The following is a 109,457-nucleotide window of genomic DNA, read 5'->3' as shown; positions in this document are numbered from 1 at the left end:
ATCCTGGACTGGAAGTCGATGGCCGGCATGGCCGGGACCTACCGGAAAGCCCGCGAACTGGGCCTCGAGGCCAACATCGCCGAGCTGGAGACCTTCGGCTTCACGGTGATCGAGCCCGAGAAGACCGGCGCGTCCCCCGGCTTCGCCGGGCGCATGCTCGAGAAGCTGATGGAGGCCGCCCGGCAGGAGGACGACCAGGCCGTCGAGCTCAACAAGCACGCCGACGCCGAGAAGCCCGCCTTCGGCCGCCAGCTCTTCCACCTGATGGAGCGCGATCCGGTGTTCATCGAGGGCGTGATGAACCCCGCGGTGCGGACCATGGCCAGCTACCTGATGGGCATGAGCTATCGGCTTTCGGGGCTGGTGGCCTTCGTCAAGGAGGGCACGGCGCGCTCGACGCCGATGCACTGCGACTCGGTCGGCGTGCCCACGCCGCTGCCGCACTACGGCAGCGTCTGCAACGTGAGCTGGATCCTCACCGACTACGCGGCCGAGACCGGGACGCTCGGCATGGTGCCCGGCAGCCACCGCTACTGCCGCCACCCCACCGAGATGGAGCAGCCGAAGTTCATCGGCGGGGCCATGGACGACGCCATGGTGACGCCGGTGAACGCCAGGCCCGGCTCGCTGGCCGTCTTCACCGGCAACACCTGGCACTGCACCTATCCGAAGGTCACCGAGGAGGTGCGGGCCCACGTGGCCATCGCCTTCTGCCGCAACTACGTGAACCCGGCCGAGAACTACGCCGACATCGCCGACGAGGTCATCGCGCCCTACGGGCCGGAGCTCGCGCGGCTCGTCGGGAAGAACGCCTGGCAGGGCTACCACGCCGAAGGCCCGAAGCTCGAGAACATGGCGCTCGTCCGCGCCGCCTACCAGTCGCAATACGGTTGAGGTCCATGAGCAAAGTCGAATTCGCCGGCCCCGAGTGGTTCGCGGCGCTGCGCGCCAAGTTCGAAGCCTACGCCCAGACGGCGCCGCCCGGCTTCGACTTCAGCGTCTGCGAGGTGTTCACGGGCGTGCCCAGGCACCTGGACAGGGACGGCAGCGGCGTCATCGCCTGGCACTGCCGCATCACCCCCGGCCGCTTCGACTTCGCCTACGGCGAGAGCGACGCAGTGGATATGAAGACGGTCACCGACTACGACTTCATCCTGCCCTTCGCGCGGATGAAGCTGGGCCCGGACACGCAGGAGGAATACCAGAGGCAGATGCAGGGCGGCCTGGAGAGCGGCAAGATCAAGCGCACCGGGGACGGCAGCAAGGCGCCGCCCGAGCTCTACGCCATCCACAACGACCTCGCCGACATCACCGCCTGACGAACCGCAGCCCGCGGAGGCCCCCCATGACCGACTTCATGATCTACGAGAAGCCCGAGCCCGGCATCGCGCGCATCGTCATGAACCGCCCCGAGGCCGCCAACGCCCAGGACACCCAGTTCCTCTACGAACTGAACGCCTGCTTCGACCGCGCCGCGCGCGAGGACGACGTGCGGGTGATCATCCTGGCCGCCAACGGCAAGCACTTCTCGTCGGGCCACGACATCCGCGAGACGGACCACCACGACCACCAGGACCAGTACACGCCGGTCACGCCCTACCAGCAGCACCGGCGTCCGGGCGCCGAAGGGCGCATGTCGCGCGAGGAGGAGCTGTACACCGGCCTCTCCGAGCGCTGGCGCAACATCCCGAAGGTCACCATCGCCGCGGTGCAGGGCAAGTGCGTCTCGGGCGGGCTCCTGCTCTGCTGGCCGTGCGACCTGATCGTGGCCAGCGACGACGCCCAGTTCGTCGAGGTGACCGTGGCCATGGGCATCGCCGGGGTCGAGTGGTTCGCCCACCCCTGGGAGATGAACCCGCGCAAGGCCAAGGAGATGCTGCTGACCGGCGAGCCGATCGGCGCCGAGGAGGCCCGCCAGCTCGGGATGGTCAACAAGGTGGTCCCGCGCGCCGAGCTGCCCGAGGCGGCGCTGGAACTGGCCCGCAAGATCGCCCGCCAGCCGACCTTCGCGACCCGCATGGCGAAGCTGGCGGTGAACTCCGCCCAGGACGCCCAGGGCCGGCATTCGGCGATGCAGACCGCGTTCGCCCTGCACCAGTTGCAGCACAGCCACTGCATGGAGGTCTACGGCCTGCCCGTCGACCCCAGCGGCATCCACGGCAGCGTGAAGAACAGCTACGCCGAGGGCGAGGAGCCCTTCCGCGCGCCCGTGAAGGCCGGCTGATCAGGCCGACGGCGTCACGGTGGCGCGCTGGACCTTGGCGAGGTTCATGACGTTGGGGCCTTCGTCGCCGTAGCCCTGCCAGGCGTTGCGGCCGACCAGGCGGGCGAACTCCGGACCATGCTGCTCGACCCAGGCGTCGGGGATGTCGGCGAAGCTCTCGCCCGGGAAGACGTAGTTGCGCGCGTACATGATGGCGCAATGCACCCGCAGGGCCTCGTCCTCCTTGGGGTAGGTGCCGTGCCAGAGGTTGCCGCTGAAGACGAACAGCGAACCCGGCCTGGCGACCAGCGGGATGCCGATCTCGTCGTCGTTCGGCCCGCCCATGACCTCGGGCAGGTCCATCGGCCCGGGTTGGCGGCAGTAGCGGTGGCTGCCCGGCACCAGGAAGAAGGTGCCGGTCTCGCGCGTGTAGTCGGTGAGGATCCAGCTCGCATTGCAGGTCGCGCCGTAGGGCGGGAGCGGCGGCGGGAAGCCGACCGAGTCGCAGTGCATGCGGGTGACGCCGGCCCGGCCACGCTTGAGCAGCGCGGCGGAGTTGTAGATGTGGTTCGAGGCGCCGGTCATGTACTTGGCCAGCGTCAGCGCCACCGGGCTGATGCAGGCTTCGGCGAACACCGCGTCCTTGGCCGGCAGGCGGAACAGGCTGCGCCCGTACACGGGCCGCTCGGCCTGCGGCCGGTTCATCATGTCGACGACCTCGGGCGCCTCGCGCGCCTCGAGGGCCAGGACGGCCTCCAGCATGCGGTCGGTGAAGCCGGCCGGCGCGGCCTTCTCGGGCTCCACGATGGTGAAGCCGAAGGCCTCCAGTTCGGCGATGTTGGTCTCCAGGCCCAGCTCGCGCGCCGCGCGGTAGACCTCGCCCAGCTCCGCGGTCGCCCGCCAGTCGCCGATCTCCATGCTCGTCCTCCCGCAGCCTCCAAGGCCTTCCCCCTGGAGACACCGGCCCCGGCCCGACCCGCCATGTGGCCGGCGATTGGCGGGTCCGGCCGGCCCGCGTGTCCCATAGGGCGTGGCGCGAAGTCCGACGATGCGCAAGGCACGCGGACAGGGGCGCCATCCGAAGGGGAACCATGATGTCGATCCAAGCCGCCACCGCGAGCGTCCGTCAGGGATTGCTGGCCTCGACCATCGTCGCCGTCGCCGTCGGGGCCGCGCCGGCCGCCGCCGTCGCACAGGCCGGCGGGAGCGCCGAGTCGACCACCGTCGAGGACGTGGTGGTCACCGCCCAGAAGCGCGAGGAGCGCATCATCGACGTGCCGATCGCCATCTCCTCGGTCTCCCAGCAGCAGTTGCAGAACCAGACCCTGGTGACGCTGAGCGACCTGGGCGCCCGGCTGCCCAACGTGCTCGCCACGGGAAGCTCGCTGTTCCCCAACTTCACCATCCGCGGCGTGTCCTCGCAGAGCGGCGGCTCGCCCGGCTTCGCACCCGCGGTGGGCGTCTACGTGGACGAGGTGTTCCAGGGGCGCGACCGGGCGTTCAACGTGCCCTTCGACGGGGTCGCCCGCGTGGAGGTGCTGCGCGGGCCGCAGGGCACCCTCTACGGCAAGAACACCATCGGCGGGACGATCAACGTGATCACCCAGAAGCCCACCGACGAGTTCAAGGGCGAGGCCGCCGTGCTCTACGGCAACCTCGACTTCAACCAGGAGACGCTCACCGTTTCGGGCCCGATCGTGCCGGGCAAGGTGACGGCCCTGGTCTCCGGCCTGCACAAGAGCCGCGACGGCTATATCGAGAACCGCTTCACCGGCAAGGACATCAACAGCTACGACGGCTATGGCGGCCGCGCCCGGGTGATCGTCACGCCCGTGGACGGCCTGACCCTCGACTTCAGCGCCGACTACTACCAGCAGGAGGGCTCCGAGGCCCTGCAGACGGTGAGCTACGTGCCGCTGCCGTTCCCGCCGTTCAACGCCCAGCCGCAGCCCGATCCGAAGAAGCGCAAGGTCGACCTGGACGCCCCGATCGCCGGCGAGCGCAAGGTGTGGGGCGGCGCGGCGCGGGCCGACTACGAGCTGCCCTTCGCGCGCCTGACGGCGATCGCCGCCTATCGCAAATACACGTCCTCGTTCCAGGACGATTCCGACGGCCTGCGGCTGGACGAGTTCAGCGTGGGGCGCGCCGAGGACGGGGTGATCTCCAGCCAGGAGGTGCGCCTGACCTCGACCGCGCCGGGTCCGTTCTCCTGGATCGCCGGGGCCTACTTCTACCAGGAGAAGGTCAACAGCCTCTACAATATCCAGCTCGGATCGCAGTTCCCCTCGCCGCTGTTCGGCCTGCCGCCGCTGCCTGCCAACTTCCGGGAAACCGCCCTGCAGGCGGCGGTCATCAACGAGAAGAGCTACGCCGCGTTCGGCTCGATCACCTACGACCTCAGCGACTCGCTGCGGCTGCAGGGCGGCCTGCGCTACACCCACGAGAAGAAGAACCTCTTCTACGCCCAGGTCCACCCGCGGGTGACCAACGGCCTCATCTACGCCTTCGCCCTGCCGGTCCCGCCCCGCACCGACGACCTGTCCGAGGGCGTCTGGACCGGAGACCTGAGCCTCTCCTACAAGTTCACCCCGAACCAGGTGGGCTATGTGAAGTACAGCCGCGGCTACAAGGCCGGCGGCTTCCAGGCCGACGTGATCTCGCCGCCGCCGAACACGCCGCCGGCCTCGTTCGACTTCGCGCCCGAGTACGTCAACAACTACGAGGCCGGCCTCAAGGGCCGATGGCTGGACGGCCGCCTCAGCGTCAACACCGCCGTCTTCTACCTGGACTACAGCAACAAGCAGGAGCGGGTGAACACGGGGATCTCGTTCCTGATCTCCAACGCCGGCGAGGCCCGGGTGAAGGGCGCCGAGGTGGAGTTCGCGGCCCTGCCGCTCGCCGGGCTGGAGATCACCGGCTCGGTCGGCGTGCTCGACGCCAAGTACACGAGCTTCAAGAACGCCGGCGGCCTGGGGATCGACTTCGACGGCAATCGCCTGACCGGCGCGCCGCGGCTGACCGGCACGCTCGCGGCCCAGTACGAACGGCCCCTGACCGACAAGCTGTCGGGCGTCGTCCGCGGCGAGCTGATCCACATGGACTACATCTACACCGACACGGCCAACTCGCGGGATCTGCGCCAGCGGGTGAACACCCAGTTGAACGCCCGCGTGGGCGTGCAGACCGACCGCTGGGGCCTCTATCTGTGGGGCAAGAACCTGACGGACGAACTCATCCTGGGCGGCGGAACCAAGGTGATCACCGTCACCGCGCGCGGGGTCAACGTCGGGCGGACCTATGGTCTCGAGGCCCGGGCGAGGTTCTGATCGGCGCGGAACGGGTCCGCGTCCCGCGCGGGCCCGCCGCCTCCGGAGCAGCGTATGATCGAGTCACCCCACTACACCCCCGAACACGAGATCTTCCGCGAGGGCGTGCGCCGGTTCGTGACGCGCGAGTGCGTCCCGCATCGCGAGGCGTGGCAGAAGGACTGCAAGGTCCCGCGCGACGTCTGGACCAGGGCCGGGGAACTGGGCCTGTTGTGCCCCAAGCTGGGCGCCGAATGGGGCGGCGGCGGCGGCGACGCCTACCATGGCCTGGTGATCATCGAGGAGCAGACGCGGGCCGGGTTCAGCGAACTCGCCTTCTACCTGCACTCCGACATCATCGTCCCCTACATCGAGCTCTACGGCACCGACGACCAGAAGGCGCGCTACCTGTCGCGGATGGCGACCGGCGAGCTCGTCTCGGCCATCGCCATGACCGAGCCCGGCGCCGGCAGCGACCTGCAGGCCATCCGCACCCGCGCCGTGCGCGACGGCGACCACTACCTGCTGAGCGGCCAGAAGACCTTCATCTCGAACGCGCAGGTGGCCGACCTGATCGTGGTGGCCGCCAAGACGGATCCCGACGCCGGATCGCGCGGCGTCAGCCTCCTGATCCTGGAGACCGCGGACGCCGAGGGCTTCACGCTGGGGCGCAACCTGAAGAAGGTCGGCTGCAAGGCGCAGGACACGTCCGAGCTGTTCTTCGACAACGTCCGCGTGCCCGTGGCCAACCTGCTGGGCGGCGAGGAGGGCCGCGGCTTCTACCAGCTCATGCAGCGGCTGCCGGAAGAGCGGCTGATCATGGCCATGTCGGCGGTCGCCCAGATGGAGTGCGGCGTCGACGAGGCGGTGGCGTACGCCAAGACGCGCAAGGTCTTCGGCCAGCGGCTGATCGACCATCAGGACGCCCGCTTCAAGCTGGCGGAATGCCGGACGACCGCGACCCTCGGGCGCGCCTATCTGGAGCGCTGCATCGACCTCTTCATCGAGGGCCGCTTCGACGCCCGCGACGGGGCCATGGCCAAGTGGTGGACCACCGAGAAGGCCTGCGAGGTGCTGGACGACTGCCTGCAGATCTTCGGCGGCTACGGCTACATGAAGGAATACCCGATCGCCCGGCGCTGGGCGGATGCGCGCCTCGGCCGGATCGCCGGCGGCACGAACGAGATCATGAAAGACCTGATCGGACGCTCGCTGTGACCGCGCCCCCCTCCGCTCCGGGCGATCGCGCGCCCGTCACCATCCTGCCGTTCCAGCCGGAGCACGAGATGTTCCGCGACATGGCGCGGCGGTTCCTGCAGGCCGAGTGCGTCCCCAACCGGGAAGCCTGGGAAGAGGCGGGCATGGCGCCGCGCAGCGCCTGGCGCCGCGCCGGCGAACTGGGCCTGCTGTGCTTCCGCCAGCCCGAGGCCTACGGCGGCCAGGGCGCCGACATCCTGTTCTCGGTGGCGCTGATGGAGGAGCAGGTCCGCGCCGGCGTCGTCGGGCCGATGATGTCGCTGCACAACGACGTGGTCGCGCCCTATGTCGAACTCTACGGCGACGCGGCGCAGAAGGCCCGCGTCCTGCCCCGGATGGCCGCGGGCGAATGGATCGGCGCCATCGCCATGACCGAGCCCGGCGGCGGCAGCGACCTGCGCGGCATGACCACGCGGGCGCGCCGGGACGGCGACGAGTATGTCGTCACCGGACACAAGACCTTCATCTCCAACGGCGCCTGCGCCGACCTGATCGTGCTGGCCGCCCAGACCGAGGGCGGCATCAGCCTGTTCCTGGTGGAGACCGCCGGCCTCGCGGGCTTCGCGCATGGCGAGCCGCTGGAAAAGCTCGGCCAATGGTCGGCCGATACGACGGAGCTGTTCTTCGACGAGGCCCGCGTGCCCGCCTCGGCCCTTCTCGGCGGCGTGGAGGGCCGTGGCTTCGCGCAGCTCATGGCCCGCCTGGTCGAGGAGCGGCTGATGACCGCGGTGGGCGCGGTGGCCACCATAGAGACCGCGCTCGCCCGCACCATCGCCTACACCGCCGAGCGCAAGGCGTTCGGCCAGCGGGTGATCGACTTCCAGAACAGCCGCTTCCGCCTGGCCGAGTGCCAGACCGAGGCCATGGTCTGCCGGGTGTTCCTGGAGCGCTGCCTCATGAAGTTCATGGCCGGCCGGCTGACCGCCGAGGAGGCGGCCATGCTGAAGCTGCGGACCACCGAGCAGCAGAACAGGATCGTCGACGCCTGCCTGCAACTGCACGGCGGCTACGGCTACATGCTCGAGTACGAGATCTCGCGGCTTTGGCTCGATAGCCGGATCTCCCGGATCTACGGGGGCTCCAACGAAATCATGAAAGAGATCATCGGCAGGTCCCTATGAGCCAAGCGCGCGATCCCCTGGCCGGCGCGGGCGGGGCCCCACCGGTGCTCGTCCGGCGCGAGGGCGCCGTGGCCGTCGTCACCCTGAACCGGCCCGACGCGGGCAACTCCATCGACGCCGCCCTGGCCGCCGCCCTGCTGGCGGCGATGGAGGGGCTGCACGGCGACCGTTCGGTCCGGGCCCTGGTGATCGAGGGCGCCGGGAAGATGTTCTGCGCCGGCGGCGACCTGGCGAGCTTCGCCCGGCAGGACCGCGGCGCCGCGCACTATGTGGGCGGCCTGATCCAGGACCTCCACGCCGCGCTCGAACGGATCTGCACGTTCCACGCGCCGGTGATCTCGGCGGTGCATGGCGCGGCGGCCGGCGCCGGCCTGGGCCTGGCGCTGATCGCCGACCTCGTGGTGGCCGGCGAGGGCGCACGTTTCGTGATGGCCTACACCCGTTCCGGGCTCACCCCCGACGGCGGCACGAGCTGGCTGCTGCCGCGACTGGTGGGCCTGCGGCGCGCGGTCGAGCTCACCCTGCTCAACCGGACCCTCTCGGCCGCCGAGGCGCTGAACCTCGGGATGGTCACCGAGGTCACGCCCGACGACGCCGTCGCCAGCCGCGCGCGGGCGCTCGCGGTGGAACTGGCGGCCGGCCCCACCACCGCCTACGCCACCGCGCGGCGGCTCCTGCGCGACGCGCCGCAGGCCGACTATTCCGACCACCTGGCGTCGGAGGCGGCCAGCATCGTGCGCTCCTTCGGCACCGAGGACGGCCTGGAGGGCGTGCGCGCCTTCCACGAGCGCCGCCGGCCGTCCTTCAATGGCGCGTAGGCCCGCAGGTCCAGGGCCGGGGCCGGGGCCGGGGCGCGAGATGGCCGCCTGGCGGATGGCGATCTATGCCCTCCCCGCCATTCCCATGGCGTTCCTGTTCGTCCCGCTGACGGCGCTGCTTCCGGCCTTCTACGCCCAGGAACTCGGCGTCAGCCTGTCGGCGGTGGGCGGCTTCCTGCTGGTCTCCCGCCTGTTCGACATGGGCATCGACCCCGGCCTCGGGCGGCTGTCCGACATGACCCGGTCCCGCTGGGGCCGGCGCAAGCCCTGGATGGTGGCGGCCACGCCCATCGTGATGCTGGGCGCCTGGATGGTCTTCATGCCGCCGCTCAACGCCACCGGCGTCCATCTCCTGGTGGCCACCAGCGTGATCTACCTGGGCGCGTCGATGCTGGGGCTGGCCTTCTCGGCCTGGGGCGCGGAGGTGGTTGAGAGCTATCACGGCCGCTCGAAGATCGCGGGATTCCGCGAGGCGGCGAACGTCCTCGGGATCGTGATCGCGTCGGCCGTGCCCGCCGTCACCGGCCTGTACGGCCATGCCGTCGATCGCTTCACCATGTCGGTGATGGGCTGGATCGTGATCGCGATGACTCCGCTCACGGTCTGGGCGGCGCTGCGCTTCATCCCCGAGCCGCCGGCCGCGCCGCACGCGCCCTCCCCCTGGGCGAAGACCCTGAGCACGCTTTTCCGCAACAAGCCGTTCCGCCTCCTCTGCGTCGCCTACGTGGTCCTGAACATCGGCGCGAGCATCGCCAACGCCACCCTGGTCTTCTTCATCTCCCACTACCTGAAGCAGCCCGAGGTGATCGGGCCCGTGCTGCTGGCCTCGTTCGGATCCGTGCTCGTGGGCGTGCCGCTCTGGGTGCGGATCGCCAGGCGGATCGGCAAGCATCGCGCGGCGGGGATCTCGCTGTTCATCGCCATGTCGCTGAGCGGCGTCGTCGCCATGCAGATGCAGGCCGGCGACGGCTGGCTGTTCGTGGGGCTGATGTCGCTGTGCGGCCTGACCAGCGCCGCCTTCCTGACCCTGCCGCTCGGCATCATGGGCGACATCATCGACTACGACGCCCTGAAGACCGGCGAGGCGCGCGGCGGCCTGTTCTTCGGCGTCTGGGCCTTCTTCCAGCAGATCTCGCCCGCCGTCGCCATCGGCGTCACCCTGCCGCTGCTCGAAAGCCTCGGCTTCTCGGCCAAGGGCGGCAACGACGCCGAGGCGCTGCGGGCGCTGAAGTACGTCTACTGCCTGGGCCCGCTGCCGTTCATGCTCGCCGGCGCGGTGATGTTCATGACCTTCCCGATCGACGCGCGCCGCCACGGCATCATCCGCCGCCGGCTGGACGCGCGCGCCGCCCGCCTCTCGCCCGGCGCGTGGCGCATCGAGCCGTCCGCCGCATCCCTGGCCGCCAAGCCCGCCCCAACCCCGGAGTCGCCGTGAATTTCGAAGACTATCGCCGTCATGACGCCGTGGGCCTGGCCGAACTGGTGGCCCGCAGGGAGGTGACCCCCGGGGAGCTGCTGGACGCGGCCCAGGCGCGGATGGCCGAGGTCAATCCGACGCTGAACGCGGTGATCGTCGACCTGGACGAGGAAGCCCGCGCCGCCATCGCCGCAGGCCTTCCGGAGGGGCCGCTGAGGGGCGTGCCCTATCCGATCAAGGACATCTCGGTCCACATGAAGGGCGTCACGACGGGCGCGGGCGCACGGCTGTTCAAGCACGCGGCCCCCGCCGCCGCCGACAGCGCCATCGTCGCCGCCTACCGCCGGGCCGGGCTCGTGCTGTTCGGCAAGACCAACACCCCGGAGTTCGGCATCGCCACGGTGACCGAGCCGGTGTCCTACGGCCCGACCCTGAACCCCTGGAACCACGGCCACACCCCGGGCGGCTCGTCCGGCGGGGCGGCGGCGGCGGTCGCGTCCGGCATCGTGCCGGCGGCCCACGGCAGCGACGGGGGAGGCTCGATCCGCACCCCCGCCTCCTGCTGCGGCCTGTTCGGCCTGAAGCCTTCGCGCGGCCGCGTCTCGCTGGCGCCCGCCGGAGAAGGCTGGGGCGGCCTGTCCGTCCAGCACGCCCTCACCCGCTCGGTGCGCGACAGCGCGGTCCTGCTGGACATCGCCTGCCAGCCGCAACCCGGCGACCCCTACTGGCTGGACCCGCCGCAGACGCCCTTCCTCGCCGAGGTCGGCCGCGACCCCGGCAGGCTGCGGATCGGCTTCACCACCGCCGCCCTGGCCTGGGGCGAGCTGATGCCCGAGAACGTGAAGGCCGTGCGCGACGCCGCGACGCTCTGCGCCGCCCTCGGCCACCACGTGGAGGAGGCCACGCCCGACGTCGACTTCCAGCAGATGGCGCTGCACGGCAACACCGCGGTCTCGGCCGCCACCGCCGCCAACCTGGAGAACGAAGCGGCCCGGCGCGGCGCGCCGATCCGGCCGGAAGAGGTCGAGACCCTCACCTGGCTGATCTACCAGAACGGCCTGGCGTTCAGCGGGGTCCAGGTCGCCCAGGCGATCCAGCACCTGCATGCGCTCAGCCGCCAGCTCGCCGCCTTCTTCGAGCGCTACGACGTCCTGCTCCTGGCGACCAACGCCAAGCCGCCGGTCCCCAAGGGCAGCATCGACATGAACGCCGCCGACCTCTCCGACTACGCCGAGCGGCTCTACTCGTTCATCCCCAACACCCAGCCGTTCAACGTCGGCGGCCAGCCGGCGATGAGCGTGCCCCTGGCCTGGACCGACGACGGCCTGCCGGTCGGCGTGCAGTTCGCGGCCCGCGGCGGCGGGGAGGCGACCCTCTTCCGCCTGGCCGGCCAGCTCGAACGCGCCCAGCCCTGGTTCCACCGGGTCCCTGCCTGATGGCCGTCGACCACGCCCTCGTCGCCGGGGTCGGCATGACCCCGTTCGCCACGCCCAGGCGCGCGGCGCCCTACACGGAGATGGCCGCCGAGCCCGCCCGCCAGGCCCTGGCCGACGCCGACATCGCCTACGCCGACATCCAGCAGGTCTACGCCGGCTACGTCTACGGCGACTCCACCAGCGGGCAGCGCGCCGCCTACGAGGTGGGCCTGACCGGCGTGCCGGTGATCAACGTCAACAACAACTGCTCCACCGGCTCCACCGCCCTCTTCCTGGCCCGCCAGGCGGTGGCGGGCGGGGCCGCGGACTGCGTCCTGGCGCTGGGCTTCGAGCAGATGCCGGCCGGGGCCATCGCCGAGGCGTTCGGCGACCGGCCGAGCCCGCTGGACCCGTTCCTCGAGGTGGCGGACCGCCGCCATGGCGCCAGCGACGCGCCCATCGCCCTGCGGCTCTTCGGCGGGGCGGCGCGCGACTACGCCGAAACCTATGGCGCCAGGGCCGAGACCTTCGCCAAGGTGGCCGTGAAGGCCCGGACCCACGCCGCGAACAACCCCAACGCCGTCTTCCGCGACCCCCTCAGCGTCGAGGCCGTGCTGGCGAGCCCGATGATGTTCGCGCCCCTGCTCACGCGCCTGCAGTGTTGCCCGCCCACCTGTGGCGCCGCGGCGGCGGTCGTGGTCTCCGAGGCCTTCGCGCGGCGACGCGGCCTTTCCGGCGCGGTGCGCATCCGGGCTCAGGCCATGACCACCGACCGGGCCGACAGCTTCGCCGGCGACATGACCGCCGCCGTCGGCGTGGGGCTGACCCGCCGCGCGGCGGAGGCCGTCTACGAAGCCTCGGGCGTCGCGCCCGGCGACGTGCGCGTGGTGGAGCTGCACGACTGCTTCACGGCCAACGAGATCCTCAGCTACGAGGGCCTGGGCCTGGCCGCGGCCGGCGGCGCGGAGCGGATGGTCGAGGATGGCGACAACAGCTATGGGGGCCGCCACGTGGTGAACCCGTCCGGCGGCCTGCTGGCCAAGGGCCACCCCCTCGGCGCCACCGGCCTCGCGCAGTGCTTCGAGCTGGTCCAGCAGCTCCGCGGCCGCGCCGGTGCGCGGCAGGTCGAGGCGGCGAAGCTGGCCCTGCAGCACAACCTCGGCCTCGGCGGCGCCTGCGTGGTCACCCTCTACGAAGCCACCTGACCCGCCGCGCCCGGCGAGGATGCAGGTGGCGCGGGCGGCCGGGCCGAGGGTCTATGGCGTTCCGCCGACGGGTGCGCCGTGCGCCCGGTCGACGTCCGATGTGGTGCCCCCTCCCGGGCTCGAACCGGGACGCCTTTTGGGCGGAGCATTTTGAGTGCTCTGCGTCTACCAATTCCGCCAAAGGGGCCGACGAGGTCGTCTTAGTCGATCGCTCGCGCTGGGCAAGCTCGGAGTCAGGTCAGGAGATCCACGTCCCGAACGCCGCTGCGGGCGCCGGTCGCGCATTCCCCCGATCAGCAGGGTCTCAGGTTCCGAACGGTCGGACCTGGGCAACGCGAGCCTTGCGCCGGGGCGGCCCCGGCCTTAGTTGATAATCGTTCGCAAACCTTCGCGAGCGCCGGGACTCTTTTCGCATGCACGACCTGGCCGCCGAAGCGCGGGCGCAAGCCGACGAGGCCCTGGCGGGCAGCACCCGGCTGTCCGTGGCGAGGCCCGGCGACCGCGGCGTGATCGTGGAAGTCCGCGCCGACCATGCCCGCGAGCACGGGGTCGATGTCCACGAGCTGGAGCGGCGGCTGCTGGAGTTCGGCTTCGTGGAGGGCGCGCGGTTCGAGCTGCTGCACGAGGGCGCGATCTGGAAGGATCCCATCGCCGTGCGGCTGGACGACATGCGCATCGCGCTGCGGCGCCGTGACGCCGAGGACGTGTGGGTGCGCCTGGACACGGCCGCACGATGAGCGACGCCGTCATCCGCCCGGCGCGCGTGGCGCTGGTCGGCAACCCCAACACCGGCAAGACCGCCCTCTTCAACGCCCTGACCGGCAGCCGCCAGAAGGTGGCCAACTACGCCGGCGTCACGGTCGAGCGGAAGGAAGGCACGGTCACCACCGCCGCCGGCCGGACGCTGTCGGTGCTGGACCTGCCGGGCACCTATTCGCTGCGCGCGCGCAGCCCCGACGAGGCCGTCACCCGCGACGCCGTGCTGGGCCGGCTGGCCGGCGAGGAGGAGCCCGACGTGGTGGTGGCGGTGGCCGACGCCACGAACCTGCGCCTCGTGCTGCGGCTGATCCTGGAGCTGAAGGCGGTCGGGCGGCCGATGGTCCTGGCGCTCAACATGTACGACATCGCCCAGCGCCAGGGCCTGCGGATCGACCTCGAGGGCCTGCAGCAGGAACTGGGCTGCCCGATCGTCACGACCGTGGCCACCCGCAAGCGCGGGATCGAGGAGTTGACCGCCAAGGTCGACGAACTCGTGGCCTCCGGCGCGCTCTCGACCGACAACACCTGGCACGAGCCGTCCGCCGCCGAGATCCGGGGCGCGCACCGCGAGGCGCAGCGGATCCTGAAGGCCTACGTCCGCCCGCCCGAGCGGCCCGACACCTTCACCGCGAAGGTCGACGCGGTGCTGCTGCATCCCCTCGCCGGCCTCCTGATCCTGGGCGCCGTGATGTTCCTGGTCTTCCAGGCGGTGTTCAGTTGGGCCGGCCCGCCGGCCGACGCCATCGAGGCGGGCGTCGCCTGGCTGGGCGCCGAGGTGGGCCGGCTGATCCCCGGCGACCTGCTGCGCAGCCTGGTGGTCGACGGCCTGTTCGCGGGCGTGGGCTCGGTGCTCGTCTTCCTGCCGCAGATCCTGGTGCTGTTCTTCTTCATCATCCTGCTCGAGGATTTCGGCTACATGGCCCGCGCCGCGTTCCTGATGGACCGCATCATGGGCGTGACCGGGCTGCACGGCCGGGCCTTCATCCCGCTGTTCTCGTCCTTCGCCTGCGCGATCCCGGGGATCATGTCGGCGCGGGTGATCGACCAGAAGCGCGACCGGATGACGACCATCCTGGTGGCGCCGCTGATGACCTGTTCGGCGCGGATTCCGGTCTACACCCTGATCATCGGCGCCTTCATTCCGGACAGGACCGTCGGCCCCGGCTTCAACCTCCAGGGCCTGGTGATGTTTGGCCTGTTCGCGTCCGGGGTCGTGAGCGCGCTCGTCGTCTCGTTCGTGATCCGCAAGGTGTTCTGGCGCGGCGCGGTCGAGCCGTTCCTGATGGAGCTGCCGACCTACAAGCTGCCGTCGGCCGAGAGCGTGGCGCGAAACGTCCTGCAGCGCGCCCAGATCTTCCTGAGCCGCGCGGGCCGGATCATCTTGCCGCTCATGGTGCTGGTCTGGGTGCTGTCGACCTTCCCGTCGGCGCCGGCCGGCGCCACGGGCCCGGCCATCGACTACAGCTTCGCCGGCATGATCGGCCACGCGATCCAGCCGCTGTTCGCCCCCATCGGCTTCAACTGGCAGATGGTGGTCGCCCTGATCCCCGGCTTCGCGGCGCGCGAGGTGGCGGTGGCGGCGCTGGGCACCGTCTACGCCGTGGGCGACGCCGAGGCGAACGCCACGGCGCTGGGCGTGACGCTGGCGCATAGCTGGTCGCTGGCGACGGGCCTCTCGTTCCTGGCCTGGTACATCTTCGCGCCGCAGTGCGTGGCCACCCTGGGCGTCGTGAAGCGCGAGACCAACTCCTGGGGTTGGACCGCCGTGATGTTCGGCTACATGGTCACCCTCGCCTACCTGGCCTCGTTCGCGGTCTACCACGCGGCGGTGGCGCTGGGGGCCGGCTGAGGCCTTCCACCGCCAGTTGCGTTAACCTCTCTTTTTCCGTGCGCTTTAACGGGGCCGTAAATCAGTGGCGTGAAAGCTGTCTCCTGCCATGCAGAACCAGCAGGAAACCGCCCTGGACGCCGCCCCGGCCAAGAAGACCATCAAGGTCAAACAAACCCTGTGCCGGCGCGTCCGTGAGGCCCTTCTATCGCTCGGCGGCGAAGCGCACCGGACGATAGTCATCGAGCAAGTGGCCCGGAACCTCGGCCACGACGTCCGTCAGATCCCCGAGGACCTGCAACTGCAGGTGATCTTCTCCTTCGAGGAGACGTGGAAGGACGAGCGCAAGCGCGCCGCCTACGGCTTCCACCTCCCGTTCGGCGAAGGCTCGCACCGGTGGGGCGTCCGGACCCTCGAAGCGCTCGCGGCGTAGAGCCTCAGGCCCGCCCGAGACCCAGGTCGCCCGCCAAGGCCGCCAAGCCGCGATCCTGCGTCCAGAGCTCCGCGCCGCTGAGCGCGGCGGCCGCGAGGAGATGTGCGTCGACGAAGCCGACGCCACGCCCCCACAGGCGGCGCCTGTCGATCATCGACATGACCTCGTCGTGCGTGGCCACGACGGCCTGAGGCAACTCGGTCATCGACCTGAGCACGCGGTCGCGGCCGCGCAAACCACCCAGCGCCAGTTCGCCGATCACGAACGGATGGCCAAGCACCCGACCCTCGTCCAGGAGGCGTGCAAGCTCGACGCTGCCGACCTTGAGGTGTTCGACCCAGATCGAGGTGTCGACCAGGGTCACGCCGACCGGCGGCGCGGCGCGAGTTCAAGGTCAGGCTCGCTGCCGCCAAGCCTCGCCAGGCGACGCGCGCTCTCACGCTCGATCAGCGCCTTCAGCGCTTCCCGAATCAGCGCCGACTTCTCACGCACGCCCGTATAGGCCTGAGCCCGCGCCAGCAGATCCTCGTCTATCGCAAGAGTGGTTCGCATGCCTTGACGATAGCATGCATTGGAGCATCGTTCGATGCTTGAAATCGTGCCGCCCTGGAGCAATCGGCGGTTCGCTTGAACCGTCGAAGGCTCAAGACCTTCGCTCAGGATTAGACCATTCGGTTTCCCGGCCTCGGACCGACCTGAGCGCCGAATGGTCTAGCCCGAAATCTGCGGCGGCGCGCCGTCGCCCGCCAACTGGCCGGCGGCCGATTGCAGCCGGCCGAGCAGGCGCTTCAGCAGCGCCACCTCCCCCGGCGCGAGGCCGGCGATGAGGGCCGCTTCATAGGCCAGGGCTAAAGGCGCGATCTCGGCGTGCAGGCTCCGGCCCTCGCCGGTCAGCGCCAGGACGTGGCTGCGGCCGTCGGCGGTGTTCTCCGAACGCCCGATGAGGCGGCGCTTCGCCAGCCCCTGGGCGGCGCGGCTCACCGTCACCTTGTCCATCACCGTGCGCGCGACGATCTGCACCTGGGTCAGCCCGCCGCCCTCCGCCAGCACGCAGATCAGCCGCCACTGCGGCACCGTCAGGCCGAAGCGGTCCTCGTAGGCCCGCGCGATCAGCCCCGACACCGCGTTCGACGCCACCGACAGGCGATACGGCAGGTAGCTGTCGAGCTTCAGCCCGCCTTCGCCCTCCGGGCTTCGCAGGGTTCGCCCTTCGGAGCCTTGGCGAAGAAGGGTCACGGCCCGGCCACTTCCTGCTCGATGGCGCCGAAGATCGAGTGGCGTTTCGCATCGACCATCTGGATGCGCACCACGTCGCCCGCCTTCATGAACGGCGTCACCGGCTTGCCGCCGAGGATGGTCTCGACCGTCCGGACCTCGGCGAGGCATGAGTAGCCGACCCCGCCCTGGTCGATGGGCTTGCCGGGGCCGCCGTCGGCGTCGCGGTTGGAGACCGTGCCCGAGCCGACGATCGTGCCGGCGCCGAGTGCGCGGGTCTTGGCGGCGTGGGCGATCAGGGTCCCGAAGTCGAAGGTCATGTCGACGCCGGCGTCGGCCTCGCCCAGCGGCTTGCCGTTGAGCTCGACCTCCAGCTTCCCGTGCAGCTTGCCGTCCTTGAAGTTCGGGAGCGCATCGGGCGTCACCGCCACCGGCGAAAAGGCCGAGGCGGGCTTGGACTGGAAGAAGCCGAAGCTCTTGGCCAGTTCGCCCGGGATCAGGTTGCGCAGGGAGACGTCGTTGCACAGCATCACCAGCCGGATGGCCGCCAGCGCCGCCTCGCGGCTCGCGCCCAGCGGCACGTCACCGGTCACCACCGCGATCTCGCCCTCCATGTCGCAGCCCCAGGCCTCGTCGGCGAGCGGGATGGGATCGCGCGGGCCGAGGAACCCGTCCGAGCCGCCCTGGTACATCAGGGGGTCGTTCCAGAAGCTCTCGGGCATGTCGGCCGCGCGGGCCTGCCGCACCAGGGCCACGTGGTTCACGTAGGCCGAGCCGTCGGCCCACTGGTAGGCGCGCGGCAGCGGGCTCATCGCCTCGTGCTCGCGGAACCGGGCCTTGGGCACCGAGTCGTGCTCCAGGCTCTCGGCCAGGCCCCGCAGCTCCGGCTCGCAGCGCGCCCAGTCGTCCAGCGCCGCCTGCAGGGTGAGCGCGATCCGGTCCGCCGGCGAGTACCAGGCGAGGTCGTTCGACACGACCACGAGGCGGCCGTCGCGGCCCCCTTTGAGCGACGCCAGCTTCATCCTTCGTTCCCGTCCCTTGTTATCGTTCGCACGCGCTTCACGCCGGCTTCATAGGCCTTCGATTCGTAGACCATGATCTCGACGCGGATGTCGCCGCCGGGCTCACCTTCCCACATGTAGGCGCGTTCGAAACAGACATCGCGTCCATCCGGCGTGAACCCGTCGAAAGTGTCGCCCCAGGGCGTGACCTTGGCCAGCGCCGGCCAGCCCAGGGTGAGCGCCCGGTCCAGTTCGTCCTCGGCCGCGGCCGCCAGGTCTTCGTCCAGGCTCACGAGCCCTTCCAGCTGTCGACGTAGGCGGGGTTCTCGACAGAGGCGGCCGCGTCACCCACGTCCAGCGGGTCGCGGGTGTCGATCATCACCGCGTACTCGTCGGTGGCGGGCTTGGGCTGGGTCAGCATGTTCTTCAGCGCCTTCGGGTGCGGCCCGTGGGTGAAGCCCGAGGGATGGAAGGTCATCATGCCGGCCTCGATGTGGTCGCGGCTGAAGAAGTCGCCGGCGTGGTAGAACAGCACCTCGTCGTAGTCGTCGTTGTTGTGGAAGAACGGGATCTTCAGCGCGCCCGGATCGGTCTCGAAGGGCCTGGGCGCGAAGGTGCAGACGACGAAGCGGTCGCTGACGAAGGTCGAATGCACGCTGGGCGGCAGGTGGTAGCGGTGGCTCACCACCGGGCGGATGTCCTTCACGTTGAGCCGCACCGGCGCGAGCTCGCCGTGCCAGCCGACGGCGTCCAGCGGGTTGTAGGGATAGGTCACCGTCGAGACCTGCCCTCGCTTCTTCACCTCGACCCGCACCTCGCCGGGCTCGGCCTGGTGCGCGCGGAAGGCCTCGTCCATCGCCGGCGTGTCCAGCATCGCCGGGTCGAACAGCGCGTGCGGCCCCATCAGGCCGCGGTCGGGCAGCTTGTAGTGGGTGTTGGTGGCCTGGATCATCAGGATCGCGGTGGGCTCAGTGGGCGCGAGCCGCCACATCGTGCCCCGCGGCAGGTAGAGGTAGTCGCCCGCCGCATAGGCGATGCGGCCGAAGTCGGTGAAGAGGTCGCCGGTCCCCTGGTGGACGAACAGCAGTTGGTCGCCATCGGCGTTGCGCGCCAGGGCGGGCATGGCGTGGGCCAGCTTCCAGAAGCGCACCTCGATGGCGGCGTTCTGCAACACGACGCCCGCCGCCCACGGCGACGGCTCGGCCGCGTTCAGCCGGGCGAGGTCGAAGGCGCGCGGGCGCAGCGGGCCCTCGAAGCTGGTCCAGCCGGTCGGCGGGCGCGGGTGGTAGAGGAAGGCGGCGGGGCCGAAGAACCCCTCCTTCGACATCTCGCGCTCGTACGTGCCTTCGGGCATGTCGGCGTGGGCCTGCCGCGAATGCATGCCCTGCGCGCCCCGCACCGGGATCCAGTCACCCTTCGCCATCTCAGGCCTCGTCCTTGCAGGGGCCGACCGCGGGCGGTTCGCCGTCGGCGATCCGGGCGCGGCGCGTGCCCTCGGTGTTGAAGCTCCAGGCCCGTCGGCTGGGCCGACACCTCCCCCGAGGAAGAGGAACTGGCTCGCCCATCGCGTCAGCCCTTCGCGGGCAGCACGCCGCGGCGGATCTGGTCCAGCTCGATCGACTCGAACAGGGCCTTGAAGTTGCCCTCGCCGAAGCCCTCGTTGCCCTTGCGCTGGATCAGCTCGAAGAAGATCGGGCCGATCATGTTCTCGGTGAAGATCTGCAGCAGCAGGCCCTGGCCCTCGCTGGGCGCGCCGTCGATCAGGATGCGGTCGGCGCGCAGGCGGTTCACGTTCTCGCCGTGGCCCGGCAGGCGCGCGTCGATGCCGTCGAAATAGGTGTCGATGGTGTCCTGGAAGACCACGCCGCGGTCGCGCATCGTCTCGACGGACTCGTAGATGTCGTTCGTGCCGAGCGCGATGTGCTGGATGCCCTCGCCCTTGTAGTCCTTGAGGAATTCCTCGATCTGCGAGTGCTCGTCCTGGCTCTCGTTCAGCGGGATGCGGATCTTGCCGTCCGGGCTGGTCATGGCCTTCGAGACGAGCGCCGTCTGCTTGCCCTCGATGTCGAAGTACCGGATCTCCCGGAAGTTGAAGATCCTCTCGTAGAACTCGGCCCAGGTGGCCATGTTGCCGCGGTGGACGTTGTGCGTCAGGTGGTCGAGGTAGGTCAGGCCGCGCGCGTTCTTCCCGACCATCTCGTCCGCGCCCGGGATCGGGACGAAGTCGACGTCGTAGATCTCCTGCGCGCCGTAGCGGTCGACGAGATAGAGGTTCGAGCCGCCGATCCCCTCGATCGCCGGGATGTTCAGTTCCATCGCCCCGACCGGGCCCACGACCGGCTTCGCGCCGCGCGCGACGGCCAGCTCGAAGGCCCTGGCGGCGTCGCGGACGCGGAAGGCCATGGCGTTGGCCGACGGGCCGTGGGCTGCGCGGAAGTCGGCGGCCTGGCCGGCCGGCTCCATGTTGAGGATGAAGTTGATGTCGCCCTGGCGGAAGCGCAGCACGTTCTTCGAGCGGTGACGCGCCACCGCCGTGAAGCCCATCTTCTCGAACAGGTCCTTCAGCCGCTCGGGCTCGGGCGAGGTGAACTCCACGAACTCGAAGCCGTCGGTGCCCAGCGGATTGTCGAACAGGTCGCGGCCGGCGCTGTCGGCGGACGGGGCGGGGCTCTTCACGTCGTTCATGGCGGTCTCCCTCGGAAGCGCGAAATGGTATCATATGAAACCAGTTTCCGATAGCGCTGCGACGGTGACGTCCGTGCGGAAGAAGGGTCGCGCGACAGCCGGGCCGGCCGCTGCTAGGCAGGGCGCCCGAATCTCCGGCTGGATGACGCATGTTCCGCAAGTTGTACGAGTGGGTGATGGGCCTGGCCCGCTCGCGGCACGCCCCGGCCTCGCTGGCCGCCGTCTCCTTCGCCGAGAGCTCGTTCTTCCCGATCCCGCCCGACGTGATGCTGGCGCCCATGGTGCTGGCCAACCGCGACAAGGCGTTCTTCTACGCCGGCATCTGCACCGCCGCGTCCGTGCTGGGCGGCCTCCTCGGCTATGCGATCGGCATCTTCCTGGAGCCGGTGGGCCAGTTCATCCTGAACGTCTTCGGCCACCCCGAGGGCAAGGCCGAGTTCCAGCGCTGGTTCGACCAGTGGGGCGGCTGGGTCATCCTCATCAAGGGCGCGACGCCCATCCCCTACAAGCTGGTGACGATCACCGCCGGCTTCGCCCACTTCAACCTGGCGCTGTTCGTCGTGCTGTCGGTGATCACGCGCGGGATCCGCTTCTTCGCCGTCGCGGCGATCCTGAAGTACTTCGGCCCGGCCATGCTCCACGAGTTCGAGAAGCGCCTGAACCTCTACTCGGTCCTGCTGCTGGCCCTGATCGTCGGCGGCATCCTCGCCATCAAAGTCTTTTTATAGCCTCGCTTTCCGGTCCATAACGGCGCGCCGATGAACGCGCTTCGTCCCTTCCTCGACCGCTGGCGGCTCTGCGCGCTGGTCGCCGCCGCGGCGATGCTGGCCATCGCCCACGCCTTCGAGACCTTCGGCGGCCTGGCACCCTGCACGCTGTGCCTGCGCCAGCGCGAGGTCTACTGGACGATCCTGGGGCTTGCGGCCGCCTTCATGGTGCTGATCCGCATGCCGGGCGGGCCGCGCTGGCGGGCGCTCACCTGCTGGGTGCTGGCGCTCGCGTTCCTGGCGGGCTGCGGCGTCGCCGTCTACCACGCGGGCGCGGAGTGGAAGTTCTGGCCGGGGCCGCAGGGCTGTGCGGCGACCGGCGCCACCGGCGTCAGCGCCGCCGACATGGCCGCCTTCCTGAACGGCGCGAAGGTCCGGCCGCCGGCCTGCGACGAGGCCGCCTGGGTGTTCGCCGGCCTCTCCATGGCGGGCTGGAACGCGGTGATCTCCCTGGGCCTGGCCGGGCTCTCGGCCCTGGCCGCCCTGCGCGAGCAGGCCAAGCGATGAGCAGCAAGCCCGTCCCGCCGCGCCCCGGCCGTGGCGCCAGCCGCGCCCGCCTCGCCGAGATCCTGCGGGTCGACCACGCCGGCGAGCTCGCCGCCGTGCAGATCTACCGCGGCCAGCGCGCCGTGCTCGAACGCGCCCGCGGCCAGCAGGCGCTCGCCGGCCACTTCGCCGAGATGGAGGCGCAGGAGGCCGAGCACCTCGCCCGCTTCGACAAGCTGCTGACCGAGCGCCGGGTGCGCCCGACGGCGCTGACGCCGCTCTGGCGGATCGCCGGCTTCGCGCTGGGCGCCGGCACGGCGCTGCTGGGCGAGAAGGCCGCCCACGCCTGCACCGAGGCCGTCGAGACGGTGATCGAGGGCCACTACGCCGACCAGATCGCCGAGCTGGCCGAGCGCGACCCCGGCCTCGCCGCCGAGCTCACCAGGTTCCGCGACGACGAACTGGCCCACCGCGACCACGCCGTCGAGGCGGGCGCCCGCGAGGCCCCCGGCTACGGCCTGCTCTCGGCCGTCATCGGCGCGGGCTGCCGCGCGGCGATCAGGATCAGCGAGAAGCTCTGAGCTTCGGCGATTCCCCCACAGGCGCTTGCCGCGCCCGATCCACGCCAAGTTGAGAATCGAGCCAGAAAACAGCCGGAGCGGAGTCGCCAACGGGCGGGAGTTCTGCTTTTGTTCGAGTCAAGGGAGTCGAACCATGGCGGACGGCAGCAGGAATCTCGCGCGCGAATGGAGTTTCGGGGAGGCGCGCCTCGGCTGGGCGACGGCCGCCAGGTCCAGTCTCTGGGCGCGCTGCGGCTGCGGCCGCGAGGCGGTGGTCGATCCGCGGCCCTGGATCGCCCAGGGCCTCAGCCGCCAACTCGTGCGCGACCTGGAGCACCGCCTGCGCTGCGTGTGCGGCGCGCGGCAGGCGCAGCTCGAGATCCGCGGACTCGCCGAAGCGCCCGGCAACGGCGCCGGCGGCATCCACGTGTTCCGCTAGAGCGCGTTCCGAAAAGCGGGAACCGCTCTAGGCGGCGGGGGCCAGGGCGAGCCGGCGCGAGCGGCGCAGCACCGCGCCCATGGCGCCGAAGCCGCCGATCATCAGCGCCCAGGTCGCGGGCTCGGGCACGGCCTGGAAGGCGAAGCTCTGGTGGGCGCTGGCGATGCCGTACTTGCCGGTCTCGGTGATGAAGTTGATGCTGCCGCCGACCGACCCGTAGCCGGTCAGCGCCGTCAGGTAGTTCGCGCCCGAGTAGGTGGCGATGTAGTTGTTCACCGACGCCGAGCTGCTCACCACCGAATAGCCGGGGTTGATCACCTGCCAGATGGCGCCTTGCAGCGCCGCCAGCCGGTCGCGCGTCTCGGCGGTGTTCGGCGCGTTGTCGTAGAGCAGCGTCCCGTAGTTCACGAGGCGGGCGACCTGCACGCGCTGGCCGCCGGTCAGCGTCGTGCCCCCGGAGAACGGCGTGTTCGTCGTGTACCTGGAGTCCGTCGTCAGGTCGTAGTCGTCGTCATAGGCGAGGTTCAGCGCGCCCAGGCCGATGTTGTGGAAGATGTCCACGCAGAAGCCGAGGAAGTTGAACGACTCGCCGACCGCGCTCGCGCCCTCGTAGGCCGTGAACCTGATCGGCGCGAGGTAGGTGTACTCGTCGAACCCGTTCGGCCCGTAGATGTGGGCCGTGCGCGACGTGTCCATGGTGTTGGACGCCAGGAAGTATTGGGTGGCGTCCGCCGGCGCGGCGGCCATCAGGCAGCCGGCGAGCACGGCTGCGGGCGCGAACGCCTTCAGGGCTGCATGAAAACGGGACACGGACGGCCTCCTCCAGGCGGGATCGCCCGGCCCGGAGCAGGATCGGCGCCAGCGCGGCGCCTGTCGGGGGAATTCGGGGAATTTCGGGGGAATTCGGGGAATTGCGGCTCCCCCGCTTTGGGGGTCTCGGGGGAGCCGCGTTTCCGAACGCCTGCTGGGGGAGAGTGAGGCGTTACCGGGGTCGAGGGGCGTCCGGCCTGTGGGGGGAGGGAGGGCCGGGGTCCGTCGACACTCCTCATGTAGGAAGCCGGTGCGGCGTTGGTAGGGCGCCACCGTAACCGGACGGTGTCAAATCCGCCGGGATTGCGGCGGCCCGCGAACCTTTGCGCGAACATTTCAAATCCGTGCGCGTCGGCGCCATCACCGGGCAGGACGGCCGTGCGAAAGTCGGCCACGTCAGGGAAAAGGAGTGAACCCCCCGATGCGCCGCCGACTGATGCTTCTCATCGCCCCCGCCGCCCTCGCCTGCGCGACCGTCGCGGCCGCCCAGCCCGCGCCCCCGCCCGGCGACGTCCGCGTGATCCGCCGCGGCGGCCCGCCGCCCGAGGAGATGAAGGCCCACGTCGAGGCCATGAAGAAGCAGCACATGGAGGACCTGAAGACGGTGCTCCGCCTGCGTCCCGACCAGGAGGCCGCCCTGGCCGCCTTCATGGCGAGCCACGAGCCGCAGAAGATCCAGATGAAGCTGCCCGACCCGAAGGATGGCCCGAAGACGCTGACCACGCCCCAGCGCCTGGACGAGATGGCCAGGCGGGAGGACGCCATGCGCGCCGCCGGCGCCAGGCGCCGCGAGGCGCTGACCAGGTTCTACGCCGCGCTCTCGCCCGACCAGCAGAAGGTGTTCGACGCGCTGCAGCGGCTGCAGGGCCCGCGCGGCCACGGCGGTCCGGGCATGGGCCGCGGCGGTCCCGGCATGATGATGCTGCACGGCGGCCCCGGCGGCGACCGCCGCATCGAGATCCGACGCGAGGTGCGCGGCGGGCCCGGCGGACCGAAGGATGACTGATCCGCGCGCCGATCGGTCGCCGTTCCGGATTGTGGCGAAGTCGCGATGACGGCGCCACAGTCCGCGGCGAGAGGACCCGACATGACCGCCCCCCTGCCCTCCGTCCTGCCGGCGCGCCACATCCTGGTGGTCGAGGACGACACGCAGTTGCGCGAGCAGGTGACGGGCTACCTCGCCGAACATGGCTTCAACGTCCACGCCGCGGCCGACGCCAAGCAGATGGACGCCGTCCTCTCGGCCTCGCCGATCGACCTGGTGGTGCTGGACCTGATGCTGCCCGGCGAGGACGGCCTCTCCATCTGCCGGCGCCTGTCGGCCGAGGGCGGGCCGGCGATCATCATGGTCAGCGCCATGGGCGAGGAGATCGACCGCGTGCTGGGGCTCGAGCTCGGCGCCGACGACTATCTCGCCAAGCCGTGCAGCCCGCGCGAGCTGCTGGCCCGCGTGCGCGCGGTGTTCCGCCGGCTGGAGGAGGTCCGCGGCGGCGCGCCCAAGAAGGGCCGCAGCTATCAGTTCCAGGGCTTCGTGGTGGATGCGCTGCGCCGCCAGCTCCGCGCGCCGAGCGGCGCCACGATCCTGCTGACCTCCGGCGAATTCTCGCTGCTGTCGGCCTTCCTCGACCACCCGCAGCGGATCCTGTCGCGCGACCAGCTCCTCGACATCGCCCGCGGGCAGGACGCCGACGTGTTCGACCGCGCCGTCGACGTGCAGATCAGCCGCCTGCGCCGCAAGCTGCACGCCTGCTCCGACGGCGAGATCATCAAGACGGTGCGTGGCGCGGGCTACATGTTCGACGTGCCCGTCACGCGGCCATGAAGCTGCGGGCGCTGCCCCGCGCCAGCATCGGGGTGCAGTTGATCCTCCTGGTGCTGGCGTGCCTGCTGGCCATGCACCTCGTGCTGTTCGCCATCGTGGGCCTGTTCCCGCCGCCGCGGCCGCCGATCTACCGCGTGGCCGAGATCGCCACCGCCCTCAGCGGCGGCGCGCTCACCGCGCGCGATGGGCGGCCGATGGTGCGCACCGTTTCGGCGACCCTGCCGAAGGCCTTCGCCGAAGGCCCGCGCGGCGGCCGGCCGCCGCCGGTCGAGGCCCTGGCCGCAGCGACCGCCCGGCCGCGCGAGGAGGTGCGGATCGTCCAGCGCCGCCCGAGCGCCCTGGACCGCTTCCTGCGCGAGGACGTCAGCGCCCGGCTCGTCATCGAGCACCGCCGCCGCGGCGGCGGCGGCGGCGGCGGCCGCCACGAACCCCCGCCGCCCGGCGGGCCGGAAGGCGCCGGCGCGCCGACGCCCGATCGCTTCGATCACCGGATCGAAGGCCGCCCGCCGCCCGGCCTGCGCTATCTGCTCATGCGCGAGGCGCCGGTGATCGGCGACTTCCAGGCGGCGATTCGCCGGCCCGACGGCCAGTGGACGATCGTCAGGCCCAGCCCCGAGCCGTTTCCCACCGACTGGCAGCGGCGGATGGCGCTGTTCGTGCTGGCCGCCTTCGGCGTCGTGGCGCCCGCCGCCTTCCTCTTCGCCCGCCGCATCACCGCGCCGCTGAAGCGCTTCTCCGAAGCCGCCGAGCGCCTGGGCCGCGATCCGCACGCCGCGCCGGCGGCGCTGACCGGACCGGCCGAGATCGGCGCGGCGGCCGACGCCTTCAACGACATGCAGGCGCGCCTGCGACGCTACATCGACGACCGCACGGCCATGGTCGGCGCGATCAGCCACGACCTGCGCACGCCGCTGGCGCGCATCCGCTTCAAGATGGAAGGCGCCGAGGGCGGCCTGAAGGACACCGTGCTCGCCGACGTGGTGCAGATGGAGCAGATGATCGCGGGCGTGCTGGCCTTCATCCGCGACGAGTCCACGCCGCGCCGCCGCGAGAAGCTGGACCTGCTGTCGCTGGTGGAGTGCGTGGTGGACGACGCCGCGCTGGTGGGCGGCGACGTGGAGCTGCTGGAGTCCGGCCCCGTGCAGGTGGAGGGCGACGCGGTGGCGCTCCAGCGCCTGTTCGTGAACCTGGTCGACAACGCCCTGAAGCACGCGGGCCAGGCCCGCATTCGCGTCCGCCGCGAGGACGACCAGGCCGTGGTCGAGGTCATCGACGAGGGGCCCGGCCTGGCGCCCGAGGACCTGGAGCGCGCCTTCCAGCCCTTCTTCCGCGCCGACGCCTCGCGCAACCTCGATTCCGGCGGCATCGGCCTGGGCCTGCCGATCGCGCGCTCCACGGCCCGGGCGCACGGCGGCGACGTGGAACTGATCGCCCAGCCGAAGGGCCTCAAGGCGAGGGTGACGCTCCCAGTCGCCTGAACGCGCGCGACGCCTCAGAGTGGGCGCCCGAACTATCGACACTTCGAGTGCCACTATCTAGAATTCCCCCCAACAGGATGTGGGGAGGCCGGCCATGAAGCTGTGGCGGATTCTGGGGGTCGTTCTGGCGGTCCTGCTGGTCGCGCTGGGCGTGGCCTGGATGAACCGCGCGACCGTGCTGTCGATGATCGCCAAGTCGCGGCTGCCGCACGTGGAGCCGAACCGGCCGGTGGTCTGGGCCGAGGGGCCGCCGACGCCGGCCGCGGGCGACCGCCCGCCCAACGTGGTGTTCATCCTGGCCGACGACCTCGGCTACAACGACATCACCTTCAACGGCGGCGGCGTCGCCAACGGCGCCGCGCCCACGCCCAACATCGACTCCATCGGCCATCAGGGCGTTTCGTTCGCCAACGGCTATGCCGGCAACGCCACCTGCGCCCCCTCGCGCGCGGCGATCATGACCGGGCGCTACCCCACCCGCTTCGGCTTCGAGTTCACCCCGGCGCCCGTCGCCTTCGAACGCATGGTCGGCACCGAGGCCGAGCCCGGCGCGATCGTGAAGCCGAAGTTCTTCAAGGACCGCCTCGCCGACATGCCGCCGGGCTCGACCGCCGCCACGTCGGGCGCCGTGAACGTGCTGAGCGTGCCGGGCAGCGAGATCACCATCGCCGAGGTGCTGAAGACGCGCGGCTACCACACGCTGCATTTCGGCAAGTGGCACCTGGGCGGTAAGGCCGGCTCGCGGCCCGAGCAGCAGGGCTTCGACGAGAGCCTGGGCTTCATCTCGGGCGCCTCGATGTACCTGCCCGAGAAGGACAAGGGCGTCGTCAACGCCAAGCAGCCGTGGGACCCGATCGACCGGTTCCTCTGGTCCAACCTGCCCTATCAGGTGCAGTACAACGGCTCGCCGATGTTCGCGCCGCGCGGCTACATGACCGACTACCTGGCCGACGAGGCGGTGAAGGCGATCCACGCCAACCGCAACCGCCCCTTCTTCATCTACTTCGCGCCCAACGCGATCCACACGCCGCTACAGGCCAAGAAGGAGGACTACGACGCCCTGCCGGGGATCAAGGACCACCGCCTGCGCGTCTACGGCGCCATGGCGCGCAACCTGGACGCCAACGTCGGCAAGATCCTGAAGGCGCTGAAGGACGAGGGCCTCGACGGGAACACCCTGGTGATCTTCACCAGCGACAACGGCGGCGCCGGCTACATCGGCCTGCCCGACGTCAACAAGCCCTACCGCGGCTGGAAGTCGACCTTCTTCGAGGGCGGCATCCACGCGCCGTTCTTCATGCGCTGGCCGGGCGCGATCCAGCCGGGCACGCGCTATGCCTACCCCGTCGGCCACGTGGATATCTTCGCCACCGCGGCGGCCGCGGCGAAGGCCGCCACCCCCACAGACCGCAAGATCGACGGCGTCGACCTCCTGCCCTTCGTCCAGGGCAAGGCGCAGGGACGGCCGCACCAGACGCTGTTCTGGCGCTCGGGGCAGTACAAGGTGGTACTCGACGGCGACTGGAAGCTCCAGTCCAGCGAGGCGCAGAAGAAGGTCTGGCTCTACAACCTCGCCGCCGACCCGACCGAGCGTGTCGAACTCTCCAAGGCCGAGCCCGCGCGCACCCAAGCCATGCTGGCGCTCCTGAAGGCGCAGGACGCGAACGAGAACGTGAAGCCGATGTGGCCGTCGCTGTTGCAGGGCCCGATCTTCATCGACCATCCCAGCGGCGTGCCGCAGAAGAAGGGCGAGGAGTACATCCTGTGGGACAACTGACCGGATTCCTGCCGCCCTCCACGAACGACGCCTACCGCGGCGCCCGCGTCGCGGTCTGGTTCCTGGGCCTGCTCACGCTCCTGACCATCGGCCCGGCGCTGATCCACAGCTTCGCGCCCGACGGCGGCGCGAGCGGGATCGCCAGGCTCGACATGGGCGACAAGCGCGACCTGATCGTCGGGACGTTCCGCTGGGAGGGCGCGACGCAGCTCGCGCTCGGCCTGGGCATGCTGGCCGTGGTCCTGCGCTATCGCACGCTGACGCCGCTGTTCCTGGCGCTGGTGATCGTCGAGCGCGGGCTGATGAGCCTGCACGCCTGGGTGCTGACGCCCGACCCCAGCGGCCACCACCCGCCGCAGCACTACGCGAGCCCGGTGACGACCGCGCTCGCGCTGGTGTTCCTGATCCTGTCGCTCCGCCCCCGCAAGGACGCCTAGCCGACAGGTCTCCCTTCCTCCTCGATGGAGGAAGGGCCGGGGATGGTGGTGTGCGCAGGGCCTTACCGGCCGGGCGCGAGAGGCGTCGACGCCAGAAGCGCCGTCTGCCGCACGCCGTAGCCACACCACCACCCAACCCTCCTCCGTCGAGCAGGGCAATCGCATATGGATGCGGGGCGGCCGAAAGGCCGTCAGTCAAACCGCAGAGATCGCGGAGATACGCAGAGGATTCCCGTGGATCCGCGAGCTTCTCTGCGCATCTCCGCGATCTCTGCGGTTCATAAATCGGGCGGACAAGCCGCCCACAAGCCATATGCGATTGCCCTCCTCCATCGAGGAGGAGGGCTTTCGCGGCCGCTTCCGTCGTAATTCCCTGGCGACCCTGCCTGGCTAGAGGAACGCCGCGCCCGGCTTGGTGCGGATGTTGAGCTGGCCCGCCAGGCCCGCCTTGCGGTGGTGCTCGATCTCATGCATCGCCGGCGACGAGGCCATCTCGCGGAACGCGGCGTACGACGGGTATTCGGCCAGGCCGACCGCGTCCCACAGTTCCTCCACCTCGCCCAGCAGGAGGCCGGTGACGACGCCGTTGTAGCGGATGCGCCCGCCCCTGCCCTCGACCAGCGTTCGGACCACCTCGGCGTAGCGCGCATAGGCCTCGGCGCCGGTCAGGTGCGAGTCCGAGCCGTCGGCGTATTCCGCCTTCGCCTTGAACTTCAGCAGGTTGACCATCACGAACGGCCCGTCCTCCTCCCCGCTGAAGAACTCCATCGCCCGCTGCGGCGTGGGCATGACCTCGTTGACGACCTTCATCCGTTCTTTCCCCCTCAGCCCCGACGGCGGATCATGCCGTCGATGATGTCCACGATCTCGGCGTGGCTCACCTCCTGCAGGAAGTGGCCCCCCTTCAGCGTCACGTGCGGCTGGCCCCTGGCGCCCGGCACGCGCGCCTGGAACGGCGCCTCGCCGCCCTGGGTGATCGGATCGCCGTCGCTGAAGGCGGTGATCAGCGGCTTGTCGAAGCGCTCCAGCACCGCCCAGGCGGCCTTGTTCTCCGCGACCTGATCGTGTTCCGGCGTCACCGGCACGAGCGTCGGGAACTGCCGTGCGCCCTCCTTGTAGCTCTCGTCGGGATAGGGCGCGTCGTAGGCGGCGATCTCCTGGGGCGACAGCTCGCGCCCGGAGGCGCTGTTGAGCAGGGCGCCGATCGGCATCTGCGGGACGTTCTGGCTGAGCGCGAGCCACGCCTTGAAGCCGTCGGTCATGCCCGCGCCGGTGGGCAGGCCGGTGTTGCCGACCACGACGCCCGCGAACCGCTCCGGATAGGCCGCCACCAGCCGCAGGCCGATCAGCCCGCCCCAGTCCTGGCAGAAGAGCGTCACGTCCGTGAGGTCGAGGCTGGTCAGCCACTGGCTCATCCAGTCGACGTGGCGCGCGTAGGTGTAGTCGGTCCGCTTCGCCGGCTTGTCCGAGCGGCCGAAGCCGATCAGGTCGGGCGCGACCACCCGATGGCCGCGCGCCGCCAGCCCCTTGATGATGTGGCGGTAGAGGTAGGCCCAGGACGGCTCGCCATGCATCAGCAGCACCACGGCCCCGTCGCGCGGCCCCTCGTCGACGTAGTGCAGGCGCAGCGTCGTGCCGTCGGCGTCGGTCACCTGCGCGTAGCGCGGGGCGTACGGCCAGTCGACCAGGCCGTCGAACCGCGCGTCCGGCGTCCGCAATACCTGCATGCCCGATCCCTCCCGGAACAATATAGTGACATAATGCGTGCCACTATATCGCAGCGTCAAGGCTCGACACCGCCCGCGGGCGCGGGCGAGATGGCCGGGATGACTCGCGCCCCTGCCCTCGCCGACGCCGCGCCCCTCGACGGGCGCCGCCGCCGCGGCCAGGACAACCGCGCGCGCATCGTGGCCGCCATGATGCAGATCGTGCAGGGCGGCGAGGTCGCGCCCAGCGCCGAGCAGGTGGCGGCCCTGGCCGACGTCGGCCTGCGCACCGTCTTCCGGCACTTCCAGGACATGGACAGCCTCTACCGCGAGATGGCGCGGGTGATGGAGGCCGAGGTGCGGCTGATCCTGGACCCGCCGATGCAGGCGAACGACTGGCGCGGGCGGCTGGCGGAGCTGATCGCGCGCCGGGCGCAGGTGTTCGAGAAGATCGCCCCGTTCCGCCGGGCCGCCGACGCCTTCAGGCACCGCTCGAAGTTCCTGGGCTCGGACTATGCGCGCCTGGTCGTGCAGCTTCGCGAGGGCCTGGCGCACGTGCTGCCGAAGGACATCGCCGCCGCGCCCGCCAAGGTCGAGGCGCTGGACCTCCTGATGAGCTTCGAGGCCTGGGCGCGCCTGCGCCGCGAGCAGCAGCTCAGCCCCGAGGCGGCGCAGCGCGTGGTGGAACAGGCGGTGGCGGCGGTCGTGGACGCGTGAGGTCTCCCCCACTTCGCTCATCCCCGCGCATGCGGGGACCCAGGCTTCCTTCAGGGCTTCGCGTCGCCTGCCATGCTCTCTTTCACTTGAGGACAGGAAAGTCTGGGTCCCCGCATGCGCGGGGATGAGCGGTGTTAGCCGGCGGCGAACAGGGCCTCGGCGGCGGCCAGGTCCTGCACGACGTGGCCCAGGGACTTGTAGACCGTCACCTGCCCGGCGCTCTGGCGGCCCGGCAGCGTTCCCGCCAGCACCTGCCCGATCTCGCCCACGACATGGTCGTCGCCGACGATCCCGGCGGCCTTGGCGCGCAGGAACTCGCCGCCCTGGGCCAGCACGCCCTCGCGGCTGTCGGCGATGAAGCGGGACTTGGCCACCAGGATCGCGTCGGCCTCGAGCTGGCTCGCCACGCCCGCGCCCACCAGGTTCACGTGCGTCCCCGGCCGGATCCAGGCGCCCTCCAGGATCGGCTCGCGCGACGGCGTCAGCGTGCAGACGATGTCGGCCTCCGTCACGGCGGCCTGCGCCGTCTCCGCGACCGTCACGGGGACGCCGGCCTCGGGCCCGATGTGGGCGGCGAACTTCGCGGCGCCCTCGGCCGAGCGGCCCCAGACGGTGATCGCCGACAGCTTCCGTACCCGGGAGATCGCGCGGACGTGCGTCTCCGCCTGTTCGCCGTAGCCCAGCAGCGCCAGGCGCGCGGCGTCGGGCCGGGCCAGGGCGTCGGTCGCCACGGCGCTGGCCGCCGCGGTCCGGATCGCGGTGATCGCGCCTGCATGCGCCACGCACACCGGCGCGCCGCTCTCGTAGTCGAACAGCGCCACCACGCCCTGGTGCGACGGCCGGCCCCTGGCGAAGTTGTCGGGATAGACGCTGATCAGCTTGGCGCCGAACACCGCGCGCTCGCCCAGGGCGCCCGGCATGATCCCGAACAGCCGCCCCTCGGCCAGCGGGATGATCGAGCGCAGCAACTGCCGCGTCTCGCCGGCGGAGAACGCGATCATCGCCCTGCGGACGATCGGGATCGCAACGTCGTAGGTGAGCCGGGCGCGGACCTCGGCCTCGTCGATCAGGCGCATGGCCGCGACCTTACGCCTCCAGCTCGATGTCCCAATAGAGGTAGTCGAGCCAGCTTTCGTGCAGGTGGTGCGGCGGGAATTTCCGCCCCCGCTCCTGCAGCTCGAAGGCGCTGGGCCGCCGCGGCTTCAGCCGCGGGTGCATGTGGGCCTCGTGCGGCGTGCGGCCGCCCTTCGCCAGATTGCAGCGCGCGCAGGCGGTGACGATGTTCTCCCAGGTCGTACGCCCGCCGCGCGAGCGGGGGATCACGTGGTCGAACGTCAGGTCGTCGCCCGTGTGGCAGTACTGGCAGGTGAAGCTGTCGCGCAGGAAGAGGTTGAAGCGCGTGAAGGCCGGCGGCCGGTCTTGGGCGACGTAGCTCTTCAGCGACACCACGCTGGGCAGCTTCATCGCGAACGACGGCGAGTGGACTTCCTGGTCGTAGGTGGAGACGACGTCGACGCGGTCGAGGAAGACGGCCTTGATCACCTCCTGCCACGGCCACAGCGACAGCGGATAATACGACAGCGGCCGGAAATCCGCGTTGAGCACGAGGCAGGGCCATCCGGAGGGCGGAGCCTTAAGCACCTGCATGGCAGGGCCTCCGGGAACGCCTGATGGCGACTATGGCGATCGACGTTGAACTGAAGACAGCACCCCAGTGACGGAAATCGACGTGACTGAGGAATCTATAGGCCCGATTCGGAGACAACTCTACGACGACGGGGGCCTGGGTCGGGTTTGACAGGACTTGCGGATGGCCTCGCCCGATCGCGAGGGATGGGCGAGGCTCTATGCGCGGCGCACGTGTCAGGCGCCGAGAACGACGGTGGCGCCCGCCACGGTCAGGGTCAGGCCCAGCACCGCGTAGGTCACGACCATGTCGAGCATCCGGTTCATGAGATGCGACATCGTACTTTTCCTTTCTCTCCATGGGCCCGGCCGATCCGGGCCCCGTCCATCTGGACGGCGTTCAGATAGCAGATATCTGAACGATGTCTAGATGATTGATTATGCCTTTCCGATATACATTTTTGTAATGCTGGCGATCCCCTGCCGGGGGAGCTCAACGACGTCGGTGAGTGGGCGGCTCGTCCGCCCGACTCATGAACCGCAGAGATCGCGGAGATACGCAGAGAAGTCGCGGATCCACCGGAATCCTCTGCGTATCTCTGCGGTTCGAATGACGGCCTTCCGGCCGCCCGAATCCATATGCGATGGCCCAGCCTCGGAGAGGGAGGATCAAAACGAAAAGGGGCCCCGAAGGGCCCCTCCTCGGTTTCCGCCGGGATGGGGAGGGCTCAGATGCCCAGGCCGACCGTGCCCCCTGCGGCCACGAAGCCGAGGAAGAGCAGGAAGGTCGGAACGAACCGGTCGAACTTCGCGAGAGACATGACACACACCTTGAGTTTGTTTCGTTTCTGGGCCCCCGGGGGAGCGGGGGCGTCCTCTTGGACGCGCAAGGGATAGCACTATCTGAACACTGCATAGATCAGCGATTTTGCCGGACGGCTATGCAGAACCGCACATGTGCCGGCTATGCCCCCGATCCGCGCCATCCGGCTTTCGAGAAGGAGGGCGGCACGAAAAAGGGGCCCTCGTCGGGGCCCCTCCTGTCGTCGTCGACCTTTCGGGAGGGGAGTCCCTTAGGCGCCGAGCCCCGCGGTGGCCACGGCCGCGACGAGGCCGAGGAACAGCAGGAACGAGGGCGCCAGACGGTCGAAGAGCCGTTCGAAGTTTGCGAGAGACATGACACACACCTTTCAGTTTGAACCCCAGGGGAGTGGGGCCGTTTCTTATTTGAACAGCGCTTAGATGGGTATGTGGACCTTGACCGTCAATGGCATCTGTACAGCGCTCAGATGTGAAATTATGGTAATGTCATGAGCGAAGCCAAAACCATCGAACCGCGCCCCTACCATCATGGCGATCTGAGGCGCGCCCTGGTGGACGCGGCCCGCAGGCTCCTCGAGGCCGAAGGCCCGAGCGCGCTGTCGCTCCGCGCCGTGGCGCGCGAGGCCGGGGTCAGCCCGGCGGCGCCCTACCACCACTTCAAGGACAAGGCCGAACTGCTCGACGCCGTGGCCCACGAGGGCTGGGAGATGCTCCAGATGGCCATGACCGACGCCAAGGCCGGCGTCGAAGGCCGCGAGCAGCTCACCTCCATCGGCATCGCCTACGTCTGCTTCGCCCGCGACAACCCCGCGCTCTACCGCGTCATGTACGACGCCGCCCGCGACAAGGAAGCGCTGCCGATGGACGTGGAGGACGCCAATCCCGAGAACGGCAACGCCTACTGCCTGGTGCGCGACACCATGATCGAGCAGGGCGCCGACCCCCGCGCCGAGACCCACCTGGAGCTGGCCACCGTGGCCGCCTGGTGCGGCGCGCACGGCCTGGCCGAGATGGCCGGCTTCAAGCAGTTCGACCACCTGAAGGCCGAGCTGGGCGGCGAGCGTCCGTTCCTGGACGCCGTCTTCAGGCACATGGGCCTGTTCCCCACCCACGCCCACGACTGATAAGCCCAGGCGGGTGTTCGCCACCCGCTTCGCGCCCTCGCCCACCGGATACCTGCACAAGGGCCACGCCGTCTCGGCGCTGACGGCGTTTACGGCCGCGCGCGCGGCCGACGGCCGCTTCGTGCTGCGCATCGAGGACATCGACGCCACCCGCTGCCGGCCCGCGTTCGAGGCCGCGATCTGCGAGGACCTGGCGTGGCTGGGCCTCGACTGGGAGACGCCGGTGCGGCGGCAGTCCGAGCACGCGGACGACTACCTGGCCGCGCTGGGCCGGCTGGAGGCCGACGGCCTGCTCTACCGCTGCTTCCGGACCCGCAGGGAGGTCGCCGAGGCGATGGCGTCGGCGCCGCACGGGCCGATGGAGGTGTTCCGCAGCGGCCCGCTCCCACCGGACGAGGAGGCGCGGCGCCTGGCGGCCGGCGAGGCCTTCGCCTGGCGGCTGTCCCTGGACGCGGCCGAACGCAAGCTGGGCGGGTTCGCCGGCCTCGATTTCCTGGAGGAGGACGAAGGCCGGATTCCGGCGCGGCCCGAGCTCGGCGGCGACGTGGTGCTGGCGCGCAAGGACGTGGGCGTGGCCTACCACCTGGCCGTCACCGTGGACGACGCCTTGCAGGGGATCACCCACGTCATCCGCGGCCGCGACCTGTTCGAGGCGACGCACGTGCAGCGGCTGCTGCAGGCGCTGCTGGGCCTGCCGACGCCCGCCTACCGCCACCATGGCCTGCTCGTCGGGCCGGACGGCCGGCGCTTGGCCAAGCGCGACAGGGCCGAGACGCTGCGGTCGCTGCGCGAACAGGGTATGACGCCGGCCGACCTTCGCAAGGAGCTGGGCTTTGGCTGAGGCCGCCGCCCCGGAGCTGACGACCCACGAGCGCTGGCAGGCCGTGGCCGTGCTGGTCATGGGCGCGTGCGTCATCGGGCTCTCGGCGATCCTGGTGCGGCTGTCGCACGTCGGCCCCTCGGCGGCGGGGTTCTGGCGGCTGGCCTTCGCCATGCCGCTGCTGGCGCTGATGACGCTCCGGTCCACGGGCGGGCTCGGGCCGCCGCCGAGGATGGCGCTGCTGGCTGGCCTGTTCTTCTTCCTCGACCTCGCCTTCTGGCACTACGGCATCCGCTACACCTCGGTGACCAACGCCACGGTGCTGTCGAACCTGACGCCCGTCGTCGTCACCGCCTTCGCGTGGATCTTCCTGAAGCAGCGCCCGCGCATGCTGTTCCTGGCCGCCGTGCTGGCCGCCGTCGGCGGGGCGTGGCTGATGGCCATCGAGAAGGGCGGCGGGGCGCTCGTGAACCAGCCGCTGGGCGACCTGCTCTCGCTGATCACGGCCTTCTGGTATGCGCTCTACTTCCTGGCCATGGCCGAGGGCCGCAGGACCGAGGGCGCGAGCAAGCTGATGCTGTGGGTCGGCGTCGTCGGCGCCCCGCTGCTGTTCCTGACCGCGCTCGTGCTGCGCGAGCCGATCCTGCCGGCCGACCTGATCGGCTGGGGCGCCTGCGTGGGCCTGGGCCTGATGCACGTGACCGGCCAGGGCTCGATCGCCTGGGCCATGGGCCGGCTGCCGACCTCGACCGCCTCGGTCGTGGTGCTGATCCAGCCGGTGGTCGCCGCCATCCTGGGCTGGATCCTGTTCGCCGAGGCCATCGGCCCGCTCCAGGGCCTGGGCGCCGCGATCACGCTGGGTGGCATCGTGCTCGCGCAGTGGGCGTCTAGGAAGCGCTGACACACGTCATCCGCCGGCTTGTCCGGGGGACCCATTGGGCTGTGAGATTCCGGACTATCGCAGCAGCAAAGCTCTGCCCAACTCACAGCTCAATGGGTGGCCCGGACAAGCCGGGCCATGACGATCAGAGGGAATAGGCGATACGCGCGGTCTCGATGCGGGCGAGCTTCTCGTGGAAGGCGGTCCAGTCGTCGGCTTCGGCGATGAAGGCCCAGAGCGCCTCGATCTGGTCGTAGAGCAGTTCTTCGGGTTCGGCCTGGGCGAAGTAGGCGTGGGCCAGGCGTTCGGGCCGCTCGGGCGCATAGGCCGCGAGGCGCTCGCGGAACCCGGCGAAGGCGTCCTCGGCGTAAAGGTCGGCGCGGGGGCCGGCCATCGCGCGGTCGGCCGAACCGCAGAACCAGTCGAAGAAGAACGGCTCCCAGCGCAGCCGCTCGCCGCCCTCGGCCATGCCCTGGAAGCTCGCCTGGACGAGCTCCGCGTCCTCCTCGGCGCTCTTCGGCCGCACGCCGAGGCGGACCAGCATCGCGGCCATCAGCTCGGCGCGGTAGGCGGGGCCGAAGCCGTTGAGCGCGTCGACCAGGGGATCGCTGCCGGTGACGAGGCTGAGGCAGCCGGCGAGCTGCTGCAGGTTCCAGAACACCGCCTCGGGCTGGCGGCCGAAGCTGTAGAGCCCGGCCGAGTCGAAGTAGGCGGCGACGAAGTTCGGGTCCGAGTACGGGAGGAACCGGTAGGGCCCGTAGTCGAAGCTCTCGCCCGTGATGTTCATGTTGTCGGTGTTGAGCACGCCGTGGACGAAGCCGGCGCTCATCCAGCGGGCCGTGAGCCGCGCCGCCTTGCCGACCACCGCAGCCAGCAGCGCCGCCGGCCGGTCGTTCTGACCCTCAAGGTCCGGATAGTAGAGTCGGGTCACGTGGTCGACGAGGGCGGCGACCCGGTCCTTCGCCTCGAAGAAGGCGTGGCGCTGGAAGCTGCCGAAGCGGACGTGGCTGTGGCTGAGCCGGACCAGCACCGCCGAGCGCGTCGGGCTGGGCTCGTCGCCGCGCACCAGCGCCTCCCCGGTCTCGATCAGGGAGAACGACCGCGAGGTCGGCACGCCCAGCGCCTCCAACATGGCCGTCGCCAGCACCTCGCGCACGCCGCCCTTCAGCGTGAGCCGCCCGTCGCCGCCGCGCGACCACGGCGTCTGGCCCGAGCCCTTCGTGCCGAGATCGAGCAGCCGGCCGCTTCCGGCCTCGCGCAACTGGGCGAACAGGAAGCCGCGCCCGTCGCCGAGGTCGGGGTTGTAGGTGCGGAACTGGTGGCCGTGATAGCGCTGGGCCACCGGCGGGTCGATGTTGCCCGGGAGCGGCCGGAAGCGGCCGAAGTGGGCGATCCATTCCGCATCGGTCAGGCCGTCCAGGCCCACGGTCGCCGCCGCGCGGTCGTTGCGGAAGCGCAGGATGGTCTCGGGGAAATCGGCCGCCCGCACCGGATCGCAGAACTCGGACCCGAGGGCGGGGAACTGCGGGTCGGGTCGATAAGCGGCGGACGGCGGCATGCCGCGCACCTAGCCGTGCGGCGGCGACGGCCGCAACAGCTAGCGGATGCCCAGGAAGCCCAGGACGGCCAGCACGACGACCACCAGGCCGACCAGGTAGATGATCCCATTCATGGCGCGGCTCTCTCCTCGCGTCCCCCAGGCGCCGAGAACGCGGAGAAACGGAAGGCCGTTCCTCCCAACGCCTGTCATCCCGGTTTCGCCCCCGCTGTCATCCCGGTTTCGCGAAGCGAAGACCGGGACCCAACCGTCGGGCGTATCGATGGTTGGCGGGCGGCCCTGACGGTCGGGGCCAGATCACGATCTCAGAGCACCGGACGGTTGGGTCCCGGTCTTTGGCTGCGCCAAAACCGGGATGACAATCGGTGGGGGTTACCCGATGCGCACGCCCATGGCGCCGTCGACGGGCAGGATCGCGCCGGAGATGAAGCTGGCCTCGTCGGAGGCGAGGAAGAGGGCGGCATAGGCGGTGTCCCAGCCGGTGCCCATCTTGCCGCCGAGCGGCACGCGGGCGTCGCGCTCGGCCCGGACCTCGGCGGTGGAGCGGCCGCTGGCGCTGGCGATGCCCGAGACCGCCATGGGCGTGTCCATGTAGCCCATCATGATGGCGTTGCAGCGCACGCCGTAGCGGGCGTTGGACTGCGCCACGCTGGTGGTCAGGCGGTTCACGCCGGCCTTGGAGACCTCGTAGGCGAGCTGGATGCCCCCCGCCCGTGCCGCCAGCGACGAGATGTTGACGATCGAGCCCCCGCCCTGCTCGCGCATCACCGGCAGCGCCGCCTTGATGGTCAGCCACATGCCCTTGAGGTTGACCGCGAGGATGCGGTCGAAGGCCGCCTCCTCCAGCCGGTGGGCGGGGCCGTCGCCGCCGCCGATGCCGACGTTGTTGATCAGCACGTCCAGCCGCCCGAACCGCGCCTTGGCCTCGTCGACCACGCGGGCGCAATCGGCGGCCTTGGCGATGTCGGCGCCGATGGCGTGGGCCGCGCCGCCCTCTTCGACCACCATGGCGGCGGTCTCCTCGGCGCGGTCGGCGACGCGGTCGACGCAGAGCACGCTCGCGCCTTCCCGGGCGAACAGCAGCGCCATGGCGCGGCCGTTGCCGACCGTCTCGCCCGGAGTCTGGCCGGCGCCGACCACCACCGCGACCTTGCCCTCGAGGCGGCGCGCCATGTCAGTAGCCCTTCAGCTCGGGATCGAGCGTCTGGCCCTCGTCGAGCTGCACGCCGAAGGTGTTCAGGATCATCGAGACCTGGGTGTACTGGCCCACGGTGAACACCAGATCCATGCACTGCTTCTCCGTGTAGTGCTTCCTGAGCTCGGCCCATGTCGCATCCGTGACGAAGTGGTCGTGGTGGAGTTCGTCCGACGCCTTGATCAGCACCGCGTCGGCCGGCTTCCAGCCGGCGCCGGCGCCGCGCTTGATGGCCTCGATCTCGGCCTCGGTCAGGCCGCTCTGCAGGCCGATGCGGCTGTGCTGGGTGAATTCGTAGCCGCTCTTGCAGAGGTAGCCGATGCGCAGGATCACGATCTCGCGCTCGCGCGCCGGCAGGTCGTTGCGCCGCGACAGCACATAACCGCCCCAGTCGTTGAACCGGCTCAGCGCCTTGGGCGCGCGCGCCAGGGTGCGGAAGATGTTGAGCACGCCCATCGTCCCGTTGCGGACCGGCTTCAGCGCCTCCTCCTGGTCCGGGGTCATCTCGCCGTCGGCGAGCGGGGCGATCCGCGGCTGGGTCAGTCTCATGGCGTTTCCTCGAACATCCGGTCTTTGCGGGCACCTTAGAGCCGCCGGCCGATTTCGCTAGAGCGGCGCCGGAGCGGTTGCTAGGCAAGGGCGATGTCGTCCCGGTCGACCCTCGAGTTCCTGAAGACGGAGACCGGCTCCGGCCTGCTGCTGGCCGCCTCGGCCTTCGCCGCGATCCTCTGGGCCAATTCGCCGTGGGCCGGGGTCTACGACGCGCTGACGCACACGGCGGTTCCGGTGCAGGTCGGGCCGTTCTTCCAGGAGATGAGCCTCTCCGGCTGGGTGAAGACGGCGCTGATGCCGATCTTCTTCTTCGTCGTGGGGCTGGAGATCAAGCACGAGATCCTGCGGGGCGAACTCTCGAACCCCCGGCGCCTCGCGCTGCCGATCCTGGCGGCCGCCGGGGGCGTGATCGCGCCGGCCCTGATCTACCTGGCGATCAACGGGATCGGCGGCGGGCGCATGGAAGGCTGGCCGGTGCCGACCGCCACCGACATCGCCTTTGCGCTGGCGGCGCTCGCCGTGGCGGGGCCGAAGCTGCCGCCGACGCTGCGGGTGTTCCTGCTGACCCTGGCCATCGCCGACGACCTCGTCGCCGTGGTGCTGATCGCCGCGCTCTACACGACGGAGCTCAGGTTCCCGATGCTGGCGGGCGCGGCGGTGACGACCGCGGTGCTGGCCGCCATGGGCCGCTGGCGCGCCGCGCCCTACGCCTTCTGGGCGGCGGGCGGCCTGCTGCTCTGGGGCTTCACGCTGGAATCGGGCGTGAACACCTCGCTGGCGGGCATCGCCGCGGCCTTCTGCTTCCCGCTGGAGCCGAAGCGGCCCGGCGGCCAGGGCGTGCTGGCCGAGACCATGGAGGCGCTGCACCCCTACGTCGCCTTCCTGATCCTGCCGCTGTTCGCCTTCACCGCAGCGGGCTTCACGCTGGGCGCCGAGACCGGCAAGGCGCTGGGGCCGGTCAGCCTGGGCGTGGCGGCCGGCCTCTTCTTCGGCAAGCAGATCGGCGTCTTCGGCGCCGCGGCGCTGGCCATCGGGCTGAAATGGGCGCGCCGGCCCACGGGCGCGAAATGGCTGGAGCTCTACGGCGTCTCGGCCCTCTGCGGCGTCGGCTTCACGATGAGCCTGTTCATCGGCGCCCTGGCCTTCCCCGACGCCGACGCCGCCCACCAGACCCAGGTGCGGGCGGGGGTGATCGTGGGCTCCCTGGCGTCTGTGCTCCTGGGCGCGATCGTGCTGCGGATCGGCGCCGCACGGCGGGCCGCCGAGGGCGCAGGCTAGACCATTCGGCGCTTGGGTTGGTCCGAGGCCGGGAAGCCGAATGGTCTAGATGTCGAAGAGGGTCGGCGCGTTCTCGGCCGGCGGCAGGCGCGCCTTCAGGAGGCAACTGAAGCCCGACGTTTCGTAGCGCATGGTCGCCGAGCCCCGCAGCTCGCTGCGCAGGCCGCGCTCGATGAGGCGCGAGCCGAAGCCCCGGCGCGTGGGCGGCGAAACCGGCGGCCCCTGCGACTCCGCCCACGTCAGCGAGAGCTCGCGGCTGGCCGCGTCGAAGGCCCAGGTGACGTCGATCCGGCCGCGTTCGACCGACAGCGCGCCGTACTTCACCGCGTTGGTGGCGAGTTCGTGCAGGACCAGCGCCATGGTCAGCGCCGCCGCGGGTTGCAGCCACACCTCGGGCCCCTCGACCCGCACCTGGACCGACGCGACCGGCACGAAGGGCCGCAGCGCCCGCTCTGCGACGCCCTTCAGCGCCGCGCCGTGCCACCTCTCGCGGGTCAGCAGCTCATGCACCTCGGAGAGGCCCAGGAGGCGCGCCTCGAACTTGCCGTAGGCCCGCTCCGGGTCGGGCTCGTGGCGCAGGGTCTGGGACGCCATCGACTGGACGGTGGCCAGCGTGTTCTTCACCCGGTGGTTCAGCTCGTTGATCAGCAGGCGGAGCTGGCCCTGGTAGCGCTGCTGCTCGCGCTCGGCCTGCTTGCGCGCCGAGATGTCCTCGATGATCGAGACGAAGTAGTCCGGTTCGCCCGTCGGCGTGCGCACCAGCGACACCGTCAGCCCGATCCAGACCACCCCGCCGCCCTTCCTGAGGTAGCGCTTCTCCAGCGAATAGGTGGTGATGCGGCCGTCCAGCAGCGCCTCGGCCTGGGCGACGTCGGTGTCGAGGTCGTCCGGGTGCGTGATCTGGTGGAAGGTGAGCTGCGTGATCTCGGCGCGGGTGTATCCGCAGATCTCGCAGAAGCGGTCGTTGACCTCCAGGAACCGGCCGTCGGGCGAGACGCGCGCGGCGCCCACCGCCACCTGGTCGAAGATCGCGCGGTAGCGGGCCTCGGCGGCCTCCAGGCTCATCCGCGCCTCGACCTCCTCGGTCACCACTTCGGTGTAGAGCACGAGGCCCCCGATCTCGCCGGCGTCGCTGCGCCAGGGCGCCAGCGACCAGCGGACCCACATGATCGAGCCGTCGGGCTGCGGGAACGGATCGGCGGGGTGGTTGCGCTCCTTGCCGTCCTTCAGCACCTGGGCGTGAAGGTCGCGCCAGCGCTGCGGCACCGCGGGGAAGACGTCGTAGTGCAGCCGCCCGACCAGGGGCGTGTCGGCCGGCAGGCCCTGGTCGGTCAGGAACCGCCCGGACGCGGCCAGGTAGCGCATGCCGCGGTCGAAGAGGGCGATGCCGATCGGCGCGTGGCGGATCGCCGTGAAGACGCTGGAGGGCGGAGACACGGTATCCAGAACGTCGTTGCCCTTCCGTCCGGTCACAACGGCTGCACCGCTCGCGGCGGCAAGCTCCGCCGCAGCCGCAGTGGAAGGCGGGGCGACTGTCCGGTCAAGCAAAAGGGCCACCCGAGGGCGGCCCTTCGCATCACGCTGATTCGGAGGCCTTATTCCGCCGCCGGCTTCGGCGCGTAGCCGAGCATGGCCTTGGTCTCGAGGAACTCGTGGAAGGCGTAGTCGCCCCACTCGCGCCCGTTGCCGCTCATCTTGTAACCGCCGAACGGGGCCATCATGTCGCCGCCGCCGCCGTTGATCGACACCTGGCCGGCGCGAAGCTTGGCGGCGACCTTGCGGGCCTTCTCCAGGTCTTCCGCCTGCACGTAGGCGGCCAGGCCGTACTCGGTGTCGTTGCCGATGTCGATCGCCTGCTCGACCGTCTCGTAGCCGAGGATCGAGATCACCGGGCCGAAGATCTCCTCCTTGGCGATGGTCATGTCGTTGGTCACGTTCGCGAAGACGGTCGGCTTCACGTAGTAGCCCTTGTCGAGGCCTTCGGGCCGGCCCGTGCCGCCGATCACGAGGGTGGCGCCCTCGTCGATGCCGGCCTGGATCAGCTTCTGGATCTTGTCGAACTGGACCTTGGAGACCACGGGGCCGAGCTGGCTGTTGCCGTTCGGGTCGCCGACGGTGACGCCGGCGGCGGTTTCCCGCGCCACCGCGATCGCCTCGTCCATCCGCTTGGAGGGGACGAGCATGCGGGTCGGCGCGTTACAGGACTGGCCCGAGTTGGTCATCATGGTGGCCACGCCACGGCCGACGCCCTTCGCGAACGCGCCGTCGTCCAGCACGATGTTCGGGCTCTTGCCGCCCAACTCCTGGGCCACGCGCTTGACGGTGGCGGCGGCCGCCTTGGCCACTTCGATGCCGGCGCGGGTCGAGCCGGTGAACGACACCATGTCGACGTCCGGGTGGCTGGAGATCGCCGCGCCCACCGTCGGGCCGTCGCCGTGGACCAGGTTGAACACGCCGGCCGGCACGCCCGCCGCATGCATGATCTCGGCGAAGATGTGCCCGCTGAAGGGCGCCACTTCCGACGGCTTCAGCACCATGGTGCAGCCCGTCGCGATGGCCGGGGCCACCTTGCAGACGATCTGGTTCAGCGGCCAGTTCCAGGGGGTGATGAAGCCGCAGACGCCGATCGGCTCCTTGACGATCATCGTCGGGCCGCGGTCTTCCTCGAACTTGAAGTTCTTGAGGACCTCGGTGGTGGTGGCCAGGTGCGCCATGCCGATCGGAACCTGCGCGCGCTGGGCGAGCGACGCCGGGGCGCCCATCTCCTCGGTCACCGCGGTCGCGAGGTCGCCGAAGCGCTTCTGGTATTCGGCCAGGATGCGGCCCAGGACCTCCAGGCGCTCTTCGCGGCTGGTCTGGCTCCAACTGTCGAACGCCTTGCGGGCCGCCTTGCAGGCCGCGTCCACGTCCGCGGCCGAGCCCATGGCGATCTTGCCGGCGACCTGTTCGGTGGCGGGGTTCTCGACGTCGAGCGTCTTGAGGCCGCCGACCGGGTCCACCCACTTCCCGTCGATGTAGAACTTGAGGTACTCGCGCATGACGTCCTCCGTCTTTGTCGTTCAATCTTGTCGTTGGGGATCGAGGCGCGCGCACGCCCCACCCGTCAAACGCTCATTTTAGTGATCGGCGTTAAGGTGGGAAGCCCCTGCCTTGGCGTCAGGCGACGAAGTTGCGCGTTTTGACCGAAGCCTTGCGACGCCGGGCGGCGGTCGCTAAAGCCCGGATCGGCAATTCCCGGAGGCCCCATGAGCGGCATCTACATGATCCTCGCGTTCCTCGCCGTCATGGCGGCGCTGAACTTCTTCGAGTTCGGCCGCCTCGACTGAGGCGGGATATCCCGTGGCCGGCCGCGGCGCAGCACTGGTGACGGGCGGCGCGCGGCGGATCGGCCGCGTGCTGGCGGCGACGGCCGCCGAGGCCGGCTATGACGTCGCCCTGCACGCCCGCGCCGTCGACGACGATGCGGAAGCCGCCGCCGGAGAGGTCCGCGCCCGGGGCCGCAAGGCGCGCATCGTCACCTGCGACCTGCGCAAGGAAAGCGAGACCGTCGCCCTGGTCGGCGAGGCCGAGGGCGAGCTCGGCCCCGTCACGCTCCTGATCAACTGCGCCTCCGTCTTCGAGGAGGACGCCTTCGCCGACATGAACCGCGCCTCGTGGGACCTCCACATGGAGACCAACCTGCGTGCGCCCTTGGTGCTCGCCCAGGTGTTCGCGCGGCGCCTGCCCGCCGACCGCGAAGGCCTGATCGTCAACGTGCTGGACCAGCGGGTCCTGCGGCCCGGCGCCCATTTCTTCTCCTACACCCTGTCCAAGGCCGCGCTGTGGGACGCGACGAGGATGCTGGCCCAGGCGCTGGCGCCGCGCATCCGCGTGAACGGCATCGGGCCCGGCCCCACCCTGCCCTCGATCCATCAGGACCAGGCGGCGTTCGACGCGGAGGTCGCGAGCACCCTGATGCGGCGGCCCTCGTCGCCCGAGCAGATGGCGGCGGCCCTGCGCTACCTGATCGACGCCCACGCGGTGACCGGCCAGATGATCGCCGTCGACTCGGGCCAGCACCTCTCATGAGCCAGGCCCCGGGAGATCTGACCGCCAGCAAGGTGTTCGTGACCGGCCTCAAGGTGCAGGCCCAGATCGGCGTCTATCGCCACGAGATCGGCCGCGTGCAGCCGCTGATCGTCGACGTCGAACTCGACGTGCCCACCAACGCCTCGGACCGCCTGGCCGAGACCGTCAACTACGAGACCATCCTGCAGGCCGCGCAGGATCTCGCCGGCGGCGGCCACATCGACCTCGTCGAGACCTTCGCCCACCGGCTGGCCGAAGCCTGCCTCCAGGACGCCCGCGTCACCCGCGCCCGCGTCCGCATCGAGAAGCCCCTGGCGCTCGCGCCGCACGCGGTGGGCGCCGGCGTGGAGATCGTGCTCGCCCGCGCCTGAGGCCGGGTGTCCAATTTGTAACGGAGTTACATCTTCCGCCCGCGGAGCGGTGGGGCCATTTCTTTGTGCGGGAGCCCGATTTCCGGGCGTGGAGGACCAAAGAACCTACGATGACCGACCTTTATCGCACCGAAGACAAGACGATGCCGGCGGTGTGCTACGCGCTCTACCTGCTGGGCTTCGCCACGGGCGGCCTCACCGCACTCATCGGCGCCGTCATCGCCCACGCGCAGCAGGGGACGGCGGGCCCCGACATGCGCACCCACTACACCTACCTGATCCGCACCTTCTGGGGCTTCCTGCTCCTGGCGGTGGCCGCCGCCGTCGTGGCCGGCGTGTTCTGGCTCGTCGGCCTGCCGCTGACGATCATCGGCATCGGCTTCGCCTTCTGGGGCGTCGCGGGCCTGATCTGCGCCGTGCCGATGGTCTGGTTCGGCGTCCGCTGCATCGTGGGCCTCGTGTACCTGAGCCGCGGCGAACCCCACCCGCGCCCGTACGCGCTGCTGGCCTAGAACCCCGCCACGCCGTAATGACAGTGTCATTACGGCGTGGTAGCCTTTCGGCATGAGCGCCCAGCCGAAACGCGAAACCCTGAACCTGCGGATCAAGCCGGAGGTGCGCGACATCATCGACCGCGCCGCCGAGCTCCAGGGAAGAAGCCGCACGGATTTCGTCCTCGACGCGGCCCGGCGCGCGGCGGAGGAGGCGCTGCGGGACCAGCCTTTCATCATGGTGAGCCGGGAAGCCTACGACGCCTTCCTCAAGCGCCTGGACGAGCCACCGAACCCGAACGCGCGGCTGCGGAAATCTCTGAGCAAGAAGCCGGCCTGGGAATAGCGTGGCGGTCCGGTCGCCCGAGTCGTTGGGCGAGCATCATGACCTGTCGCGCTTCAACTGCGGGGTGGCGTCGCTCGATCAATGGCTCATCCGGCGGGCTCGGTCGAACCAGGTCGCGGGCGCGTCGCGAACCTACATCCTGGCCGACGGCGCCGAGGTGCTCGGATACTATGCCCTGGCGTCCGGAGCCGTCGCCATAGGCGCCGCGCCGGGTCGCTTCCGTCGCAACATGCCCGAACCCGTCCCCGTAGTTCTATTGGGCCGCCTCGCGATCAGCCGCGACCATCAGCGGAAGGGGCTGGGCAACGACCTTTTCACCGACGCGGTTCGGCGGGTGCTTCAGGCTTCCGAGTTGATCGGAATCCGAGGCCTCGTCGCTCACGCGGAGTCGGAAGAGGTCGTCGCCTTCTATCGGGCGATGGGGCTCGAACCGTCGCCGCTATCTCCGCTGAACCTCATGGCCACGCTGTCAGACCTGCGCAGCGGCTTCGGCTGAGGTTCGCGTCAGGCCTCCACCAGCTCCCGCCGCACCAGCCGGGCGTAGTCGTCCATCAGGCTGAGCGAGATGTTGCCCGGCCGGAACGTGTACTCGCCGATCTCGGCCACGGGCGTGACCTCGGCCGCCGAGCCCACCACGAAGCACTCCGAGAAGGTCGAGAGCTCCTCGGGCTTGATGTGGCGCTCGATCACCTCGAACCCCTTCCTCTTCGCGATCCGGATCACCGTCTGGCGGGTGATGCCGTTCAGGAAGCAGTCGGGCGTGGGCGTGTGGATCACGCCGTCCTTGATGAAGAACACGTTCGAGCCGGTGCTCTCGGCGATGTAGCCCCGGTAGTCGAGCATCATCGCGTCGGTGTAGCCTTCCTTCTCGGCCGCATGCTTCGAGATCGTGCAGATCATGTAGAGGCCGGTGGCCTTGGCATGGACCGGCTCGGTCTCGGGGCTCGGGCGCTTGTACTTCGCCCAGGTGAGGCGGATGCCCCTGGCCTTCTCCTCGGGCGAGAAGTACGAGGGCCACTCCCAGCAGGCGACCGCCACGTGGATCCTGGTGTTCTGGGCCGAGACCCCGATCATCTCCGAGCCGCGCCAGGCGATGGGGCGGATGTAGGCGTCGGTCAGGCCGTTCCTGGCGCAGACGTCCTTGCAGGCCTGGTCGATCTCGGCCACCGTGAACGGGATTTCGAAGTCCAGGATCTCCGCGGACTTGAACAGACGCTCGGTATGCGCCGTCAGCTCGAAGATCTCTCCGCCGTACATCCGCTCACCTTCGAACACGGCCGACGCATAGTGCAGGCCGTGGGTGAGTACGTGCACCTTCGCCTCGCGCCAGGGCACGAACCGGCCGTCCAGCCAGATCCATCCGTCGCGGTCGTCAAAGGGAACGAGAGACATTTGCGGAGTACCTCCTTTCGCAGGGGTCCCTTGAACCCGCCGTTCGCGGCCACGTCAAACGAATTGACCCCGACAAGGGCCACCCGGGCATGAGTGGCCCCGCCGATCCCCGCCTGATCCTGCACGAGGACGAGCTCGACGCCGGGATCGAATTGATGCTGCTGGCCGAGGCCTCGCTATGGGCGGCGGTCGACCAGGGGCTGGAGGCGGAAGGCCTGGGCCTCGGCCGCTCGCACTGGCGCGCGACCTTCCTGCTGCGCCGGCGGCCGGGCATCGGCGTGCAGGAGCTAGCGCACCTCACCAGCCTGTCCAAGCAGGCCACGAGCCGCATCCTGGTCGACCTCGAGGGCAAGGGCCTGGTCGAGAAGCAGGCCGGGGACCTCGACGGCCGCCGCCGCACGGCCGCCCTGACCGAGCGGGGCGCCGCGTTCGAGGCCGCGATCGGGGAGCGCCTGCGCAACGTGCTGTCGCGCGCCTATCGCACGGGCGGGCTGGACGGCGTGGCCGGCGCGCGCGCCATACTGGCGGCGATGGCCGGGGGACGGACGCGGCGTCCCATGCCCGGCGGAGGACGCCCATGAGCTTCTCGGACGCGCCGCCGCGCAACCGGCACCTCCTGGTGGTCGACGACGACGACCGCATCCGCGACCTCCTGAAGGAGTACCTGACGCGCGCCGGCTTCCGCGTGACCGCCGCGGCGGGGGGCGCGCCGGCCCGGCGGCTGCTCTCCACGCTCGACTTCGACCTGGCGGTGTTCGACGTGATGATGCCGGGCGAGGACGGCTTCTCGCTGACGAGGTGGCTGCGCGAGCAGCGCGGCGTGTCCGGCCGCACGCCCGTCCTGATGCTGACCGCCAAGACCGAGTCCGCCGACCGGATCGAGGGCCTGAAGCTGGGCGCCGACGACTATCTCGGCAAGCCGTTCGAGCCCGAGGAGCTGCTGCTCCGCATCGAGGCGATCCTGCGCCGCGCCGCAGACGCGCGGCCGCAGGCCGCGGGCGGGTCGCTCTCGCTGGGCCGCTGCGCCTTCGACGCCGACCGCGGCGAGCTCACCAACGCCGGCGAGCCGGTGCGCCTCACCGAGGCCGAGGTCGCGCTGCTGCGCCAGCTCGCGCGGACGCCGCACGAGGCGGTCGACCGGCTGGAGCTGGCCCGCGGCTCGGTCGACCCGTCGGGCCGCGCCGTCGACGTGCAGGTGACGCGGCTGCGGCGCAAGATCGAGGACGACCCCAAGACCCCGCGCTACCTGCAGACCGTGCGCGGCGTCGGCTACCGCCTGGTCCCGGACTGATGGTGAAGCTGCCGTCCTCGGGCAAGGTGTTGGTGCGCTGGCTGAAGCGGCGGCTGCCGGCGACGCTGTTCGCGCGGTCGCTGCTGATCATCGTGCTGCCGGTGGCGCTGATGCAGATCGCCGTCACCTACGTGTTCTTCGACGCCCACTGGCAGACGGTGACGGCGCGGCTCTCCGAGGGCCTGGCCGGCGACATCGCCTGGGCCGTCGAGACCTACAAGGACGACCCGAGCCCGGAGAGCTTCGCCAGGCTCTCGCAGCGGGCGGAGGACTCCATGGGCCTCTCCATCGCCCTGCAGCCGGGCCGCAAGCTGCCGCTCAAGCGGCGCGATCCGCCAGTGCTGCTGGAGGCCTTCTTCGCGCCGATCGACCGGTCGCTGGACCGGGCGCTGTCGGAGCGGCTGGACGCGCCCTTCTGGTTCGACACCACCCGCTACCCGGCCTACGTCGACATCCGCGTGGGCGTGCAGGGCGGGGTGATGCGGGTGCTGGCGCCGCGCGAGCGGGCCTTCGCCACCCAGGGGCACATCTTCGTCCTCTGGATGACCGTGGCGACGGTGCTGCTGACCGCCATCGCGCTCCTCTTCATCCGCAACCAGGTGCGCGCCATCGAGCGGCTGGCCAACGCCGCCGAGGCGTTCGGGCGAGGCCAGGACGCGCCCGCCTTCAAGCCGCACGGCGCCAAGGAGGTGCGGGCCGCCGCCCACGCCTTCCTCGACATGCGCGGCCGCATCCAGCGCCACATCGAGCAGCGCACCGCCCTCCTCGCCTCGGTGAGCCACGACCTGCGCACGCCGCTGACCCGGCTGAAGCTGGCGCTGGCGCTGGCCGAGCCCAACAAGCGCACGGCCGAGATGAAGCGCGACCTGGCCGAGATGGAGCACATGGTCGACGAGTACCTCGCCTTCGCCCGCGGCGAGGGCGGCGAGGCGGCCGAGACGCTGCGCCTGCGGCCGCTGATCGAGGCCGTGAGCGAAGGCGCCCGGGCGCTGGGGGCGCAGGTGACGGTGCGGGCCGACCCGGACCTCGAGGCCACCGCGCGGCCCAACGCGCTGAAGCGGGCGCTGGCCAACCTCGTGCTGAACGCCGCCGCGCACGGCGAGCGGGTCGAGGTGTCGGCGCGGCGCGTGACCGGCGACACCGTCGAGATCACCGTCGACGACGACGGGCCGGGCATCCCGGCCGAGCGGCACGAGGAGGCCTTCAAGGCCTTCGCCCGGCTGGACGAGAGCCGCAACCAGAACACCAAGGGCGTGGGCCTGGGCCTGGCCATCGCCCGCGACGTGGCCCGCGGCCATGGCGGCGACATCACGCTGGACCGCTCGCCGCTGGGCGGCCTGCGCGCCGTGGTGCGGCTGCCGGGCTGAGGCCTGCGCCGCTGGTTCAGCCCTGGCCGGGCGAACCGATTCCTAACCGCCCAGTTCCTTCGAGCGGCGGACGGCGGCGGCCACCGCCTCGCGCAGCAGGGGCGGCAGGCCGGTGTCGCCCAGCAGGACGTTCAGCGCGGCCTCCGTGGTGCCGCCGGGCGAGGTGACCTGGCGGCGGAGTTCCGCGGGCTCGCCGCCGTTCCTGGCCAGGAGCGCCGCGGCGCCCGTGAGCGTCGAGCGCGCGAGGCGCCGGGCCTCCTTCTGCGACAGCCCCGCCGAGGCGCCCGCCGCCTCCAGGGCCTCGATGAAGGCGTAGAGGTAGGCCGGCGCCGAGCCCGAGACGGCGGTCGCGGCGTGCATCAGGCCCTCGTCGTTCAGGTCGACCACCGCGCCCAGCGGCTCGAAGAGGGCGTGGGCGCGGGCCAGGGCCGCCGGGTCGTCGGCGTAGAGGCTGGCGGTCCCCTGCCCGATGGCCGCGGCGGTGGTGGGCATCACCCGGGCCACGCAGCGGCCGCCGAAGGCCTTGGCGATGTCGCGCGACGTCACGCCCGCCGCGATCGAGACGATCACCGCGCCCGAGGCCAGCCAGGCGGCGGTCTCGGCGGCGGCCTCGCGCCAGAGCTGGGGCTTCACGGCCAGCACGACGGTGCGGGCGCGGGCGAGGTCCGCGTCCGGCGGATTGAGGATCGCGCCGGCCGCCGCAGCGGCCAGCGCCGACGGGCCGGGGTGCGGGTCGCGGATGATGAGGTCCGACGCGGCGAAGGCGTCCGCCGCCAGCCAGCCCTCGACCATGGCGCCGCCCATGCGCCCGGCCCCCAGCATCAGGATCGGCGTGATCATGGCCGCAGCCTTAGCGGACCGGCCCGCGCGGCAAAACCCCGAACGGCGCTCCGCCGGTTCCGGTTGACGTGGAGGTAAGGCCGCGCTTGCTTTCCGGGGACAGGCGCAGGGACGGACCGATGTTGCGTGGACTTCTGATCGGCGGCGCGGCGGCGCTGGCGCTGGGCGGGGCGGCGTTTGCCCAGGTCCGCGAGGTGGGGAACATCGTCTACGACGGCGCGCCCGCCACGCCCAAGGACCTGCAGGCCCGCATCAACCCCTACTACAACGCCCGCTCGGCGGTGTTCGAGGACTGGCTGCCGGACGGCTCGATGCTGATCGCCACGCGGTTCGGCGACACCGCCCAGATCCACCGCGTGGCGCGCCCGATGGGGGCGCGCACCCAGCTCACCTTCTTCAGCGAGCCGATCGGCTACGCGACGGCGCAGCCGGGCAAGGCGGCCTTCCTCTACCCGCTCGATACGGGCGGGGCCGAGTACTACCAGGCCTACCTGCGCGACGTGGTCGGCAAGTCGCAGGTCCAGCTCACCGCGCCCGGCACCCGCAACCAGGGCTTCAGGTTCTCGAAGGACGGCAAGCTGGTGGCCTGGACGCAGGTGACGCCCGGCGATCCCAACTACGACATCATGCTGGCCGATCCCGCCGATCCGGCGGGCCGGAAGAAGGTGCTGGACGGCACGGGCTCGATGGGCGTGCTGGACATCTCGGGCGACGGCAGGACCCTGCTGGTCGCGCGCGACAACTCGGCGACCTGGGTCGAGCTCTTCACCCTGGACGCGGCGAGCGGGACGCTGGCGCCGATCGGGCCGACCGACCGCAAGGTGGGCTACCTCGGCGGCGCCTTCGTGAACGGCGGGACGGGCGTGCTGACCCTGTCGGACGACGGGGCCGAGATGGCGCGGCCGGTGGTGATCGACCTGAAGTCGGGCGCGGTGCGCGACCTGGAGCCCGGCGCGGCCTGGGGCTCGGAAGGCTTCGACCTTTCGCCGGACGGCAAGACGCTGGCGCAGCTCGTCAACGAGGAAGGCTACTCCAAGATCGTGCTGCGCGACGTGGCGAGCGGGCGCATCCTGCCCGGGCCGAAGCTGCCGATGGGCGTGCTGACGGGCGCGAAGTTCTCGCCCGACGGGACGAAGCTCGGACTGTCGCTCTCGACCTCGACGGGGGCCGGCGACGCCTGGAGCTACGACCTGAAGAGCGGCGCGCTGACGCGGTGGACGCAGAGCGAGATGGCGGGCCTGGACCCGGCGAAGCTGTCGGAGCCGACGCTGTTCCGCTACCCCACCTTCGACGGCAGGCAGATCCCGGCCTTCATCTACAGGCCCAAGGCCGCGAAGGGCGGCAAGCTGCCGGTGGTCATCCAGATCCACGGCGGCCCCGAGAGCCAGGAGCAGCCCAGCTTCAACCCGCGCCGCCAGTCGTGGGTGAACGAACTGGGCGCCGCCGTGATCATCCCGAACGTCCGCGGCTCCACCGGCTACGGCAAGACGTACGTGAGCCTCGACAACGCCGAGAAGCGCGAGGACTCGGTGAAGGACATCGGCGCGCTCTTCGACTGGATCGCGAAACAGCCGGACCTCGACCCGGCGCGGGTGGCCATCGTCGGCCAGTCCTACGGCGGCTACATGGTGCTGGCCGTGGCCGGCCACTACAACGACCGCATCGCCGGCACGATCGACCTCTACGGCATCTCCAACTGGATCACGTTCCTGGCGAACACCGAGGGCTACCGCCGCGACCAGCGCCGGGCCGAGTACGGCGACGAGCGGGTCCCCGGGATGCGGGCGGTGTTCGAGCAGATCGCGCCGATCAGGATGGCCGACCGGATGAAGAAGCCGATGATGGTCTTCCAGGGCGCCAACGACCCGCGCGTGCCGCGCACGGAATCGGAGCAGATGGTGAAGCAGCTCCGGTCCCAGGGGACGGAGGTCTGGTACGTGCTGGCGAAGGACGAGGGCCACGGCATCTACAAGAAGGCCAACCAGGAGGCCGTGCGGGCGACCGAGGTGGTATTCCTGAAGAAGGTGCTTGGGGTGGAGTAGGCGGTCAGGACGAGTCGGCGGGCTCCGAGGCCGGGACGGGCGCTTCGGGCGCGGGGTCGGCGTCGGGTTCGGGCTCGAAGCCCGCCGCGGCGAGGACGCGCTCGACCTGTTCGGCGATGTCGCCGTCGGCGAAGCCGGGCGCCTGCGCCATGTCCTCCAGCTCGGCCCAGGCCATGTCGAGGCCGAAGGCGATGTCCTCCTCGTCGTCGAGGGTCTCGCAGGCGATGCGCTCGACCCGCTCGTAGACGTCGCGCCGGCGCTGGTCGATGCGCTGCTGTTCCTGCGGGCCGGGGGGCGCGGGGGGCGCGGCGGCTTCGTCGCGCAAGGCGGCGTCGCGCTCGCGCTTCAGCTTCGACTTGACCAGCAGGATCTGGCGATAGCTGCGGGCGGCGCGCTCGGAGGTGCGGGCGAGCCTGCAGGCCGCGTCATCGTCCTCGGCGGCCTCGGCGCGCTCGGCGAACCTCAGCGCGAGGCGCAACTGCGAAGCCGCGAGGGCGTCGAGCCCTTGCGCGTCGGCGTCGGTGAGGTCGAAGGCGGACATTGGAACAGAAATAGAACACGAGGTCGGCGCAGGGCCAAACTTGTCGAGCACGCACGCCCGCTCTCTCTTTGATCGTCATCCCCCGGCTTGTCCGGGGGACCCACTGGGCTGTGAGCCGAACGTGAGGATCGCGGCGGCGACGCTGCGGATCATCGGTGAGTCACAGCCCAATGGGTGGCCCGGACAAGCCGGGCCATGACGTTCTTTTGGGGGAACACGAGGTCGGCGCAGGGCCAAACTTGTCGAACGTGCCGCATCGCCCACAAAAAATTGTCATCCCGGTTTCGCCGCAGGCGAAGACCGGGACCCAACCGTCGGGTGCGTCGATGGTTGGGGGCGGCCCGGGCGGTCGGGGCCATGCCGGTTAGCTCAGAGCACCCGACGGTTGGGTCCCGGTCTTTCGCTTCGCGAAAACCGGGATGACAAGGAGGAGTTTAGCGGGTGACGCCGGCGGCGGCGAGGTCGGGGTGGAGCGGCGGGAGCGCCATCATGTCGAGGTAGAGGTCGGCCCAGTGCGGGTTTTCGGTCTCGATGAGGCGGATCTTCCAGTCGCGGCGCCAGCGCTTGAGCTGCTTCTCGAAGTGGATGGCTTCGGCGACGTCACCGAAGCCGCGGAAGAAGACGAGGCGGTCGACAGCATAGGTCTTCGTGAAGCCCGGCGCCTCCTTGGACCTGTGCTCCGCGATGCGGCGTTCGAGCGAATTCGTGACGCCGACGTAGAGCGTGCCGAGTTTGTCGCTGGCGAGGATGTAGACCCAGTAGGTGTTGTCCTGCATCGGCGGCCCGCGAGAAGTTCTCGTATTGTTCTAAACCCTCACCCTACCGTTGTCATCCCGGTTTCGCCGCAGGCGAAGACCGGGACCCAACCTTCCGGTGCTCTGAGCTGGCCAGCATGGCCCTAACCGCCCGGGCCGCCTCCCACCATCGACACACCCGACGGTTGGGTCCCGGTCTTTCGCTTCGCGAAAACCGGGATGACAACGGCGGGGTTAGGGCGACTGCCTAGGCCTCGCCGACGGTTTCGAACATGCAGGCGGCGATGGCTTCCTGGGGGGTCTTGGCGCCGCGGAGGAGGAAGTCGAAGGCCGGGAAGAAGCGGTCGGCGGCTTCCACGGCCACGTCGATCATCGCCGCGGCCTGGGCGAGGCTGGGCTGTTCGCCGGTCATCAGCGCCATGCCGTGCCGGAAGATGATCTCGCCCTCGTCCCACAGCTCGAAGTGGCCGAGCCAGACGCGCGGGTTGATGGTGGCGATCAGTTCCTGGGCCGTCTGGCGCTGGGCCTTCGGGACCGAGAGGTCCATCGACAGGCACAGTTGCAGCGTGTCGCCCTCGGGCCGCCAGGCGAACCACAGCTCGTAGTCCTTCCAGTCGCCGGCCAGGGTGAAGGCGAGGTCGCCGTCCTCGGTGCGGTCGAAGGGCAGGTTCTCGGCTGTCAGGACGTGCTCGACGACGTCGAGCGGGTCGTTCGTCAGGACGACGCTGTCGTCGGTCTGGGAGGTGTCCATCAAGACCCCTTTCGACACGGGCGGGGAACGGAACGCCGCCCCCGAATCGTCCGCAGCAACCAACGTAGACCGTTTCGGGATTCAGGTGTCAGCGGGTTCTTGCGATACGCGAGCGCCTTTCGCGCGCCGTGCGACGTCTTCACGACGGCTTCGCTGCTTTTCCGCTCGCCCTTGCCGGCTTCGCGGCCTTCAGCGCCTCGATCTCGGCGCGCAGCGTGGCGATCTCCGCCTTCAGCGCATCGAAATCCTCGCGGCGCACGAGGTCCATGGCGGCGGCGAGGCGGTCGGCCTGGCTGCGGAAGGCGGCCTTGGCTTCGTCGCCGGCGGCCTGGGCCAGGCCCATGGCGGCGGTGCTGAGCTTGGCGATCTCGTCGAGGATCGGGTTTTGAGTCTGCATTCGTCTCTTTCGGACCCGGTCGGTCAGGTCCCTCAGGCTTCTATATGGGCCTTCGGGGATGAAAGCGAAGGCCTTCTCCGCTAGACCCACAGACACCTAACGCCGCAGCAGGACAAGCCGTGCCGTTCCCGAACATAGACCCGGTCCTCGTCCACCTCGGGCCCTTCGCCATCCGCTGGTACGCGCTCGCCTATGTGGCCGGCATCCTGCTGGGCTGGCGCTACGCCGTGGGCCTCCTGAAGAACGAGCGCCTCTGGATACAGCGGCCCCCGCCCATGACCCCCGACCAGATGGACGACCTGATCCTCTGGATCGCCATCGGCGTGATCGGCGGCGGGCGGATCGGGCACGTGCTGTTCTACACGCCGTCGATGATCTGGACCGACCCGATCGGCATCTTCCGGGTCTGGGAAGGCGGGATGAGCTTCCACGGCGGGGCGATCGGCGTGGCGACGGCCCTGGTGCTGTTCGCCTGGCGCAACAGGCTGGACCTGCTCAGGATCGCCGACGTGGTGGTCCCGGCCTATCCGATCGGCCACTTCCTCGGCCGCTGCGCCAACTTCATCAACGGCGAGCTCTGGGGCCGCGAGGCGCCCGCCGGCCTGCCCTGGGCCATCCGGTTCTGCAACGAGCAGATCACCAAGACCTTCGGCTACTGCCCGGCGGGCGACGCGCCCCGCCATCCCAGCCAGCTCTACGAGGCGCTGTTCGAGGGGCTGGTCCTGTTCCTGATCCTGCGCTGGGCGACGCACGTGGCGAAGCTGGGGAACCGGCGCGGCGTGGTCGCCGGCATGTTCGTGATGTTCTACGGCCTCTTCCGGATCGCCATCGAGACGGTGCGCGAACCCGATGCGGGCATGCCGGACTTCCCGCTCGGCCTGACCATGGGGATGATCCTGTCGATCCCGATGGTGCTGGCCGGCGCCTGGCTGATCTGGCGCGGCATGCGCGAGGCGACGCCAGAGGCGACGGCGGCGCAAGCCCCTTGAGCCTGAGGGACAAGCTCGCGGCGCAGATCGCCCAGACCGGGCCGCTGACGGTCGCCCAGTACATGGCCGCCTGCCTGCACGACCCGCAGTACGGCTATTACGCCACGCGCCCGGCGCTGGGCGAGGCCGGCGACTTCCTGACGGCGCCGCTGGTCAGCCAGATGTTCGGCGAGCTGATCGGCGTCTGGGCCGCCTCGGCCTGGACGCTGATGGGCGAGCCCGGGCGGCTCACCCTGGTGGAGATGGGGCCGGGCGACGGCACGCTGATGGACGACCTGCTGCGGGCGGGGCGCGCCCTGCCCGGCTTCCTCGAGGCGGCGGACGTCTGGCTGGTGGAGACGTCGGGGCCGCTCAGGGCGCGGCAGGCGGAGAAGCTGGGCGGGCGGGTGCGCTGGGCGGCGAGCCTCGACGAGGTGCCCGGCGGCGAGCCGACGCTGGCGGTGGCCAACGAGCTCCTGGACTGCCTGCCCGCGCGCCAGTTCGTGAGGACGGCCGTGGGCTGGGCCGAGCAGGTGGTGGGCCTGGACGGCGCGGGCGCCCTGGCGTTCGGCCGCGTGCCGACGGGCGAACCGCTGCCCGACGCGCGCGAGGGCGCGGTGGCGGAGGTGTCCGGGCCGCAGGCGGCGCTGGGCGCGGCGCTGGGCGCGCGGCTGGCGCGGGACGGCGGGGCGGCGCTGCTGATCGACTACGGCCGCGACGAACCGGGGTTCGGCGACACGCTGCAGGCGCTCCAGCGGCACGCGAAGGTCGATCCGCTGGACTGCCCCGGCGAGGCGGACCTCACGGTCTGGGCCGACTTCCCGGCGGTGATGGCGGCGGCCGGGCGCGAGGGCGCGGCGGCGGCGCTGCTGACCCAGGCCGCGTTCCTGGCGCGCATGGGCGTCGGCGAGCGGGCCGAGGCGCTGGTGCGGGCGCGGCCCGACAAGGCGCCGGCGATCGGGCGGCAACTGCACCGGCTGGTCGGCGGCGACCAGATGGGCGACCTCTTCAAGGTCTGCTGCCTGCATTCGCCGGACTGGGTCCCGCCGGCGTTCGAGGACATCGCCTGATCGTCATGGCCCGGCGTGTCCGGGCCACCCATTGGGCTGTGAGCCCGGGGTTGTGCTGGGACGGCGCCGCGAATCCTTGGCGGGATTCACAGCCCAATGGGTCCCCCGGACAAGCCGGGGGCGATCGCATATGGCTTGTGGGCGGCTCGTCCGCCCGATTCATGAACCGCAGAGATCGCGGAGATGCGCAGAGAAGCTCGCGGATCCACGGGAATCCTCCGCGTATCTCCGCGATCTCTGCGGTTCGACCGACGGCCTTTCGGCCACCCCGCATCCATATGCGATTGCCCTGCGGACAAGCCGGGGGATGACGTATCTTCAGAACGGAGCGATCTGAGGGGCCATGAGCGCGTTGCCCGTCCTGACCTCGCCGCTGCTGGACCTGCCGGGGATCCGGCATGGGTTCTTCACGCGGCAGGGGGGCGTGTCGGAGGGGATCCATGCGTCGCTGAACGTGGGCGCGGGGTCCAGGGACGATCCGGCCGCGGTGACGGAGAACCGGGCGCGGGCGGCGGCGCACATGGGCGGGCCGCTGGTGACCGCCTACCAGGTGCATTCGGCGACCGCGGTGGTGGCCGACGGACCCTGGCCGGCCGGGCCGCCGCAGGCCGATGCGGTGGTCACCGCGACGACCGGCGTCGTATGCGGCGCGCTGGCGGCGGACTGTGCGCCGATCCTGCTGGCCGACCCGGAGGCGCGCGTGGTGGCCGCCGTCCACGCGGGCTGGCAGGGCGCGCTGAGCGGCGTCGCCGAGGCGGCGCTGTCGCGGATGGCGGGCCTGGGCGCCGGCATCGACCGGATCGTCGCGGCGGTCGGGCCGTGCATCGGGCCGGCCAGCTATGAGGTGGGGCTGGAGTACGTGGCCCGCTTCACCCAGGTCGATCGGCGCTACGAGCGGTTCTTCTCGGCGGGGGCCGCGCCCGACAAGCGGCAGTTCGACCTGCCGGCCTTCGTGCTGATGCGGCTGCGCGAGGCCGGGGTGGCGCGCTGTGAATGGATCGGCCGCGACACCTGCGCCGAGCCCGGCCTGTTCTTCTCGAACCGCCGCGCCTTCAAGCAGGGCGAACCGGACTACGGCCGCCTGCTCTCGGCGATCGTGCTGACCTGAGCAGAGTTGCGATGCCTGCCCGACAGATAGGGTGAAAACGGGTCTCCCTTCCTCCTCGAAGGAGGAAGGGCCGGGGATGGTGGTGTGCGCAGGACCTTCCCGGCCGGGCGCGAGAGGCGTCGACGCCACAGGCGCCGTCTGCCGTGACGCCGTAGCCACACCACCACCCAACCCTCCTCCATCGAGGAGGAGGGCTTTCGTTGGAGTTCCTCGGCGCCCCTGCTTGGTTGCGGCGCGCCCGTGCCGGCCGTCAGTACACTGGCGCGTGGGCGGACTGGCGGGCGCCGGCGGGGGTGAGGGCGACGCGTTCGCCGTCGAGGCTGGCCAGGAGGTCCTTGGCGGCGAGGCCGGCGACGGCGTTCGTCAGTTGCTCGGCGTCGAAGTCGCCGATGCGCCGGGCGCCTTCGAAGAGCTGGTCGCGCGGCACGGCCTCGCCCGCCGCGAGGCCGTCGAGGCGGGCGACGGAGAGCAGCGCCCACTCGGCGTCGTTCAGCAGCACCTGCGGCGTCGGCGCGGGCGCGGCGACCGCCAGCGGCGGCGGCGGCTCGGCCAGCGGCTGGAGGTGGGCCAGCATGGCGGCGGCCAGCTCTCGCTCGCCGGAGATCGGCTTGTCGCAGCCGTGCTTCAGGAGGTGGTCGACCTCGGCGTCGGAGTGGGCGCGGGCGATGATCTCCAGCTTGGGGTTGACCCGCCGCGCCTCCTCGGTGACGCCGCCGGCCTCGAAGCCGTCGGGGGCGGTGCAGATCAGCCGGTGCGCGACGCCGACGCCGGCGATGGCCAGGACGCGCGGATCGGCGGCGTTGCCGTCGATGACCTCGAAGCCGGCGTCGCGGGCGCGCTTGCCCGCCTTCTCGTCGACCTCGACCACCAGGAAGGGTCGGCCGGCCGTCTCCAGGCCCTCGGCCACCGCGGCGCCCACCCGGCCGAAGCCGACCACCACCACATGCTCGGTGAGCGCGGTCGGCAGCGGGTCGTTGGCCGGCGCGGGCGTCTGGACCTCGGCGACCGGCTTCGCCTTGGGCCGCGTGCGCAGGACGGCGGCGAAGATGAGGGGGTTCAGCAGGATCGAGACGATCGCGCCGCCCAGGATCAGGTCGCGGCCCGCTTCCGGCAGCAGCTTCAGCTCGAAGCCGAGCGTCGCCAGGATGAAGGAGAACTCGCCGATCTGGGCCAGCGAGGCGGCGATGGTCAGCGCCGTGGTGTTGTCGTGCCGGAAGGCCCGCACGATGAGCCAGGCCGCCAGCGACTTGCCGATCACGATGATCGCGACGGTGGCCGCGAGCGCCCAGGGCTGGTCGACCAGGACGTTCGGATTGAAGAGCATGCCGACCGAGACGAAGAACAGCACCGCGAAGGCGTCGCGGAGCGGCAGCGTCTCCTCGGCCGCGCGCTGGCTGAGCTCGGACTCCGCCAGGATCATCCCGGCGAAGAAGGCGCCCAGGGCGAACGAGACGTCGAAGAGCAGCGCCGCGCCGAAGGCGACGCCCAGCGCGATGGCGAACACCGCGAGCCGGAACAGCTCCCGCGAGCCGGTGTGGGCCGTCCAGTGCAGCACCCACGGGATGATCCGGCGGCCCACGATCAGCATGAAGGCCACGAAGGCGATGACCTTGCCGATGGTGGTCGCGAGCGGGACGATCCAGCCGCTGACGACGTCGGTCGAGGCGCTGGACGCGGTGAGCGCCCCGGCCAGCGCCGGGATCAGCACCAGGGCCAGCACCATCGCCAGGTCCTCGACGATCAGCCAGCCGACGGCGATGCGGCCCCGCTCGGTCTGGACGATCCGGCGCTCCTGCAACGCCCGGAGCAGCACGACGGTGGAGGCCACCGAGAGCGCGAGGCCGAAGACGAGGCCCGCCATCGGCGTCCAGCCCAGGGCGTGGGCCAGCCCCATGCCGAGCGCGGTGGCCACCGCCATCTGCCCGATGGCGCCGGGGATCGCGATCCTGCGGACCGACAGCAGGTCCTTCAGCGAGAAATGCAGCCCCACGCCGAACATCAGCAGGATGACGCCGATCTCGGCGAGCTCCTGGGCCAGATGCTGGTCGGCCACGTAGCCGGGGGTGAACGGTCCCACGAGAACGCCCGCGGCGAGGTAGCCGACGAGGGGCGAGACGCGGAACCGGTGGGCGAGCGCCCCCAGCCCGAAGGCGATGGTGAGGCCGGCGACGATGGTGGCGATCAGCGGGGTATGATGGGGCATGCGGCTCCGGGGTCAGGCGTCGAAGTGTGGCGTCGGCCTTCCGCTTAGCCGCTCGCGGAAGGCATGGCCAATAGAGCCCCCGTGATCGGGCCGGCGCGACTTCCCGGGGGGAAGGGCGTGCGAAGGGATGGACTCACGCTAAGCCCCTGCTACAAGCCCGCGCATTCAAGCCCTGGGGGTCCGATGAAGCTGCTCGCCGGCAACTCGAATCGTACGCTGGCCCAGGCGGTCGCATCGCACCTCGACGTGCCCCTGTGCCGGGCGCAGGTGAAACGGTTCGCCGACAACGAGGTCTGGGTCACCATCGACGAGAACGTCCGCGGCGAGGACGTCTTCATCCTGCAGTCGACCAGCTATCCGGCCAACGACCACCTGATGGAGCTCCTGGTCTGCATCGACGCGCTGAAGCGGGCGTCGGCGCGGCGGATCACGGCGGTGACGCCCTACTTCGGCTATGCCCGCCAGGACCGGAAGACCGGCGGCCGCACGCCGATCTCGGCCAAGCTGGTCGCCAACCTGATCACCCGCGCAGGCGCCGACCGGGTGCTGACGATGGACCTGCACTCGGGCCAGATCCAGGGGTTCTTCGACATCCCCACCGACAACCTGCTGTCGGCGCCGCTGCTCGCGGCCGACATCAAGGAGAACTACGAGAAGCCGAAGGACATCCTGATCGTCTCGCCCGACGTCGGCGGCGTGGTCCGGGCGCTGGCGGTGGCGAGCCGCCTGAACGCCGACCTGGCCATCGTGGACAAGCGCCGCAGCGGCCCCGGCAAGAGCGAGGTGGCCAACATCATCGGCGACGTCGGCGGCCGCCGCTGCATCCTCTTCGACGACATGATCGACGGCGGCGGCACGCTCTGCAACGCCGCCCAGGCGCTGGTGGACGGCGGCGCGGCCGAGGTCTCGGCCTACGTCAGCCACGGCGTGATGTCGGGCGGCGCCGTCGAGCGGGTGGAGGCCTCGGTGCTGAAGGAGCTGGTGATGACCGACAGCATCGCCCCGCCCGAGCACATCGGCGAGAAGAGCAAGATCCGCTACGTGAGCTGCGCCAGCCTGATCGGCGAGGCGATCCGCCGCATCGCCAACGAGGAGAGCGTGTCGAAGCTGTTCGACTGAGCGGCGGCCCTCACTCATGCTTGCCCGAACCGGCGAACGGCGGGTAAGCCAGGGCTGCTTCGGGGGCGAATGTTTGAGAATCACCGCTCGCAAGAGGGGGAAGGTCGCCTGATGCCGCTTCGCTTCACGTTCCGGTCCGCCGTTCCGGCCGTCCTCGCCGCCGCGGCGCTGGCCAGTTGCGCCGACGCCCCGCCGCCGAAGATCGCCCCGCCCCCGCCGGCCGCGCCCACGGTGTCGCTCTCGCCGCGGCTGGTGGAGATGGCCAGCGCCTACAAGAGCTACGTCGAGCGCACGACGGCCATCGCGCCGACGTTCTCGGACGCCGACAGCGTGCAGCGCTCGCTCTCGACCGGCGTGGCCTACGAGCCGGGCCAGCTCGCGAAGGGCGCGATCGCCTACGCCGCCGTCGTCGCGCTGCAGGACAAGGCGTTCGTCGACGGCGTGCGGGTCTACGCCAGGGACGCCACCCAGCGGCGCCAGATCGCCTACGAGATCCTGAAGGACCCGGCCTATGCGGTCGGCATCCAGGGCTCCGCCAGCGCCGCGGGGCTGGTCATCGCGGCCCTGGGCGGCGAGGCGCAGCGGCTCTACGAGGGCGGCAAGGCGGTCAAGCAGTCGGCCTACGACATCCAGAAGCAGCCCTGGTCGAAGGGGGATGTCCCCGCCCGCGACGCGCGGCTGGCCAACGCCAAGAGCGCGGGTTCGTCGGCGATGCGCGGCGACGTCGAGCAGACCGCGCGGTTGCAGCAGGCCTCGACCGGCGCGTCCGTCCTGGGCGTCACGGCGACGGCGGCCGCCCCGCCCTACACCCCGACCGTGATCCGCGGCCTGGCCGTGGCCGCGCTCGCCGTGCTCGGCGAGGCGGGCGACGCCAACCTCGAGCAGGTCATGGGCCTCGTGGCCGAACCGAACACCGGCCAGTGCATGAACATGTCGAAGCTGATGCTCTACCAGTGCCTGGCGGTGGCGCGGCCCAACTACGAGGACGTCTTCTGCCTGGGCCAGCACGCCATGATGGACACCGGCCGCTGCATGATCCGCGCGGCGGGCCTGCCCGAGCCCTACGAGGCCAGGTTCGTCCCCACCGCCGCCTCGGCGACCAAGAGCTACACCCCGGCCAAGAAGCCCGCCCCGGCGAAGAAGAAGAAGAAGAGCTGAGGCGCCGCGACGCGGTCGGAATAACCGCAGAGATCGCGGAGATACGCGGAGGGCTCGGAGCCGTCGGCGCGTCTCTGCGCATCTCCGCGATCTCCGCGGTTTGAATCGGGCGCCGCCGCGCCGCGACCGCCTTATCGAATTCCGCGACCCAAGGCGTTGCGCGGCCGGGACCTTTTGTGTATCTACGCGCACCCATTTCGACCCGTGAGGGTGTGAACCCGTCGCCGCGCGCGAGTCGCGCGGCGGTTTCGTTTTGAAGGCAAGGCCATGGCCGAGATCGTTTTGAACGTTGAAGTGCGCGAGCAGACCGGGACCGGCGGCGCGCGTGCGACCCGCCGCTCGGGCATGGTGCCCGGCGTGCTGTACGGCGGCGCCAAGGATCCGGTGGCCATCGCCGTGAAGTCCAACGAGTTCCGCAAGGCGCTCTACACCGGCAAGCTGCTGGGCCACCTGGTGACCCTGAAGTACGGCCAGGAGACCCAGCCGGTCATCGCCAAGGCGATCGACATGCACCCGGTGACCGACGAGCCGTGGCACTTCGACCTGTACCGGGTCGACGAGCACCAGCAGATCAAGATCGACGTGACCGTCCACTTCACGAACGAAGACGCCTCGCCGGGCCTGAAGCGCGGCGGCACGCTGGGCGTGACCCTGCACGCGGTGACCGTCTCGTGCCACGCCGACTCGATCCCCGAGGAGATCGTCGTCGACCTGACCGGCCTGGAGATCGGCGACAGCGTGCGCGTCTCCGACCTGAAGCTGCCCGCGAAGGTGGAAGCCGCCATCGACGGCGACCTGGTCGTGGCCTCGGTCAGCGCGCCGAAGACCGGCCTCGAGGAAGAGACCGCCGAAGCGGCCGAGGGCGAAGGCGAGGCGTAACGCTTCCGATCATCCCGGCGAACGCCGGGACCCAGATGGAAGCGTCCTGAAGCGGGTTCCAAGAGCTCAGCGCCGATCCCGTGGCCTCACGCGTCATGGGATCCGGGTCCCGGCGTTCGCCGGGATGATCGGGTGAGGAGAAGGGGCTCATGCTGCTCATCGCCGGGCTCGGCAATCCGGGACCGACCTACGCGAAGAACCGCCACAACATCGGCTTCATGGCCGTGGACGAGATCGCGCGCCGCTGGGGCTTCTCCGCGGCGCGTTCGCGTTTCCAGGCCCAGGTGATGGAGGGCGCGATCGACACGCCGGCGGGCGCGGTCCGCACGCTGCTGATCAAGCCGCAGACCTGGTACAACGAAAGCGGCCGCTCGGTGGGCGAGGCGCTGAAGTTCTTCAAGCTGGACCCGGCCCTGGACCTGATCGTGTTCTACGACGAGATCGACCTGGCGCCCGGGCGCTTCCGGATGAAGGCGGGGGGCGGCGCGGCGGGCAACAACGGCGTGCGCTCGATCGTGAGCCAGGTCGGCCCGCATTTCCGCCGCGCGCGGCTGGGCACCGGCCACCCGGGCGACAAGGCCCTGGTGCATGGCCACGTGCTCTCCGACTTCCACAAGGCGGACCTGAAGTGGGTCGAGCCCCTGTTGCAGGCGTGCGCCGACGCAGCCCCCCTGCTGGCCGCGGGCGAGGACGAGAAGTACCAGGCCGAGGTCATGCGGCTGGCGCCGGCGGAGAAGATGGACCCGCGCAAGCGCCGGGACGAGGACTGATGGGGTCGCTGCTGTCGATCTTCCCGCTGTGGATGGTGGGCCTGTGGCTGCTGGCCTGCATCGGCCTCTGCGTCCACGCGGTGCGGACCGGGCGCGAGATGTTCTGGCTCTGGATCATCCTGGTGTTCCAGCCGATCGGGGCCCTGGTCTACGTGGTGGCGATCCTGCTGCCGGAGCAACTGCGCGGCGCGGGCGCCCAGCGGCTGGGCGCGGCGGCGCGCGAGGCGCTGGACCCCGGGCGCGAATACCGCGAGGCCCGGCAGGCGGTCGAGGAGACGCCCACGGTCCGCAACCAGTCGCGCCTGGCGCACGCCGCCGCGGCGCTGGGGCGGTTCGACGAGGCCGAGCGGCTCTATGCCGAGGCGGCCCACGGCATCCACGCCGACGACCCGGCGCTGTTGCTGGGCCGCGCGAACGCGCTGCTGGAGCTCGGCCGCGGCGACGAGGCGGTGGCGACCCTGGAGCGGCTGACCGCCGAGCCCGAGGGCCACACGCCGGCCGCCACCCTGGCCTTCGGCCGCGCCTATGACGCAGTGGGCCGCGCGGCCGAGGCCGAGACCTTCCTGCGCGACGCCGCCGAACGCGTGCCGGGCTTCGAGGGCATGGCGCGACTCGCGGCCTTCCTGCGCCGCCACGGCCGCCGCGCCGAGGCGCAGGAGATCGTCGCCGACATCGACCGGCGGATGACGAAGCTGCGCGGGCCGTTCCGCAAGGAGGCCCACCACTGGCGCGAGCTGGCGGCGCGGGACGGCTGAGCGCCCGCGCCGGCCACCTGCCCTTTCCACCACTCGCTCTCCAGCGAGCGGAAGGTCACATGCGGTGCAGGGCGCAGAGCTTGTTGCCGTCGGGATCGCGCAGGTAGGCGAGGTACATCTTGCCCATGCCGCCCTCGCGCACGCCCGGGGGCTCCTCGCAGGTCGTGCCGCCGTTGGCGACGCCGGCGTCGTGCCAGGCCTTGGCCTGGTCGGGCGACGAACAGGCGAAGCCGATCGTGCCGCCGTTGGCGTGGGTGCAGGGCTCGCCGTTGATGGGCTCGGACACCGCGAAGACGCCGCCGTTGTGCATGTAGAACATGCGGTGGCCGTCCACCATCGAGGGGCCGGCGCCCAGGGTGGCCATGAGCGGATCGTAGAACTTCTTGGCGCGCTGCAAATCGCTCGTGCCGACCATGATGTGCGAGAACATGTGGGTTCCTCCGGTTGGAAGGAGAGCATGCAACGTTCACCCGCGCGGAAGGCAAGAGCCGGTTGACGCCAGCTTTCAGTTCATCTTTTGTTCTCAATCTCCCCAGCGAAGCTGGCGGGAGGGGGACCGCCCGCCGAGGCCGGCGCATGCCGGCCGGAGAGCGGGGGGTGGAGGGGGGCGAGCGGCCGGCGCGACATGCGACACAGCACACGGATCACCAACCGGGCGCGCACGCTACGGAAGCAGGTGTCGGCGCCCGAGGTCATTCTCTGGAGCCGGCTGCGCGGACGGAACAACGACCGACCGAGCTTCCGGCGCCAGCATCCGATCGGCTCGGTGATCCTCGACTTCTATTGCCCGCAGGCGGGGCTGGCTATCGAGGTCGACGGTTCGACGCATTGGAGCGAAGAGGCTCAATGGAAGGACTACGCGCGAGACCGATGGCTGCACGATCAAGGCGTCCTCGTCATGCGGGTCTGGGCGGGTGAGGTCTATCGCGACGCAGCCACCGTCGTGGACGGGATCCTGGCCCGGGCCGCCGAACTGATCGAAGCCGGAGGGCCGCGCGTGAGGCTTGCCCCCTCCACCACCCGCTCTGCGGCGGGCGGTCCCCCTCCCGCCAGCTTCGCTGGGGGAGGTGAGAAGCGATAGGAGCGGCGTCGGCCTTGTGCTAAGCGCGGCGCCTCTCAGAAGGAACCGCACCTACCCATGGCCCTGAAAGTCGCCATCGTCGGCCTGCCGAACGTGGGCAAGTCGACGCTGTTCAACGCGCTCACCCAGACCGCCTCGGCGCAGGCGGCGAACTATCCGTTCTGCACCATCGAGCCCAACACCGGCGACGTGGCCGTGCCCGAGCCGCGGCTGGACAGGCTGGCCGCCATCATCCCGTCGAAGGAGATCATCCCGGCGCGGATGAACTTCGTCGACATCGCGGGCCTGGTGCGCGGCGCGTCCAAGGGCGAGGGCCTGGGCAACCAGTTCCTGGCCAACATCCGCGACTGCGACGCCGTGGCCTTCGTCGCCCGCTGCTTCATCGACGACGACATCACCCACGTCGAAGGCAAGGTCGATCCGCTGGCCGACCTGGACACCATCGAGACCGAGCTGATGCTGGCCGACCTGGAGAGCCTGGAGAAGCGGGTCGTCAATCTCGAGAAGCGCGCCAAGGCCGGCGACAAGGAAAGCGCCCAGACGCTGCGCCTGGTGCAAGTGGCGCTGACGGAGCTGAACGCCGGCCGCCCGGCCCGCAAGGCCGAGGTCGCCGCCGAGGACGACAAGGCGTGGCGCATGCTGCAACTGCTGACGTCGAAGCCCGCGCTCTACGTCTCCAACGTGGACGAGGCGTCGGCCGCCACCGGCAACGACCTGTCGAACGCCGTGGCCGAGCGGGCCCGGCGCGACGGCGCCGACCACGTGGTGATCTCGGCCCAGATCGAGAGCGAGATCGCCCTGCTCGACCCGGACGAGCGCGCCGAGTTCCTGGAGACCCTGGGCCTCACCGAGCCCGGCCTGAACAAGCTGATCCGCGAGGCCTACCACCTGCTGGGCTTGCAGACCTACTTCACGGTGGGTCCGAAGGAGGCGCGCGCCTGGACGATCCACAAGGGCGACACCGCCCCGCAGGCCGCCGGCGTGATCCACACCGACTTCGAGAAGGGCTTCATCCGCGCCGAGACCATCGCCTACGAGGACTATGTGAGCCTGAAGGGCGAGGCGGGCGCGCGCGAGGCCGGGAAGTTCCGCCAGGAAGGCAAGGAGTACGTCGTCCAGGACGGCGACGTGATGAACTTCCGCTTCAACGTCTGACTCGTTGCACGCCAGCGCGTAACGCGTTACAGTTCTGCCTGACCATGGAGGATTGATGGCGGCCCCGGCGGAACGGATGCGGACCATGCGCGAACGGCGCCGCGAAAGGGGTGTGCGCGAGATCCGCCTGACCGTCCGCGACGCCCGATCCGCAGGGGTGCGCGCCGAGATCGCAGCTCAGTCGGCCCGCCTCGATCCTGCACACGAAGCGGAGACTCTGGACTGGATCGAGTCGGTCTCGGAGTTCGACACGGCCGACGGGCGATAGCGCGTGCGCCGCGGCGACGTGGTCACGGTCGCGGCCGCCGGCGACTATGGAAAGCCCCGGCCGGCGGTGGTCGTGCAGACCGACGCCCTGCCTGAGGGCCATGCCTCAGTGATCATCTGTCCTTTCACTTCGGTGCTGAACGACGCGCCGGCCTTTCGCGTCACTGTCGAGGCGACGCCAGGGAACGGGTTGCGGGTGCGCTCGCAGGTCATGGCCGACAAACCGACCACGGTGCGCCGGGACCGCGTAGGAAGCGTGATCGGCCTGCTCGCCGCGGATGACGTCCGACGCCTCAACGCCGCGCTTGCGTTCGCGGTCGGCCTCGCCGACTGATCTATCCCGACATCCGGGACCGCGAGGAGACCGCCATGGCCGAAACAATCACGCTGAAGGGCGCCGACGGCTTCGCGTTCAGCGCCTACCACGAGCCCGCGTTCACGCCGCGCAAGGGCGGGGTGATCGTGATCCAGGAGATCTTCGGCATCGACCGGCACGTGCGCGCCGACGTCGAGCGCTGGGCGAAGATGGGCTATGAGGCGATCGCACCGGCGATGTTCGACCGCCTCCAGCGCGACTTCCACGCCGAGCACGACGACGCCGGCATCAAGGCGGGGATCGAGAAGGCGCGGGCCACGCCGCTGGAGCAGGCGCTGGGCGACATCGCCGCCTGCCGCGATTTCCTGGCCAAGCACGGCGGCAAGGTCTGTGTGGTGGGCTACTGCTACGGCGGCTCGCTGACCTGGCTGGCGGCCTCGCGGGTGGACGGGATCGCGGCGGCGTCCAGCTACTACGGCTCGATGGTGCAGGCGAACGCGGCGGCGCCCCTGGGCTGTCCGACCATCGTCCACCTGGGCCGCACCGACGCCGGCATCCCGGCCGACGAGGTGGCCGCCGCGGTGGCCGAGCACCACCCGGACGTCGCAGTCCACATCTACGAGGGCGCCGGGCACGGGTTCAACAACCAGAGCCCCGAGCGCTACAACGCCGAGGCCGCCGACCTGGCGCGCCACCGCACCCTCGAGCTGTTCGACAATGCTTAGGTCCGGGGCCTAGGCGCTTGGGCGAGACCGTCCAGGTCGCGAGCCCCCGCGACGGCTTCCGCTTCGACGCCTGGCGTGCGGCGCCCGTCGAGGCGCGCCGCGGCGGGCTCGTCATCTGCCACGCGATCTGGGGCGTGACCCCGCACCTGCGCGGCCTCGCCGACGAATTCGCCGAGATCGGCTACGAGGTGCTGGTCCCCAGCCTGTTCGACCGCACGCAACGCGGCTTCGCCGAGCGCGACACCGACCCGGCGCTGCAGGCCCGCCAGAACGGCCTGGCCGAGGCCGCCGGTTGGGGCGCGGGCGTGCTGGACGCCGTGCAGGGGGCGATCGACGCGCTGGCGCCGCCGGTGTTCGCCATGGGCTTCTGCTTCGGCGGCAACGTGGCCTGGCTGGCGGCGTCGCGCTGCACGGGCCTGGCGGCCGTGGCGGCCTTCTACGGCGGCCAGATCGCGACCTTCCTGGACGACGAGCCGAAGGTCCCGACCGTCCTGCACCTGGGCAAGGCCGACCCGCTGATCCCGCCGGCCGACGTCGAGGCCATCCGCGCGGCGCACCCCGACCTGCCGGTCCATGTCTACGAGGCGGGCCACGCGTTCGTCGCGCCCAACGGCTTCCACGCGGACTCGGCGCGGCTGGCGCGCCTGCGGACGCTGCAACTCTTCGCGCGGAGCGGCGGCGGGCGCGGCGAGGTGTGACCATCCCTACCTTGATGGGGAGGGCCATCGCATATGGTTTGTGGGCGGCTCGTCCGCCCGATTCATGAACCGCAGAGATCGCGGAGATTCGCAGAGAGGCCGCGGGTCCACCGGAATCCTCTGCGTATCTCCGCGATCTCTGCGGTTTGACCGACGGCCTTTCGGCCGCCCGAATCCATATGCGATCGCCCTGCCTTGATGGGGAGGGATGTCATTCCTCGATCTGCTTCCTCACCTCGGGGTGGCGTTCCAAGACGCGCACCAGGAGCGCCTGGGCGGCCAGGATGCCGATGCCGGCGGCGTAGCCGGAGAAGACGCCGGCCGGATAGCGGCCGCCGTTCGCCGCGTTCGAGATCTGCCAGTACATGAAGACCGCCGCGGCGGTCAGCAGGACCACGCCGGAGAGGATCGAGCGCACGTTCTGCCCGAAGCCCGCCTGGAAGCTCATCCAGACGTAGCGGGTCAGCGGGCGGCGGATGACCCCCAGCACCAGCGGCAGGCTGAGCGACAGGCTGAGGAAGACGCCCGGCCAGAGCAGCGTGCGCTGGGCGATCAGCTCCGTCCCGCCCGGCAGGCGGTTGAAGGCGTGCGCCACCGCCCCGGCATAGATCAGCGCCGCCGTGGCGACGGTGAGGTCCTCGGTGCGCTTGAAGTTCCGCCAGGCGGGGGTGTGGGCCATGCGCCTGAATGTAGGGCCTCGCGCGGCGGGGATAAGGCGGAAACGATCGCGTCTCGCGCTATGGTGAGCCCGGTGGGCCGGTTGAGTCTCTTCGGCGTCGGATGGATCGCGGTGGCCGGGCCGGCCGCGGCGGGCGAGGTCGCGTGCCGCTACGAGGCGGGCGTGATCACCGCGCCGGCGGTCGTGGCCGGGATCGCCGGGGACTACATCGTCGACACGGGCGCGCCGCTCACCACCCTGGACGAGACGCAGGCGCAGGCGGCGGGGTTCGAAGGCGCCGCCGCGACGGGCGAGGTGCAGGTGGCGGGCGTGCGGCTGGCGGCCCGGCCGCTCGGGATCGCGCCGCTGGACATCCGCACCTGGAACCTGCCGACGCCGGTTTCGGGCGTGATCGGGGCCGACGTGCTGAAGGGCCATGTGGTCGACGTCAGCTACGCGCCCTGCCGTGTGCGGCTGTCGGCGCGGGGCCGGGCGCCGACGTTCCGGGGCCGGACGCTGGCGCTGGGCTGGGACGCCGGGCGGCCGACGGCCGAGGCGTCGGTGACGGACGGCGCGCACGAGGTCGTGGGCCGCTTCGTGATCGCCACGGGGATGAACGCGCCGATGCGGCTGGCGGACGACGTCGCCGGGGTCCCGGGGGCCGCGAAGCCGGCCGAGCTCTATCCGGACGGCGTGTGGCTGGCGCGCCTGCCCGCGGTGCGCTTCGGCGGATCGGTGGGCGTGGACGTGGCGGCGGGGCTGATGAAGCCGGACGGCGGGGTCGCAGGCGCCCTGGGCGGCCAGGTGCTGGCCCACTTCCGCCTGCGCTTCGACTTCCCGGCCGGGAAGCTGGTCGTGGCGGCCGCCAGATAGCGCCCGCCCCACCCGTACGTCATGGCCCGGCTTGTCCGGGCCACCCACTGGGCTGTGAGGCTGGTGGGAACAGCAGCTTCATCGCCCGCGCTCCAGCAGGCCACTCGCAGCCCAATGGGTCCCCCGGACGAGCCGGGGGATGACGTTCCTGTTGGGTGAGGCGCAAACAAAAAGGCCCCGGATCGCTCCGGGGCCTTCCATGTTCCGGCGTCGGCGGCGGCCCTAGTGGGCGACGTTGCGCCAGACGCGGCGGTAGCTGAAGTACAGGATCACCGTGAAGATCAGCAGGTAGATCATCGCGCCCAGGCCGAACTGCTTGCGCTCGGTCTGCTTGGGCTCGGCGGCCCAGGCGAGGAAGGCGGTGACGTCCTCGGCCTGCTGCTCGATGGTCGACTTCGTGCCGTCGTCGAAGGTGACCTTGTCGGGCGCCAGCGGCGGCGGCATGGCGATGAAGCCGCCCTTCGGCGCGTGGCCCTGGCCCTTCCAGTAGGGGGCGAGGTCGCCGGCCATGTAGGCGTTGTAGTGCTGGGTGGCCGTCATCTGCAGGCCGGCGGGCGGCGCGAGATAGCCGGTCAGGATCGAGTAGATGTAGTCCGGGCCGCCCTCGCGCGCCTTGGCGATGACCGAGAGGTCCGGCGGGGCCGCGCCGCCGTTCGAGGCGCGCGCGGCGGCCTCGTTCGGGAACGGCTTCGGGAACCGGTCGGCCGGCGTGGCCGGGCGCTGGATGACGTCGCCCGTCTCGGAGTCGATGTCCGGGACCTGCATGTCCTTGGCCAGCGACTTCACATAGGGGTTGTCGTTCGGGTTCTTGTACTCGGCGTCGTAGAACGGCCCGGAGGCCTGCCCGAGGTTGCGGAAGTACATCAGGTCCATGGCGTGGCAGGCCGCGCAGACCTCCCGGTAGACCTTGTAGCCCCGCTGGAGCTGGGCGGCGTCGAACTTCCCGAAGGGGCCGGTGAAGGTCCACTTCGGGTGGCGCAGCTCATAGCCCTCGGTGTTGGCCGCCGCCGGACCGGCGACGAGAGCGAGCCCCAGGACCGCGAGCGCGATAGCTTTGCGCAGCATGAGGCTCAGCCCCTCTTTTCAGGCGACGCCGCAGCGCCCGAGGGCGTCGTGGCGGGATGCGACAGGACAGGTTCGGAAATCCCCTCCGGCACCGGCAGCGGGGTTTCCGTCAGGCCGAGGACCGGGAGGATGATCCAGAAGTAGGCGAAGAAGTAGAGCGTCGCCACGCGGCTCAGCCAGACCATCGAGTTGATGTCGGCGTCGAACAGCATGAGGCCCGACGGCGCGCCGATGATCGGGTTGTCCGGAAGCTGGCCGCCGCAGTAGCCCAGCACCAGCGCCGCCGCGATGAAGATCCAGAAGTACCACTTCGCGGTCGGGCGGTAGCGCATGGAGCGCACCTTCGACGTGTCGAGCCAGGGCAGCACGAACAGGGTCGCGATGGCGCCGAACATCAGCAGCACGCCGCCCAGCTTGTCCGGAACCGCCCGCAGGATCGCGTAGAACGGCAGGAAGTACCATTCGGGCACGATGTGCGCCGGGGTCACCAGCGGGTTGGCCGGGATGTAGTTGTCGGCGTGGCCCAGGACGTTCGGGTTGTAGAACACGAAGGCGCCGAACAGCAGCAGGAACACCGCGATCGCGAACCCGTCCTTCACCGTGTAGTACGGGTGGAAGGGAACGGTGTCGGCCTTGGACTTCACGTTCACGCCGGTCGGGTTGTTGTTGCCCGGCACGTGCAGCGCCCAGATGTGCAGGATCACGAGGCCCGCGATCACGAAGGGCAGCAGGTAGTGCAGCGAGAAGAAGCGGTTCAGCGTGGCGTTGTCGACCGCGAAGCCGCCCCACAGCCAGGTGGTGATCGGCGGGCCGATGATCGGCAGCGCGCCGAACAGGTTGGTGATCACCACGGCGCCGTGGAAGCTCATCTGGCCCCAGGGCAGCACGTAGCCGATGAAGCCCGTGGCCATCATGGCGAGGTAGATCAGGCAGCCCAGGATCCAGAGCACCTCGCGCGGCGCCTTGTAGGAGCCGTAGTAGAGGTTGCGGATCATGTGGAGGTAGACCGCCAGGAAGAACATCGAGGCGCCGTTGGCGTGCATGTAGCGGATCAGCCAACCGTAGTTGACGTCGCGCATGATGCGTTCGACCGAGGCGAACGCGTAGTCCACGTGCGGCACGTAGTGCATCGCGAGCACGATGCCGGTGGCGATCTGGATGCCGAGCATCAGCGCCAGGATGCCGCCGAAGGTCCACCAGTAGTTCAGGTTCTTCGGGGTCGGGAAGTCGAGCGCGGTGTCGTACATGAAGCGCACGATCGGCAGGCGCGTATCGAGCCAGCGCTCGATGCCGGTCTTCGGCTCGTAGGTGGAAGGTCCGCTCATCGGTTCAGCCCACCTTGATCTTGGTGTCGGAGAGGAAATCCCAGTCCGGCACGGCCAGGTTCTTGGGCGCCGGACCCTTACGGATGCGGCCGGAGGTGTCGTAGTGCGACCCATGGCAGGGGCAGAACCAGCCGCCGTAGTCGCCGCCGCCGAACGTGGGCACGCAGCCCAGGTGCGTGCAGGTGCCGATCAGGACCAGCCACTCGGGCTTGCCCGGCTTGTGCCGCGCCTCGTCGGTCTGCGGGTCGCGCAGCTCGGACATCGGGGTGGCGACCGCCTTCTGGATCTCGGCGGGCGTGCGGTTGCGCACGAACAGCGGCTTGCCGCGCCACTTGATCACGACCTGCTGGCCCTCGACGACCTTGGAGAGGTCGAACTCGATGGAGGCCAGCGCCAGCGTGTCGCCCGCCGGGTTCATCTGGTCGATCAGCGGCCAGGCGATGCCCACGACGGCGCCGGCGGCGCCCGCGGCGGCGGCGATGTGGATGAAGTCGCGCCGGCTTGGATCGGCGTGCGGGTCGGGATTTGCGCCCACGACGGTGTCGGCCACCTTGAAGCTACCCTTCGAAAGGGGCCCGCCGGGCGGTTTGCCCATGAGGCCCGAAAGCTCATTGCGGCCATCGCCTCCGCGCGAGCGGAAGCGGGCCGTTTCTCAGGACGGTCGGGGGCTGGGCACGCTACACAGGAGACGATGCGAACCCTCCGGCCGCGCCCCCGTGATTCGTGCCCCGTCGCCCCGGCCACACCCGATGGCGAGAGGCCTTAGAATGCGTTTGGCCCTTTTTCAACCGGACATTCCGCAAAACCTGGGCGCGGCCATCCGCCTGGCCGCCTGTATGGGCGTCGCGCTGGACGTGATCGAGCCGTGCGGCTTCCCCCTGAGCGACGCGGCGGTCCGGCGCGCGGCGATGGACTACGCCGCCATCGCCGCCGTCCGGCGGCACGCCGGATGGACGGATTTCCGGGCGGAATCCGCCGGCGCGGGCCGCCTCGTGCTGTTCACGACCCGGGCGGCGGAGCCCTTCCACGACTTCACGTTCCGGCCCTCCGACATCCTGCTGTTCGGGCGCGAGAGCGCGGGCGTTCCGGACGAGGTCCACGCCGCGGCCGACGCGCGCGTGGTGATCCCGCTGGCTCCCGGCGCACGTTCGCTGAACGTGGTGACGGCCGCGACGCTGGCGCTGGGCGAAGGCTTGAGGCAGATCAAGGCCTTTCCCGCCGCCACCGCCGCAGAACAGGCGCCATGACCCCCACCACCCTGCCCCCCGAGATCCTCGAGCGCCGCGACCGGACCAAGGCCTGGTTCGAGGCGCTGCAGACCCGCATCTGCGCCGAGCTGGAGCGGCTGGAGGACGAGGCGCCGGCCGACCTGTTCCCCGGCGAGCCCGGCCGTTTCGAGATGCGGCCGTGGACGCGCGAGACCGGCGTCGGCGGCGGGACCGGCGGGTTCCTGAAGGGCCGGCTGTTCGAGAAGGCGGGCGTCCACACCTCGGCGGCGCTGGCGCGCTTCTCGCCCGAGATGGCCGCGACCATGCCGGGCGCGGACAAGGACCCGAGCTACGTCTCGGCCTCGATCAGCCTGATCGTGCATCCGCGCAGTCCGCGGGCGCCGACGGTGCATATGAACACCCGCTTCCTCTCGACCGCCGAGAGCTGGTTCGGCGGCGGCGCCGACCTGACGCCCATGGTGGACGAGCAGCGCAGCCAGGACGCCGACGACGCGAAGCTGTTCCACGCGGCGATGCAGGGCGCCTGCGACCCCTTCGATCCCGACTGGCACGGCAAGTACAAGGCCTGGTGCGACGAGTACTTCTACCTGCCGCACCGCGGCGAGACGCGGGGCGTCGGCGGCATCTTCTACGACCGGCACAACACGGGCGACTTCGAGAAGGACTTCGCCTTCACCCGCGCCGTGGGCGAGGCGTTCCTGGACGTCTATCCGAAGATCGTGCGCCATCGCATGGCGGAGCCCTGGAGCGAGGCCGACCGCCAGCAGCAACTGGTGCGGCGCGGGCGCTACGTGGAGTTCAACCTGCTGTACGACCGGGGCACCATGTTCGGGCTGAAGGCCGGCGGGAACATCGAGACGATCCTGAGCTCGATGCCGCCGCTGGCGGCCTGGACCTGAGGGGGCGGATGACGACACTGGCCGAACGGCTGGGCCACGGGCCCGACGACAAGCTGCTGATCGTCAACTGCGACGACCTGGGCAGCTCCGCCTCGGCCAACCGGGCGATCGCCGACGTGGTGGACCGCGGCCTGGCCACCAGCGCCACCCTGATGGTCCCCTGCCCCTGGGCGCTGGACGGCGCGGCGCGGGCGAAGGGCGGGGGGATCGGCGTCCACCTGACGCTGACCTGCGAGTATCCGGCCTACCGCTGGCGGTCGCTGACGGGCGCGGCCTCGCTGCACGACGAGACCGGCTACATGCCGGCGACGATCCAGGCGGTCTGGGACCGGGCCGACCTCGCCGACGTCCGCGCCGAGGGCCGGGCGCAGATCGAGCAGGCCTACGCCTGGGGCGTCGACGTCACCCACCTCGACGCGCACATGGGGACGATGCAGCTCGACCCGCGCTACTCGGCGATCTTCCTGGAGCTGGCGGCGGAATACCGGCTGCCGGTGCGCATGTTCGGGACGCGGGTCGAGGCGCGGTTCGGGTTCGCGGCGCGCCAGCCGGCGAGCGACGCGGGCATCGTCCACCCCGACCGGACCATCGACATCTGGGCGCAGCCGCGCGGCGCCTTCGCCGAGCGGATGGCGCGGCTGAAGCCCGGCGTGACCGAGGTGTTCTTCCATCCGGTGGAGGACGGGCCGGAGCTGCGCGGCTACGACCTGAAGGAGCCCGACATCCGCGTGGGCGACTACGCCGAGATGCTGTCGCCGGGCTATCGCGAGACGATCGAGGCGGCCGGCGCGCGGCTGATCAGCTTCGCGCCGCTGCGCGACCTGATGCGGGCGGCCTGATGGTCGAGGTGCGCCCCTACCGGCCGGGCGACCTGCCGGCGCTCTACGACATCTGCCTGAAGACCGGCGACAACGGGGCCGATGGCACGCACCTCTACGAGGACCACCGGATCATCGGCGAGATCTTCGCCGCGCCCTACGCCCTGCTGGAACCGCAGCACGCCTTCGTGGCCGAGGACGACGAGGGCGTCGCCGGCTACATCCTGGGCACGGCCGACACGCGGGCCTTCGAGGCGCGGCTGGAGGCCGAGTGGTGGCCGCGCCTGCGCGGACGCTATGCCGACACCGCCGATGTACCGCTGCGCGGGCGCACCCGCGAGCAGTGGGACGCCTACTACATCCACCACCCGCCGACGAACCCGCAGGCCGTGGTCGATCTGGCTCCCGCCCACCTGCACATCGACCTCCTGCCGCGCCTGCAGGGCGCAGGCGTCGGCAGACGCTTGATGGACACCTGGCTGGAGGCCATCGGCGGCCGCGCCCACCTGGGCTGCCAGCCCCCGAACGTGCGGGCGCAGCGGTTCTACGAACGGTACGGCTGGCGCCGGCTGGACGACATCCCGCCGAAGACCGTGTGCTGGATGGTGTTTGGGGCCTGAGCGCTCGCCATGATATACATGGCCCCAATGTTTATCATGAGGTCGCCATGAAGGTCGCGAAGTGGGGCAACAGCCTGGCCGTCCGCCTCCCCAAGGAGATGGTGGAGGCTCTCGGCCTTTCTGAAGGCGACGAACTCGAGTTTGAAATGACGACTGAGGGGTGGATGGAGGCGTCAAAGGCTCTGACCACCCGCGAGTGGCTTGAAATGCTGCGCGGAAAGTTTGAAGGACGACTGCCCGCAGGGTTCAAGTTCAAGCGCAGCGAGGCGGTCCGTCCGGGATATGAGTAGGGCGTTCTTCGACACGAACATTCTACTCTATGTGACAGACAGCGATCGGCAGAAAGCAACTCGGTCTATCGATGTTTTGGCTGCGGGGGGCGTGATCAGCGTCCAGGTGCTGAATGAGTTCGTCAGCGTCGCCCGCGGTAAGCTCTCCCTGTCCTGGGACGAGCTTGAGCCGATACTGAAAAATTTCGCGGCCCGATTTCACGTCGAGGCCATGACCTTGGAAACGCAGATGCGCGCAACCGTGATCGCGCGACGTCACCTGTTGAACATCTACGACGCCACCATCATCGCCGCCGCCGAACAGGCCGGGTGCGACGTGCTCTACACCGAGGACCTGCAGCACGGCGCCACGATCGCCGGGGTCGAGATCCGCAACCCCTATTAGCCGCGCAGGAAGGCGCCGATCCAGCCGCCGACGCGGGCGCGGTCGTCGAGGCGGCCGAAGCTGGCGAGGGCGGCGTCGGCCTGGGCGTCGGGGTAGACCTTGCCGCGGCGCGCCTCGATGAGGGCGGCGGCGTAGGCCGGGTCGAACTCCGGGTGCGGCTGGATCGAGATGGCGGGCTGGTCGCGCCAGGCCAGGCCGGCGAAGGGGGTGAAGGCGCTCCGTGCGACGACCTCGGCGCCCGGCGGGGCGGCGACCACCTGGTCCTGGTGCGAGGCCGGCAGGCGGATGGCGGGGGCGCCGTCCATCCAGGGCTCGTTGGAGACGACGTCGTAGGCGTGCTCGCCGATGCCCCAGCCCTTTGGCGACTTGACCACCTCGCCGCCGAAGGCCTGCGCCATGGCCTGATGACCGAAGCAGACGCCGACCAGCTTGGCCCGCCCCTTGGCGGCGCGCAGGAAGTCCATGAGCTGGCCGATCCAGGGGTCGTCGTCGTAGACCCCGGCCGCCGAGCCGGTGACGATGTAGGCGTCGCAGGCCTCGGGCGCGGCCGGATACTCGCCCTCGTCGGCGGCATAGGTCACCCAGTCGTAGGCGTCGGGGCCGAGCAGGTTCATGAACATGTCGGGGTAGGTCCCGAACCGCGCGATCGTCGGCCTGGGCGGACGGCCGGTCTTGAGGATGCCGATCTTCATGCGCCTAACCTGAACGTCATGGCCCGGCTTGTCCGGGCCACCCACTGGGCTGTGAGTCCGAGATGACCCACGGCCGCGCCCCTCACAAGACCCCACAGCCCAATGTGGTCCCCCGGACAAGCCGGCAGGGCAATCGCATATGGATGCGGGCGGCCGAAAGGCCGTCAGTCAAACCGCAGAGATCGCGGAGATACGCGGAGGATTCCCGTGGATCCACGACCCTCTCTGCGTATCTCCGCGATCTCTGCGGTTCATGAATCGGGCGGACAAGCCGCCCACAAGCCATATGCGATTGCCCCGGACAAGCCGGGGGATGACGAGCTTGAAGTGAGGTCAGTAGGCCATCCCCTGGGCCACGGCCTTGAGCTTCTCGATGGCGGAGAACTTGTCGTCGATGAAGTCGTGGTCGATCCACCAGTCCTCGACCTCCTTCAGCACGCGGCCGACGAGCGGGCCCTTGGGCACGCCGGCGTTCATCACCTCGGCGCCCGTGATCGGGAAGGCGGGGGGGCTCCAGCTTTCGGCGAGCGCGATCAGGCCGCGCCACTGCATGGTCGCGGCCGTGCCGGGCGCGGCGGCCCAGGCCAGCTTGGCGCGGTCGCGCACAGCCTCCAGGCCCGAGGCGTAGACGGCGCGGCGGATCTCCCGCGGGCTCATCCAGCTCTTGAGCGCGGGCGTCGGCGAAAGCGCGGCCAGGATGCGGTCGCGGTCGTCGTTGGACAGGCGCACGCGGCCCGCGAACCGGCCCGCGGCGACCTGGTCGTCGGGCAGCAGGGCGGCGAGGCGCAGCACAGGGTCGCAGTCGAAGAGCTGGTCGGTCTCGACGCCCACCAGGCCGTCGAAGCGGGCGAGGTTGGCCGGCGCCTTCAGGATCACCTCCAGCACGCCCGCCCCGGCCATCAGGCGCACGGCGTCGCGCGGGTCGTCGGCGGCCAGCAGCTTCAGCAGTTCCTTGGAGATGCGCTCTGCGGCCAGGTGGTCGACCTGATCCTTCAGCCGGGCGCAGGCGGCCAGCGCCGCGGCGTCGGGCGCGCCCTTCCCGAACCAGGCGTGGAAGCGGAAGAAGCGGAGGTTCCTGAGGTGGTCCTCGGTCAGCCGCTGCTCGGGGTCGCCCACGAAGACGATGCGCCCGGCGCGCGCGTCGGCCACGCCTTGGCCGGTGGGGTCGAAGATGCTCCCGTCGCGCCGGGCGTAGAGCGAGTTCAGCGTGAAGTCCCGGCGCTGGGCGTCTTCCGCCCAGTCGTCGGTGAAGGCCACCGTCGCGCGGCGGCCGTCGGTGGAGACGTCGCGGCGCAGCGTGGTGATCTCGTGCGGCAGCTTCCGGTTCACCGCCGTGATCGTCCCGTGCTCGATGCCGGTGGGGACGGCGCGGATGTGCGCGACCTTCAGCGCCGCGGCGACGCGCTCGGGGCGGAGCGTGGTGGCGATGTCGATGTCGTCGATCGCGCGGCCGACCAGGGCGTTGCGCACGCAGCCGCCGACGAAGCGGGCGCAGTCGGGGCCGCCTTCGGCCTCCAGGGCGTCGAACACCGCCGCCGTGGCCGGCGCGGTCATCCAGGGGCGTTGGCCGAGGCTGTCGGTCATATGGCTTCCCGCCTACTAGGCCAGGGCCGCGCCGTACAGGCGTTCGTAGAGAGCGCGCAGGATGCCGGCGGTGGCGCCCCAGATGTACTGCTCCTCGTGGGTGGTCGCATAGAAGCGGCGCTTCTCGCCGGTGGGCAGTTCGCGCTCGTGCTGCTCGTAGTTGGCCATGTCCATGAGGTAGGCGAAGGGGGTCTCGAAGATGTGGGCCACCTCGGCGGGGTTGGCGGTGAGCGTGAAGCCGGGCCGGACCAGGCCCACCACCGGGGTGACCAGGTAGCCGGTGCCCGTCTGGTAGGGCGTCGACAGGCCGATGGGCGCCACGAACCGCGGCTCCAGGCCCACCTCCTCATGCGCCTCGCGCAGCGCCGTCTGGAGCGCGGTCTCGCCGGGGTCGCGCCGGCCGCCGGGCAGGGCGACCTGCCCGGTATGGCGGCGCAGCGTGTCGGCGCGGCGGGTGAGGAGCACGTTCACGCCGGCCTCGCGCTGGACCAGGCCGATCAGGACGGCGGCGGGCTTCAGGTCCTCGGTCCCCATGTCGGACCAGCCGCCGGGCGCGAGGTCGAAGTCCGAGCGCCGCGGGCCGCCGGGGACGACCTCGTCGTACAGCGGGTCGAGATGCCCGGCGATCCAGTCGGCCAGTTCCTGGACCGGGGCGCGGGCGTTCATGCCGGCCCCAGTGCGAACCAGGCGCCGCCCGAGCCGACGCCCAGCCTGCGGCCGTCCGGCGTGTCGCGCGCCTCGGCCATTTCGACCAGTTCGTAGAAGACCGGCCGGGCGATCAGGGCCTCCAGGCCGCGGCGGACGTGCAGGTAGGGCCGCGGTTCGCCATCCTCCGCGGTCTCGACGCGGATGGCGTGGTCGGGGCCGGCCACGACCGCGTCGCCGACGTTGGTGAGGAACGTCAGCGTCTCGCCCCCCGTCTCGCCTTCACGATCGACCCGGACCGCCACGAACGGGGCGTCCTCGACGGTGATCCGCAGCTTCTCGACCGGCGTCACCAGATGGAAGCCGTCGGGGTCCTTGCGCAGGACCGTCGAGAAGAGCCGCACCAGCGCCTCGCGGGAGATCACCGCGCCCTCGTGGACCCAGCGGCCGTCGGTCCTGATGACGATGTCGATCTCGCCTGAGTGGGCGGGATTCCAGAGATGCACGGGCGGCAGGCCGCGCCCCGGCGCCTGCGCCTTCCCGGCGTCCTGGGCCGCCCGGGCGAGGCCTTCGAGATCGGAGGGTCCGGCGATGGTCACCCGGCGAAGGTAGGCGCCGGAAGGAGTCGCCTCAAGCTCGCGGACAGACTGCGCCCCTGAGTTCGACGTCGGCGAAGCTGAGCGAGAGGACGCGGCCGGGGTCGACCGGGCCCGGCATCACCACGTCCGGCGCCACCGCGAAGCCGGCGCGGCCGAAGTAGGGGACGTCGCCGACCAGGACGACGGCGGCCTCGCCCGCGGCCTCGGCGGCGGCGCAGGCGCGCTCGACGAGCGCCATGCCCAGGCCGTGGCGACGGTCGCCCTCCTCCACGGCGATGGGGCCGAAGAAGGCCACCGGCTGGTCGCCCACGGCGGCGCGCCACATGCGCACCGTGCCGATCACGCGGCCGTTCTCGAGCGCGCAGAACGACATCTCGGGCGCGAAGTCGGCGAACTCGCGGACCCGCTCGGACGACTTGGCGAAGCGGCCCGGGCCGAAGGCGCGGTCCAGCAGCGCCTCGATCCCGGCGGCATGGGCGGGGGTCTCGCTGGCGAAGGTGAGCGCCGGCGCGGGCCGGCCGGAGCCGGGAGAGATGGGCTCGGAGGACATGGCTTGTCTCGGATGCGGAGGACGACGTCGCGGCGGGGCTTCCGCCGGGCGGGATCGGGTGGCGTGTCAGGCCAGCGGACGTCGTCGCATCTGCAGGGCCCTCCGGGCCGTGGACAAGGACGGCGCAGATAGGGCGAGCGGCCGCGTGCGTCAACGGGATTGCGACGAAGGGCGGCGCAAGGCAGGGTCGCCGCGCCCGATGCCCGAGACCTCCGCGCCTTCCGACGACGACATCGTCCCGTCCGCCCGAGCGCTCCTGAAGGAGCGCGACTACCTCTTTTTCTGGGGCACGCGCTGGACCGGCAGCTTCGCCAGCCAGATCCAGAGCGTGGCGATGGGCTGGCAGATGTACGCGCTCGCCCGCCAGACCCGGTCGGTCGAGGAGAGCGCCTTCCTGGTCGGCATGATCGGGCTGGCGGCCTTCATCCCGGTGTTCCTGCTGACGCTGCCCGCCGGCGAGGCGGCGGACCGCTACGACCGCAGGAAGGTGCTGCTGCTCTGCCTGAGCGGCGAGATCGTCAGCGTGCTGGCGCTCGCGCTGGCCACGGTGAACCACATGGCGACGCCGGCGCTGCTGCTGGCGATCGCGACGGTGTTCGGCGCCAGCCGCGCCTTCTTCGCGCCGGCCAACACCGCGCTCGGCCCGATGCTGGTGCCGCGCAAGCTGCTCCCGCGCGCGATCGCGTGGAACTCGCTGGCCTGGCAGTCCGCCTCGATCGCCGGGCCGGCTGCGGCGGGCCTGCTGGTCGCCCACTCGGCCGAGACGGCCTACTTCACGACCTTCGCCCTCTATGGTCTCGCCGCCATCCTGGTGTTCTCGATCCGCGGCAACACCAGGCCCGAGGTGACGCCCGGGTCGCGCTGGCAGCTCGTCAAGGAAGGGCTGGCCTACGTCTGGCGCCAGAAGATCGTGTTCGGCGCGATCTCGCTCGACCTCTTCGCGGTGTTGCTGGGCGGCGCCACGGCGCTGCTGCCGGTGTTCGCGCGCGACGTCCTGCACGTCGGGCCCGAGGGCTTCGGTCTGCTGCGCTCGGCGCCGGCGGTCGGCGCGACGGTGGTGGCGCTATGGCTCGCCGCAAACCCGATCCGGCGCCACGCGGGACCGATCATGTTCTGGGCCGTGGCCGCCTTCGGCGTCGCCACGATCGTGTTCGGGCTCTCCAGGTCCGTGTGGGTGTCGGTCTTCGCGCTGGCGATCCTGGGGGCGGCGGACATGCTGTCGGTGTTCGTCCGCCAGACCCTGGTGCAGCTCGTCACCCCGGACCACATGCGCGGCCGCGTCGCCTCGGTCTCGTCGGTGTTCGTGGGGGCCTCCAACGAGCTCGGTGAGTTCGAGAGCGGCGTCGTGGCGCGCCTGCTGGGACCCATCGGCGCGGCGATCTTCGGGGGCGTCGGCGCGGTGATCGTCACCGGGCTCTGGGCCAAGCTCTTCCCCGACTTGCGCCGGGCCGACCGCCTCGAATAGAGGTCTTCCATTCATTTCGGAGGATTTCGGTCATGGGCGCATTGGACGGACGCGTGGTGCTGGTCACGGGCGGCGGCAACGGCATCGGGCGCGACTGCGCCCTGATCGCGGCGCAGGAAGGCGCCATGGTGGTGGTCAACGACCTGGGCGGCGGCCTGAAGGGCGAGGACGAAGGCTCCGCGGGCCCGGCCGAGGCGGTCGCCGCCGAGATCCGCGCCGCCGGCGGCAAGGCCGTCTCCAACTCCGACAGCGTCACCGACCTCGACGCCGTCTACGGCATGGTCGAACTGGCCAAGAAGGAATTCGGCGGCCTGCACGCGGTGATCAATCCGGCCGGCATCCTGCGCGACGTGATGTTCCACAAGATGTCCGAGGCCGAGTGGGACGCCGTCATCAACGTCCACATGCGCGGCAGCTTCAACGTGGCGCGCGCCACCATCGAGCTGTTCCGCGAGCAGCAGGACGGCGCCTACATGTTCTTCACGTCGACGTCGGGCCTGTTCGGCAACATCGGCCAGGCCAACTACGGCGCGGCCAAGATGGGCATCGCGGGCCTCTCGCGGATCATCGCCATGGAAGGCGCCCGCAACAACGTGCGCTCCAACTGCCTGGCGCCCGTCGCCTGGACCCGCATGACCCAGTCGGTGCCGATCAAGGACGAAGCCGCCGCGGCCCGCCGCGCGGTGATGGCCGAGAAGATCCGCGCCGACCAGCCGGCCCGCTTCTCGGTGGCCATGGTGGCGCCGGCCGCCGCCCACGTGAGCGGCCAGATCTTCGGCTCGTCGGGCGAGAACATCATCCTCTACAGCCAGCCGCGGCCGGTCGAGACGGTGACCAAGCCCGAGGGCGAGGGCTGGACGGTGCAGTCGATCCTGGACGAGGCCGTGCCGAAGATGGCGCCCAAGTTCTTCGACCTGAACCGCGGCCCCCTGCCCGGCAACACGCCGGCGCAGAAGCAGCCGGCGTAGGCCGCGCCTCACCTCCCCCGTCGCGGCAGCGACGGCGGGAAGGGGACCGTCCGCCGAGCGCAGCGAAGAGCGGAGGGTGGAGGGGGCGAGCTGCATTCGCAGAGGTCCCTTCCGCCAATCGGTCCACCGAGCCTGAGGCTCGCCCCCTCCACCACTCGCTCTACGGCCTGCGGCCTCGGCGAGCGGTCCCTTTCCCGCCACTGCTACCGCAGTGGGGGAGGTGTAGTCAGCCTCTGGCCCGGCTGTTGCGCGGGTTCGCGTGATGAGCCTTGGCCTGTCCCATATCGGCGCAACGCCCCGCACCGCGGCCTATGCGCTGACGCCGGCCGTTCGCACGCCCACGGAGCTGGCCCTGCCCGTCACCGCGGTGAAGCCGGTGACGCCGACCTCGAACGCCGACGTCGCCCGCCGGCAGACGGCCGAACAGGTGATGGCGGAGCGCGGACTGGACCAGCTCGCGCTGTTCCGCATGGGATCGCAGGACCGCATCCGCGCGGAAGCCTCGGCCAACTTCGAAGGCGCCCGCCGCGACCTGGCGGCCGGCAACCAGGCCCGCGCCGAGATCAGGGCGACGGGCGGCTTCCTCGATCTGCGCATCTGAGCCTTTGGCCCGCGCGGGCGGGTCGGCTATCAAGCCTGCGCCATGAGCCACAACACCTTCGGCCACCTCTTCCGCGTGACCACCTGGGGCGAGAGCCACGGGCCGGCGCTGGGCTGCGTGGTCGACGGCTGCCCGCCGGGCGTCCAGCTCACCGAAGCCGACATCCAGCCGTGGCTGGACCGCCGCCGCCCGGGCCAGGGCAAGTTCGTGACCCAGCGCCAGGAGCCGGACGCCGTGCGCATCCTGTCGGGCGTGTTCGGCGACGAGCGGACGGACGGCCAGGTCACCACCGGCACGCCGATCTCGATGATGATCGAGAACGTCGACCAGCGCAGCCGCGACTACTCCGAGATCGCGAGCGCCTTCCGGCCGGGCCACGCCGACTACGCCTACTTCGCCAAGTACGGCGTGCGCGACTATCGCGGCGGCGGGCGGCAGTCGGCGCGGGAGACGGCGGCGCGGGTCGCGGCGGGCGCGGTGGCGCGGAAGATCCTGGAGGGCGTCACGATCCGCGGCGCGGTCGTGCAGATCGGGCCGCACGCGGTGGACCCGGCGCGGATCGACTTCGGCGTCACCGGAGACAACGAATTCTGGGCGCCCGACCCCGGGATCGTGCCCGTCTGGACCGAGCACCTGGAGAAGGTGCGCAAGGCGGGCTCGTCCACCGGCGCCGTCGTGGCCGTCGAGGCGACGGGCGTGCCGGCCGGCTGGGGCGCGCCGCTCTACGCCAAGCTGGACGCCGAGCTGGCGGCGGCGCTGATGTCGATCAACGCGGCCAAGGGCGTCGAGATCGGCGCGGGCTTCGCCGCCGCCGCGCTCTCGGGCGAGGAGAACGCCGACGAGATGCGGATGGGCAACGACGGGCCGCTGTTCCTGTCCAACCAGGCCGGCGGCGTGCTGGGCGGCATCTCGACCGGACAGCCCGTGACCGCGCGCGTGGCCTTCAAGCCGACATCGTCCATCCTCAGCCCGCGCCGCAGCATCGACGAGGCCGGCGAGGAGATCGAGCTTCGGACGAAGGGTCGCCACGACCCCTGCGTCGGCATCCGCGCCGTGCCGGTCGTCGAGGCCATGACGGCGTGCGTACTTGCGGACGCATTCCTGCGGCACCGGGCTCAACTTGGACGCGCAGCGTTCGCGCCGCCGCGCGGTTGAATTCCGCACTCCGGACTACCCAACCGGGCAAGCTGCTGAACCAGCACCGGAAATCTGTTCGGATAACCACGCCATTCCATTGACGGGTTCGCTCGGCGCGCCTTATCCACTGTCTTCGTTCACTGAGCGCCGTTTTCGAAGTTCCAGTATCCTCAGGGGAGCCGTGTGCGTTACGAACTCCTCCGGATCCTGCTGGTGGACGACAACCACTACATGCGCGTGCTGCTGGCCGAGATCCTGCGCGCGATCGGGGTGATCCACATCTTCGAGGCCAACGACGGCGCCGAGGGCCTGCAGGCGATGCGGGACAACGCCATCGACATCGTCATGACCGACCTGTCCATGCAGCCGCTGGACGGGATCGACTTCGTGCGGCTGCTGCGCAACTCGCCCGACAGCCCGAACCAACTCTGCCCGGTGATCATGATCACGGGCCACTCGACCTTCGCCCGCGTGAGCGAGGCGCGCGACGCCGGCGTCAGCGAGTTCCTGGCCAAGCCCCTGACCGCGCGCGGCGTGATCGAGCGCATCCACCAGGCGGTGGAGCATCCACGCACCTTCGTGCGCACCGAGGACTACTTCGGCCCCGACCGGCGCCGGCGCAACGATCCGGGCTATGTGGGCAAGCGCCGCCGCGCGACCGATCCGGCCCAGCAGAAGTTCGGCTAGGGTTCCGGCGGCCCTCGGCTCACGCCGCCTCTCTCATGAACGTCATGGCCGGGCCTGTCCCGGCCATCCAGAAGCGCCGACGGCCGGAGACTCGCGGCGGCGCGGCTGCACCCCAATCTCTACGACCTGTGTCTCTGGATGGCCGGGACAGGCCCGGCCATGACGTTCGTTGGGGGTGGGACTCGGTGCTCACAGATTGAGCGCGCAGCTCTCGCCGATGGTGGGGCGCGAGACGACCACCCGCGACAGGCCCGGGAACTGCGGCGTCAGGCGCCCGGCGAAATAGAGGCAGATGTGCTCCAGCGTCGGCCGCTCCAGGCCGGGCTTCTCGTTGAGCAGGCCGTGGTCGAGCTCGGCCGCCACGCCCTTCAGCGCGGACTCCAGGTCGGCGAGGTCGGCGACCCAGCCCACCGGCTCCCGCGCCTGGCCGCGGACGGTGGCCTCCACGCGGAACGAATGGCCGTGCAGGTTCGAATAGGGCCGGTGCTGGGGCCCCTCGGCGAAGTAGTGCGCCGCGTCGAAGGTCGCGGCCTTGGTGATCTCGAAAGTCGGTTGGGTCATCGCAAAACGTGGGGCGGCCTGAAGCGGAAGCAGCTCAGGCGATGCCGAGGTATTTGTGGGTCTGGACGCTTAAACGCCAGCGGGGGTGCTCAAGGCAATAGGCGATGGCCGCGCGCGTATTGGCCTCGCGGTCCGGCCCGTCCATCGGCTGCAGCAGGAATCGCTCGAAATCGAGGTGCTCGAAGCGCTCGGGCCGGGCCTTCTCCTGCGGGAAGACCAGCTTGAGCTCGTGGCCGCGGGTCTGGACCACGGGCGCGTCGGCCTTGGGGCTGACGCAGACCCAGTCGACGCCGTCCGGCGCGGGGAGCGTGCCGTTGGTCTCCAGCGCGATCGAGAAGCCGCGCGCGTGCAGCGCGGTGATCAGGACGTCGTCCACCTGCAGCAGCGGCTCGCCGCCGGTGAGCACGGCGAGGCGGTCGCCGGGACCGCCGGTCCAGGCGGCCTCGACCGCCGCGGCCAGGGCGTCCGCATCGGCGAAGCGGCCGCCGCCCGGGCCGTCCAGGCCCACGAAGTCGGTGTCGCAGAAGGTGCAGACGGCCTTCGCCCGGTCGCGCTCCAGCCCGCTCCAGAGGTTGCAGCCGGCGAAGCGGCAGAAGACGGCCGGCCGGCCCGCCTGCCCGCCCTCGCCCTGGAGGGTCAGGAAGATCTCCTTGACGGCGTAGCTCATAGGGCTGGCCGCCCGGCCTCGACCCAGGTGTCATAGCCCTTGCGGCGCAGCTCGCAGGCCGGGCAGGTCCCGCAGCCGTGGCCCCAGGGATGCAGGGTCCCGCGCTCGCCGAGGTAGCAGGTGTGGCTCTCCTCGACGGTGATCGCCACCAGCGGCTCGCCGCCGAGCTGCTTGGCCAGCGCCCAGGTCTCCGCCTTGGTCAGGTGCATCAGCGGGGTGTCGATGCGGAAGTCCTGCGCCATGCCCAGGTTCAGCGCCTGCTCCATGGCGTCGAGGGTGGCGCGGCGGCAGTCGGGGTAGCCGGAGAAGTCGGTCTCGCACATGCCGCCCACCAGCACCTTCAGGCGGCGGCGGTCGGCGAAGGCGGCGGCATAGGTCAGGAAGACGAGGTTGCGGCCGGGCACATAGGTCGACGGCAGGCCCTTCCCGGTGATCTCGATCGCCCGCTCCGAGGTCATGGCCGTCTCGCCGATCGCGCCGAAGCTGCGGATGTCCAGCGTGTGGTCCTCGCCGAGGCGGGCCGCCCATTGCGGGAATTCGCGCACGAGCCGCTCGCGCACGCGCCGGCGCGCCTCCAGCTCGACGGCATGGCGCTGGCCGTAGTCGAAGCCGAGCGTTTCGACGCGTTCATGCCGCGACAGGGCCCAGGCGAGGCACGCCGTGGAATCCTGGCCGCCGGAAAAGAGCACGAGAGCGCCATCGGTCATCGGCGCCCATATGGCGCTTTCGCCCCGACGTGGGAAGCGACGCCAAGGCGACTTCGTCGTCGCGGGCGCCACAGGGATCCGGCAATCCCTGGCGCAGCCTGGCCCGGCGTCGACATGACGCCGCCCCGGATCCGCGCCGGCCGAGCGGCCCGTCGCCCGGTCTCCGCGTCCGGGAAGAACCGTTGTTTCATGAACCGGTATGGTGCGGGTTGCATTCCAGGGTTCGGCGAACCCTTGTGTGCCAAGGGATCGGTGAACCACGTTCATTCCTGCGCGCCGTATTCGAAAATGCGGTCTTTTCGCCACAGTCGCGGAAAAGCCTCGCCCAAACGCCGTAAGTTATCAGGCTTCAGTTGACCTCCCGACGGCGGGGCGATGAGGGTCCGCGCCCCGGTGCGCCTCCCCGCGCCCGTTCCGACAATTCGCCAACAACAGGGCCCGCGGCTCCCCCCGCGCGCGCCTTGGGAGGATCTTCATGTCTCGCAAAACCGCACCCGCGCGGCGGCTCCTGGCCGCCGGCGCCTCGATCTTCGCCCTCTCGGCGATCGCCCAGCCCGCCCTGGCCCAGGCCGCCGGCGAAGGCGCCATGCTGGAAGAGCTGGTGGTCACCGCCGAAAAGCGCGAGCAGTCGCTGCAGGACGTGCCGGTGGCCGTCTCGGCCTTCACGTCCGAGCGCCGCGACACCGTCGGCATCGTGGGCATCCAGGACTTCGTGAACTTCACGCCGGGCATGAACTATTCCGGCACCGACCGCGTCAGCCTGCGCGGCGCCGGGCGCAACACCTTCTACATCGGCAACGACCCGGGCGTGGCGTCCTACTCGGACGGCTTCTACTCGGCCTCGTCCTCGGAGCTGTTCAAGACGCCGCTGTTCATCGAGCGCACCGAGATCCTGCGCGGCCCGCAGGGCACGCTCTACGGCCGCAACGCCATCGGCGGCGCGATCAACCAGATCTCCAAGCGCCCCTCGAAGGAGTTCGGCGGCGAGATCCGCGCCAGCTACGGCAACTACGACCGCACCCGCGTCGAGGCGGTGGTGTCGCTGCCCGTGGCCGACAACCTGCGCTTCAAGGTCGGCGGCAGCCAGGACCACCAGCGCGACGGCTTCATCAAGAACATCGGCACGGGGAACGACGCCGCCACGATCAAGCGCACCTACTTCGAGTTCCAGGTCGAGGCCGAGCCCACCGAGAAGCTCTCGATCTTCGTGCGCTACAACCGCTCGAGCTGGGACGACACCCTGGGCGTCGGCGACCGCCTGAACAACCTGGTCACGCCCTACGACACGACCCGTTCGTTCGGCCTGATCGGCTCGCTCGTGCCCAACCCGCAGTTCGGCTACGCCACCGCCAACCCGGGCGTGACCGACCCCTACGTGATGAACACCGATACGGACGGGTACGGCCAGCTCCGCGGCAACCACCTGCTGACGACGACGGTCAGCTACGACCTGGGCTTCGCCGAGCTGAAGTACATCGGCGGCTTCCAGCAGTACAACTACCAGACCGGCGGCGACTACGACGGCACGAGCCGCTCGGGTTCGATCACCATCCCCGGCATGGCGGTCCCCTACTTCCCGCAGCTCACCACCGACTTCAACGAGCACAAGCGCTACTACTCGAACGAGATCAACCTGACCTCGAACGGCGACGGGCCGCTGCGCTGGATCCTCGGCCTCTACCAGTACGAGGAGGAGTACCGTCAGCGCATCCAGCTCGCCGCGCCGAACCAGGTCCAGCTCGCGACCCCGCTGACGCTGACCGGCGCCCTGGCCGACCCGAACCCACTGCGCAACTTCGCCGACACCCAGGCGACGCTGAACTCCAAGGCCTACGCCGTGTTCGGCCAGGCCACCTATGAGTTCAACGACCAGTTCGCGGTCACCGCGGGCCTGCGCTACACCAAGGACAAGAAGGACGGGACCGAGTTCCAGCGCCTGATCATCCTGTCGCCGGCGATCGCCGCGGGCGCCGCGGCCTTCGACGTCTCCACCGACGTCGACCCGACGACGCCGGGCGTGCAGAACTTCCGCTCGCTCAAGAATAGCTGGGACGCCGTCACCGGCGTGCTGAACCTCGACTGGACCCCGGACGCGGACACCCTGGCCTATGCGAAGTACAGCCGCGGCTACAAGTCGGGCGGCTTCCTGCTGGGTACGCTGTCGGTGCAGCCCGAGGCGAAGCAGGAACAGGTCGACGCCTTCGAGGTGGGCCTGAAGAAGACCATCGCCCGCCGGCTGCAGATCAACGCCGCGGCGTTCTACAACGATTACAAGGACCTGCAGCTCAACCTGTCGCAGCTCAACGCGGCCGGCACGGCGGCGGCCAACAACTTCGTCAACGTCGACGCCGAAGCCTACGGCCTGGAGCTGGAGGCGATCTGGCGGCCGGTCCGCAACCTCGACCTGTCGGCCAGCTACGGCTACCTGCACACCGAGATCACCAAGGGCTGCTGCTTCTACGACCCGGCGGACCCGGGCGCGCTCGACCCGAACGCGACGCCGTCGGGCGGCTCGGTGCTGTCCAACGGCACCCAACTGGTGTTCCAGACGCTGAAGGGTTCGCGGATCTACCAGTCGCCGAAGAACAAGTTCGCGGGCAACGCCAACTACACCTTCGACTTCGACCCCGGCTCGCTGATCCTGTCGGCCACCTACACCTGGACCGACGAGACCTACTACCAGCCGTTCAAGAGCGCGGCGAACAAGGTGAAGGCCTACGACACCACCGACTTCCGCGCGCTGTGGGTCGACGGCCAGGACCGCTTCACGATCATCGCGTCGGTGAAGAACGCCTTCGACCAGAAGGGCTTCACCTCCAACGGCTCGACGACGCCGACGGCGATCTTCGACAGCCCGAACCCGGGCACGACGTCGATCGTCCAGACGCGCACCGCCATCACCCGCGGCCTGATCCAGCCGCGGACCTACGGCGTGGAGCTGCAATACCGCTTCTGAGGCGCCTCGCCAGAGCGCCGACTCCATCCGGCGGCGGATCGAAAGGTCCGCCGCCTTTTCCTTGTCCGGCCGCCATGCCGGGCGCCCGCCGCCTTCCAATGCGAATCTTCATTCCGCGCCCTGGATTTAACCTCTACGCAAGCCGTAAGGCCCAAAATGGGTATCCAGAGTTCCTTCGTACCGGCGGTTCATGTCCCTCCCCGAGTTCTTCTCCGACCGCGTCACGGCCGAGATCCGTCAGCAGATGGAAGGCGTGATGGCGCTCACCGGGCAGCTCGCGCGCCAGCGCCTGACGCCCGACGGCGAAGCGTGCGTGGCGAGCGTGGCCGAAGCCGCCGAGACCGTGCTCCGCGTCATGGGCGCGGGCCTCGACCTCAAGAGCGTGCATAGCCGCGGCGTCACCCTGGAGCTCGAGCCGGTGCGCCTGCGCGAGGTGATGGACGAGCTGCAGGACCGCTGGCAGCCGCGCGCGGCGGCGGGCGGCGTGACCCTGCTGGTGGCCTACGACGGCGATCCGGACGCGGCGGCGATGGCCGACCGCAAACGCCTGCTGCAGGTGTTCGACGGCTTCATCGGCGAGGCGGTCGCGGCCCAGGCCCGCGGCGCGGTGGAAGCCACCCTGCGCGCCCACGCCGACGACAACGGCGGCATCCGGCTCGAAGGCCGCGTGCGCGGCCCGCGCGACACCGCCTGGGACGGCATGGACCTCGACGCGCGCATCATGAGCATCGAGGCGCGCCTCGGGCTGGAGGTGGCGCTGGGCGCGATGCTCGCCCGCAGCATCCTGGACGGCATGCAAGGGGAGCTCCGCAAGGAGCACAACGCCGGCGCCTCCGACACCGTCGCCTTCGAGATCCGCCTGGCGCCGGTCGCCGAGACCGTGGACGAGACCCCGACGGAGGACGCCGGCCGCGCCGCGCACATCCTGGTGGTCGACGACAACGCCACCAACCGCATGGTCGCCCAGTCGCTGGTCGAGATGTTCGACTGCACCAGCGAGGCCGCCGAGGATGGCGAGGAAGCCGTCGAGGCCGCCCGTTCGGGCCGCTTCGACCTGATCCTCATGGACATCAAGATGCCGCGCATGGACGGCGTCGCCGCCACCCGGGCCATCCGCGCCCTGGGCGGCCCGATCGCCCGCACCCCGATCATCGCGCTCACCGCCAACGCCGACCCCGAGGACGCCGAGGGCTACCTCGCCGCCGGCATGAACGGCGTGGTCGAGAAGCCCATGAAGCCCGAGCACCTGCTCCAGGCGCTCCAGAACGCGCTGTCCCCGCCCGACGAGGCCGCGGCGGCCTGACGCGCGGGGCCGTGCAACGCAAGCCGTTGGCGGAAGGGCCGTGGCGTGCTCGTCTGCACGCATGGATCCGACGCATCTGTTCGAGCTGGCGATCGCGATGGTCGTGGCGATCATCGCGCTGCACTATGTCGCCCACGCGCTGAAGCTGCCGCCCACGGTGGCGCTGCTGGTGGGCGGGGCGTCGCTGGCCTTCGTGCCCGGCCTGCCGGCGATCTCTGTCGATCCCGAGCTGGTGCTGGTCATCTTCCTGCCGCCGCTGCTGATGGACGGCGCCTGGTCGATCCCGGTCGGCCGGTTGCGGCGGCACGTGAGCGGCATCGCCGCCCTGGCCGTGGGCGCCGTGGTCTTCAGCGCCGCGGTCGTGGCGGTGGTGGCGCACATGCTGTTCCCGACGCTGCCGTGGGCGGCGTGCGCGGCGCTCGGCGCCATCGTGGCCCCGCCGGATGCGGTCGCGGCGCGGGCCGTGCTGGAGCATGTGACCCTGCCGCGGCGCCTGCAGATCCTGCTCGAGGGCGAGAGCCTGCTGAACGACGCGAGCGGCCTGGTCCTGTTCCGCTTCGCCATCGCCGCCGGCCTGACCGGCGCCTTCAGCCTCGCGGGCGCGGTCGGCAGCTTCTTCGTCCTGGCGCTGGGCGGGGCGGCGGTGGGCGCGGTCGTGGGCTACGCCTGGGTCAAGCTCGTGCGCAGGCTGGGCGACGAGTACCTGATCATCGCGGCCACCGTCCTCTTGTGCTGGACCTCGTACCTGCTGGGCGAATTCCTCCACGTCTCGGGCGTGATCGCCACCGTCACCACCGGCCTGATCGCCAGTTGGCACCAGCACACGGTGCTCTCGGCCTCCATGCGCATGCGCGGCACGTCGTTCTGGACCGTGCTGATCTTCCTCATGGAAGCGGCGGTCTTCGTGCTGATCGGGCTCTCGCTGCGCGACGTCGTCGACCGCGGCGGCGGCTTCGTCGTGGTGATCGAGACGCTGGGCGGGCCGATGCTCGCGATCCTGGCGGCGCTGATCCTCGCGCGGTTCGCCTGGGTGTTCGGCTCCGAGGCGGCGACGCGGCTCGCCCGCGCCGCGGGCCTGGCGCGCGCCACGCCCCTGGGGGCCGGCGGCGCGACGGTGCTCAGTTGGGTCGGCGTGCGCGGGGTGGTCACCCTGGCCCTGGCGCTGAGCGTGCCGGAGGCCTTTCCCGGCCGCGACATCATCCTGGTCGCCTCGTTCGCCGTCATCGTCGGCACCGTGCTGGGCCAGGGCACGACGCTCAGCCGCGTGATCCGCTGGGCCAGGCTCAGCGAGAGCGACGCCGAGCGGCCGCGCCTGACCATGAGCCAGGCCGAGGCCGCCATGGCCCAGGCGCAACTGGTGACGATCCGCCGCATCGCCTACGACGGCGACGGCCAACTGATCCACCCAATGCTGCTGGAACGCTACGAGCGCCGCGCCACCTCGATCGTCAACTATGCGGAGCGCGCCGAGCACTACCAGCCCGCGCTCCACGCGCATTTCGACGTGGTGCTGGCGGCGGTCGCCACCGGCCGCAGCGAACTGATCCGGCTGCACCGCGCCGGCGAGATCGACGACGAGACCCTGCGGGAACTGGAGCGCGACCTCGACCTGGAGGAGCTGAGCGCGATCTCGGCGAAGGCGTAGGCCTCACGGACCCCGCGCTTGGGTCAGCAGGCCGTTTCAGTTGCAACTTTCTTGCGTCGCGCGGTCCTATTGCGCGGGTGTTCGCAATGACCTAGGTCGCGGGCTCCTGTTTCGGAGGAGTTTCATGTCCGAGGCGAAGACGGCGGCCCAGCCGCCCTCCCTGGAGGCCGTGCGCCAGCGCATCGATGCGCTGGACACCGAGCTCCTGCGCCTCGTCGACGAGCGCGCCTCGCTGGCGCGCGTGGTGGCCGACGCCAAGCGCGCCGCGGGCGACGGCGACAAGTTCGGCCTGCGCCCCGCGCGCGAGGCGGCGATCCTGCGCCGGCTGATCCGGTCGGACCGGCAGGCGGCGAGCCCGTCGCTGATAGTGCGCATCTGGCGCGAGCTGATCGGCGACAGCCTGGCCGGCCAGGGGCCGTTCCACATCAGCGTCTGGGGCGGCAAGGACCCCGGCCGCACGGTCGAGCTGGCGCGGAGCCGGTTCGGCGCGGCGCCGCCGCTGGCGCAGGTGGCCAGGCCCGAGGACGCGGTGGCCGCCGCCAGGACGCTGGGCGGCGTCGCGGTCTGTGCGCTCGCGAACGACAGCGCCTGGTGGGGGCGGTTGCTGGCCGAGCCGAAGCTGAAGGTGTTCGCGACCCTGCCGTGCCTGGCCGCCTGGGGCCCGGTCTCGGCGCTGGCGGTTGCGGCGGTGGACGTGGAGCCGACCGGCGACGACATCACGCTCTGGGTGACCGACGCGGCCGGGCCGGCGGCGGCCGTCGAGGAGGCGCTCTCGAAGGACGGCGTCGCCGCCGAGCTGCTGGTGGAGGCGGGCGGCCTGAAGCTGTTCGGGCTGGCCGGCTTCTACCAGGCCGACGACGCGCGGCTGGCCCGCGCGCCGGGGCGCCTGTCGGGCGTGATCGGGGCTGCCCCCGGCCTCCTGGACGTGTAGAAGGCCAACCGGTTTCAATTGAAACGATCCCCCATGCCCGACACCAGCGACCTTCCCGACCGCAGCCGCGCGCGCCGCCCCGTCCCGAAGCCCGGGATCATGGACATCCACGCCTATGTGCCCGGCAAGGCGCAGGCCGAGGGCATCGCCGAGCCGGTCAAGCTCTCGGCCAACGAGAACATCCTGGGCTCCAGCGAGAAGGCCCGCGAGGCCTACGCCGACGCCGCGCGGCAACTGCACGTCTATCCCGACAGCCGCGTCTCGATCGTGCGCGACGCCATCGCCGGGCGCTACCGGCTGGAGCCGGAGCGGCTGATCTTCGGCTGCGGTTCGGACGAGGTGTTCCAGCTCCTGAACCAGACGTTCCTGGAGCCGGGCGACAACATGGTGCAGGGCGAATACGCCTTCGCCGCCTTCGCCATCGGCGCGCGCGCCTGCCAGGCCGAGATCCGCAGCGCCCGCGAGCCGAACTACCGCATCGACGTGGACGAACTCCTGAAGTGCGTCGACGACCGCACGCGGCTGGTGTTCCTCGCCAACCCCGGCAACCCGACCGGCACCTGGATCCCGTTCTCCGAGGTCGAGCGGCTGCACGCGGGCCTGCCGCCCAGCGTCGTGCTGGTGCTGGACGGGGCCTACTCCGAGTTCGCGACCGACCCGGCGTTCCAGGATGGGCTCGACTTCGCCCGCTCCAGCGAGAACGTGGTGGTGACGCACACCTTCTCGAAGCTGCACGGCCTGGCCGCCCTGCGCGTGGGCTGGGGCTATGCGCCGGCCGCCATCGCCGCGGCGGTGGACCGCATCCGCCTGCCGTTCAACATCTCGATCCCGGCGCAGCTCGCGGCCGTGGCGGCGATCGAGGACACCGGGTTCCAGGAGCACTCCATCGCCCACGTCGAGCAGTGGCGGCCGTGGCTGACGCAGCAGATCGGCGGGCTGGGGCTGGAGGTCGTGGGGCCGTCGGCCACCAACTTCGTGCTGATCGGCTTCCCGAAGGCCGGCAAGACGGCCGCCGCCGCGGACGAGTTCCTGAGCGCGCGCGGCCTGCTCACGCGCCGCCTGCTGAACTACGGCATGCCCGACCACCTGCGCCTGACCATCGGCCTGGAAGCGCACAACCGCGCCGTGGTCGAGGCGCTCGCCGACTTCATGAAGGGCTGAGGATGGTCGCGCCGGTCTACGCGAAGATGGCGGTGATCGGCTGCGGCCTGATCGGCTCGTCGGTCGTCCGCGCGGCGCGCGAGGCCGGGGCCGTGGGCGGGATCGCGATCGCCGAGGCGTCGGAGGCGGCGCGGGCGCGGATCGTCGAGCTGGGCCTGGCCGACGTCGTCACCGGCGACGCGGCCGAGGCGGCGCGGGACGCGGACCTGGTGGTGTTCGCCGTGCCGGTGATGTCGATGGAAGCGGCGGCGAAAGCGGCGGCGCCGGGCCTGAAGGCCGGCGCGACCGTGACGGACGTGGGCTCCGTGAAGGGCCACGTGGCCGAGGCGCTGGCGGCGAACTGCCCCGAGGGCGTGTTCGTGATCCCCGGGCACCCGATCGCCGGCACCGAGCGGTCGGGCCCGGACGCGGGCTTCGCGGAGCTGTTCCAGAACCGCTGGACGATCCTGACCCCGGCCGAGCGGACCGACGCGCCCTACCGCGAGGCCGTCGACCGGCTGGCGGCCTTCTGGACCGCGATCGGCGCGCGGGTCGAGGAGATGGACGCCCGGCACCACGACCTGGTGCTGGCGATCACCAGCCACCTGCCGCACCTGATCGCCTACAACATCGTGGGCACCGCGCACGACCTGGAGGGCGTCGCCGAGGCCGAGGTGATGAAATATTCCGCCGGCGGCTTCCGCGACTTCACCCGCATCGCGGCCTCCGATCCCACGATGTGGCGCGACGTGTTCCTGACCAACAGGGAGGCGGTGCTGGAGGTGCTGGGCCGGTTCACCGAGGACCTGCAGGCGCTGAGCCGGGCGATCCGCTGGGGCGAGGGCGACAAGCTGTTCGACCTCTTCTCGAAGACGCGGGAGATCCGGCGCGGCATCGTGGCCATGGGCCAGGAAAGCGCCGAGCCGAATTTCGGCCGCGACCGCGGCAAGCACTGATCTCGCCACAATCCGGAAATACGGGCGCAACGGACCGCGCGCCCTCTGCCGGCGCGACACAACACGGGGAGTTCCCAATGCGCACCATCGTCTTCGCGGCCGCGGCCGTGGCCACCCTCGCCTCCGCCGGCGCCGCCTTCGCCCAGATGCCGGCCCCGGCCGACCTCATCAAGCAGTGGGACAAGGACGGCGACGGCGCGGTCAGCAAGGCCGAGTGGACCGCCGCCGGCCGGCAGGCCGAGCGGTTCGACCTGATCGACGCCAACAAGGACGGCAAGATCACCGCCGAGGAATTGGAGAAGGCGATGGCCGCCATGCGGCAGCGCCAGGGCGGCTGATCCCGTCAGGATCGGAGGCCGGCTTGACCGGCCTCTTTTTCGGCGCCAATATTCACCCCTATGGATGAATATTATGGATGAGACGCTCGTGGCCCTCGCCGACCCGACGCGGCGGGCGATCCTGGCGCGGCTGGCGGCCGGGGGCGAGGCTCGGGTGACCGACGTCGCGCGGCCGTTCCCGATCTCGCTGAACTCGGTCTCGAAGCACATCCGGATGCTGGAGCGGGCCGACCTGGTGCGCCGGCGGGTCGAGGGCCGCACGCACTACCTCACCCTGAACCCGGCCCCGCTCGACGCGGCGGCCAGGTGGATCGACGAGCAGCGCCGGCTCTGGACCTGGCGGCTCGGTGAGCTGGAGAAGGCGCTGGACCATGGGTGAGTTCACGGTGACCAGGCGCCTGCGCCATCCGGCCGAGCGGGTGTTCGACGCCTGGCTGGACCCGGAGGTGGCGGCCAGGTTCCTGTTCGCGACGCCGACCGGGGAGATGATCCGCGCCGAGACCGACCCGCGCGTCGGCGGGACCTTCACCTTCGTGGACCGCCGTCCCGACATGGGCGACGTTCTGCACACCGGGGCGTACCTCACGATCGACCGGCCGCGGCGGCTGGTCTTCACCTTCGCCGTGCCGCCGTTCGATCCGGGCTACACCACCGTCGAGGTGGAGATCACCCCGGCCGGCGACGGCTGCGACGTCCGGCTGACGCAGCGCGACACGCCCGACGAATGGGTCGAGCCGTCGACCAAGGGCTGGACGATGATCCTGGAGGCCCTGGAGGCGTCGCTCAGCTAGGCTGCCTGGCGCCCGCGCCCCACCAGCCCTCGCGGCCGGCGGCGCAGGCCAGGGCGTCGTCGATCAGTTGGGGGAAGCCGGTGTCGGCGACTTCGGCGTCGACCAGCATCCGGCCGTCCACGCTGATGCGGACCCACTTGGCGCGGCGCAGGGTGAAGAGCGCCTGGCTGTCGAACGGCTCGTCGGACGCCATGTAGCGGTCGCCATCGTACTTGGGTTTGAAGGCGAACGAGTAGGCGTCGGTTTCGAACTTGCCGCGCCGGCCGCGCGGCAGCTTGCCCTTCACGGCGCCGACGGCCATGCCGACCTGCCCGCCGGCGGCGAGAAGCTGGAGCTGCCGGTCCTCGCCGACCAGCGCGTGGCCGATGCAGTAGGGTCCCTCCTTGCTGGCCTCCAGGGCCCAGACGCCTTCCTTGTTCAGCGGCGGATCGGCCTCGGCGCTGGTCGCGCCGACGCCCTTGCCCCACCAGCCGCTCTCGCCCTTCGAGCAGGCCACCACGCCGTCGAGCGCGCCTTCGAAGCCGGTGCCCTCCAGGGTCATCGCGGCGACGGGCTGGCCGTCGATCAGGACCTGGGCCTGCCGCGCCAGGCGCAACGCCGCCAGGGCGCGGGCGTCGAAGTCCCCGTCGTAGTAGAGCGTCTCGTTATTCTCGCCGTAGCTGGGCTTGAAGTCGAAGCCGTAGGCCTCGGTCTGGATGCGGCCCGTCTTGCCCTTCCGGATGGCGCCCTTGGTCGAGAACAGCCCGAACGTGACCTGGCCGTCCGTGCCGCGCAGCAGGAAGATCGCACCGCCCTGGAGCGTCATGCTGGCCGCGCACGAGCCGCTGTCGACGTCGATGCCCCAGTAGCCCTCCTTGTTCATCACCGCATCCCTGGCGTCGGCCAGGGCCGGCAGCGGTGCGAGCGCCACGGCGATCGCGGCGAGCGTGTGGATCAGGCGCATGCGTATCCCCCAAAGCATGAAGCTCAGCCTTAGCACGGCCCCCGGCGCAAGAACAATAGGTGAACTTTGAGCATTCATCGCCCTCCCCCGATTGTCATCCCGGTCTTCGCCTGCGGCGAAACCGGGATGACAGGCGTCAGGGCGCTGGCGCCGGCAGGAACGCCGCGACCTCTTCGATGGCCTCGACGAGGGTGACGCGCTTCAGCTCGACGCCGTCCGGGAGACCGCTGAAGAGGCGGGTTGGCGAGGAGGCGTCGAGCATGACGAAGACGCCCCTGTCGTCGGCGCGGCGGATGAGGCGGCCGAAGGCCTGGGCGATCCTCGCGCGGGCGATGGCGTCGTCGTAGGTCTTGTTCCCGAAGCGGGCGCGTCTCGCCTTGTGCAGGATGTCCGGGCGCGGCCAGGGGATGCGGTCGAAGACGAGGAGGCGCAGCGACCGGCCCGGCACGTCGACGCCGTCCCTCACCGCGTCGGTGCCGAGCAGGCAGGCGTCCTCCTCGGCGCGGAAGATGTCGACGAGCGCGCCCACCTCCAGCGGGTCGGCGTGCTGGGCGTAGAGGGCGAGACCCCTGTCGGCGAGCGGCGCCGCGATCTTCTCGTGGACGGCGCGCAGGCGGCGGATGGCGGTGAAGAGGCCGAGGCCCCCGCCGCCGGCCGCCAGGAACAGCTCGCGCATGGCGGCGGCCACCTGGCGCACGTCGTCCTTGCTGACGTCGGTGACGACGAGGGCGCGGGCATTGGCGGCATAGTCGAAGGGCGAGGCGAGCTTCAGCGTCTTCGGCCGCTCGGGCAGGCGCGCTGCGCCGGTGCGCATCTCGGCGAGCGCGAACGGGTCGTCCAGCGTGGGGTCGGCCAGGGTCGCAGACGTGACCAGCACGCCGTGGGCCGGGACGATGACGGCGTTGGTCAGCGGCTCGGTCGGGTCGATCCAGTGGCGGCGGGCGGCCGCGTCCACGGTTCTGCCGAACATCATGTGGGCGTCGAACCAGTCGACGAAGTCGGGGTCGTCGTCAGCGTTCTCGTCGATGGCCTGGAGCATGGCGCGCCAGGCGGGGAGCTGCATGCGGCAGCGGCGGTCGAGGCCGCGCAGCGCCCCTTCGATGCGGGCGCGTTCCGAGCCGGAGAGGGTCTCGGCCTCGGCGTCCATGACGTCTTCCAGGGCCCGCGCCAGGGCCAGCAGGGGCGCCTCGATGCGGGCGAGCGCGGCGGCGGCGGCGCGGGCGGTGTCGCGGACGAGGTCGAGGGCCGGGCGCGCGGCGCACTCCATGCCGACCTCCGAAGGCGCGGCGCGGGCGCGGAGCTGTTCGAGCACGGCGACCAGGAAGGCCTCGATCTCGCCGGTCGGGTTCACCTCGCCGTTGGGCGGGGCGATGCGGCCGCTCCAGCCCTCGCCGGGCAGGGCCTGGGCCGCGCGCAGCGCCTGTTCGAGGGCGTCGCGCGCGTCGTCGCGGTCGCCCAGCATGTCGAGGAGGCGCGCTTCCAGGCCCCGGCCCCGGCGGCCGCGCCCCTCCGGCCCGCGGATCCAGCGGCGGAGCTCCGCGGCCTCCTGCCCCGAGAGCGCGGCCGAGAACGCGCTGTCGGCGGCGTCGAACAGGTGGTGGCCCTCGTCGAAGACGATGCGCTTGAGGTGGGTGGTCTCCGCATCGCCCTTGGACCCGCGCGCCGCCCGGGCGCCGTCGAACGCCGCCTGGGTCAGCACCAGGGCGTGGTTGGCGATGACGAGGTCGGCCCGTCGGCTGCCGCGGATCGCCTTCTCCACGAAGCAGGTCCGGTAGTGCTGGCAGCCGGCGTGGACGCACTCGCCGCGCCGGTCGACCAGGTTGGCGGGGCTGGCCTGCTGCAGCGGCGAGACCGCGAAGAGGGTCGGCAGCCAGGCGGGGAAGTCGCCGCCGGTCATGTCGCCGTCGCGCGTCGCCCGGGCCCACCGCGCGGTGAGCGCGTGGCCCACCAGGTCGGTCCCCCCGAGCTGGGCGGCGTTGGCCTGCTCCTGGAAGTTCAGCAGGCAGAGGTAGTTCTCGCGCCCCTTGCGCACGACCGCCTTCTTCGCGCGCACCTTGGGGTCGGGGTAGATCGCGCGGCTCTCGCGCTCGATCTGGCGCTGGAGCGCGCGCGTGTAGGTGGAGACCCAGACGGCGGGGCCGTTGGCCTCGGCCCAGAGCGAGGCGGGCGCGAGGTAGCCCAGGGTCTTGCCGACGCCGGTGCCGGCCTCGGCCAGCATCATGTTGGGCTCGCCCTCGCGGCTGCGCGGCTGGAAGACGTGGGCGGTCTCGGCGGCGTATTCGCGCTGGGCGGCGCGCACCTCGTCGAGCCCGGCGGTCTCCAGCAGCGAGGCCAAGCGGTGGGTGGCGTCGTCGGCGGTGACGGGCTTGGAGCCCGGCTCACCGGGCGGCGCCTCGGCCTCCCACTCGGGGATGCGCGCCCAGACGTCGAGGCCCGAGGTGCGGAAGGTGTTGCCGGGGAGCTGGCTGCGCAGCGCGCCGATGACGGCGGCGCCCCAGGGCCAGCCGGCGCGGGCGAGGGTCTCGGCGAGGGCGAGGGCTTCCTCGCGGGTGGGGGTGGGCGCGGCGGCGAGGCCGGCGAGGAGGGTGCGGGCGGCTGTTTGGAGCGTTTGCGCCTGTTGTTCGGGCGTCTTGGGGTCGGGCAGGTCGAGCGCCTGGGCGAGGCCCGCGGCGCTGGGGGCGGCGAACTGGGCGGGCCGCGCGAAGGCGAGGAGTTCTAGGACGTCGAAGATGCGGGGCGTGCGCGGCGGGGGGGTGAGGCCGAGGCGGCGCGCGGTCATCGCGGCGTGGGCGACGAGGACGGGGGCGGATTGGAACAGGTCGCGGGCGTCGGGGGGGCGGATGGCGCGGGCGGTTGGGGGTGCGCCAAGGCCGGGGTGGCCGGCGGCGTCAGCGAAGCTGGCGTCGGGGCGCGCGCCGGGATCGGCCACGGCGCAGCGGGGTCCGGGCAGGACCACGAGGGCGGGGGCGAGTTGCAGGGAATCTGCGGCGAGAGTCACGCAGCGGAGGGTAGGTTAGCGGGGCGGTGAACGGAAGGGGAACTAGCTCGCCTCGAAGAAGGACTCGAAGAGTGCGTCACCGAGACTGTTGTACTGCGACGACTTGAAGGGAGTGAAGGAGAACTGATCCAAGCCCTTCAGCGCCTTGTCGTATGACGCGTAGCCTGCGATCAGATCGGCCTTTGCCAAGCGACGCATACAGGCAATCAGGCCATTCAGAATTGTGGTCGTCAACAGCCTGTTGGGGACCTTCCTGCTAGCGGTCCACCGTTCCTTGCCGACATGATGAAGTACGGCCGACATGAATTGGTTCACCTCGGCTTTGCAGAATTCTATGTACTCCGCCAGTAGTGCGTCATTCTTACCTTTGAGCAACTCTTCTTTGTCGTCCCTGTCCCACACCGCATAAAGCGAGTCTTGACCCCCTAAGCGAACAAGATATCGTAAAGCAAATCGGACGATGGTCGTGGTCTTTATTTTGTCCTTGTCGAAGAAGTATTTTTCGAAGTGGCCAGACAAGGGGCCTGGGTCATCATTCAAGTGATTGAGTACACGTCGCGCTATCGAGTCCGAATCAAAAGGCCTCAGCATTACGCCAATCTCTTGTTTGAGATCGGTCTTTGCGTTTGTCTGCGTCGAATTGACCTCAAGGAAGAGCGTCGCTTGGAAGCGCGCCTTCTCTGGATCAGACATGCCAGGCGGGAAGACAATTCCAGTGATCAGCAGGTTCTGCCGTTTGCGGAGCTTTTCGATCGCCTCGTCTTTTGCACCTCCTTCGTGATAGGCGAATAACCGGTGCTGACCATCAACTATTCCGATCGAATTATATTCGTTAGGCAACTGCACTCTCGCAGGGGATGTTTTTGTTATTGATGATACGTCTTTAGTATGCCCGCTTTCATCGAGCAATTTTGTCTCTGGAGGCAGAGTGACGATTAGGTTGTTTATAAAAACACGACCCTTCTCAACAAGATAAGATCTGATGCTCTCAATCTTGCCGGGCGAGATCATGCGTTGATATAAATTCGTTCCTCCCCTCCATCCATCTCGTCTTAGTACGTAAGCACGCTGAAGCAGCGCTTCGGGGTCGGCATAGAATGAGACGACCTTGAAACCTTTGCCAAAATTTGAGTGCTCGTCAGGGAGCACCGAACCTTCGTAGGTGTTGGTGGACCCGGATTGCGGCTGAACGAGCGCCATGCCCACCTCGGCATAGGGTAGCCCGAGAAATTCTAGGATTTCGCACCGAGCAGACCGCTTGATCGTCTGAGATACCCGCTCCAAGTATCTCACGACGTTGTAGTCCATATAGACAATGCCGGGAACTTCGTCCTTTGTCTCTTGCTTCAGAGCGTTGTATGAACAGTAAACTACAACGACCCTGTAGTGAGACCATTCAAATATTTTGTTTGTCGCCAAATGGAATGGCGAGTACGATGAAGAGAGAAATTCGACGAATTCCTCACGTGAATTCAATATCTTATCAAAGATAACCTTCTTCTTCTTTAGGTGAGAAGAGATCTCGCTTTCCTTGTGAACTGTGTATTCCGCGAGGACGACAACATTCTCAAATATGAACACATCGTCGAAATCGCATTTCGACCCTTGGAAGGTGAACTGCTTGTCGGCAAGCTCGGCGACGCGCTTGAAGCCTCCAGCGGTGAAAGCGCTCCGTATCAGGCGCCGATGCGAGCGTTGAAGCCTCCTCTGCGCCAGCTCAGCCGCTGACAACTTAGGCTTCTTCTTCGATTTCTTCTTTGCTCCAGGCACCACCGTCCCCCGAATAGCTCGACGACTTATCGCGTCGCCAACCACTCCTCTGGAACTTGAGCGACCTTGGTCGATGTGTCCGGTCGCTTCACCGGCTTGCCCAACTCTCTCATTGGCAAGGTTCCAGCGTTGAGTTGCGCGAGCCGCGCTTGCGCGATCTCCAGGAAGCGCGCGTCCCGATCAATCCCGGTTCCTTGTCGCGCATGCTTGATCGCGGCGATCACCGAGGCGCCAGTACCGACGAAGGGATCGAGAACCCGATCCCCAGGATCAGTCAGCGCCAGCACACAGCGCTCGACCAATTCGATTGGAAACTGGCACGGATGCTCGGTCCGCTCTGGGTGCTTCGCCTTCACGTTCGGGAAGTCCCAAACAGGATTCTCTCGGAAATCACGCTCGGCGGAGAACTCCCAATAGTCCGCCGGATTTTTCCCTAGCGGATTGCCACTGGGAAGCCCGCCCTTACCGGGCTTACTCGCCGCATGACGCTTCCCAGGATAGAGTTGCGGCACCCTCACCGGATCGAGATTGAATTTGTAGTCATCCCCCTTGGAGAACCACAAGACGGTCTCATACCGCCCCGAGAAGCGGCGATCTGCGTGCAGGCCGAAATTGAACCTCCATACGATTCTGTTTCGAAGTTTGAGCCCAAGCTTAGAGAATAGGTCGTAAAACATGAAATCAAGCGGAAACACCACGCCATCCCGCACGTGACTTCCAACTTGCCAACAAACGCTACCCCCCGGCTTGAGTACTCGCGCAACTTCACGACAAACCTTGCGTTGCCACGCAGCGTATTCCTTCAGCGTCTGACGGTCGCGCTCATACGACTTTCCAATATTGTAGGGAGGCGAGGAGACGACGAGCTGAAAGTGCTCGTCCGGCAGCTTCCTGATCGACTTGAGGACATCGCCAGCGATTAGTTCGCCTGCATCAAGCGTAAGGTCGCCTGGCTTCTCAAGGTTCACGAGACGCCCACCCCCGAATCGCTTCTCGCGTAGAGGTTAGCGCTGGAATGACCCCTCATGGAAATCGCGCATAGATGGTGCGCGGTGCGCAGTGCAATCGGCACCGCTCTTGGCCTTCAATCCATGGACGGAGTTTGCCTGGGGCTGAGCCGCCTTCGGCCTCGGCCCTTCGCTTGCGCTCCGGGCGTTCGTTGCTGCGATCAGTCCACTGGCGCCCGCGCTGGCGCGCGACCGCGCCTCACCTCAAGGACGGGCCCGCAGGGCCCGCCGCGGCGCGGTCCTTGACACGGCGCAGCCCCCAGGCTCGTAGGCAACCATGGATTTAAGGGCAGTCAGCACCCGTGGGGTGCTGGGCTTGCGCCCCTGCTCGTCCCTCTTCCCCTATGAACGTCATGGCCCGGCCTGTCCGGGCCATCCATTGGGCTGTGAGGCGCCGGTGGCCCGCGGTGTGCGCGCTCCAAGGATCACAGCCCAATGGGTCCCCCGGACAAGCCGGGGGATGACGTTCCGGGGTGGGGGTCGCCGTACTCGCCTTTCTTACCGCGCGCTCACCTCCCCCGCGAAGCGGCGGGAGGGGGAACCGCTCGCCGAGCGCAGCGGAGAGCGAGGGGTGGAGGGGGCGAGGTTCAGGCTCGGCGGGTGGGTCCGCTGTGGCAGGCGCCGCGGGTGGGGCTCGCCCCCTCCACCATCCGCTCTACGCCCGGCGGCGCCGGGCTCGGCGGACGGTCCCCCTCCCGCCGTCGCTGCCGCGACGGGGGAGGTGAGGCGCGTTCCCTCCCTTAATGGGGAGGGACAGGCCGCGGGAGCGGCCAGGGTGGGGCGGTATGAGGTGGAGTGCAGACGGGTGGGGGTTGGCTAACCTTTAGGCTCGGCGTTCCGGGTCGGGCTGCCCCACCCTGGCGCCTGCGGCGCCTGTCCCTCCCCATTAAGGGAGGGAATGTTCTTCTTTTGTTCTTGACATCCGGACTCGAATTTGGTAGGTTTCGGTCAAGGTTGAGTGGTGCGCTTGAGGCGCCCCTCGACCCTTTTCATTCCGACAATCTGAAGGAGGCGGCCTCATGGATGGTGGGGGCGAGATCGTGTGCGTGGTCGATGAGCGGCCGGCGCAGAAGGGGCTGGTGCGGCGGTTGGGCGGGCGGCGGCCTGCCGTGCGGTTCTCGGCGGTGGTGGCGCGGCGGATCTGCACGCGGCTGGAGGCCGGGGAGACGCTGCGGGGCATCTGTGCGGATCCGGACATGCCGCACCGGACGACCGTGAAGGCCTGGCGAAAGGCGCTGCCGAAGTTCGCCGCGTCGGTGGAGCGGGCGCGGCGCGCGGCGGGGTGGCACATGCGCGGCGGGCATCCGCCGAAGTGGTGCGAGTGGACGGCGCGCGAGGTCTGCATGCGCCTGGCCGCAGGCGAGCGGATGCGCGACATCTGCGCCGACCCGGACATGCCGTCGGAGGCGCTGGTCGGGAAGTGGCGGCGCGAGCGGCCGCAGTTCGCCGCGGCGCTGCGCGAGGCGCGCGCGATGGTGGCCGAGCGGCTGTGCGAGGACAGTTGGGAGGTGGCGCAGGCGGTGACGCCGTCGGACGCCTTCGCGACGCATGTGAAGCTGCTGCACATGCGCTGGATGGTGGAGTGCTTCGACCCCACGCGGTTCGGGCGGTTCAAGGCGGTGGCGCACGAGAGCGTCGCGGCGGAAGCGGCGGCGGCGCCGCGGGAGACCGTGTTCCGGGTGCGGCGGTTCGAGAAGGTGGTGGGCGAGGACGGGCGGGCGGCGCTGCGGGAGCTGTTTCCGCCGGGGGAGGAGCCGGAGGCGCAGGTCACCCCTGGACTCGGCGCTCCGGACGGGACTTCCTCACCCTGACCGCTTCGCGGTCCGTCCCTCCCCATCAAGGGAGGGCGATCGCATATGGTTTGTGGGCGGCTCGTCCGCCCGATTCATGAACCGCAGAGATCGCAGAGATACGCAGAGAGGCCGCGGGTCCACCGGACTCCTCTGCGTATCTCCGCGATCTCCGCGGTTTGACCGACGGCCTTTCGGCCGCCCGCATCCAATGCGATCGTCCTGCCCATCAAGGGAGGGAAGCGGGCCCTTGCCGGACCTTCCGGGGAGGGTCACGGTCGGCGCCGCCCTCTCCCTGCCCTCTCCCTCTCCGTTCGCTTCGCTCCACGGGGGGAGAGGCGTTTAGGGGGAGAGGCGTTTACTTGCCGCCGAGGGCGCGGCGGGCCTGGGCTTCGACGGTGTCGCGGGGGATGAGGCGGATGGTGGAGCTGGCCTTGGCCAGGACGTTCCCGGCGGGGTCGAGGAGGCGGCCTTCGGCGAAGCAGGTGGCGCGGCCGCGGCGCTCGATCCAGCCCTCGGCGACGACGCGGCCCGGACGGGCGGGGGCGAAGTAGCTGACCTTCAGCTCCAGCGACATGGGCGACATGTCGGGCAGGAGGCCGATGGAGGCGTGCGCCATCGCCGAGTCGATCCAGCCGCAGACGAAACCGCCCTGGGCCACGCCGCCCGAGTGGCACATGTGCGGGCCGCACTCGTACTCGATGACCGCGCGGCCGCCTTCGTTGGAGACGACGCGGACCTGGCCCAGGCTGGTCAGCAGGGTGGGCGCGACGGCGTCGGACATGTGGGGCGGCCTTCCTCTCCATGGTCTGGACGGACTTGATCCCACGGCGCCGCGCCGTTGGCGAGGCGGTTTGGCGCGGGTTAGGCTGCCGCAAGACGTGTGGGAGGATCGGGCGATGGGGTTGACGGCGTTGGCGCTGGCGGGCGCGTTGATGGCGCAGGCGCAGCCGGCGGCGAGCGAGGGGGCGCAGGCGGCCGCGGCCGCCCCGGCCCCGGCCCCGGCCGCCGAGAAGGCCGCCAGGCCGAAGCCGGAGAAGGTGTGCGTGACCGAGGCTCAGCTCGGATCGCACTTCAAGAAGAAGATCTGCGCGACGCCGGAGGAGTGGGAGGCGCGGCGCATCCGCGACCAGGAGGCGATGTCGCGCAACGGCGGCAAGGCGCCGCCCACCTGCAGCGGCGTGGCCTGCTGAAGGACAAGGGTCCACAGAGAAATCCCACGCCCGCGGAACAGCCTCGGGGTCACGGAGTTGTGAGGGGCAGGCCCGGGGGCGACGCCATGCGCGTGTCCGGACGGGTCGACCAGCGGGAGACACCCAGACATGCGCACCCCCCTTCTCATCGCCGCCGGCGTGACGGCCCTGGCGCTCGGCGCCTGCACCCAGAAACACGAGGACGCCTCGGCCCAGGCGGCCGACGCGGCG

General features: G+C 70.4%; 117 protein-coding genes and 1 tRNA gene (1 of these 118 running past the window's edge). 73 read left to right on the top strand and 45 right to left on the bottom strand.

Annotated elements, in window-relative coordinates; translation table 11 throughout:
- The 3 genes in view from KF737_RS07790 to KF737_RS07780 are tightly spaced (at most 26 nt apart) and all read left to right on the top strand, a layout consistent with a single transcriptional unit that may run on beyond the window.
- Positions 1–894, top strand: the 3' portion of a protein-coding gene (locus KF737_RS07790; RefSeq protein WP_296452517.1) for a phytanoyl-CoA dioxygenase family protein. It extends 6 nt beyond the left edge of the window; 894 of the gene's 900 nt are visible here — the last part of the coding sequence; its start codon lies beyond the left edge, outside the window; the stop codon is at positions 892–894.
- A gap of 5 nt (positions 895–899) precedes the next feature.
- A complete protein-coding gene (locus KF737_RS07785) occupies positions 900–1,319 on the top strand; it encodes a hypothetical protein (protein ID WP_296452514.1) in 420 nt (139 codons plus the stop codon).
- 26 nt (positions 1,320–1,345) lie between these two features.
- On the top strand, positions 1,346–2,224 hold the full coding sequence (locus KF737_RS07780; protein ID WP_296452513.1) for an enoyl-CoA hydratase: 879 nt from the start codon (positions 1,346–1,348) through the stop codon (positions 2,222–2,224).
- Here KF737_RS07780 and KF737_RS07775 read toward each other — a convergent pair whose 3' ends face one another.
- Entirely contained in the window at positions 2,225–3,121 is an 897-nt protein-coding gene (locus KF737_RS07775; RefSeq protein WP_296452510.1) for a phytanoyl-CoA dioxygenase family protein, read from the bottom strand. It lies immediately after the preceding gene.
- A gap of 176 nt (positions 3,122–3,297) precedes the next feature.
- Between KF737_RS07775 and KF737_RS07770 the strand changes: the two genes are divergently transcribed.
- The 7 genes from KF737_RS07770 to KF737_RS07740 are packed head-to-tail and all read left to right on the top strand — an operon-like array spanning position 3,298 to position 12,741.
- Positions 3,298–5,529 (top strand): TonB-dependent receptor, encoded by a 2,232-nt coding sequence (locus tag KF737_RS07770; RefSeq protein WP_296452507.1) that lies wholly within the window; start codon positions 3,298–3,300, stop codon positions 5,527–5,529.
- Between the two features lie 54 nt (positions 5,530–5,583).
- Positions 5,584–6,726 (top strand): acyl-CoA dehydrogenase family protein, encoded by a 1,143-nt coding sequence (locus KF737_RS07765; protein ID WP_296452504.1) that lies wholly within the window; start codon positions 5,584–5,586, stop codon positions 6,724–6,726.
- Positions 6,723–7,886 (top strand): acyl-CoA dehydrogenase family protein, encoded by a 1,164-nt coding sequence (locus KF737_RS07760; RefSeq protein ID WP_296452501.1) that lies wholly within the window; start codon positions 6,723–6,725, stop codon positions 7,884–7,886. Before KF737_RS07765 ends, KF737_RS07760 begins: the two co-directional genes overlap by 4 nt.
- Positions 7,883–8,704 carry an enoyl-CoA hydratase-related protein gene (locus KF737_RS07755; protein WP_296452498.1) on the top strand — a complete coding sequence of 274 codons (822 nt, stop codon included), beginning with the start codon at positions 7,883–7,885 and terminating at the stop codon, positions 8,702–8,704. Before KF737_RS07760 ends, KF737_RS07755 begins: the two co-directional genes overlap by 4 nt.
- Before the next feature lie 40 nt (positions 8,705–8,744).
- A complete protein-coding gene (locus tag KF737_RS07750) occupies positions 8,745–10,139 on the top strand; it encodes an MFS transporter (protein WP_296452495.1) in 1,395 nt (464 codons plus the stop codon).
- The gene (locus KF737_RS07745) at positions 10,136–11,557 is read left to right on the top strand and encodes an amidase (protein WP_296452492.1); all 1,422 of its coding nucleotides are present in this window, start codon (positions 10,136–10,138) and stop codon (positions 11,555–11,557) included. Before KF737_RS07750 ends, KF737_RS07745 begins: the two co-directional genes overlap by 4 nt.
- Positions 11,557–12,741, top strand: a complete 1,185-nt coding sequence (locus KF737_RS07740; RefSeq protein ID WP_296452489.1) for a lipid-transfer protein — start codon at positions 11,557–11,559, stop codon at positions 12,739–12,741. Before KF737_RS07745 ends, KF737_RS07740 begins: the two co-directional genes overlap by 1 nt.
- Positions 12,742–12,842: 101 nt before the next feature.
- On the opposite strand, the gene KF737_RS07735 is transcribed toward KF737_RS07740, so the two are convergent.
- Positions 12,843–12,928: transfer RNA gene (locus tag KF737_RS07735), tRNA-Leu, on the bottom strand.
- 226 nt (positions 12,929–13,154) lie between these two features.
- Here KF737_RS07735 and KF737_RS07730 point away from each other — a divergent pair.
- The 3 genes from KF737_RS07730 (at position 13,155) to KF737_RS07720 (ending at position 15,761) form a co-directional block, all read left to right on the top strand.
- A complete protein-coding gene (locus tag KF737_RS07730) occupies positions 13,155–13,478 on the top strand; it encodes a FeoA family protein (protein ID WP_296452486.1) in 324 nt (107 codons plus the stop codon).
- Positions 13,475–15,349, top strand: coding sequence for a ferrous iron transporter B (locus tag KF737_RS07725; protein ID WP_296452483.1), 1,875 nt, complete (start codon positions 13,475–13,477; stop codon positions 15,347–15,349). The genes KF737_RS07730 and KF737_RS07725 overlap by 4 nt, the downstream gene beginning before the upstream one ends.
- 88 nt (positions 15,350–15,437) lie before the next feature.
- The gene (locus tag KF737_RS07720) at positions 15,438–15,761 is read left to right on the top strand and encodes a hypothetical protein (protein WP_296452477.1); all 324 of its coding nucleotides are present in this window, start codon (positions 15,438–15,440) and stop codon (positions 15,759–15,761) included.
- A 4-nt stretch (positions 15,762–15,765) separates the two neighbouring features.
- Here the strand turns inward: KF737_RS07720 and KF737_RS07715 are convergent, their stop codons facing one another.
- From KF737_RS07715 to hppD, 7 genes are all read right to left on the bottom strand, one after another.
- Complete coding sequence (locus KF737_RS07715; RefSeq protein WP_296452474.1) at positions 15,766–16,125, bottom strand: PIN domain-containing protein; 360 nt, start codon at positions 16,123–16,125, stop codon at positions 15,766–15,768.
- Positions 16,122–16,313: a type II toxin-antitoxin system VapB family antitoxin gene (locus KF737_RS07710; protein WP_296452471.1), complete on the bottom strand. Its 192-nt coding sequence runs from the start codon at positions 16,311–16,313 to the stop codon at positions 16,122–16,124. The genes KF737_RS07715 and KF737_RS07710 overlap by 4 nt, the downstream gene beginning before the upstream one ends.
- A gap of 159 nt (positions 16,314–16,472) precedes the next feature.
- Positions 16,473–16,961, bottom strand: coding sequence for a MarR family winged helix-turn-helix transcriptional regulator (locus KF737_RS07705; protein WP_296452641.1), 489 nt, complete (start codon positions 16,959–16,961; stop codon positions 16,473–16,475).
- A gap of 32 nt (positions 16,962–16,993) precedes the next feature.
- Positions 16,994–17,998, bottom strand: a complete 1,005-nt coding sequence (locus tag KF737_RS07700) for a fumarylacetoacetate hydrolase family protein (RefSeq protein WP_296452468.1) — start codon at positions 17,996–17,998, stop codon at positions 16,994–16,996.
- Positions 17,995–18,270 carry a hypothetical protein gene (locus KF737_RS07695; protein ID WP_296452465.1) on the bottom strand — a complete coding sequence of 92 codons (276 nt, stop codon included), beginning with the start codon at positions 18,268–18,270 and terminating at the stop codon, positions 17,995–17,997. The genes KF737_RS07700 and KF737_RS07695 overlap by 4 nt, the downstream gene beginning before the upstream one ends.
- On the bottom strand, positions 18,267–19,400 hold the full coding sequence (locus tag KF737_RS07690) for a homogentisate 1,2-dioxygenase (protein ID WP_296452462.1): 1,134 nt from the start codon (positions 19,398–19,400) through the stop codon (positions 18,267–18,269). The genes KF737_RS07695 and KF737_RS07690 overlap by 4 nt, the downstream gene beginning before the upstream one ends.
- A 146-nt stretch (positions 19,401–19,546) precedes the next feature.
- On the bottom strand, positions 19,547–20,662 hold the full coding sequence (hppD, locus tag KF737_RS07685; RefSeq protein WP_296452460.1) for a 4-hydroxyphenylpyruvate dioxygenase: 1,116 nt from the start codon (positions 20,660–20,662) through the stop codon (positions 19,547–19,549).
- Between the two features lie 149 nt (positions 20,663–20,811).
- On the opposite strand from hppD, the gene KF737_RS07680 reads away from it, so the two are divergent.
- From KF737_RS07680 to KF737_RS07665, 4 genes are all read left to right on the top strand, one after another.
- Entirely contained in the window at positions 20,812–21,390 is a 579-nt protein-coding gene (locus tag KF737_RS07680) for a YqaA family protein (RefSeq protein WP_296452457.1), read from the top strand.
- Positions 21,391–21,420: 30 nt separating this feature from the next.
- Positions 21,421–21,936: a disulfide bond formation protein B gene (locus KF737_RS07675; protein WP_296452454.1), complete on the top strand. Its 516-nt coding sequence runs from the start codon at positions 21,421–21,423 to the stop codon at positions 21,934–21,936.
- Entirely contained in the window at positions 21,933–22,496 is a 564-nt protein-coding gene (locus tag KF737_RS07670; RefSeq protein ID WP_296452451.1) for a demethoxyubiquinone hydroxylase family protein, read from the top strand. Before KF737_RS07675 ends, KF737_RS07670 begins: the two co-directional genes overlap by 4 nt.
- Positions 22,497–22,629: 133 nt before the next feature.
- Entirely contained in the window at positions 22,630–22,914 is a 285-nt protein-coding gene (locus KF737_RS07665) for a hypothetical protein (protein WP_296452448.1), read from the top strand.
- A 27-nt stretch (positions 22,915–22,941) separates the two neighbouring features.
- On the opposite strand, the gene KF737_RS07660 is transcribed toward KF737_RS07665, so the two are convergent.
- Entirely contained in the window at positions 22,942–23,724 is a 783-nt protein-coding gene (locus KF737_RS07660; RefSeq protein WP_296452438.1) for a PEPxxWA-CTERM sorting domain-containing protein, read from the bottom strand.
- Between the two features lie 421 nt (positions 23,725–24,145).
- Here KF737_RS07660 and KF737_RS07655 point away from each other — a divergent pair, with 421 nt between their 5' ends.
- The 5 genes from KF737_RS07655 to KF737_RS07635 all read left to right on the top strand — a co-directional run bounded on the left by KF737_RS07655 (position 24,146) and on the right by KF737_RS07635 (position 29,238).
- Positions 24,146–24,730, top strand: a complete 585-nt coding sequence (locus KF737_RS07655; protein ID WP_296452435.1) for a Spy/CpxP family protein refolding chaperone — start codon at positions 24,146–24,148, stop codon at positions 24,728–24,730.
- Positions 24,731–24,811: 81 nt separating this feature from the next.
- Entirely contained in the window at positions 24,812–25,546 is a 735-nt protein-coding gene (locus KF737_RS07650) for a response regulator (protein WP_296452433.1), read from the top strand.
- The gene (locus tag KF737_RS07645) at positions 25,543–27,024 is read left to right on the top strand and encodes an ATP-binding protein (RefSeq protein WP_296452431.1); all 1,482 of its coding nucleotides are present in this window, start codon (positions 25,543–25,545) and stop codon (positions 27,022–27,024) included. Before KF737_RS07650 ends, KF737_RS07645 begins: the two co-directional genes overlap by 4 nt.
- A gap of 94 nt (positions 27,025–27,118) precedes the next feature.
- Positions 27,119–28,801 carry a sulfatase-like hydrolase/transferase gene (locus KF737_RS07640; RefSeq protein ID WP_296452428.1) on the top strand — a complete coding sequence of 561 codons (1,683 nt, stop codon included), beginning with the start codon at positions 27,119–27,121 and terminating at the stop codon, positions 28,799–28,801.
- Positions 28,789–29,238 carry a hypothetical protein gene (locus KF737_RS07635; protein WP_296452425.1) on the top strand — a complete coding sequence of 150 codons (450 nt, stop codon included), beginning with the start codon at positions 28,789–28,791 and terminating at the stop codon, positions 29,236–29,238. The genes KF737_RS07640 and KF737_RS07635 overlap by 13 nt, the downstream gene beginning before the upstream one ends.
- A gap of 390 nt (positions 29,239–29,628) precedes the next feature.
- Here KF737_RS07635 and KF737_RS07630 read toward each other — a convergent pair whose 3' ends face one another.
- Together KF737_RS07630 and KF737_RS07625 are read right to left on the bottom strand one after the other, a co-directional pair.
- Positions 29,629–30,048: a DUF1330 domain-containing protein gene (locus KF737_RS07630; protein WP_296452422.1), complete on the bottom strand. Its 420-nt coding sequence runs from the start codon at positions 30,046–30,048 to the stop codon at positions 29,629–29,631.
- A gap of 14 nt (positions 30,049–30,062) precedes the next feature.
- Positions 30,063–30,965 (bottom strand): haloalkane dehalogenase, encoded by a 903-nt coding sequence (locus KF737_RS07625; RefSeq protein ID WP_296452417.1) that lies wholly within the window; start codon positions 30,963–30,965, stop codon positions 30,063–30,065.
- Between the two features lie 99 nt (positions 30,966–31,064).
- Between KF737_RS07625 and KF737_RS07620 the strand changes: the two genes are divergently transcribed.
- The gene (locus KF737_RS07620) at positions 31,065–31,661 is read left to right on the top strand and encodes a TetR/AcrR family transcriptional regulator (RefSeq protein ID WP_296452413.1); all 597 of its coding nucleotides are present in this window, start codon (positions 31,065–31,067) and stop codon (positions 31,659–31,661) included.
- Between the two features lie 134 nt (positions 31,662–31,795).
- On the opposite strand, the gene KF737_RS07615 is transcribed toward KF737_RS07620, so the two are convergent.
- Both KF737_RS07615 and KF737_RS07610 read right to left on the bottom strand, forming a co-directional pair.
- Positions 31,796–32,737, bottom strand: a complete 942-nt coding sequence (locus tag KF737_RS07615) for an ornithine cyclodeaminase family protein (protein ID WP_296452410.1) — start codon at positions 32,735–32,737, stop codon at positions 31,796–31,798.
- Positions 32,738–32,747: 10 nt separating this feature from the next.
- Positions 32,748–33,308 carry an HNH endonuclease gene (locus tag KF737_RS07610; RefSeq protein ID WP_296452407.1) on the bottom strand — a complete coding sequence of 187 codons (561 nt, stop codon included), beginning with the start codon at positions 33,306–33,308 and terminating at the stop codon, positions 32,748–32,750.
- Between the two features lie 1,289 nt (positions 33,309–34,597).
- Here KF737_RS07610 and KF737_RS07605 point away from each other — a divergent pair.
- Genes KF737_RS07605 through KF737_RS07595 form a run of 3 tightly spaced genes read left to right on the top strand, consistent with a single transcriptional unit; the run spans position 34,598 to position 36,954 of the window.
- Positions 34,598–35,233 carry a TetR/AcrR family transcriptional regulator gene (locus tag KF737_RS07605; protein ID WP_296452404.1) on the top strand — a complete coding sequence of 212 codons (636 nt, stop codon included), beginning with the start codon at positions 34,598–34,600 and terminating at the stop codon, positions 35,231–35,233.
- A gap of 13 nt (positions 35,234–35,246) precedes the next feature.
- The gene (gluQRS, locus tag KF737_RS07600) at positions 35,247–36,074 is read left to right on the top strand and encodes a tRNA glutamyl-Q(34) synthetase GluQRS (RefSeq protein WP_296452401.1); all 828 of its coding nucleotides are present in this window, start codon (positions 35,247–35,249) and stop codon (positions 36,072–36,074) included.
- Positions 36,067–36,954: a DMT family transporter gene (locus KF737_RS07595; RefSeq protein WP_296452398.1), complete on the top strand. Its 888-nt coding sequence runs from the start codon at positions 36,067–36,069 to the stop codon at positions 36,952–36,954. The genes gluQRS and KF737_RS07595 overlap by 8 nt, the downstream gene beginning before the upstream one ends.
- A gap of 124 nt (positions 36,955–37,078) precedes the next feature.
- On the opposite strand, the gene KF737_RS07590 is transcribed toward KF737_RS07595, so the two are convergent.
- From KF737_RS07590 to KF737_RS07575, 4 genes are all read right to left on the bottom strand, one after another.
- Positions 37,079–38,491, bottom strand: a complete 1,413-nt coding sequence (locus KF737_RS07590; RefSeq protein WP_296452396.1) for a protein adenylyltransferase SelO — start codon at positions 38,489–38,491, stop codon at positions 37,079–37,081.
- A gap of 39 nt (positions 38,492–38,530) precedes the next feature.
- Positions 38,531–38,683, bottom strand: coding sequence for a hypothetical protein (locus KF737_RS07585; RefSeq protein WP_296452393.1), 153 nt, complete (start codon positions 38,681–38,683; stop codon positions 38,531–38,533).
- A gap of 180 nt (positions 38,684–38,863) precedes the next feature.
- Positions 38,864–39,664, bottom strand: a complete 801-nt coding sequence (locus KF737_RS07580) for an SDR family NAD(P)-dependent oxidoreductase (protein ID WP_296452390.1) — start codon at positions 39,662–39,664, stop codon at positions 38,864–38,866.
- A gap of 1 nt (position 39,665) precedes the next feature.
- Positions 39,666–40,235, bottom strand: a complete 570-nt coding sequence (locus KF737_RS07575) for a carboxymuconolactone decarboxylase family protein (protein WP_296452386.1) — start codon at positions 40,233–40,235, stop codon at positions 39,666–39,668.
- A 93-nt stretch (positions 40,236–40,328) separates the two neighbouring features.
- Between KF737_RS07575 and nhaA the strand changes: the two genes are divergently transcribed.
- Positions 40,329–41,516: a Na+/H+ antiporter NhaA gene (gene nhaA / locus KF737_RS07570; RefSeq protein WP_296452383.1), complete on the top strand. Its 1,188-nt coding sequence runs from the start codon at positions 40,329–40,331 to the stop codon at positions 41,514–41,516.
- Between the two features lie 45 nt (positions 41,517–41,561).
- On the opposite strand, the gene KF737_RS07565 is transcribed toward nhaA, so the two are convergent.
- Together KF737_RS07565 and KF737_RS07560 are read right to left on the bottom strand one after the other, a co-directional pair.
- Entirely contained in the window at positions 41,562–42,953 is a 1,392-nt protein-coding gene (locus KF737_RS07565; RefSeq protein ID WP_296452380.1) for a sensor histidine kinase, read from the bottom strand.
- A gap of 158 nt (positions 42,954–43,111) precedes the next feature.
- Positions 43,112–44,554: an aldehyde dehydrogenase family protein gene (locus KF737_RS07560; RefSeq protein WP_296452377.1), complete on the bottom strand. Its 1,443-nt coding sequence runs from the start codon at positions 44,552–44,554 to the stop codon at positions 43,112–43,114.
- Positions 44,555–44,855: 301 nt separating this feature from the next.
- Between KF737_RS07560 and KF737_RS07555 the strand changes: the two genes are divergently transcribed.
- From KF737_RS07555 to KF737_RS07535, 5 genes are all read left to right on the top strand, one after another.
- Positions 44,856–45,584, top strand: a complete 729-nt coding sequence (locus KF737_RS07555) for an SDR family oxidoreductase (protein ID WP_296452374.1) — start codon at positions 44,856–44,858, stop codon at positions 45,582–45,584.
- Positions 45,581–45,955, top strand: coding sequence for a dihydroneopterin aldolase (gene folB, locus KF737_RS07550; protein ID WP_296452369.1), 375 nt, complete (start codon positions 45,581–45,583; stop codon positions 45,953–45,955). Before KF737_RS07555 ends, folB begins: the two co-directional genes overlap by 4 nt.
- Positions 45,956–46,065: 110 nt before the next feature.
- Complete coding sequence (locus KF737_RS07545; RefSeq protein ID WP_296452364.1) at positions 46,066–46,467, top strand: hypothetical protein; 402 nt, start codon at positions 46,066–46,068, stop codon at positions 46,465–46,467.
- A gap of 52 nt (positions 46,468–46,519) precedes the next feature.
- Complete coding sequence (locus tag KF737_RS07540; protein WP_296452363.1) at positions 46,520–46,792, top strand: DUF1778 domain-containing protein; 273 nt, start codon at positions 46,520–46,522, stop codon at positions 46,790–46,792.
- A 25-nt stretch (positions 46,793–46,817) separates the two neighbouring features.
- Positions 46,818–47,288, top strand: coding sequence for a GNAT family N-acetyltransferase (locus tag KF737_RS07535; RefSeq protein ID WP_296452362.1), 471 nt, complete (start codon positions 46,818–46,820; stop codon positions 47,286–47,288).
- 8 nt (positions 47,289–47,296) lie between these two features.
- On the opposite strand, the gene KF737_RS07530 is transcribed toward KF737_RS07535, so the two are convergent.
- Positions 47,297–48,184, bottom strand: a complete 888-nt coding sequence (locus KF737_RS07530) for a branched-chain amino acid aminotransferase (RefSeq protein ID WP_296452360.1) — start codon at positions 48,182–48,184, stop codon at positions 47,297–47,299.
- A gap of 89 nt (positions 48,185–48,273) precedes the next feature.
- Between KF737_RS07530 and KF737_RS07525 the strand changes: the two genes are divergently transcribed.
- Genes KF737_RS07525 through KF737_RS07515 form a run of 3 tightly spaced genes read left to right on the top strand, consistent with a single transcriptional unit; the run spans position 48,274 to position 50,842 of the window.
- Positions 48,274–48,765, top strand: coding sequence for a MarR family transcriptional regulator (locus tag KF737_RS07525; RefSeq protein ID WP_296452354.1), 492 nt, complete (start codon positions 48,274–48,276; stop codon positions 48,763–48,765).
- Entirely contained in the window at positions 48,762–49,475 is a 714-nt protein-coding gene (locus tag KF737_RS07520) for a response regulator (RefSeq protein ID WP_296452351.1), read from the top strand. The genes KF737_RS07525 and KF737_RS07520 overlap by 4 nt, the downstream gene beginning before the upstream one ends.
- Positions 49,475–50,842, top strand: a complete 1,368-nt coding sequence (locus KF737_RS07515) for an ATP-binding protein (RefSeq protein WP_296452348.1) — start codon at positions 49,475–49,477, stop codon at positions 50,840–50,842. Before KF737_RS07520 ends, KF737_RS07515 begins: the two co-directional genes overlap by 1 nt.
- A gap of 42 nt (positions 50,843–50,884) precedes the next feature.
- Here KF737_RS07515 and proC read toward each other — a convergent pair whose 3' ends face one another.
- Complete coding sequence (gene proC, locus KF737_RS07510) at positions 50,885–51,679, bottom strand: pyrroline-5-carboxylate reductase (RefSeq protein WP_296452638.1); 795 nt, start codon at positions 51,677–51,679, stop codon at positions 50,885–50,887.
- 122 nt (positions 51,680–51,801) lie between these two features.
- Between proC and KF737_RS07505 the strand changes: the two genes are divergently transcribed.
- Positions 51,802–53,724: an alpha/beta fold hydrolase gene (locus tag KF737_RS07505; RefSeq protein WP_296452345.1), complete on the top strand. Its 1,923-nt coding sequence runs from the start codon at positions 51,802–51,804 to the stop codon at positions 53,722–53,724.
- 4 nt (positions 53,725–53,728) lie between these two features.
- On the opposite strand, the gene KF737_RS07500 is transcribed toward KF737_RS07505, so the two are convergent.
- The 4 genes from KF737_RS07500 to KF737_RS07485 all read right to left on the bottom strand — a co-directional run bounded on the left by KF737_RS07500 (position 53,729) and on the right by KF737_RS07485 (position 56,168).
- On the bottom strand, positions 53,729–54,265 hold the full coding sequence (locus tag KF737_RS07500) for a hypothetical protein (RefSeq protein ID WP_296452343.1): 537 nt from the start codon (positions 54,263–54,265) through the stop codon (positions 53,729–53,731).
- 434 nt (positions 54,266–54,699) lie between these two features.
- Positions 54,700–55,041 (bottom strand): GIY-YIG nuclease family protein, encoded by a 342-nt coding sequence (locus KF737_RS07495; protein WP_296452340.1) that lies wholly within the window; start codon positions 55,039–55,041, stop codon positions 54,700–54,702.
- 226 nt (positions 55,042–55,267) lie between these two features.
- On the bottom strand, positions 55,268–55,771 hold the full coding sequence (locus tag KF737_RS07490) for a YbjN domain-containing protein (RefSeq protein ID WP_296452335.1): 504 nt from the start codon (positions 55,769–55,771) through the stop codon (positions 55,268–55,270).
- Positions 55,772–55,910: 139 nt separating this feature from the next.
- Complete coding sequence (locus KF737_RS07485) at positions 55,911–56,168, bottom strand: accessory factor UbiK family protein (RefSeq protein ID WP_296452332.1); 258 nt, start codon at positions 56,166–56,168, stop codon at positions 55,911–55,913.
- A 119-nt stretch (positions 56,169–56,287) separates the two neighbouring features.
- Between KF737_RS07485 and lgt the strand changes: the two genes are divergently transcribed.
- From lgt to pgeF, 3 genes are all read left to right on the top strand, one after another.
- Positions 56,288–57,157 carry a prolipoprotein diacylglyceryl transferase gene (gene lgt, locus KF737_RS07480; protein WP_296452329.1) on the top strand — a complete coding sequence of 290 codons (870 nt, stop codon included), beginning with the start codon at positions 56,288–56,290 and terminating at the stop codon, positions 57,155–57,157.
- Positions 57,154–58,206, top strand: a complete 1,053-nt coding sequence (locus KF737_RS07475) for an SAM-dependent methyltransferase (protein ID WP_296452326.1) — start codon at positions 57,154–57,156, stop codon at positions 58,204–58,206. Before lgt ends, KF737_RS07475 begins: the two co-directional genes overlap by 4 nt.
- A 343-nt stretch (positions 58,207–58,549) precedes the next feature.
- Positions 58,550–59,314 carry a peptidoglycan editing factor PgeF gene (gene pgeF, locus KF737_RS07470; protein ID WP_296452322.1) on the top strand — a complete coding sequence of 255 codons (765 nt, stop codon included), beginning with the start codon at positions 58,550–58,552 and terminating at the stop codon, positions 59,312–59,314.
- Between the two features lie 250 nt (positions 59,315–59,564).
- Here pgeF and ybaL read toward each other — a convergent pair whose 3' ends face one another.
- Positions 59,565–61,517, bottom strand: a complete 1,953-nt coding sequence (ybaL, locus tag KF737_RS07465) for a YbaL family putative K(+) efflux transporter (RefSeq protein WP_296452319.1) — start codon at positions 61,515–61,517, stop codon at positions 59,565–59,567.
- 183 nt (positions 61,518–61,700) lie between these two features.
- Here ybaL and KF737_RS07460 point away from each other — a divergent pair, with 183 nt between their 5' ends.
- From KF737_RS07460 to KF737_RS07440, 5 genes are all read left to right on the top strand, one after another.
- A complete protein-coding gene (locus tag KF737_RS07460; RefSeq protein ID WP_296452316.1) occupies positions 61,701–62,636 on the top strand; it encodes a ribose-phosphate pyrophosphokinase in 936 nt (311 codons plus the stop codon).
- A 111-nt stretch (positions 62,637–62,747) separates the two neighbouring features.
- On the top strand, positions 62,748–63,794 hold the full coding sequence (locus tag KF737_RS07455) for a hypothetical protein (protein WP_296452314.1): 1,047 nt from the start codon (positions 62,748–62,750) through the stop codon (positions 63,792–63,794).
- Between the two features lie 267 nt (positions 63,795–64,061).
- Positions 64,062–64,673 (top strand): 50S ribosomal protein L25/general stress protein Ctc, encoded by a 612-nt coding sequence (locus KF737_RS07450; RefSeq protein ID WP_296452311.1) that lies wholly within the window; start codon positions 64,062–64,064, stop codon positions 64,671–64,673.
- A gap of 149 nt (positions 64,674–64,822) precedes the next feature.
- On the top strand, positions 64,823–65,443 hold the full coding sequence (gene pth / locus KF737_RS07445) for an aminoacyl-tRNA hydrolase (RefSeq protein ID WP_296452308.1): 621 nt from the start codon (positions 64,823–64,825) through the stop codon (positions 65,441–65,443).
- Positions 65,443–66,198 (top strand): tetratricopeptide repeat protein, encoded by a 756-nt coding sequence (locus KF737_RS07440; protein WP_296452306.1) that lies wholly within the window; start codon positions 65,443–65,445, stop codon positions 66,196–66,198. Before pth ends, KF737_RS07440 begins: the two co-directional genes overlap by 1 nt.
- Positions 66,199–66,253: 55 nt before the next feature.
- Here KF737_RS07440 and KF737_RS07435 read toward each other — a convergent pair whose 3' ends face one another.
- On the bottom strand, positions 66,254–66,628 hold the full coding sequence (locus KF737_RS07435) for a VOC family protein (protein ID WP_296452302.1): 375 nt from the start codon (positions 66,626–66,628) through the stop codon (positions 66,254–66,256).
- Positions 66,629–66,823: 195 nt separating this feature from the next.
- Here KF737_RS07435 and KF737_RS07430 point away from each other — a divergent pair, with 195 nt between their 5' ends.
- The 6 genes from KF737_RS07430 to KF737_RS07405 are packed head-to-tail and all read left to right on the top strand — an operon-like array spanning position 66,824 to position 70,440.
- Positions 66,824–67,279 carry an endonuclease domain-containing protein gene (locus KF737_RS07430; RefSeq protein ID WP_296452298.1) on the top strand — a complete coding sequence of 152 codons (456 nt, stop codon included), beginning with the start codon at positions 66,824–66,826 and terminating at the stop codon, positions 67,277–67,279.
- Between the two features lie 57 nt (positions 67,280–67,336).
- Complete coding sequence (ychF, locus tag KF737_RS07425; RefSeq protein WP_296452295.1) at positions 67,337–68,434, top strand: redox-regulated ATPase YchF; 1,098 nt, start codon at positions 67,337–67,339, stop codon at positions 68,432–68,434.
- Between the two features lie 55 nt (positions 68,435–68,489).
- Positions 68,490–68,702: an antitoxin MazE-like protein gene (locus KF737_RS07420; protein ID WP_367273218.1), complete on the top strand. Its 213-nt coding sequence runs from the start codon at positions 68,490–68,492 to the stop codon at positions 68,700–68,702.
- Between the two features lie 3 nt (positions 68,703–68,705).
- The gene (locus KF737_RS07415) at positions 68,706–69,035 is read left to right on the top strand and encodes a type II toxin-antitoxin system PemK/MazF family toxin (RefSeq protein WP_296452292.1); all 330 of its coding nucleotides are present in this window, start codon (positions 68,706–68,708) and stop codon (positions 69,033–69,035) included.
- Between the two features lie 35 nt (positions 69,036–69,070).
- Positions 69,071–69,742, top strand: a complete 672-nt coding sequence (locus tag KF737_RS07410) for a dienelactone hydrolase family protein (protein WP_296452289.1) — start codon at positions 69,071–69,073, stop codon at positions 69,740–69,742.
- Between the two features lie 17 nt (positions 69,743–69,759).
- Positions 69,760–70,440, top strand: coding sequence for a dienelactone hydrolase family protein (locus KF737_RS07405; RefSeq protein ID WP_296452286.1), 681 nt, complete (start codon positions 69,760–69,762; stop codon positions 70,438–70,440).
- A 211-nt stretch (positions 70,441–70,651) separates the two neighbouring features.
- On the opposite strand, the gene KF737_RS07400 is transcribed toward KF737_RS07405, so the two are convergent.
- Positions 70,652–71,119, bottom strand: coding sequence for a hypothetical protein (locus KF737_RS07400; protein WP_296452284.1), 468 nt, complete (start codon positions 71,117–71,119; stop codon positions 70,652–70,654).
- A 72-nt stretch (positions 71,120–71,191) separates the two neighbouring features.
- On the opposite strand from KF737_RS07400, the gene KF737_RS07395 reads away from it, so the two are divergent.
- The gene (locus tag KF737_RS07395) at positions 71,192–71,971 is read left to right on the top strand and encodes a hypothetical protein (RefSeq protein WP_296452281.1); all 780 of its coding nucleotides are present in this window, start codon (positions 71,192–71,194) and stop codon (positions 71,969–71,971) included.
- A gap of 222 nt (positions 71,972–72,193) precedes the next feature.
- Here the strand turns inward: KF737_RS07395 and KF737_RS07390 are convergent, their stop codons facing one another.
- From KF737_RS07390 to petA, 3 genes are read right to left on the bottom strand one after another with little or no spacing between them, the layout of a single operon-like run.
- Positions 72,194–73,036, bottom strand: coding sequence for a cytochrome c1 (locus KF737_RS07390; protein ID WP_296452280.1), 843 nt, complete (start codon positions 73,034–73,036; stop codon positions 72,194–72,196).
- A 5-nt stretch (positions 73,037–73,041) separates the two neighbouring features.
- Positions 73,042–74,361, bottom strand: coding sequence for a cytochrome b N-terminal domain-containing protein (locus KF737_RS07385; RefSeq protein WP_296452278.1), 1,320 nt, complete (start codon positions 74,359–74,361; stop codon positions 73,042–73,044).
- A gap of 4 nt (positions 74,362–74,365) precedes the next feature.
- A complete protein-coding gene (petA, locus tag KF737_RS07380; RefSeq protein ID WP_296452632.1) occupies positions 74,366–74,911 on the bottom strand; it encodes a ubiquinol-cytochrome c reductase iron-sulfur subunit in 546 nt (181 codons plus the stop codon).
- Between the two features lie 217 nt (positions 74,912–75,128).
- Here petA and KF737_RS07375 point away from each other — a divergent pair, with 217 nt between their 5' ends.
- From KF737_RS07375 to KF737_RS07350, 6 genes are read left to right on the top strand one after another with little or no spacing between them, the layout of a single operon-like run.
- The gene (locus tag KF737_RS07375; protein ID WP_296452276.1) at positions 75,129–75,608 is read left to right on the top strand and encodes a tRNA (cytidine(34)-2'-O)-methyltransferase; all 480 of its coding nucleotides are present in this window, start codon (positions 75,129–75,131) and stop codon (positions 75,606–75,608) included.
- Complete coding sequence (hemF, locus tag KF737_RS07370; protein ID WP_296452273.1) at positions 75,605–76,489, top strand: oxygen-dependent coproporphyrinogen oxidase; 885 nt, start codon at positions 75,605–75,607, stop codon at positions 76,487–76,489. Before KF737_RS07375 ends, hemF begins: the two co-directional genes overlap by 4 nt.
- An 8-nt stretch (positions 76,490–76,497) precedes the next feature.
- Positions 76,498–77,328 (top strand): ChbG/HpnK family deacetylase, encoded by an 831-nt coding sequence (locus KF737_RS07365; RefSeq protein ID WP_296452268.1) that lies wholly within the window; start codon positions 76,498–76,500, stop codon positions 77,326–77,328.
- On the top strand, positions 77,328–77,927 hold the full coding sequence (locus tag KF737_RS07360; RefSeq protein WP_296452265.1) for a GNAT family N-acetyltransferase: 600 nt from the start codon (positions 77,328–77,330) through the stop codon (positions 77,925–77,927). The genes KF737_RS07365 and KF737_RS07360 overlap by 1 nt, the downstream gene beginning before the upstream one ends.
- 47 nt (positions 77,928–77,974) lie before the next feature.
- The gene (locus KF737_RS07355) at positions 77,975–78,217 is read left to right on the top strand and encodes an AbrB/MazE/SpoVT family DNA-binding domain-containing protein (RefSeq protein ID WP_296452262.1); all 243 of its coding nucleotides are present in this window, start codon (positions 77,975–77,977) and stop codon (positions 78,215–78,217) included.
- Positions 78,210–78,602, top strand: coding sequence for a PIN domain-containing protein (locus KF737_RS07350; protein WP_296452259.1), 393 nt, complete (start codon positions 78,210–78,212; stop codon positions 78,600–78,602). Before KF737_RS07355 ends, KF737_RS07350 begins: the two co-directional genes overlap by 8 nt.
- Here the strand turns inward: KF737_RS07350 and KF737_RS07345 are convergent.
- The 5 genes from KF737_RS07345 to KF737_RS07325 all read right to left on the bottom strand — a co-directional run bounded on the left by KF737_RS07345 (position 78,599) and on the right by KF737_RS07325 (position 82,672).
- Positions 78,599–79,294, bottom strand: a complete 696-nt coding sequence (locus KF737_RS07345; RefSeq protein ID WP_296452256.1) for a type 1 glutamine amidotransferase — start codon at positions 79,292–79,294, stop codon at positions 78,599–78,601. The genes KF737_RS07350 and KF737_RS07345 overlap by 4 nt on opposite strands.
- Before the next feature lie 333 nt (positions 79,295–79,627).
- Positions 79,628–80,878: a CCA tRNA nucleotidyltransferase gene (locus KF737_RS07340; RefSeq protein ID WP_296452252.1), complete on the bottom strand. Its 1,251-nt coding sequence runs from the start codon at positions 80,876–80,878 to the stop codon at positions 79,628–79,630.
- A 15-nt stretch (positions 80,879–80,893) separates the two neighbouring features.
- A complete protein-coding gene (locus KF737_RS07335; protein ID WP_296452250.1) occupies positions 80,894–81,544 on the bottom strand; it encodes a CoA pyrophosphatase in 651 nt (216 codons plus the stop codon).
- The gene (locus tag KF737_RS07330; protein WP_296452630.1) at positions 81,541–82,116 is read right to left on the bottom strand and encodes a DUF1285 domain-containing protein; all 576 of its coding nucleotides are present in this window, start codon (positions 82,114–82,116) and stop codon (positions 81,541–81,543) included. The genes KF737_RS07335 and KF737_RS07330 overlap by 4 nt, the downstream gene beginning before the upstream one ends.
- Positions 82,117–82,153: 37 nt before the next feature.
- Positions 82,154–82,672: a GNAT family N-acetyltransferase gene (locus KF737_RS07325; protein ID WP_296452248.1), complete on the bottom strand. Its 519-nt coding sequence runs from the start codon at positions 82,670–82,672 to the stop codon at positions 82,154–82,156.
- Between the two features lie 199 nt (positions 82,673–82,871).
- Here KF737_RS07325 and KF737_RS07320 point away from each other — a divergent pair, with 199 nt between their 5' ends.
- From KF737_RS07320 to KF737_RS07300, 5 genes are all read left to right on the top strand, one after another.
- A complete protein-coding gene (locus KF737_RS07320; RefSeq protein ID WP_296452245.1) occupies positions 82,872–84,137 on the top strand; it encodes an MFS transporter in 1,266 nt (421 codons plus the stop codon).
- 32 nt (positions 84,138–84,169) lie between these two features.
- Positions 84,170–85,105: an SDR family NAD(P)-dependent oxidoreductase gene (locus KF737_RS07315; RefSeq protein ID WP_296452242.1), complete on the top strand. Its 936-nt coding sequence runs from the start codon at positions 84,170–84,172 to the stop codon at positions 85,103–85,105.
- Between the two features lie 262 nt (positions 85,106–85,367).
- Entirely contained in the window at positions 85,368–85,706 is a 339-nt protein-coding gene (locus tag KF737_RS07310; RefSeq protein WP_296452239.1) for a hypothetical protein, read from the top strand.
- Positions 85,707–85,748: 42 nt separating this feature from the next.
- On the top strand, positions 85,749–86,861 hold the full coding sequence (aroC, locus tag KF737_RS07305) for a chorismate synthase (protein ID WP_296452236.1): 1,113 nt from the start codon (positions 85,749–85,751) through the stop codon (positions 86,859–86,861).
- A 165-nt stretch (positions 86,862–87,026) separates the two neighbouring features.
- A complete protein-coding gene (locus tag KF737_RS07300) occupies positions 87,027–87,530 on the top strand; it encodes a response regulator (RefSeq protein ID WP_296452232.1) in 504 nt (167 codons plus the stop codon).
- Between the two features lie 189 nt (positions 87,531–87,719).
- On the opposite strand, the gene KF737_RS07295 is transcribed toward KF737_RS07300, so the two are convergent.
- The 3 genes from KF737_RS07295 to queC are packed head-to-tail and all read right to left on the bottom strand — an operon-like array spanning position 87,720 to position 89,465.
- A complete protein-coding gene (locus tag KF737_RS07295) occupies positions 87,720–88,091 on the bottom strand; it encodes a 6-carboxytetrahydropterin synthase (protein ID WP_296452229.1) in 372 nt (123 codons plus the stop codon).
- Between the two features lie 34 nt (positions 88,092–88,125).
- Positions 88,126–88,758: a 7-carboxy-7-deazaguanine synthase gene (gene queE / locus KF737_RS07290; protein WP_296452226.1), complete on the bottom strand. Its 633-nt coding sequence runs from the start codon at positions 88,756–88,758 to the stop codon at positions 88,126–88,128.
- The gene (queC, locus tag KF737_RS07285; RefSeq protein WP_296452223.1) at positions 88,755–89,465 is read right to left on the bottom strand and encodes a 7-cyano-7-deazaguanine synthase QueC; all 711 of its coding nucleotides are present in this window, start codon (positions 89,463–89,465) and stop codon (positions 88,755–88,757) included. Before queC ends, queE begins: the two co-directional genes overlap by 4 nt.
- A 475-nt stretch (positions 89,466–89,940) precedes the next feature.
- Here queC and KF737_RS07280 point away from each other — a divergent pair, with 475 nt between their 5' ends.
- From KF737_RS07280 to KF737_RS07240, 9 genes are all read left to right on the top strand, one after another.
- On the top strand, positions 89,941–92,421 hold the full coding sequence (locus KF737_RS07280) for a TonB-dependent receptor (protein WP_296452220.1): 2,481 nt from the start codon (positions 89,941–89,943) through the stop codon (positions 92,419–92,421).
- Positions 92,422–92,611: 190 nt separating this feature from the next.
- Complete coding sequence (locus KF737_RS07275; protein WP_296452217.1) at positions 92,612–93,724, top strand: response regulator; 1,113 nt, start codon at positions 92,612–92,614, stop codon at positions 93,722–93,724.
- Positions 93,725–93,785: 61 nt separating this feature from the next.
- The gene (locus tag KF737_RS07270) at positions 93,786–95,369 is read left to right on the top strand and encodes a Na+/H+ antiporter (RefSeq protein WP_296452213.1); all 1,584 of its coding nucleotides are present in this window, start codon (positions 93,786–93,788) and stop codon (positions 95,367–95,369) included.
- A 124-nt stretch (positions 95,370–95,493) separates the two neighbouring features.
- The gene (locus KF737_RS07265) at positions 95,494–96,300 is read left to right on the top strand and encodes a chorismate mutase (protein ID WP_296452210.1); all 807 of its coding nucleotides are present in this window, start codon (positions 95,494–95,496) and stop codon (positions 96,298–96,300) included.
- 33 nt (positions 96,301–96,333) lie between these two features.
- A complete protein-coding gene (locus KF737_RS07260; RefSeq protein ID WP_296452207.1) occupies positions 96,334–97,461 on the top strand; it encodes a histidinol-phosphate transaminase in 1,128 nt (375 codons plus the stop codon).
- A 2-nt stretch (positions 97,462–97,463) separates the two neighbouring features.
- On the top strand, positions 97,464–98,396 hold the full coding sequence (locus tag KF737_RS07255) for a prephenate/arogenate dehydrogenase family protein (RefSeq protein WP_296452204.1): 933 nt from the start codon (positions 97,464–97,466) through the stop codon (positions 98,394–98,396).
- A gap of 77 nt (positions 98,397–98,473) precedes the next feature.
- Positions 98,474–98,734, top strand: coding sequence for an EF-hand domain-containing protein (locus KF737_RS07250; protein ID WP_296452200.1), 261 nt, complete (start codon positions 98,474–98,476; stop codon positions 98,732–98,734).
- Positions 98,735–98,807: 73 nt separating this feature from the next.
- Positions 98,808–99,113: a helix-turn-helix transcriptional regulator gene (locus tag KF737_RS07245; RefSeq protein WP_296452197.1), complete on the top strand. Its 306-nt coding sequence runs from the start codon at positions 98,808–98,810 to the stop codon at positions 99,111–99,113.
- Positions 99,106–99,525 carry an SRPBCC domain-containing protein gene (locus KF737_RS07240; RefSeq protein ID WP_296452194.1) on the top strand — a complete coding sequence of 140 codons (420 nt, stop codon included), beginning with the start codon at positions 99,106–99,108 and terminating at the stop codon, positions 99,523–99,525. Before KF737_RS07245 ends, KF737_RS07240 begins: the two co-directional genes overlap by 8 nt.
- Here KF737_RS07240 and KF737_RS07235 read toward each other — a convergent pair.
- The 4 genes from KF737_RS07235 to KF737_RS07220 form a co-directional block, all read right to left on the bottom strand.
- Entirely contained in the window at positions 99,518–100,468 is a 951-nt protein-coding gene (locus tag KF737_RS07235; protein ID WP_296452191.1) for a hypothetical protein, read from the bottom strand. The genes KF737_RS07240 and KF737_RS07235 overlap by 8 nt on opposite strands.
- Before the next feature lie 136 nt (positions 100,469–100,604).
- Positions 100,605–103,466 (bottom strand): ATP-dependent DNA helicase, encoded by a 2,862-nt coding sequence (locus KF737_RS07230; RefSeq protein ID WP_296452188.1) that lies wholly within the window; start codon positions 103,464–103,466, stop codon positions 100,605–100,607.
- A gap of 42 nt (positions 103,467–103,508) precedes the next feature.
- Positions 103,509–105,236 carry a DGQHR domain-containing protein gene (locus tag KF737_RS07225; protein WP_296452184.1) on the bottom strand — a complete coding sequence of 576 codons (1,728 nt, stop codon included), beginning with the start codon at positions 105,234–105,236 and terminating at the stop codon, positions 103,509–103,511.
- Between the two features lie 26 nt (positions 105,237–105,262).
- Positions 105,263–106,204 carry a site-specific DNA-methyltransferase gene (locus KF737_RS07220; protein ID WP_296452182.1) on the bottom strand — a complete coding sequence of 314 codons (942 nt, stop codon included), beginning with the start codon at positions 106,202–106,204 and terminating at the stop codon, positions 105,263–105,265.
- Positions 106,205–107,262: 1,058 nt separating this feature from the next.
- Here KF737_RS07220 and KF737_RS07215 point away from each other — a divergent pair.
- Positions 107,263–108,054 (top strand): hypothetical protein, encoded by a 792-nt coding sequence (locus tag KF737_RS07215; protein ID WP_296452180.1) that lies wholly within the window; start codon positions 107,263–107,265, stop codon positions 108,052–108,054.
- Positions 108,055–108,391: 337 nt separating this feature from the next.
- On the opposite strand, the gene KF737_RS07210 is transcribed toward KF737_RS07215, so the two are convergent.
- The gene (locus KF737_RS07210; RefSeq protein WP_296452179.1) at positions 108,392–108,817 is read right to left on the bottom strand and encodes a PaaI family thioesterase; all 426 of its coding nucleotides are present in this window, start codon (positions 108,815–108,817) and stop codon (positions 108,392–108,394) included.
- Between the two features lie 115 nt (positions 108,818–108,932).
- Here KF737_RS07210 and KF737_RS07205 point away from each other — a divergent pair, with 115 nt between their 5' ends.
- Positions 108,933–109,226, top strand: coding sequence for a hypothetical protein (locus KF737_RS07205; RefSeq protein WP_296452177.1), 294 nt, complete (start codon positions 108,933–108,935; stop codon positions 109,224–109,226).
- Positions 109,227–109,457 lie beyond the last annotated feature (231 nt).

Origin of the sequence: Phenylobacterium sp., from assembly GCF_019636135.1 — a bacterium.
Taxonomy (GTDB): Bacteria; Pseudomonadota; Alphaproteobacteria; order Caulobacterales; family Caulobacteraceae; genus Phenylobacterium.
The sequence above is the reverse complement of the archived record's forward strand: the minus strand, read 5'-3'. Positions and strand labels throughout refer to the sequence as shown.

Coding starts and splice junctions, on each gene's coding strand:
- KF737_RS07785 (WP_296452514.1), top strand. CDS start 900: ATGAGCAAAGTCGAATTCGCCGGCCCCGAGTGGTTCGCGGCGCTGCGC.
- KF737_RS07780 (WP_296452513.1), top strand. CDS start 1,346: ATGACCGACTTCATGATCTACGAGAAGCCCGAGCCCGGCATCGCGCGC.
- KF737_RS07775 (WP_296452510.1), bottom strand. CDS start 3,121: ATGGAGATCGGCGACTGGCGGGCGACCGCGGAGCTGGGCGAGGTCTAC.
- KF737_RS07770 (WP_296452507.1), top strand. CDS start 3,298: ATGTCGATCCAAGCCGCCACCGCGAGCGTCCGTCAGGGATTGCTGGCC.
- KF737_RS07765 (WP_296452504.1), top strand. CDS start 5,584: ATGATCGAGTCACCCCACTACACCCCCGAACACGAGATCTTCCGCGAG.
- KF737_RS07755 (WP_296452498.1), top strand. CDS start 7,883: ATGAGCCAAGCGCGCGATCCCCTGGCCGGCGCGGGCGGGGCCCCACCG.
- KF737_RS07750 (WP_296452495.1), top strand. CDS start 8,745: ATGGCCGCCTGGCGGATGGCGATCTATGCCCTCCCCGCCATTCCCATG.
- KF737_RS07740 (WP_296452489.1), top strand. CDS start 11,557: ATGGCCGTCGACCACGCCCTCGTCGCCGGGGTCGGCATGACCCCGTTC.
- KF737_RS07730 (WP_296452486.1), top strand. CDS start 13,155: ATGCACGACCTGGCCGCCGAAGCGCGGGCGCAAGCCGACGAGGCCCTG.
- KF737_RS07725 (WP_296452483.1), top strand. CDS start 13,475: ATGAGCGACGCCGTCATCCGCCCGGCGCGCGTGGCGCTGGTCGGCAAC.
- KF737_RS07720 (WP_296452477.1), top strand. CDS start 15,438: ATGCAGAACCAGCAGGAAACCGCCCTGGACGCCGCCCCGGCCAAGAAG.
- KF737_RS07710 (WP_296452471.1), bottom strand. CDS start 16,313: ATGCGAACCACTCTTGCGATAGACGAGGATCTGCTGGCGCGGGCTCAG.
- KF737_RS07700 (WP_296452468.1), bottom strand. CDS start 17,998: ATGAAGCTGGCGTCGCTCAAAGGGGGCCGCGACGGCCGCCTCGTGGTC.
- KF737_RS07690 (WP_296452462.1), bottom strand. CDS start 19,400: ATGGCGAAGGGTGACTGGATCCCGGTGCGGGGCGCGCAGGGCATGCAT.
- hppD (WP_296452460.1), bottom strand. CDS start 20,662: ATGAACGACGTGAAGAGCCCCGCCCCGTCCGCCGACAGCGCCGGCCGC.
- KF737_RS07680 (WP_296452457.1), top strand. CDS start 20,812: ATGTTCCGCAAGTTGTACGAGTGGGTGATGGGCCTGGCCCGCTCGCGG.
- KF737_RS07675 (WP_296452454.1), top strand. CDS start 21,421: ATGAACGCGCTTCGTCCCTTCCTCGACCGCTGGCGGCTCTGCGCGCTG.
- KF737_RS07670 (WP_296452451.1), top strand. CDS start 21,933: ATGAGCAGCAAGCCCGTCCCGCCGCGCCCCGGCCGTGGCGCCAGCCGC.
- KF737_RS07665 (WP_296452448.1), top strand. CDS start 22,630: ATGGCGGACGGCAGCAGGAATCTCGCGCGCGAATGGAGTTTCGGGGAG.
- KF737_RS07655 (WP_296452435.1), top strand. CDS start 24,146: ATGCGCCGCCGACTGATGCTTCTCATCGCCCCCGCCGCCCTCGCCTGC.
- KF737_RS07650 (WP_296452433.1), top strand. CDS start 24,812: ATGACCGCCCCCCTGCCCTCCGTCCTGCCGGCGCGCCACATCCTGGTG.
- KF737_RS07645 (WP_296452431.1), top strand. CDS start 25,543: ATGAAGCTGCGGGCGCTGCCCCGCGCCAGCATCGGGGTGCAGTTGATC.
- KF737_RS07640 (WP_296452428.1), top strand. CDS start 27,119: ATGAAGCTGTGGCGGATTCTGGGGGTCGTTCTGGCGGTCCTGCTGGTC.
- KF737_RS07630 (WP_296452422.1), bottom strand. CDS start 30,048: ATGAAGGTCGTCAACGAGGTCATGCCCACGCCGCAGCGGGCGATGGAG.
- KF737_RS07625 (WP_296452417.1), bottom strand. CDS start 30,965: ATGCAGGTATTGCGGACGCCGGACGCGCGGTTCGACGGCCTGGTCGAC.
- KF737_RS07620 (WP_296452413.1), top strand. CDS start 31,065: ATGACTCGCGCCCCTGCCCTCGCCGACGCCGCGCCCCTCGACGGGCGC.
- KF737_RS07615 (WP_296452410.1), bottom strand. CDS start 32,737: ATGCGCCTGATCGACGAGGCCGAGGTCCGCGCCCGGCTCACCTACGAC.
- KF737_RS07610 (WP_296452407.1), bottom strand. CDS start 33,308: ATGCAGGTGCTTAAGGCTCCGCCCTCCGGATGGCCCTGCCTCGTGCTC.
- KF737_RS07605 (WP_296452404.1), top strand. CDS start 34,598: ATGAGCGAAGCCAAAACCATCGAACCGCGCCCCTACCATCATGGCGAT.
- KF737_RS07590 (WP_296452396.1), bottom strand. CDS start 38,491: ATGCCGCCGTCCGCCGCTTATCGACCCGACCCGCAGTTCCCCGCCCTC.
- KF737_RS07585 (WP_296452393.1), bottom strand. CDS start 38,683: ATGACAGGCGTTGGGAGGAACGGCCTTCCGTTTCTCCGCGTTCTCGGC.
- KF737_RS07580 (WP_296452390.1), bottom strand. CDS start 39,664: ATGGCGCGCCGCCTCGAGGGCAAGGTCGCGGTGGTGGTCGGCGCCGGC.
- KF737_RS07575 (WP_296452386.1), bottom strand. CDS start 40,235: ATGAGACTGACCCAGCCGCGGATCGCCCCGCTCGCCGACGGCGAGATG.
- nhaA (WP_296452383.1), top strand. CDS start 40,329: ATGTCGTCCCGGTCGACCCTCGAGTTCCTGAAGACGGAGACCGGCTCC.
- KF737_RS07560 (WP_296452377.1), bottom strand. CDS start 44,554: ATGCGCGAGTACCTCAAGTTCTACATCGACGGGAAGTGGGTGGACCCG.
- folB (WP_296452369.1), top strand. CDS start 45,581: ATGAGCCAGGCCCCGGGAGATCTGACCGCCAGCAAGGTGTTCGTGACC.
- KF737_RS07545 (WP_296452364.1), top strand. CDS start 46,066: ATGACCGACCTTTATCGCACCGAAGACAAGACGATGCCGGCGGTGTGC.
- KF737_RS07540 (WP_296452363.1), top strand. CDS start 46,520: ATGAGCGCCCAGCCGAAACGCGAAACCCTGAACCTGCGGATCAAGCCG.
- KF737_RS07530 (WP_296452360.1), bottom strand. CDS start 48,184: ATGTCTCTCGTTCCCTTTGACGACCGCGACGGATGGATCTGGCTGGAC.
- KF737_RS07525 (WP_296452354.1), top strand. CDS start 48,274: ATGAGTGGCCCCGCCGATCCCCGCCTGATCCTGCACGAGGACGAGCTC.
- KF737_RS07520 (WP_296452351.1), top strand. CDS start 48,762: ATGAGCTTCTCGGACGCGCCGCCGCGCAACCGGCACCTCCTGGTGGTC.
- KF737_RS07515 (WP_296452348.1), top strand. CDS start 49,475: ATGGTGAAGCTGCCGTCCTCGGGCAAGGTGTTGGTGCGCTGGCTGAAG.
- KF737_RS07505 (WP_296452345.1), top strand. CDS start 51,802: ATGTTGCGTGGACTTCTGATCGGCGGCGCGGCGGCGCTGGCGCTGGGC.
- KF737_RS07500 (WP_296452343.1), bottom strand. CDS start 54,265: ATGTCCGCCTTCGACCTCACCGACGCCGACGCGCAAGGGCTCGACGCC.
- KF737_RS07495 (WP_296452340.1), bottom strand. CDS start 55,041: ATGCAGGACAACACCTACTGGGTCTACATCCTCGCCAGCGACAAACTC.
- KF737_RS07490 (WP_296452335.1), bottom strand. CDS start 55,771: ATGGACACCTCCCAGACCGACGACAGCGTCGTCCTGACGAACGACCCG.
- KF737_RS07485 (WP_296452332.1), bottom strand. CDS start 56,168: ATGCAGACTCAAAACCCGATCCTCGACGAGATCGCCAAGCTCAGCACC.
- pgeF (WP_296452322.1), top strand. CDS start 58,550: ATGAGCGCGTTGCCCGTCCTGACCTCGCCGCTGCTGGACCTGCCGGGG.
- ybaL (WP_296452319.1), bottom strand. CDS start 61,517: ATGCCCCATCATACCCCGCTGATCGCCACCATCGTCGCCGGCCTCACC.
- KF737_RS07460 (WP_296452316.1), top strand. CDS start 61,701: ATGAAGCTGCTCGCCGGCAACTCGAATCGTACGCTGGCCCAGGCGGTC.
- KF737_RS07455 (WP_296452314.1), top strand. CDS start 62,748: ATGCCGCTTCGCTTCACGTTCCGGTCCGCCGTTCCGGCCGTCCTCGCC.
- KF737_RS07450 (WP_296452311.1), top strand. CDS start 64,062: ATGGCCGAGATCGTTTTGAACGTTGAAGTGCGCGAGCAGACCGGGACC.
- pth (WP_296452308.1), top strand. CDS start 64,823: ATGCTGCTCATCGCCGGGCTCGGCAATCCGGGACCGACCTACGCGAAG.
- KF737_RS07440 (WP_296452306.1), top strand. CDS start 65,443: ATGGGGTCGCTGCTGTCGATCTTCCCGCTGTGGATGGTGGGCCTGTGG.
- KF737_RS07435 (WP_296452302.1), bottom strand. CDS start 66,628: ATGTTCTCGCACATCATGGTCGGCACGAGCGATTTGCAGCGCGCCAAG.
- KF737_RS07430 (WP_296452298.1), top strand. CDS start 66,824: ATGCGACACAGCACACGGATCACCAACCGGGCGCGCACGCTACGGAAG.
- ychF (WP_296452295.1), top strand. CDS start 67,337: ATGGCCCTGAAAGTCGCCATCGTCGGCCTGCCGAACGTGGGCAAGTCG.
- KF737_RS07420 (WP_367273218.1), top strand. CDS start 68,490: ATGGCGGCCCCGGCGGAACGGATGCGGACCATGCGCGAACGGCGCCGC.
- KF737_RS07410 (WP_296452289.1), top strand. CDS start 69,071: ATGGCCGAAACAATCACGCTGAAGGGCGCCGACGGCTTCGCGTTCAGC.
- KF737_RS07400 (WP_296452284.1), bottom strand. CDS start 71,119: ATGGCCCACACCCCCGCCTGGCGGAACTTCAAGCGCACCGAGGACCTC.
- KF737_RS07390 (WP_296452280.1), bottom strand. CDS start 73,036: ATGCTGCGCAAAGCTATCGCGCTCGCGGTCCTGGGGCTCGCTCTCGTC.
- KF737_RS07385 (WP_296452278.1), bottom strand. CDS start 74,361: ATGAGCGGACCTTCCACCTACGAGCCGAAGACCGGCATCGAGCGCTGG.
- KF737_RS07375 (WP_296452276.1), top strand. CDS start 75,129: ATGCGTTTGGCCCTTTTTCAACCGGACATTCCGCAAAACCTGGGCGCG.
- hemF (WP_296452273.1), top strand. CDS start 75,605: ATGACCCCCACCACCCTGCCCCCCGAGATCCTCGAGCGCCGCGACCGG.
- KF737_RS07365 (WP_296452268.1), top strand. CDS start 76,498: ATGACGACACTGGCCGAACGGCTGGGCCACGGGCCCGACGACAAGCTG.
- KF737_RS07360 (WP_296452265.1), top strand. CDS start 77,328: ATGGTCGAGGTGCGCCCCTACCGGCCGGGCGACCTGCCGGCGCTCTAC.
- KF737_RS07355 (WP_296452262.1), top strand. CDS start 77,975: ATGAAGGTCGCGAAGTGGGGCAACAGCCTGGCCGTCCGCCTCCCCAAG.
- KF737_RS07350 (WP_296452259.1), top strand. CDS start 78,210: ATGAGTAGGGCGTTCTTCGACACGAACATTCTACTCTATGTGACAGAC.
- KF737_RS07345 (WP_296452256.1), bottom strand. CDS start 79,294: ATGAAGATCGGCATCCTCAAGACCGGCCGTCCGCCCAGGCCGACGATC.
- KF737_RS07340 (WP_296452252.1), bottom strand. CDS start 80,878: ATGACCGACAGCCTCGGCCAACGCCCCTGGATGACCGCGCCGGCCACG.
- KF737_RS07335 (WP_296452250.1), bottom strand. CDS start 81,544: ATGAACGCCCGCGCCCCGGTCCAGGAACTGGCCGACTGGATCGCCGGG.
- KF737_RS07325 (WP_296452248.1), bottom strand. CDS start 82,672: ATGTCCTCCGAGCCCATCTCTCCCGGCTCCGGCCGGCCCGCGCCGGCG.
- KF737_RS07320 (WP_296452245.1), top strand. CDS start 82,872: ATGCCCGAGACCTCCGCGCCTTCCGACGACGACATCGTCCCGTCCGCC.
- KF737_RS07315 (WP_296452242.1), top strand. CDS start 84,170: ATGGGCGCATTGGACGGACGCGTGGTGCTGGTCACGGGCGGCGGCAAC.
- KF737_RS07310 (WP_296452239.1), top strand. CDS start 85,368: ATGAGCCTTGGCCTGTCCCATATCGGCGCAACGCCCCGCACCGCGGCC.
- aroC (WP_296452236.1), top strand. CDS start 85,749: ATGAGCCACAACACCTTCGGCCACCTCTTCCGCGTGACCACCTGGGGC.
- KF737_RS07295 (WP_296452229.1), bottom strand. CDS start 88,091: ATGACCCAACCGACTTTCGAGATCACCAAGGCCGCGACCTTCGACGCG.
- queE (WP_296452226.1), bottom strand. CDS start 88,758: ATGAGCTACGCCGTCAAGGAGATCTTCCTGACCCTCCAGGGCGAGGGC.
- queC (WP_296452223.1), bottom strand. CDS start 89,465: ATGACCGATGGCGCTCTCGTGCTCTTTTCCGGCGGCCAGGATTCCACG.
- KF737_RS07280 (WP_296452220.1), top strand. CDS start 89,941: ATGTCTCGCAAAACCGCACCCGCGCGGCGGCTCCTGGCCGCCGGCGCC.
- KF737_RS07275 (WP_296452217.1), top strand. CDS start 92,612: ATGTCCCTCCCCGAGTTCTTCTCCGACCGCGTCACGGCCGAGATCCGT.
- KF737_RS07270 (WP_296452213.1), top strand. CDS start 93,786: ATGGATCCGACGCATCTGTTCGAGCTGGCGATCGCGATGGTCGTGGCG.
- KF737_RS07265 (WP_296452210.1), top strand. CDS start 95,494: ATGTCCGAGGCGAAGACGGCGGCCCAGCCGCCCTCCCTGGAGGCCGTG.
- KF737_RS07260 (WP_296452207.1), top strand. CDS start 96,334: ATGCCCGACACCAGCGACCTTCCCGACCGCAGCCGCGCGCGCCGCCCC.
- KF737_RS07255 (WP_296452204.1), top strand. CDS start 97,464: ATGGTCGCGCCGGTCTACGCGAAGATGGCGGTGATCGGCTGCGGCCTG.
- KF737_RS07250 (WP_296452200.1), top strand. CDS start 98,474: ATGCGCACCATCGTCTTCGCGGCCGCGGCCGTGGCCACCCTCGCCTCC.
- KF737_RS07245 (WP_296452197.1), top strand. CDS start 98,808: ATGGATGAGACGCTCGTGGCCCTCGCCGACCCGACGCGGCGGGCGATC.
- KF737_RS07240 (WP_296452194.1), top strand. CDS start 99,106: ATGGGTGAGTTCACGGTGACCAGGCGCCTGCGCCATCCGGCCGAGCGG.
- KF737_RS07235 (WP_296452191.1), bottom strand. CDS start 100,468: ATGCGCCTGATCCACACGCTCGCCGCGATCGCCGTGGCGCTCGCACCG.
- KF737_RS07215 (WP_296452180.1), top strand. CDS start 107,263: ATGGATGGTGGGGGCGAGATCGTGTGCGTGGTCGATGAGCGGCCGGCG.
- KF737_RS07210 (WP_296452179.1), bottom strand. CDS start 108,817: ATGTCCGACGCCGTCGCGCCCACCCTGCTGACCAGCCTGGGCCAGGTC.
- KF737_RS07205 (WP_296452177.1), top strand. CDS start 108,933: ATGGGGTTGACGGCGTTGGCGCTGGCGGGCGCGTTGATGGCGCAGGCG.